The sequence below is a fragment of the Streptomyces sp. NPDC091287 genome, assembly GCF_044768525.1.
Taxonomy (GTDB): Bacteria; Actinomycetota; Actinomycetes; order Streptomycetales; family Streptomycetaceae; genus Streptomyces.
The window spans coordinates 169,773-268,370 of sequence record NZ_JBIVUV010000014.1 but is presented as its reverse complement, the minus strand read 5'-3'; the positions used below and the strand labels follow the sequence as shown (position 1 = coordinate 268,370).

Below are 98,598 nucleotides of genomic sequence, written 5' to 3'. Positions count from 1 at the left end.
TCGCCGCCAGAACGGCCTCGATCCCCTCCGGTCTCCCCATACCAGACCAACGAGCCCCACAGCTGGAAGCTACGACTTGTTTCCCGGCAAGCCCTAAGAACTCCTAACGCAATGATCTTCGAGGTGATTGGATCGCTCCGGGACTGATGATCCGGGGGTGCGGGGTGGCTCGGCCGAAGCCGTGGGGAGTCGATGACGAATTGTGGGCGGTGATCGATCCGCTGTTGCCCCAGGTTGAGCGCCGGACCCGGCACCCGGGGCGCAAGCGGCACGCTGACCGGCTCGTGTTCAAGGGCATCCTGTTCGTCCTGCACACCGGGATCGCCTGGGAACACCTGCCGCAGGAACTCGGCTTCGGCTCCGGCATGACCTGCTGGCGCCGACTGGCCGAGTGGACCGAGGCTGAGGTGTGGCCGCGACTGCACGAGGCCCTCCTCGCCAGGCTCCGCAGCGCGAACGCCCTGGCCTTCTCCCGGGCAGCCGTCGACGGCTCCCACATCCGCGCGTTAAAGGGGGCTCCAAGACGGGACGAAGCCCTGTTGACCGGGGCAGGACGGGCAGCAAGCATCACCTGATCACCGACGCCACCGGCCTCCCGCTCGCCGCCACCCTGACCGGCGGCAACCGCAACGACGTCACCCAGCTGATCCCACTCCTCCAGGCCGTGCCGTCCGTGCGGGGCAAGCGTGGCCGGCCCCGGCGCCGCCCGGACGTGGTGCTGGGTGACCGCGGCCACGACCACGACAAATACCGCCGCCTGGTCTGGGACCTCGGCGTGAAGCCGGTGATCGCCCGGCGCGGCACCGAGCACGGCTCGGGATGCACGCGTACAGCTCCGACCGGAAGTGTGACACTTCCGCGAACGCATCCCGCAGGACGCCCTGATGCACCGAACTCACGACCACGGCCTTCGCGGTGGTCCACTCTGTGACGGAGCACAGGATCAGACGGGGGCCGCCGGTGTGTCCGCTGAAGTGTAAAAACGCTGATCAAGTTAGAGCCGCGTTCGACACCGGTCGTTAAATGACAAGCTAAGTAGCTGCTTCCGATACTCGACCGGTGGCTCGGCGCCTTAAGGCTCGTTGATTCGGGTATGAGTGAGAACAATTCCTGTGTGTTGGCGGAGAAGCTGTTGCAGGCGGAGTTCCGGCGGCTGGCTTTGGGGGATCCGTAGCAGGGCACTGGACATGGTGCAGAGGATCGTGCTCGCCATGCACTCGGAGGCCGCGGAGGCCGCGCTTCGCGCTGGGGTGGGCTGGCGGGAGATCGGCAGGGCACTGGGGTTGCTTGACGACGCTGGAATCCTCGTCCGCCAGTCCGCCGCTTTGCTTTTGGGTCTGTCCGCTGCCGATCGTGCGGCTGAGCAGGAGATGGTCGCCCAGGCGCTCGCGGAGTGCGGAGATCAGGGCGACGAAGACGAGGATGTGGTCTGCTCCAGGAACTCAGAGGAAGATGCCTGGGCGTCCGCGGTCCTGCGGTTCCAGCAGGGTGTTTCGGGTGTCACGCCCGGGCAAGGCGTCGGGTCCTAAGCGTGATGGCGGTCCAGGTGATCAAAGTTTCGGAGTGCTGGATCAGCGCTCGTAATCTCGGGCGTGACGGCGGGCGTTCATCATCCAGGCCAGGCTTCGTTCGACCACACAGCGACGGGGCAGCAGGATCCAGCCGGAGGTGTTCTTCGGGCGGCTGACGGTCTTGATCGTGAGGTTCAGATATCTCTTTGCCCACGTCACGAGCTTGCCTGCATAGGCTGAGTCGGCCCGGACGAGTGTGATCTCGGATGCGTGAGCCGGAGCCGGAAGAGGACTTCCTTCGCTGCGGCGGAGTCGTGCAGGTCTGCCGGGGTGACCATGACCATCAGCGGCAGGTGTCGGCGTACTTCTCTGAGTACTCCGGCAAGTACAGATAAGAGTGCACCACTTAGCGGTCGGCAAGGTGGTTGTGCTGGTTGGTCGTGGGCAGTGTCGGACGTCTCTGCGGGGACTGTCATGATCTCGACCATGGATGAGATCACCGAGGTTCTGAGGCGGGAGTTCGACGCCGAGGAGGGGAGCTTCCTGCTTCGGCTGCGTGGGGATCTGGAATGGGATCGGGCTGCATTCACCCGTCTGGAACGTGCGATGCGGGCCGCATGCGAGCAATGGCAGGCAGACCAGAAACTCGAGCGGTGGGTCGCTGAAGGGTTCTATGAGGTCGCGACCTGGGTCCCGTCGTGGACATCACACCCGCACTTCCCAAGGCCGACGCCTATTTCGAAGACTGCGTCGAGCGCATCGGGGATCTTGCCAACTGGTTCTTCCGGGGCTGGCACGACTACTCCGAAGGCCATGTCTGGACTGACCTGTGAAAACTCCCGGGGAGCTCGGTCAGGCTGCGTCGTCCCGGTCGCGTTCAAGGGCGGCGAGCCGGTTCTTGAGCCGGTAGCTGGGGCTGTGGATAGAGATCACGTCGCAGTGGTGCAGGAGGCGGTCGAGGATGGCGGTGGCGACCAAGAACGAAGCCGTCGGCGTCGGCTGCGAGGACGGCATCCTGATCGACAAGGACGGCACGTTCACCAAGATCGATTTCCCCGACGACTACGGCCGCAGCGGCAACCAGGCCGGCAGCGACGCCTCGCCCGTTCTGCTGGGCGACTACAAGACCGATGCCGAGGCCGAGCTGGAGCGACCTTCCCGCGTCTCCCTCATCGACACCGAGAAGAAGAAGCATCGACACCGAGAAGAAGAAGCTGCGCCTGGTCGAAGTCGGCACCAGCTACTCCTTCCGCTCCCCGGCCCGCGGCCCGCACGGCGAGGCCCTGGTCCTCGGCACTGACGGCGCCCTTCACGTCCTCGACCCGGACACCGGCAGGATCGAGAAGAAACCCCGTCGTGGGCGAATGGCAGGAGCCGCTGGACTGGCAGCAGGCCCGGCCCACGCTGTTCGTGCGCGGACACGTCGCCTACGTCTCCGAGCCCGGCAGGGAGGCGCTGCACGCCATCGACGTGGAAACGGGGAAGAAGCTCACCTCCGGCACCCTGCCGAAGAGCACCAACGAGCTGTCGGGCGTCGTCGCCGGATGCTGACCTCACCGGCCGCGCCTGTGCCCTCGCCGCCGAGGCTTGACGCCGCGGTGGCGAGGACACACGCCTGCCCTGCCTGCGCAGCGGATCTCACCGAACCCGGCGGTGCCGCCGGTACGGCCGAGAGATCCGAACCCGTACCGGGAATCAGGCGGCGACGAGCTCCTGCTCGTGGTCCGGCGCTCCGACCTTGGCCTCCTTGTTCGGCAGTGCGAGCCGGAAGACCTTGTGCCACGCGGAGAAGACCTGCTTGGGCAGCGGGCCGGTGACGTACTCCAGCTCGTACTTCTCGAACAGCGCGCGCACCTTCACCGCGACCTCGGCGTACCGGTTGCTCGGCAGGTCCGGGAACAGGTGGTGCTCGATCTGGTGCGACAGGTTGCCGGTCATGAAGTGCATGGCCTTGCTGCCGCTGATGTTCGCCGAGCCCATCATCTGGCGCAGGTACCACTGGCCGCGCGTCTCGCCCTCGATCGACCGGCGCTCGAAGACCTGTACGCCCTCGGGGAAGTGCCCGCACATGATCACCGAGTGGGTCCAGACGTTGCGGACCAGGTTCGCGGTGAACGTGGCGGCGAGTGTGGGGAGGAATGACGGGCCCGACAGCAGCGGATGGATCACGTAGTCCTTGAGCACCTGCTTGCGGATCTTCCGTCCCACGGCCTTGGCCCGCGCGCGGAACTCCGGGTTCTTGCGGCGGCGCTTGTGGAGGTTCTTGCCGAGCTCCAGGTCGTACGCTGCGATGCCGTACTCGAAGAAGCAGGCATTGAGGAAGTTCCACAGCGGCTGGCCGAGGTGGAAGGGGTGCCACTTCTGGTCCTCGTCGACGCGCATGATGCCGTAGCCGAGGTCGTTGTCCTTGCCGATCACGTTGGTGTACGTGTGGTGCAGCTCGTTGTGCGAGTGCTTCCACTGCTCGGACGGCGAGACGTGATCCCACTCCCAGGTGGTGGAGTGGATCTTCGGGTCCCGCATCCAGTCCCACTGGCCGTGCAGGATGTTGTGGCCGATCTCCATGTTGTCCATGATCTTCGCCACGGACAGCCCGGCGGTGCCGAGCAGCCACGCGGGCGGGAAGATCGAGAACAGCAGCACGCCCCTGCTGACCAGCTCGAGCTTGCGCTGCGCGGCGATCACCTTACGGATGTAGGCGGCGTCCTTCTCGCCGCGGCCGGCGATCACCTCGTCGCGGATCGCGTCCAGCTCGCGGCCCAGCTCCTCGATCTGCTCCGAGGTCAGGTGGGCGGTGGGGTCGATGGCGGTCAAGGTGCTCCTACCGTTCGATGTCGCACGGGCCCGCGGCGGCGGACACGCAGGTCTGGATGAGGACGCCCGGCTCGGCCTCGGTGATCCCGCCGGTGCGCAGGTCGCGGACGGCGCCCGCCTTGAGCGGCGTGACGCAGCCGAAACAGATGCCCATGCGGCACCCGGAGGGCATGAGCACGCCGGCCTCCTCACCGATGTCCAGCAACGGCGTGGCGCCGTCCGCGGCGACGGTCTTGCCGGAGACGCTGAACGTGACCTCGCCGCCGTCGCCGGCGACGACGATGCCGGGGCGGAAGCGTTCGGTGTGCAGGCGCTCCTGGACGCCGTGCTCGGTCCAGTGCTCTTCGGCGGCGTCGAGCAGGCCCGCGGGCCCGCAAGCCCAGGTCTCGCGCTCGGCCCAGTCGGGTACGAGTTCGTCGAGACGGGCGATGTCGAGCATGCCGTCCGTGTCGGTGTGCACCTCGATGAGACGAAGCTTCTTGTCCGCGACCAGATCGTGCAGTTCGTTGCGGAAGATCACGTCTTGAGGCCGTGGCGCGCAGTGGACCATGACGACGTCGTCGAGCTCCGTGTCGCGCAGCATGCCCATCACCGGCGTGATGCCGCTGCCGGCCGTCAGGTAGAACACCTTGGCGGGCTTGGCCTGCGCCAGCACGAAGTCGCCGGTCGGCTGGTCGAGCTGGATCAGCGTGCCAGGTTTCGCCCTGCGGACCAGGTGGTTGCTGACCTTGCCGTCCGGGATCGCCTTCACGGTGATCGTGACACGGCCGTCCCGGCGATGTGTCGGCGAGGTGAGGGAGTAGGCACGCCACAGGCGCACCCCGTCGACGTCGACCCCGATCCGCACGTACTGACCGGCTGTGTGGCCGCGCCAGCCCCGCCCTGGCCTGATCACGACAGTCGCGGCGTCACCCGTCTCGGGGTGCACGGCCTCGATGCGCCCACACAGGTCAGCGCCCGCACGCAGCGGGCTGACCAGGTCGAGGTAGTCCGACGGCAGCAGCGGCGTCGTGACCATCTCCAGCAGTTTCCACGCCCTACTGCGGAGGGCTGCACTCGTCATGACTCCAGCTTGCTGCGCCCTATGGCGTAAAGTCCTGACCGCAGGACGTGAATCTGATCAGCTGAATTGTTCGCAGGGAACAAAACGTGAGCCATGCAATCCGGAGGGCCAGCGAACTGGCCCTGGACGAGACGACGGTCACCGCCCTTCGTACCGCTCTGAAGACCACCGCCGACGAGGTCGTCCAGGCGATCATCGACGAGGTCCCTTCCTACGCCAACGCCCTTTCGGGCCGCATGGGCGGCACCATCCGCCGAGCCGTCCGCACCGCCCTGGGGCACTACCTGGACCTCGCGAGCGGCAACGCCACAGGCGGCGACGGCGGTGACGCAGCCTACGAGCTGGGTCGCGGCGAGGTGCGCGACGGCCGTTCGATGGACGCCCTGCTCAGCGCCTACCGTGTCGGCGCCCGCGTCGCCTGGCGATGCCTGGCCGCGGGTGCCGTACCCGCAGGTCTGCCCGCCGCCGAGGTCGCCAAGTTCGCCGAGCTGACCTTCGCCTACATCGACGAGCTCTCCGCCGCGAGCGCCGCGGGACACGCCGACGAACTGGCCGCCCGTGGCAGGGCCCACGAGCGCCACCTGGAACACCTGGCCCGCGACCTCCTCGCAGGCGCGAGCCCGGACGTGCTGCTGGCCTCAGGTCAACGGGCCGGGTGGCAGCCTCCGGTTTCGCTGACCGCGGTCCTGCTGCCCGCCGCCCAGGCCCGACCTGCCTACCGCACGCTCGACCCGAACACCCTGGTCCTCGACGATCTGCCGGATGCCACCGGTGCGCTGCTCGTTCCCGATGCCGACCGACCACATCTCTTGCGGCAGCTGACCGACCGCACCGCCGTGGTCGGCCCGGCCCGGCCGTGGACGCGCGCGTCCGCCTCGTACGCACGAGCCGTGCGCGCACGCGCCCTTTCCCCTGATATTCGCGACACCGAGGACCACCTGCCCGAGCTGGTGCTGAGCGCCGACGTGGACGCGTTCGCAGACCTGCGTGCCCGAGCCCTCGCACCCTTGCGGACCTTGCCTGTCGCGACCGCGCGGCGGCTGGAGGAGACGTTGCGGGCGTGGCTGCTGCACCAGGGCAGACGGGAGGAGGTGGCGGCGGAACTGTTCGTCCATCCCCAGACAGTCCGGTACCGGATGTCGCAGCTGCGCGAGCTGTTCCCGGATCTCGCATCGCCACACCGGGTCCTCGAACTGACGCTGGCGGTCGGTCTTCGGACGGTGCTGACCGGCCCACCGCGCGAGGGATGATGGGACGGAATGACGGAACGTGAGGGCAGGAGCTTCCATGGCACATCGGGTTCACCGACCCCGTGAGGACGCGGAGTTCGATTTCATCCTCGGGATGAGCGAGGTTCCGGTCCTCGCATACTTCACCGGGACATGGACCAAGGCAATCGAGCCCTGCCGGGTGATGGACCCCGTCGTGGAGGGCATCGCCGACGACTGCGCGGGGCGCCTGACGGTCGTCCGCACCGACATCACGCGTTGTCCGGTGGCAACCGAGAGATACGGGGTCACTGGAGCCCCTGCCTACGTCCTGCTGAAGGAGGGAGAGGCGGTGGCGCACGGCATGGGGCCCATGACCATCGCAGAGGTACGGAAGTTCCTGGACGGCCACCTCTGAGCTGCCGCTGCGGCGCGTGGCCGCGAAGCCCGTCTCGTCACGTCCCGTCCTGTCCCGTCCAGTCCATGGAAGCTGCGCCGCCTGAGAAACCCCCACGCCGCCGTCGCCGGGGAGATCCGGGCCGACTGGGGCGTGGGGGAGCGGAGCGGAGCGCAGGCCGGGTTCGGACTCCGCGGACCTTGGCTGTTACGCAGCAGCCTGCTCAATCTCCGACAGGGGGCGTCAGGCCGACGATCCACTGTCGATGACCAGGTCGCTGCCGACGACCGAGCCGGCAGCGGGCGAGGCGAGGTAGAGCACCGCGGCCGCCACTTCATCGGCCTCCGCGACCCGGCCGAGCGGGTTCTCTGTCTTCACCCGCTCGGCACGGTCGGCCTCGGTCTCGCCGGGGCGCAGTGACATGGGAGCGGCGGAGGCGCCGGGGCTGACGGCGTTGATGCGGATGCCCTGGTGGATGTGGTCGAGAGCGGCGGCGCGGGTCAGCGCGGAGACCGCTGCCTTGGAGGTGATGTACGCGGCGGCGTTCGGGATCCGCAGGTGTGCGCCCAGGTTGGAGGAGATGTTGACGATGGTGCCGCCGCCGTTCTCCTTCATGTGGGCGATCTCGTGCTTCATGGCCAGCCAGACGCCGGTGACATTGGTCCGCAGCACCGCGTCCCAGTCCTCCTCGCTCACCTCGCCGACGGGGACGGCGCCCCGGAATATCCCGGCGTTGTTGACCGCGACGTCCAGTCCGCCGAAGCGGGCGACGCTCTCCCGAACGAGATCCTGGAGCCGTCCGGAGTCGGTGACATCGGCGGTGACGGCGGCGGCTGTGCCACCGGCTGCCTCGATGAAGCCGACCGTCCCGTCCAGGGAGGCCGCGGTGCGTCCCGCGGCGACCACGGATGCGCCCTCGGCGGCGAAGGCGAGCGCGATGGCGCGGCCGAGGCCGGAGCCCGCGCCGGTGACGAGGACGGTCTTGCCGGTGAAGCGGTTCATTTCGGTGACTCCCTTGAATGATGGATTACTTGGTGCGGTGGTGCGGGAGGGCCCCGACGGCGAGGGCTACCCCCGTCGCGGCCAGGGACCAGGGGTCGCTGTCGAGTGTGAGCAGGACGGCGAAGAGGACGGTCGGGCCGAATTCCATCGCGGTGTTCAGCACGCCGCCCGCGAGCCCGGTCTGCTGCCGCGGTACCCCTTCGGTGGCGAGCACGGCGGCTCCGGCGAAGGAGGCCGCGGTGCCCGCCGGCAGCAGCACAAGGCCCGGCAGCAGCCCGTACGCGTACGAGGTGTGCGTATCGAACCCGGTGAAGGCGAGGAGGACGAGCCCGGCCGCGCCTGTGCCCAGCCCGGCGGCCGTGACGGTTCGGGCTCCGTACCGGCCGATGAGCGGTCCTGCCACCCGGCCCGAGGCGAGCAGCGCGACGGCGAACGGCACGAAGGCGGCCGAGGTCTGCAACGGTGACCAGTCGCGCTCCTGCTGGAGGTGGAGAGAGAGAACCACGAAGGTCATCGCGGTCCCGCAGGAGCTCAGCGCGATGGCCGTGAGGCCCAGGAACCGCCGCCGGTCGAAGAGGAAGCCGGGGGGCAGCAGGGGATCGTGGGCCCGGCGCTCGGCGTACCAGAACGCGGCCAGCAGCGCGGTCCCGCCGAGCAGTGGCACGAGCACGCCGGCCGACGATCCGGGGCGGGCGTCGGTGACGACGAGTCCGTAACTGGCGAGGGTGATCCCGGCGGTGGCGAGCAGAGCACCGGGCAGGTCGAGGCTCCTGCCCCGGTTCGGTGCGGTGTCCGGCAGCAGCCGGGGCGTGAGGACGAGGGCTGCGATCGCCACCACGACGGGCACCGCGAAGGTCCAGCGCCAGGAAAGCAGCGCCGAGATGACGCCGGAGAGCAGATTGCCCGCCGTCGCGCCGAGCACCGAGAGTCCGCCCCAGGTGGCCATCGCCCTGCCGTACGCGGCGGGGGAGGGGAAGACGGCGCGCAGCACGGCCATGGCGGCCGGCGCGACGAGGGCCGCGCCCGCGCCCTGGGCGAAGCGCGCCGCGAGCAGTGCCTCGATACCGGGGGCGAGCGGGGCGGCGGCCGAGGCGATGGCGAAGAGGACAAGGCCCGCGATGAGGGCGCGCCGCCCGCCGTACCGGTCGGCGAGACGTCCGCCGAAGAGCAACAGCCCGGCGAAGGTCAGGCCGTAGGCGGTGCTGAGCAGGATCACGTCGGCGCGCTCGAGGTCGAGTTCACGAGCAACGCGGGGCAGCGGTATGGCGATCGCGGCGAGCGTGAAGATCAGCGTGGCCTGGATGCCGCCGAGGAGGACGAAGGCGGACCTGTGCTGCATGGCGGTGACGCGGGCGGTGCCCGTGGCGGTCATACTTCCCCTTGATATTTGACCGATCAGTCCATTATTTGGGCGCACGGAAACGGCCTGACGGCTCCGGCAGGTGTGATTCAGTCCAGCAGGGTCAGCGCTTGTTCGGCCGCGTCTCGCACCCGGGCGGGATCGTTCGACGCCTTGCCGACGATGCGTACGCCCTGCAGCAGGACGAGCAGCAGGTGGGCCAGTGCTCGCGGATCGCGGCCCTCGGGGAGCTCTTCCTGGGCCTGGGCCCGCACGAGCGCGGAGTGCAGCAGGGTCTCGATGTGCTCCCAGCTGATCTCGACCCGGCGGGCCGCCGCGGGGTCGTGCGGGGCCAGCTCGGCTGCGGTGTTGGTGACGAAGCAGCCGTTCAGCCGCCCTTCCGGAGAGGCGGCTTCCGCGGCGAAGCGGCGCACCAGCGTCCGCACCGCAGGCAGTGCGGCGCCTGGCTGGGACAGCTCGGACATGAGAAGCGGGTCGCGCATCTCGGCGTACCGGTCCATGGCCTTCAGATACAGCTCGTGCTTGCTGCCGAAGGTCGCGTAGATGCTGGCGCGGGCGATGCCGAGGTGCTCGACGAGATCTGTCACCGACGTCGCTTCGTAACCGCGCCGCCAGAACAGCTCGAGGGCCGACTGCAGCGCGGCGTCCGGATCGAATTCCTTGGTCCTGGCCACGTCGAAGACCATAGTCTTATCTGGACTGGTCAGTCAATAATTGAGCACGGCAAGCCTGCTAAGGAAGCGGAGCGAGCCCGAGGCTCTCGTAGGGCTGCCCCTGTCGTCGGCGGGCTGGGCCTCCTGCGCGCCTATCGCGACGCCACCACGGAGCTGGTGGCCGAGGACCTGCCGGGCCGGCAGTTCGCCGCCCTGCACCAAAGCGGACGAAGGCGATGGGAGCGTCAGTCGCGGGCGCCCGGGGACGTGGGCCTGCGAAACCACTGTCCCAACGTTCGCCGCGCGGACCGCACTACGACGCGGCCATGCTTCTTCTCACCGACCAGCTCCACACGCAGCGAGATGGGCGTACCGAGTTCCGGGGCGTGATGGATCTTGACCCTGCTGTGTCCCGCACGTGAGCATGTTCGTCACGGCCGTCTCGGACTGGTCGACGCCGACGGTCTCGACCAGGACGACGCCGTAGCCGGCGGACTCCACTACGACGGTCGACTCGCGGGTCGATCGGGTGACGCCGCCGAGGGTGCCGCCGTGGGGGAGGGGCGGACGAAGGCCGCAGTGTCGACGGCCAGCCGCTCCATGCAGCTCTTGTCGCCGAGGACGGGACCGCCGGTTCGACTGGAAGAGGGGGCCACGGCCCGGCGAACCGGTGCCCTCGTTCCGTCAGCATCGTGCCGAAAGCGTCGATGAACGCGGACTTGCCTACGCCTGGTACCCCGCTGATCCCGATCCGTCGGGCCCTGCCGCTGTGCGGGAGTAGCTCCGTCAACGGCCGCTGCGCCACTGTGATGGCGCGGGCGATGACCGCTCGCCTGCCGTCGGGCACTCCCTTGACGTAGGCGTCGAGGCCGATGGCCATGGTGGGTGAGGCCTTCAGAGCTCGTGCCCGATAGCGGTGGCCAGCCGCCGGACCAGGTCGTGGGCCGCATCCGGGATCACCGTCCCGGGCGGGAAGACGGCCGCTGCGCCCATCTCCAGCAACACGGGAACGTCCTGGGGCGGGATCACCCCGCCGACAGCGACCATGATGTCCTCACGGCCTTGGTCGGCGAGCTGCTCGCGCAGCGCCGGGACGAGGGTGAGGTGGCCCGCGGCCAGCGAGGAGACCCCGACGACGTGCACGTCGGCCTCGACGGCCTGGCGGGCGACCTCGGCCGGGGTCTGGAACAGCGGGCCGACGTCGACGTCGAAGCCCAGGTCGGCGAAGGCGGTGGCGATCACCTTCTGGCCGCGGTCGTGCCCGTCCTGGCCCATCTTCGCGACGAGGATGCGCGGACGCCGTCCCTCGGCGCCGGCGAAGTCGTCCACGAGGGCCCGTGTGCGGTCCACGGAGGGGGATTCACCTGTCTCTTTGCGGTACACCCCGGAGATCGTGCGGATCTGGCCCGCGTGCCTGCCGTAGACCTTCTCCAGGGCGTCCGAGATCTCCCCGACCGTGGCCATCGCCCGGGCGGCGTCCACGGCGAGTTCCAACAGGTTGCCTGCGCCCTCCGCGGCGCGGGTGAGCGCGTGCAGTGCGTCCTGGCACGCCGTCTCGTCGCGCTCCTCGCGCAGTCGGCGCAGCTTCTCGATCTGCTGGGTGCGTACCGAGGAGTTGTCGACCTTGAGGACGTCGATCTTCTCGTCGGTCTCCACCCGGTACTTGTTCACCCCGATGACCGGCTGCCGCCCGGAGTCGATGCGGGCCTGCGTGCGCGCGGCGGCCTCCTCGATCCGGAGCTTGGGGATGCCCGCGTCGATGGCCTTCGACATGCCGCCCGCCTGCTCCACCTCCTGGATGTGCTGCCAGGCGCGGCGGGCGAGGTCGTGCGTAAGCTTCTCGACGTACGCGCTGCCGCCCCAGGGGTCGATCACACGTGTGGTGCCGGATTCCTGCTGGAGCAGGAGCTGGGTGTTGCGGGCGATGCGGGCGGAGAAGTCGGTGGGAAGCGCGAGGGCCTCGTCGAGGGCGTTGGTGTGCAGCGACTGGGTGTGGCCCTGGGTGGCGGCCATCGCCTCGACACAGGTGCGGGTGACGTTGTTGAACACGTCCTGCGCGGTCAGCGACCAGCCGGACGTCTGCGAGTGGGTACGCAGGGAGAGGGACTTGGGGTTCTTCGGGTCGAACTCCTTGACCAGCTTCGCCCACAGCAGCCGGGCCGCTCGCAGCTTCGCGATCTCCATGAAGAAGTTCATGCCGATCGCCCAGAAGAACGACAGCCGCGGGGCGAACGCGTCCACGTCCAAGCCTGCCGCCTGCCCCGCCCGGATGTACTCCACGCCGTCGGCCAGCGTGTACGCGAGCTCCAGGTCGGCCGTGGCGCCGGCTTCCTGGATGTGGTAACCGGAGATGGAGATGGAGTTGTAGCGCGGCATCTTTTTCGAGGTGAACGCGAAGATGTCGGAGATGATCCGCATCGAGGGCGACGGCGGGTAGATGTAGGTGTTGCGGACCATGAACTCCTTGAGGATGTCGTTCTGGATGGTCCCGGCCAGCTTCTCGGGCGGCACGCCCTGTTCCTCGGCGGCCACGATGTACAGGGCGAGCACGGGGAGCACCGCGCCGTTCATCGTCATGGAGACCGACATCCGGTCCAGGGGAATGCCGTCGAAGAGCTGGCGCATGTCGAGAATCGAGTCGATGGCGACGCCGGCCATGCCGACGTCGCCGGTCACGCGGGGGTGGTCGCTGTCGTACCCGCGGTGGGTGGGCAGGTCGAACGCGACGGACAGGCCCTTCTGGCCGGCGGCCAGGTTGCGCCGGTAGAAGGCGTTGGACTCCTCGGCCGTGGAGAACCCGGCGTACTGACGGATCGTCCAGGGCTGGTTGACGTACATCGTCGGGTACGGGCCACGCAGATACGGTGCGATACCGGGGCGGGTGTCCAGGAAGTCGAGCCCTTCCAGATCACGCCCGGTGTACAGCGGCTTGACGTCGATGCCCTCCGGCGTCTCCCGGAGCAGGTCTTCGCCGTCGGAGACTCGCTCGACCGCCGTACGCCACTCGTCGACGGTGGCCTCGGTCTTCGGCGTTCCGAGCTTGATCCCGGAGAAATCAGGGATGGACATCAGGACACTCCCATGCGGTCGAGGGCGGTGGAGAGCACCGCGACGGCGTCGCAGCCCTCGAAGACGTACGTGCCGACACCGGCGTGGCGTCCCGGGCGGCCCGCGAGGAACACGTGTTCGGCGCCCGCGGTCCGCAGCTGCTCGGCGACGGACTCGGCCTGCTCCGCGTAGAGCGCGTCGCTGGAGCAGAGGCACGCCTCGCGGGCCCCGCTCTCCTCGAAGGTGCCGTCGACGACGGGTTCGATGCCGCCGGCCCGGAACAGGTTCGAGGCGAAGGCGAGACGCGCGGTGTGCGCGGCGGCCGGGCCCAGCGCGGCCAGGAAGACGCGCGGCGGGACGCCGGTGGCGGCGAGGTGGGCGTCGGAGCGGGCGCGGAGCACCTCGAACGCCTCGTCGCGACGCACCCGGGGAAGCCCTCCGGACGGTGGCTCCGGGAACGGCTCGCGTACGACCGGCTTCTCCGTCGGAAGCGGGAACTCACTGACACCCGTCACCGGTTCATGCCGTGTGGCCAGTTTCGCGCTGCGTACGGACCAGGTCGCGGCGAGTCTCTCGCCGACCAGCCCGGAGCACAGGGCCGCCTCCTGGCCGCCTGCCCGCTCGATCAACTGGAAGAACGCCCAGGCCGCCTGCGCGAGATCGTCGGTCAGCCGCTCCACGTACCACGAGCCGCCGGCGGGATCGATCACCCGGGACAGGTGGGACTCCTCGATGAGAATGGTGGAGGTGTTGCGGGCGACGCGGCGCGCGAACGCGTCCGGCAGACCGAGTGCGCTGTCGAAGGGCATCACGGTGACGGAGTCAGCTCCACCCACCCCGGCGGCCAGAGTCGCGACGGTGGTGCGGAGCATGTTCACCCACGGGTCCCGGCGCGTCATCATCACCGGCGAGGTCACCGCGTGCTGGAGCTGTGCACCTGCCCGGCCCGCCCCGCAGGCCTCGGCCACCCGCGACCACAGCCTGCGAGCCGCTCGCAGTTTGGCCACGGTCAGGAACTGGTCGGCCGTCGCCGCGTAACGGAACTCCAGCTGTCCGCAGGCTTCCTCGACATCCAGGCCCGCCGCCGTCAGCTCGCGCAGGTAGGCGACTCCCGTCGCCAGGGAGCAGCCCAGCTCCTGCGCCGCGGACCCGCCTGCCTCGTGGTGGGGCAGCGCGTCGACGGTGAACGCCCGCAGCCCCGGGTGACGCGCGGCGCACCGCCGCGCGAGGCCGAGCAGCGGCGCGGGATCCAGCGCCTCGCCCGTACGGGCCTCATGGCCCAGCGGATCGGCTCCCAGGTTGCCTCGCGCGGCTGTCCCGGCGATGCCTCGCTCCTCGTACAGCCGCAGCAACTCCTCCGCGGCAGCCGGTACGTCGCGTCCGGCGTCGAGGACGAGCGGTGCCAGGTCGAGATGGACGCCCTTCAGCACCCCTTCGAGCGCGGGTACCGGGATGCCGGTGTCGCCCACGACCAACCAGAGGGAGGTGACGCCGTTCTCCAGGTCGGTCAGGACCGAGTCGCCGTCGGCCACTGTGTGCTGTTGGCGCACGTCCCAGCCGCCGACCGTGTTTCCCTGTGCTCGCCCGCCGCGTACGAAGGGCGAACTGCCGGGAAGACCGGGGTCGGGCGCGACGTCACTCGCCGTGTAGAGGGGCCGGGTGCGCAGCCCGTCCTCCAGCTCGGTGGACAGGAAGTCCTCCGCCGAGGTCGCGGAGACGCCTCCACTCGACTTGCGCAGGACATCTCGTACGAGGGTGCGCCACTGCTCATGTGAGGCGTCGGGGAACTCGGCGGCGAGCGGCTGCCCGTCGTCAGGCAGAACGGTCATGGAGGCCCTAACGAGGTCGTGGGACGAGGCGGGGGCTCGGACGGGCCTCGGGAAAGAGCTCGTTTCGCCGTGCCCGGCCGATGTGCGGTCGACGGGAGCCGACGTGCCGAGCGAGGCGCTGTCGCGTCGGGGGTTCGCTCCGTGCGATGTCTGCCGTGGCCGGTTCCTTCCCTGCCTGTGCGCTGCCCCCGGGTGGGTGACGAGCCTGCTCAGGAGGCGTTTGGCTTCGGGAGCATAATAAAAGGCGCCCCAAAAATGTCAACAGTTTGGGGAGTGGCTGTACGGGATGGATTCCCGTCATTCCGATAGGCGGCAGGTGGGTAACGTCAGGTTGAGCAGGCGCTCATGGAGCGCCTTGGCGGTCGCCGCTGTAGTGGTTGGGCGGTGGCCTGTAGAGAGGTGGTAGCGAAAATGTTGACATATTTGCCTCGACTCCCGCATGGTGCTCCTGACCCGCAACGTTCCACCGCGTCATCCCGGCCAGCCGGCGGGCGCCCGGAGCCGCAGGCCCGCCAGCCCTCTCCGTGTGCGCCGCACGGCCGCTGCGGACACGGCCGGCTGTCGTCATCGTCTGCCATCGCAAGCACCTGGCCTGCACGCCCAGCCAGAATCGAGTGACCACCATGCCGATAGACATCACCCATCTCGATGAGGCCGCACGCTTCCAGCCCCCAGGCCACCACGGCGTCGGCCCCGTCCATCTCTTCGGTGGCGAGCGGTACGACGGCGCCGTGACGGCAGCCCTGTCGCACTACGTGCCCGGCGGGCGAGCGGACATGTCGCCCGTCGCGCTGGAGACGCTCTACATCGTGCTGACCGGCGCCCTGACCCTCATCGAAGCCGACGGAACCACCCATGTCCTGCACGCTCTCGACGGGGCTCGGCTCACCACCGGAACGCTCCGCGCCGTCGAGAACCATACGAATCTCGCCGCAAGCATGCTCGTGATCCGACCGAACCCGGCCGGCCCGTCGTTCAGCGCCCCGGAGGCCCGTTCATGACCGGATCACTCGCCCGACTGCTCGTCGTCGACCTGACGCGCGCGCTCGCCGGGCCCCAGGCGGCCATGATGCTCGGTGACCTCGGCGCCCGCGTGATCAAGGTCGAGAGTCCCGCAGGGGACGACACCCGTTCCTGGGGGCCGCCGTTCGTCCAGGCCGACGACGGCACCGAGGAGTCGACGTACTTCCTGTCGTGCAACAGGAACAAGGAATCGATCACGCTCAATCTGAAGCGGGACGAGGACGCACAGGTGCTCGCCCGGCTCATCGAGCGGGCCGACGTCCTTCTCGAGAACTACAAGCCGGGCGCGATGCAGCGGCTCGGATTCGGGACCGCGCGGCTGATGGAGCTCAACCCCCGTCTGGTGGTGCTGTCGATCAGCGGATTCGGCCACGACGGAACCGAAGCCGGCCGTGCCGGGTACGACCAGATCGCGCAGGGCGAGGGCGGCCTGATGTCCCTCACCGGACCGGACCCCGCTCACCCCCAGCGCGTCGGCGTACCGATCGCCGACCTGCTCGCCGGAATGAACGGCGCCTTCGGCGTCCTCGCAGCCCTGCGCGAACGCGACCGCACCGGACGGGGACAGATCGTGCGTACGTCGCTGCTGGCCTCCGTCGTCGCCGCCCACGCCTTTCAGGGGACCCGCTGGACCGTGGCCGGCGAGGTCGGCCGGGCGCAGGGGAACCAGCACCCGACCATCGCTCCGTACGGACTGTTCCGTTGCGAGGGCGGAAGCGTGCAGATCGCCTGCGGGAACGACGCCATGTGGCGGCGCCTCTGCGTGGCCTTCGGCCTCGCGGCGGACGACCGGCGCTACGCGACGAACGCCGACCGCCTGGCGAACCGGGAGAGCCTCACCGCACTGCTGGAGAACGTGTTCGCAGAGCTCGGGCCGGACGAGCTCCTGGACCAGCTCGCCGACATCGACATCCCGGCCGGCCGGGTCCGCACCCTCGACGAGGTCTACGAGTGGGAGCAGACCCGCTCCCAGGGACTTCTCGTCGACGTCGAGCACCAGAGCCTGGGGAAGATCTCGCTGCCGGGATCAGCCCTGCGGACGTACACCGTCGACGCCGATGGCGCCGAGACGGAGACGACCCGCGTCAGCCACCGCCCCCCACCCGTCCTCGACGCCGACGCCCAGGCCGTCCGGCGTTGGCTGAACACCCCGGCAGGCGCTCCCTCGGCCTGAGACCGGATCGCCGGCGCGGACCTGCCCAAGCGGAGCCCGCGCGGACCTGCCCGAGCGGAGCCCGCGCGGACCTGTCCGAGCGGAGCCCTGGAGCCCGAGCAGAGGTTCCGAAGCTCCCGAACAGAGCTTCTGACGACGTCACACAGCACCACCCTCCACAACCCACAACGCCCACACCCATCACGTCTGCGCCGGCCGGGACGGCCCGTACGCAGACCGAGAAGGAGATCTCGGTGAGAGATATCGAGCCGGTGCAGGCCGCCCAGCAGCTGCGGCAGGCCTTCGGATGTTTTCCCTCCGGAGTCACCGCCCTGTGCGCCTACCGCGACGGCGAGCCCGTGGGATTTGCCGCGAGCTCATTCACCTCCGTGTCGATGGACCCACCGCTGGTGTCGGTGTGCATACAACACACCTCCACGACCTGGCCCAAGCTGCGGGAGCGTCCCAGGCTGGGGCTGAGCGTGCTGGCCGAGGGTCAGGACGAGATCTGCGCCCGGCTGGCGAGCAAGGGCGGCGACCGGTTCGCCGGCGTGGACTGGTTCGCCTCCGAGGACGGCAGCGTCTTCGTGGAGGGTGCCACGCTGTGGCTCGACTGCACGGTCCAGGAAGAGGTCCCGTGCGGGGATCACGACATTGTGCTGCTCGGCATCCAGGGGCTCAGCGCGGTCCTCGACACCTCCCCCCTCGTGTTCCACGCAAGCCGGTTCCGGCGTCTGGCCAGCATTTGACGGGGGAGGGCGTCGTCCTGCCCGGACGACCGACGCGCACCGGCAGCACGAAGCGTGCCGGCAAACGATGGTGAGGAAGTGAGGCCAACGATGGAGAGCATGCAAGCGCCGGACGGTGCGCGGCCGAGCGGGGTCCCGGCAGCGGTCGTCGACGCTCCCGGCAGTGAACCGCGACTGGGTTCGGTCACGTTGCCGCCGCGTACGCCCGGCACCACGCTCGTGGCCGTGGTCGCGGCGCCGCTGAATCCGCTGGACCTGGTGATCGCCTCCGGGACGTTCCATTCGGCTCGCCACGAAGCTCCGTACGTGCCGGGCAGCGAGTGCGTGGGCGTCGTGCTCGACTCGGACCGCTATGCGCCGGGCTCCTGGGTCTACGGCGAGTGCGACGCGTCGCCGGACACCCCGGGTTCCTTCGCGACGCAGGCACTCATCGCCGACGAGGACCTCCTGCTGTTGCCTGAAGGCCTCGACCCCGTGCTCGCCGCGGCGGTCGGCAACTCCGGCACCGCGGCGTACATGCCGCTCGTCGAGGACGCCGGCCTGCGCCCCGGCGAGACCGTACTGGTTCTGGGAGCCACCGGCTCCGTCGGGCAACTGGCGGTCCAGGTGGCACACCGCAGCGGAGCGAGCCGGGTGATCGGCGTCGCCCGCGACCGCGCGGCCCTCGCACGCCTTCTCCCACTCGGCGCCGACACCGTCGTCGATCTGCGTGCCGACGAGAGCGTGGACGAACTCGCGGCCAGGCTGCGGGAGGTGGCCGGACCGGTGGACGTCGTCCTGGACGGCGTCTACGGCCTGCCGTTGGAGGCGGCGCTCCGGGTATGCGCACCACGGGCCAGGGTGATCAACATCGGCAACCCGGCCGGCGCGACCGCACAGGTGCCGGCCGGGCTGCTGCGCGGCAAGCAGCTCACGCTGTCCGGCTTCGCGGGCCTGCACACCCCGTTGTCCCAGAAGCGGCCGGCCCTCACCTGGCTCTGGAGTGCCCTCGCCCGCGACGAGCTGAAGGTCGACGTGCGTACCGTCGTGCTGGAGGAACTGCCGACGGCATGGCGGGCCCAGGCAGCTTCGCCGCACCACAAGTGTGTCGTCGTACCGCAGGGCGCCTACGGCCACGACGCAGGCCGGCGGGCCCGCACCACCCCGTGGGGGCAGGCCTCACCGTTCGACCAGGCGCCGATCGCCCCTGCGTACGGCACCGAGGCGGGAGGGCGGGGCGCATGACGACGCGACCGGATCCCACTCCCGCCGCGGACTTTCGGCCGGTGGTCGACTGCCTGGTCGTCGGCGGCGGTCCCGTGGGGCTGCTCACGGCCCTCCTCCTGGGCCGGGCCGGTCTGCGGGTGTCCGTCGTGGAGCGCTGGCCGGAGCGTTATCCACTGCCACGGGCGTGCACCATCGACCACGAGGCACTCCGCATCCTGCAGTCCGCGGGCCTCATGGACGACCACGCCGACTTGTTCGAAGCATCCCAGGGGGAGCGGGGCGGGTACGAGTTCCGCAACGGCGAAGGCGAACTCCTGCAGGCCATCGACTGGAACCGGGCCTCCGAGTCGGGATGGGCGAACACCAACGGCTTCTACCAGCCCGACCTCGAGGCGGCCCTCGAAGACATGGCGGTCGCGACGCCGGGCGTGCGGGTCCACCGCGGATGGACCTTCCAGGACGTGACCCAGGACGACGACGGAGTGTCCGTCCGGGTGGGCCGCACCGAGGACCCGGCGAAGACCGCGCAGGTCCGGTCGCGGTGGCTCGTCGGTGCGGACGGAGCCAACAGCGCGGTGCGCTCCCGGCTGGGCATCGAGACCGGTGACTCGGGGTTCCAGGCCGACTGGCTGGTGGTGGACTACCAGCCGCTCGCCGAGGAGAACTGGAGTGCCTTCGTCACCCAGTACTGCGATCCGGCGCAACCCGCCACCGCGGTCAACAGCGGTCCGGGCCGACGGCGTTTCGAGTTCATGCGCCGCGCGGACATGACCGTCGAGGAACTGGGCCGGGACAGCACGGCCTGGCGGCTCATGGCGCCCTGGGGCGTGACACCGGAGACCGCCCGCATGGAACGCCACGCCGTCTACACGTTCCGGGGGAGCTGGGCGCACACCTGGCGCAGGGGGAACGTGTTCCTCGCGGGCGACTCGGCCCATCTGATGCCCCCCTTCCTCGGGCAGGGGCTGTGCTCCGGTCTGCGGGACGCCCGTGCGCTCACCTGGCGGCTGATCATGGTCCACCAGGGGCTGGCGACACCGGCGGTGTTCGACAGTTACGGTCCGGAGCGCTCCGGCCACGTGCGGGAGATCATCGACGAGGCGGTGGCCGCCGGTCGCGTCATCTGCGAACTCGACCTCGACCGGGCGGCCGCACGGGACGCCGACATGAGGAAGCGGTCGTCCGATCCCGACGCTGTGACGCGGGAGCCTCCGCACCCGCGTCTGGGCGAGCCGTCGCTGACGATCCCGGGCAGGGACGCCGAGGGGCGGCTGGCGCCACAGGGACGCATTCGTACCGCTGACCGGGAGGGACTCTTCGACGATGTCGTCGGTGGCGGCTGGCAGCTGATCAGTCGTGCCGGGGATCCCGCCGCGTACCTGAGCGACGAGGACGCTGCCTGGTTCCGGGAGAGGGGCGGTGTGGTCGCCGACGTCTCGCGCGGGAGTGGCTTCCAGGACCTCGACGGAACCTACGCGCGCTGGTTCGCCGAGCACGGGTGCGAGGTGCTTCTCGCCCGGCCGGACTTCTACGTCTTCGCGGCCGGCGAGCACGAGGACATCCCCCGCTTCGTCTCACGTCTGCGTCAGGCGCTCCAGCCCGCGGCGGAAGCCAGGTGATCGACGATGGGCCCGCCGATCGCCCGGCCCGTCGGGACCCAGGTTCACACGCCGGGCGGCCAGGGTGGATACGGCTCCCCATCTCTCACTGTCAGGCCGACGGTCCGGTCACCGGACACGTCGGTGCGAGAGAGCGGGGCGCTTCCACAAAGGGAATCAAGGAGGATTCCGCATGACCATGGACAAGTCAGCAACGCTCATCCGGGCAGGCGAAGACCCATCCGATGGGGGCCGGGAGGCGACGGGGTGGCGTACGGCCATAGCGTCCGCGCTCGGGCTCACCGTCGGCCCCAGCGTTCTCACGGTCATGTCGTTCGGGGCGTTCATCGCCCCGCTGCACCGGGAGTTCGGCTGGGGGGTCTCCGAGATCGGCCTCGCTGCTTCCTTCCTCAGCATCACGGTCATGATCATCTCGCCGCTGCAGGGCTACCTGGTCGACCGGTACGGAGGCCGTCGCGTCATCCTGTGCAGCTCCCCGGTCTTCGGGCTGTCCCTGATGGGGATGTACTTCCTGCCCGACAGCCTGTCCGTGTTCTACCTGGCCTGGGCCCTCATCCCGGTCTGCGGCCTGGGCCTCTGGCCGGTCTCCTACCTCCGGCTCACGGCAGGCTGGTTCGAGCGCAGGCTCGGGTTCGCGCTGGGGATCGCCAACTCCGGCATCGGAGTCGGCACGGTGGTGGTTCCCCTTCTCACAGCTTGGCTGATCGGGGCGTTCGGCTGGCGGGCGGCTTTCCTCGGACTGGGGGCGGTCGCGCTCATCGCCTTCCCGATCGCGTTCTTCCTCATCACCGAACCGAGCCCGCGCAGAACGGATGTCAGCGCGAGTGGTGACACGCTGAAGGTCTCCGCGCGCAGGCGGCCGTTCTGGCTCATCCTGGGCGCGTTCCTCCTGCTCGGGCTGGTCGGTTCGTCCATCACGGTCTACCAGATTCCCCTGTTGCTCGATGCCGGCGTTCCGGAACACATCGCCAACCTGGTGCCGGTCGCGCTCGGGATCGCGCTCATCGTGGCCAGGGTCGTGACCGGATGGCTGCTCGATCGTTTCAAGGCGTCTGTGGTCATGGGGTTCAACCTCGCGGGCGGTCTCGTATCGGTGCTGCTCTTCGCGGCGGGACCGAACGTGGTGACGGGTCTCATCGCCGCGGCGCTGGCCGGGCTGTTGATCGGCGCCGAGTTCGACGTCCTCAGCTATCTCGTGCCTCGGCACTTCGGACGTATGGCCTACGGCAAGATCTACGGCATCGCGTTCTCGGCGTTCCAGATCGGCGGGGCGATCGCCGCGTCCGCGGTGAGCGCGAGCCGGGAGAGCTCGGGCTCCTACACTCCGGCGATGCTCACGCTGGCCGTCGTGTGCGTGGTCTGCGCAGGCATGTTCATGTGCCTCGGCCCGTACCGGTACGACGCGGCTCACCAGTGAACACGCACGAGAGCGCAGGAGCGAACCGGGCCGATGACGGCCCGGACTCGGCAGCACCACCGAGGCACTGTCCTGGTCCGGGCACGCCGGACAGCACACCCTGTCGTACGAACGAGCAGCATCACCACCCCACACACACAGACCCACCCACGAAGAACGGCAGGGAACGCCATGACGGCAACGCCACATCAGCATCCTGACGGTGAGCTTCCGGAGGCGCACCGGCCGCGGACAGGCGGCTCGTTCGACGCGACGGCGGTCACCTTCGCGGCGATGGGGCTGTTCGACGGACTGAGCGCGGAACAGCGTGCACGGGCGCTGCTGCCCTGGACGAGCCCCGACCGGACGCACTGGAACTTCCTGCCGGAGTCAGGCCGCCCGGGCGTGCCGCTCGGAGACCTGGACCGGCGACAGGAGGTGTTGGCGCACCGGCTGATCGCCGAGTCGATGTCGACCGCGGCGTACGCTCGTGTGGTCCAGGTGATGTCCAACGAGCACGTGCTCCGCGAACTGAACCAGCCCCTGTTCGGGCACGTCGCAGCCACGCTCCGCGACGCGCGCGGCTACTTCCTCGTCTTCTTCGGCCAGCCGCAGCCGGACACCACCTGGGGCTGGCGCCTGGTGGGTCACCATCTGTCGATCAACATCACCGTCGTCGACGGCGACCTGGTCAACGCCACCCCGTTCCTGCTCGGTGCCGAACCTGCCCGCTTCGGCCCCTTCCGGATCCTCGGAGAGGAGGAGGACGCGGCCTTTGTCCTTATGGACAGTCTCACCGCCTCCCAGCAGCAGCGGACCATCATCCATTCCCGGCCGCCGGCGGACTTCGTCACCCGGACCGTCGCGACCGTCGGCGAGGTCGAGTACCCCGCCTACCACGGGGTCGGCCGCCGCGACGCGATGATCACCGACGAGGACCGCAGGGCCCTGGCCTACTTCCGCGCCCATCCGCGGGGCTTCCGGGCCGGTGACCTCTCACCGGCCCAGCGCAAGCACTTCGACGAGCTGCTGGCCCTGTTCGTCGAGCGCGCCCGACCGGGCCTCGTGGGCTTCGAGATGGACCGGATCGCGGCTGCCGGGGGAGTGGAGGATCTGCACTTCGCCTGGGCAGGCGGCACCGCCATCGAGCAGCCGCACTACTTCCGCATCCAGGGTCCCGTCACGCTCGTGGAATTCGACAACGCGGAGGACAACGCCAACCACGTACACAGCGTCTGGCGTGACCCTTCCAACGACTTCGGCGCGGATCTCCTGATCCAGCACCTCCTCGATCACGACCACACCGGGAGACGCGAAGACGCCGGCGACTGACCGGGGGCGGAGTCCGGAGGATCTGCCGATCGCCAGGAACCCGGACGGCAGTGGCGCCGTCCGGTGCAGGATCACCGGCCGACGGACGGCCCGGTGCCTGCGGCGCGAGAACAGCAATGACCGACACGGGCCCCGGGGAACATCCCGAGGACCAGGAAGGGAAAACACATGAGGATCGTGGGCATCAGACGACCGCGTGCCGACTACGGGGTGGAGGTCGCGGCCCTCGCCGACGACGGCGGGGTCACCGTCATCGCCTCACTGGCGGATTTCTGGGCCGACCCGGCGGGACACCTCTCCCGGCCGCCCGCGGGTCCGGCACTCGACGCCGCGTCGGTCGAGCAGGTGCCGCCCGTGCTGCCCGACGCACGTGTGTTCTGCATCGGACTCAACTATGCGGAGCACGCCGCGGAAGGGTCGTTCCGCGACCAGGACCTGCCCCCCTATCCCACCCTGTTCGCCCGGTGGACCCAGTCACTCACCGTCGACGGTGCTGAGGTTCCCGTGCCCTCCAACGAGGAGGGCCTGGACTGGGAGGGCGAGGTCGTCGCCTGGGTGGGGGCACCGCTCGTCGACGCGGCACCCGAGGAGGCCCTGGCGTCCGTCATCGGGTACTCCGCGTTCAACGACCTGACCTCGCGCAGAGCGCAGAAGCTGACGTCCCAGTGGATTCTGGGCAAGAACGGAGACCGGTCCGGGCCCATCGGCCCGTTGGTCCCCGCTGCCGAGGTCGGCGACCTCGGCCAGGGCCTCAGGCTGCAGACCCGTGTCAACGGGGTGACGGTGCAGGATGCCCGAACCGATCAGATGATCTACACGGTCGGAGACACGCTGTCCCTGATCTCGCACACCCTGTCCTTGCGCCCGGGCGACATCCTCGCGACCGGTACGCCGTCGGGAGTGGGCTACGCCCGTAAGCCCCCTCAGCTCCTCCAGCCGGGAGACACGGTCGAGGTCGAGGTGGAATGTCTGGGGAAGGTGCGCAACACCGTCGTGGGCAACCAGCACCGATCGGCGGATGGCTCCTCCTCGCGCCGCCCTTCCCTCAGGGGTGTCGAGAATCAGCTCACCTCGAGGCGCTGACCTGGGTCGGCCAGGTGCCGAGGGTGTGCACGGGCACCGTGGGGTGCGCCGGCGCCAGTCGGCCCGGGCCGGTTCGCCCGGTGGGTACCCCCTGAACGGTCGGGTTCAGGGGGTACCCACCGGGCGTTGCCCTCCGCGGCACAGTCGGATCCGGAGAAGGCCCCGTCGCACGGTATAGCGACGGGGCCCACACCATCGGCCCAAATGTCGACAGCCTTGGTCAAGGGAGGGGCGTGTGACCCGCTCGCTCGGCCTGCATTTCCCGGGCGGATGCGGCCGGGGGAGTCACAGATGGCACAAGACGTCACCTGAAGTGTCGGCAAAGTGGTAGCCGCTTGTCGGCTACGGTTGTCCTTGCAGCTCATCCAGGCGCCCTGTGGACACGAAAGGCCGACACAACATGACAGCTCAGTCAGCCGAGGTGGCGAACGACCTCGCTCACCCCGACGAGGTGAGCAGGGCCCATCACACGCTGCGCCGCGAGATCATGCACGGCGACCTCCGCCCCGGCGACCCCCTGTCGCAGGTCGCGCTCGCCCGGAAACTGGGAGTGAGTCGCGGCCCTCTGCGTGAGGCGCTCAGGATTCTGCAGCGCGAGGGATTCGTCCAGCAGGAGTCCCAGCACCGCGCCCGTGTGACGACGTTCAGCAACGAGGACCTCGACGAGCTCTACGCGATGCGCATCACTCTCGAAGCGCTCGCGGTCGGGATCGCCGTACCGCGCATGAACGATGCGCATCTGGAGCAGCTCGACCGACTGCTGGAGGAGATGGACGAGAAGGCGCGCACGGGCGACGTCGAGCAGTGGGAGTGCCCGCACGAGCTGTTCCACCGCGCCTTGGTCCACCCGTCCGGTCCGCGCATGGAGCGGGAGCTCGCCCTGCTGTCGGATCACGCCACGCGCTACCGCCTCGCGTTCGTCTCGTGGAACCCGCTCGAATGGCGGGCGGAGACAAGCGCACAGCACCGCACGATCGCCGATGCGGTGAAGGCGCGTGACGCGAGTGCCGCCTCCCAGGCCCTGGCGGCTCATCTGGGCCGTACCGCCCTCGTCGTGCTCTCCATCGCCGCACCCACGTACGAGCCCGCGCGGATCCGCCGGGCCCTGGCTGTCGCCTGCGGTCAGTAGCTGCGCCGCCGCCGGCTCTGCTTCTCCCCGGCGCCCCTCATGCCGCACGGCAGGGGGACCCTGTTCAGCCGTCGTCCGCGGCCGTGGGCAGGTGTGTCTGGATGAGGTCCATCACGGAGGAGCCGGTGAGGGTGGTGACGTCGGGGTGGAGTCAGGCCCCGCCCCTGGAAGAGGGTGGGGCCACGGCCCGGAGGAAGGCCTGTGTGAACGTCTCGATGGTCTCGTCCGCCGTGGGCAGGTCTGCCGCAGCGACGCGGCTCGTCACGGGGCGCAGGAGGAAGTGCAGAAAGATGGGGCTGGTCATCTGCTGCGTGAGCAGCAGTGGGGGCATGTCACGGATACGTCCGGCAGCGGCTTCTTCGGCGAGCCATGCCCCGACTCCGGCCAGCAGGCGCGGGGTGACGCTCCGGAAGACCATCTGGACGTTCTCGTCACCGGGGCGGGCGAACACCTCCGCGAGGAGGGCCGGCAGGACCCGGGGCTCCCGTTCGAGGGCGTCGGCCAGGAGCCGGTAGAGCCGACGGACGGTGTCCTCCAGGTCGCCGCTCCGCCCGGCCAGGAAGGTCTCCATGTCGACGATGGGGCTGTGGCGCTCGAACACCGCGCGCAGCAGTTCGTCCCGCCCGCCGAACGTCGCGTAGAGGCTCGGCACGGAGCACCCGGCCGCGGCTGCCACTCGTTCGAAGGTCACCGTCCCCAGCCCCTGCTCGCTGATCAGGGCGGCCGTGGCCTCGATGGCACGGTCCTTCACCGGCTTGCGCCCTCCGGGTTCGACGCCTGCGGCGCGCAGCGCCTCGTCCAGGGCCTGGCGGGTGCCGCCCAGTCGGCGCAGCAGCGTGCTGCGGGAGACTCCGGCTTCCTGGGCGATGTCGCGCACGGTCACCTCCGCCGCGGGCACGCCTCGCGCGTCCGCGGCCCGGAGGGTGGCATCGACGATCTCCTGAGGGACAGGAAGTTCTCCGCTACTTGACATACTCCTTAATTTACGGTGTATTCGAGTATCAGTCCAGCGGGCTTCGAACTGCCCAGGACATGCGGGGCCTTGTTCTGAAGGCCTCATGGGCGATGCAGCCCCTCGGCAGAGCGGACAGGGCGACATGGACCGCCGCGACCGCCCAGCTGTCACGAGTTTCTCTCGACCCGGCTTTCGCAGGGCGTGGTTCCGGCCAAGGCGGACCACGCCGGCGCTCCGACCCCGAAAGCAGACAATCATGCTGCGTACAGGAAGGTTCGCAGGCCCCATCGCGGGGCTGCGATTCGAGACTCCCACGTGTGCGGGACTCACGGACCAGGACGGGACGTTCGCGTACCGGGAAGGCGAGACCATCGTCTTCTCGGTCGGGTCCGTCCTGATCGGCGCCGCGCGAGGAGCCGCACGCCTCACCCTTGCCGACATCGTCGCCAGGGTCGCCGGGAATCCAGGCAAACTCGCCGATCCGGGCCTGACCAACATCGCCCGCTTCGTGTACTCGCTCGACCTGGACGGCGACCTGGACGGCGGGGTCACCCTGACGCCCGCAATCCACGCCCTTGTGGGCGACCGGGTCATCAACTTCCGTAACCAGACGACCCTCGCACCGGGGCCGGCCGATCTCATCCGGGCGTTCACGGAGGATTCGGCCGTCACGAGGCTGCTCGACGACCTGAACCGGGCGAAGGTCTTCAGGGACGCCACGCCACGCACCCTCATGTCAGCAGCTGCCGCGCGCAACGAGGTACGCCGCAACATACTCGGGATCCGCCGATACCGGGACGTCAAGATCCCCCTGCGGAACGGCTCGTTCGTCTATGCCGACGTCTACCGTCCGGACCATGACGATCCGGTCCCGGTCGTCATGAACTGCGGCGTGTACGGCAGGGCTTTCGTCCACCACACCATCTGTGACGAGCAGGACGCCGAGCGCCACGAGGTGATGGAAGAGCGGTACTTCTCCGGCAATCCCGACGGATACGAGTACGAGAACCACGAAAGCATCAACACGGCGACGTGGATCCCGCGCGGTTACGCCCTCGTACGCGTCGACAGCCCCGGGGCAGGCAAGAGCCCGGGCACCCTCGGCATCTGGGGGATCGACGAAGCCGAGGCGTTCTACGACGCGATCGAGTGGGCCGGGGTGCAGCCCTGGTCCAACGGAAACGTCGGTCTGTGGGGCATGTCGTACTACGCGGTCAACCAACACGCGGTGGCGAGCCTTCGACCGCCGCACCTCAAGGCGATGATCGCCATCGGAACGGATGCCGACCTCTACGAAGAGGTCATCTACACCGGAGGCATCCTCAACGAGGAGTTCTTCCCCTTCTGGTTCGAGAAGGGGATCGCGCCAGCGATCTGCGGCGAGGCCGACGCGAAGGACTTCCTCGCGATGGCCAGGGCCAATCCCTTCAAGGACTCCGATCCCTCAGCGGTCTTCGGCCCGCGGTCCGAGGTCCTGATGAGTCCGGACCTCAGCGAGGTGACGGTGCCCCTCTGGACGGTCGCGGTGACGACGCACCCCGCCCACTTCCATCAACTCGGAAGCAGCGAGACCTATCTGAGCACGCCCACGCGGAACAAGAAGATCGACTTCTGGGAGGACTGGTTCATGAAGTCCTACTCCGCCGAAGCGGTCGAGGAGCACGTGGCGTTCTTCGACCACTGGCTCAAGGGAATCGACAACGGGATCATGGACAAGCCACCCGTACGCCTGGAGATACGGACCGGGCGAGGTGCGTCGTACGTCCAGGAGGAGCAGGAGTGGCCGGTCGCCCGCACCCGGTACGTCAAGTGGTACCTGGACGCGTCGCCCTCCGACCTGGACGGGCGCATCCCCAGCGGCAACGCGCTGCGACTGGCGGCCACGGCCCCCGAGGCCGAGCGGTCCGTGACCTATTCGGCCCAGGTGGACCCGAAGGCCCCCGTGGTGCCGCAGGCACCGGTCGCCGGGCAGTACGCCATGACCATCTCCCCCTGCCGCCACGGCGCCACCTTCATCAGTGCGCCGCTGGAGGAGGACACGGTGCTCGCCGGCTACAGCAAGCTCGTGGTGTGGGTGGCATCCACGAGTGAGGACATGGACCTCTTCGTGGCTCTGCGCGTGCTGGACGAGGAGAACAGGGAAGTCGACTTCAGCGGCCCGGCGGTCATTCCCGGCGTGTCCACCCATCTCTATCCGCTGGCCAAGGGCTGGCTCAAGGTGTCGCACCGCGCCCTGGACACCGAGCGGTCGACCGATTTCCGGCCGAAGCACACGCACCTGCGTGCGGACCACGCCCCGCTGCGAGACGGCGAGATCGTGCCGGTGGAGGTGGAGATCATCCCGAACACGGGGCTGCTGAGGAAGGGCCACCGCATCCGGCTCGACATCCAGCCGTACACCGGGGTCGGTCACGGCAACCGGCACGCGTACGACGCGTCCTGTCACGACGGCGCGCAGAACACGATCTTCACCGGCCCGGAGTATCCGAGCTATCTGCAACTGCCCGTGCTGCCGCCCCAGTGACGGCAGTGGCAGGAAGAAGCGGATGAACAGGGTGCGCCGGCCGCGCCCGGTTCCGCTCGACCGTCACCGCACAACACGTCGTCCTGAGCAGCCGAGAGAGCGAACCGAGAATGGGGAGAACCTGATGGACATCGAGGAACTGAGCGCCCGAGCGGAGATCCACGACGTACTGCTGCGCTACTGCCGCGGCCTCGACCGTGTCGACATGAGCCTGGTCCGCGGCGCCTTCCATCCCGATGCGTGGATCCAGTTTCCCGAAAGCCTGCATGTCGGCCCGGTGGACGGCTTCGTGGAGTTCCTGGCGGGGGAGATGCCGCGGTTCGTCCGGACCATGCACTTCCTCGGGAACAGCCTCATAGAGTTCGACGGCCCTGACGCCGCCCACGTCGAGACCTATTTCCAGGCCGACCACCAAGGCTCGGAAGAGCATCAGTGGAAGCGTGAAACCGTCAAGCTGTGGGCGCGCTACCTTGACAGGTTCGAGCGGCGGGACGGGAAGTGGCTGATCGCGCGCCGCGGAATGCTCGTCGAGTGGATGTACAGGTACCCGGCGGACGGGTGGTTCGACGATCACCCCGACGCATCGGTGGGACGGCGCGACGGCAGCGACCCCAGCCTCCGGAGAGTCGGGGGCTTCGGCGGGACGCCGTTGACGGACCGCGCGTGGCCCGCCTGACCCGAGGCCTTCCGGCGCGCACAGAGCGTCGTGCCGCGCCCTCTCCGCCACCGGACAGCCACGCGCGCCCCGCCGGCGCCCGGCCCATGGGGCGCCCGTGACCACACGGCGTCGGGCCGGACGGCGTCGGGCAGGACACTGAACCGTTTCGAGCATGCCCGGCCGCCGGAGACCGCGTCCGGTGAAGGCAGCTGGGCGACCCAGGAGATCATGACGATGACAGCCAGGACAGACACCGATCGGCCGCAGGCCCAGGAGATCCTCGCCCGCCTGGAGGAGCTGCGACCCTGGCTCCGCGAGCATCAGGCCGACGCGGAGCAGCAGCATCGCATCCCTCAGGAGACCATCGAACGTCTCGACGCGGCCGGCCTGTTCGCCTTGACCACGCCCAGGCGGTACGGCGGCGCGGATTTCACGACCCGCGAACTGCACGACATCTACCGGGTGCTGGGCGCGGGGTGCGGAGCGACGGCGTGGATGGTGTGGGCGGCCGCGGGAGGCAATCTCTGGAGCTTCTCCTTCGCCGACGACGTCATGTCGCCGGTGTACACCTCGCCGTGGACCGGTAACCGCACCTTCGCGGTCGGGGGCACCAGCCGTCGCATGTCGGGGACGGCACGGCAGGTGGAGGGCGGCTGGATGGTGCGGGGCGCCTGGCCGTTCGCGACGGGAAGCGTGCACGCCTCGCACGGCTTCCTGGCCGTCTTCCACGACGAGACCGACGACGCGAAGGTCGGAATGGTGCTCGTACCGAAGGAAGAGCTCGTCGCCCGCGACGACTGGGATGCGATGGGCATGGCGGCCACCGGCAGTCAGACCGTCGCGACCGACGGCGAACTCTTCGTCCCCGACGAGCGCTTCAGTACTCCTCAGCGGCTCACGGCCCACATCGCCGAGCTCACGGAGCAGGGGCTGGGGCCGCGGCGCGGCGGACTGGCCCGCTCGCTCGTGACGGGCACGGGTGTGGCACTCGGCATGGCCGACCACGCCATGGAGGTGTTCCTCGGAGGAGTCGGAAAGCGGAGCATCCCGTACTCCTCGTACGCCAGCCAGCGCGACGCCCCGATCACCCACCTCACGGTCGGCCGCGCCCACGCCCGGATCCACGCGGCGGGCCTGGTGGCCGCCGCGGCGGTGGCCGAGCTCGACCGGCTCGACTCCGAGGGGGCGGATCCCTCGGAGCGCGAGGTCGTCCGCTTCCACACCGACGTCGCCTACGTCTGGGACGCCTGCGGTGCCGCGGTCGAGACGCTCTTCCAGGCGTCCGGAGCCTCGGCGATCATCAAGCGCCGGCCGCTGCAGCTGATCGCCCGTAACTGCCGCGCCGGCAGCCTGCACGCGGCCCACAACATCGATACCTGGATGGAGAACTTGGGCCGGGAGTTGTGCGGGGCCGAGGCCGGTCCCGCCTCGACCAGCGTGCTCGAACGGCGGTCGTAGAAGAGAGAAGTCGGGTGGCGGCGCACCTCGCCGACGCCCTCGCCTCCTCACCGCCCGACGTGGGCCCGGGCGGTGAGGGTCCAGCAGGCCGCCCGGCCACCGGCGACCGCCGTGGGCGGGCGGCGGGTCGCCGGTGGGCCCCCGAGGCCGAGGCGTGATGCCGCACATCGTGCCCTGCCGGGCGCATGGAATGCAATTAGATGGGCGCTATGCTGTTATTCCAGACTAATGGTCGATCACGCCCCCACGCGCGGTACGGAACGCCGCAGGCAGGCGAAGGACCCGGCATCGCGCCATGATGGGTCCACCGACCCGATGGGAGGCGGTGACGGCATCATGGCAGTCAGCAGGGCCGAAGACCGCGCGTCGCCGACCGAGGTGGCGGCCGTGCTGATCGATCGTCGCGGTGTCGTGACCGGCTTGTCCCGCGCCGCCGAGGATCTCCTGGAGCGACAGGCCGCGGAGGTCCTGGGACGCTCCGTTCTCCGGTTGCTGGCCGATCCCCGCGCCGACGGCATCTCCGGCGGGCTGCCGGACACAGGTGAGATCAGCCTGCTCTGCGGTTCCGGAGAGGCGATCACCGTCTGCTACCGCGCCGAAAGGCTGCGGAGCCCCGAGCCGACACTGATCCTGGCCGCCCCGGCGGACCAGGCTTCCGGGGCCCAGTGGGGCGGGGCCGTGGCGCGAGCCCTGCTCGGCCAGGACAGCATCGGTTTCGTCCTCCGTGACACCGATCTCGCGGTGGTGCGGGCCAACGTGAGGCACGGCGCGTTCGCCGGACTTGGCCTCCGCCCGGGCAGCCGCCTGGCCGACGTGATGCACGCGGCCGACGCGGCCGGCGTCGAAGCCGCACTGCGGGGCGTCCTGACGACAGGTGTACCCCTGGTCGCGAGCGAGCAGCGAGTGAGGTCCGCCCGGGCGCCGCACGGCGACTGGTCGCTGTCCGTGTCCGCCGTACGGACGGAGGACACGCGGGGGAGGCCCACGGGCGTCGCCGTCCTGTTCACCGACGCCACGGAGCACTGGCAGGCCGAACGCCGACGCGAGCTGCGCCATCGTGCGGCGGCGGACATCGGCGGCACGCTCGACGCGAGCAGGACGGCGGAGGAGATCGTCCAGACGCTGGTGCCCGACTTCGCCGATCTCGCCTGGGTCGACCTGGCCGACGCGGTTCTCCAGGGTGACGAACCGCCGAAGACCTTCGGCGGGGGCGATCTCCACCTCCGCAGGGCGGCCGGCCGTGCCGCGCGTGGCCCGTGGCCGGCCGGCATGCTCCGGTTCGGCGAACCGGTACCGTCCTTTCCCGACCTGCCCATGATCCGTGAGCTACAGGAAGGCCGCACCATCGTGACCGACCGGGTCACCCTGGAGGGGGGCCTGGCCAATCCGGGCCATGTGCGACTCGCGGCACCCGACGGCGGCCACTCGATGACCGTGGCCCCGCTCTTCGCGCGCGGCCTGGTGCTGGGGGTCGTGGTCGCCTGGCGCATCGATCGGACCGAGCCCTTCGACGAGGAGGACGCGGCCCTCTTCACCGAGATCGCCGCTCACGCGGCCCTGGGTGTGGACAACGCCCGCCGCTACACCCGGGAGCACCGTGCCGCCGCCGCACTCCAGCAGCGCCTGCTGCCGCAGACGTACACCTCCACCCGGGTCATGGAGACGGCGGGCGCGTACCTGCCCGCGGGAGGCGGAGCCGAGATCGGTGGCGACTGGTTCGACGCGATCGAGCTTCCCTCGCTCCGTACCGCCCTCGTCGTCGGAGACGTGACCGGCCACGGACTCCACGCCACCGCCACCATGGGGCGACTGCGTACCGCCGTGCAGACGCTGGCGGATCTGGAACTGGCCCCCGACGAACTGCTGGTCCATCTCGATGACCTGGTCACCCGCCTGGCCGGCGAGGCGGACCCCGCACACCACGACATGGTCGGCGCCACCTGTCTCGTGGCCGTGCACGATCCGGTCACCGGGCGCTGCACGATGGCCGCGGCGGGCCACCTGCCGCCGCTCCTGGCCGTGACGAACGGCCGTGCCGCGCCGGTGGCCGTCCGGCCGGGGCCGCCGCTCGGCGTCGGGAGCCTGCCCTTCGAGACGACCACCGTCGACTTGCCGCCGGGCAGCGTCATCGCCCTGTACACCGACGGCCTGCTCCAGCGATACGGCCCTGACATCGACAGCTCCACGCGAGACCTCGCGGAACGGCTGACGGAGCTCCGGCGCCAGGAGGACGCCCTTCCCGCGCTCGCTCAGGCCCTGATGAACGACGCCGGCGGGCAACCACAGCCCGACGACGCCGCCCTCCTCCTCGCCCGTACCTCCGCGCTGGAGGAGGACGCCGTTGCCTGCTGGGACTTCCCGGCCGACCCGGCGGCGGTGGCCTCGGCGCGAGCGGCAGCGACCGGAAAACTGACCGAATGGGGACTCGAGGAGCAGGCCTTCGCAACCGAACTGATCGTCAGCGAACTGGTCACCAATGCCGTCCGGTACGCGGGCGGCCCCGTGGGACTGCGCCTGATCCGCGCCGACGTACTCCTGTGCGAGGTCACCGACCCGAGCAACACCCAGCCCCGCATGCGCCGCGCCCGCACCACCGATGAAGGTGGCCGTGGGCTGTTCCTGGTGGCCCAGCTCAGCCGCCGCTGGGGGAGCAGATACGGACTGAACGGCAAGACCATCTGGGCCGAGCAGGAACTGTCAGGATGAGGCCGGTCCGACGCGCAGGGGAGCCATCCCCCCCACCGCTCAGGCTTTGCCCGGCGTGACCGGGGCGAAGCGGTCGAGGGTCGTGATCCCCGCGAACTTGTGCGGCTGGACCCCGGCCATCAGCCTGCCGTAGTTCTCGGAGAGAGCCTCGAGGTTGAGGGCGCCGTGCAGCGTGATCACACGTGCGTCGCGCCAGGCCCGCTGGATCGGTTCGCTCTCCATGATCGCGGTCGATCCGGAGTTCCTCTGGATGAGCTCGATCGCCTCCGCACACCATGTGGCCGCGTACGCCGTCTCGACGAGGACCCGGGCACTGAACATCTGCATGTACTCCGGATCGGCCGGCGTCCCCGCTGCGGCGAGCGCCCCGAGCCGGTCGGTCTCCTCGGCGTTGGCGCGAGCCGACAGGGTCGCGGACTGGATCTTGGAATGCACCTGGGCGAGCATCAGGTGCGTGGAGGGCGCTTCCAGTTGGTTCTTGTACGTGGTGCCGCGGATCGGCCGGCCCGCGGAACGTACGAGGAACCTCTCCAGCGCGCCGTGCGCGAGGCCGATGGACATTCCCGCCATCAGGCTGAAGGCCCAGCCGAGTGAGGGCGCCTTCCACAGGGAGCCCTTGAGGCCGTTGTCGATCGTCCCGGCCGCGATGTGACGGAAGTCGACACAGCGGTGATCGGGCACGAAGAGTTCATCGCCCACGAGGGTGAGGGAGACACTTCCGGTGGCGCGCATTCCGGCGACCTGCCAGTCGTCGAGGGAGCGCAGCTCGTCCCGCGGGACCTGAACGGCCAGCAGGTAGGGCCCGTCGCCCTCGTCCGCGATGCAACCGAGATTGGTGAAGGGCGCCCAGAGGGAGTCGCTTCCGAAGGTCCAAGGGCCGCCGCTGATGACCCAGCCGCCCTCGACCGGCTGTGCGCGCCCCTTGGAGGCCGGGAAGTGGCTCGAACCGGCGACTCGCGGTCCCACCCATTCGGATCCGTAGACCTCTTCGACGACGCGTGCACCCGAACCGGCGGGAATCCAGTTCGTGGAGGCTCCCACCCACACGCTCCATCCGCACGAGCCGTCCCACTTCGCGACCTCGGAGACGACGTCGAGCTGTTCCCGGACGGTCAACTCGTGGCCACCGAACTCAGCAGGGCTGCCGATGTCGAAAGCACCGGTGGCGGCCAAGTCGGCGATGGTCTCGTCCGAGTGGCGTCCGGCGCGCTCGGCGTCGAGCGCACGCTCGCGCAAGGTGGGTCCCAGTGCGCGAACCCTTGCGAGGATCGACGCCAGTGCCTCGGACGTGTCGTGGGTCGCAACCATCGTGGTCATCTCCTGTGCTTCGTTCCTATGGGGTGGAAAGCCGGGTCTGCGACGCCTGGTGTGTCGGCGCCCGGTGTCCCGAGGCCACGACCGAGCTCCCGGTGACACCTGAACCAGGGCGGTCGTACGGCTACGGTCGGACTCGTCGCGACGTGACGCACGGTGGTGTCTCAGCGAGGAAGACACAAGGGCGTACGTTGATTCCGTTGTGCCCGGTCCGGTCCTGGGCACGGACGATCGACGGCTCCCGGGCCGTGTGTCGTCGTCCGCGGCACCCTCGGCCTGGATCACGAGGTCGGTTCTGTCGTAGGGCCTACCACCGGCACCGTAAGAGAAGGCACGCAAGAGTGTCAACATTTTCTCCTGGCTGATCCCAGTCCTATCCGTCGCGTGCAGATGAGTCGGGGTGGCGCCCGGCTGGTCGGCCCCTGCGTCTCTCCTTGTCCCATACGTACTCACGGCCGGACGGGGTCGGGTCACTGCCTGTGCGCGCCACCGGCTGCCCAGTCGTCCACCGGGAGGCGGGCTGTTCGGCCTACTCAAAGTGTTGACAGGTCTGTCGTAGCTCCTGATGATGGTCCCCATCTCCGCCACTCGCTCCGGCCCTGGGTCGTTGTGCGGGAAAGGTGCGGCCCGGGTGCCGGGCGGCCGAGGCGCGATCCCCTTCGGTGTTGTGTGCCTGTGCCGCGAGGCCGGTTCGACCGGCCTCGTCGCGAGCTGCCGGCATGGAGGCGACGCGATGACATCACTGTGCGGCGGGCGGCGGTCCCGGCCGGCATTCGCTTATAGACGACGAGGAGCGCAAGCATGGCTGAACACGACAAGGCCGCGATCATCGAGGTCCTGAACCTCTACGGTCTCGCACTCGACGCTCACCAATGGGACCTGTTCGACCGCGTCTTCGCGGAGGATGTGACAGCGGAATTTGGCCCTGCCGGGAACGCGTGGTCCGGCCTCGCCACCTTCAAGCGCTCGTTCGCGGAGTTCCACGAGAGCCTGACCGGTCATCAGCACACGATGATGGGTCATCTGGTGCACGTCGACGGCGACAAGGCCTACGCCTTCAGCTACGGCAACTGGCTTCTTGTGCGCGAAGGCGCCGAGGGCGGTCCGACCTGGCAGGGAACGGGCTGGTACGACGACGAGCTCATCCGCACCGACGAGGGGTGGCGCATCCGGCACCGCGTCTGCCGACTGATGTCGTGGACCGGCAACCCCTCGGTGCCCGAGCCGAACGCCGAGCACCACCCCGACATGGAGACGAACGTGCTGCGCGAGCACAGCGAGGCGGGGAAGGTCGGCTTCCTCAAGGCCATCCAGGCCAAGTAGGGGACCGGCGGGCCGGCTTCTGCGCGCGCTGGTTCGGCTCGTCCATCGCCTCGCGCATGTCGTGTCGACCATCACCGCGTCCGAGTCCTTGACGGGAGTCGAGCACGCACTTCTACTATTGCGAATGTGAGTACGCGTTCGCATCCCAGTGAGGTTCTGAGAATGACTGACAGTCCTACTTCAGCACCGGCAGACGTGGCACTCGTTTCAGGGCCGGCGGGCGCCGGGAGCATCGACGACTTCGAACTGTTCTACGCACGCCGAGCGCTGGGCCGCTTCCGTGCGCGGCTGGGCCGGCAGGGACTGCTCGACCTGTTGGCCGCGGACATCGACGAAGGCAACGCCTTCCTGCGGGAAAGCGCCCATGTCTCGGGCGGCAGCTTCGCCGGGGGGACGACGGTGCTCTCGACGAAGGGCCTCGGGGCGGGTGAGTTCGTCGCCTGGATGGACAAGGCGTTCGCCGACGAGGAGGTGCTCCTTTCGGCGCAGCCGGAGCACTACGTGATGGTCGGCCAGACGAACGGCTCGGTCCATGTGGTGGAGAACGTCGGCCCCCACATCTGCTCCTTCTACCTCGGGGACTGGGCAGCGGAAGCGATGGCCTGGGCCGACGACGCGGACGAGCTGCTCCCGAAGGCCGATTTTCCGTACAGGAAGGCCACGAATCTCTTCCTCTCCGACGGCACGGTCGTCGGGCGGGTTCTGATCCAGTTCGGCGAGACCGACGAGGGCTTCACCTCGAGTCTCACCGTCTACCTGCCCACCTCGTGCCCGCGGGACGTCCTGGAACACCACCTCCGGCACTTCGCCGTGGAGTTCAGGAACTGGATCGTCGCTGCTGCGGCGGCTCGCAGTTGACCACGTGACGTGCTCGGGCCTCGCGTCCCGGGTTCGTCACCCGCACGCCGTGCCACGACGGCACACCCCTTGGGCCGAAGAGGCGGCACGGGCCTGGCAGGGCGATCCGTATGTTTCGCCCTGCCAGGCCCGTGACTTCGGGACAATCGACCAGGGACGGCCTTCGGGTACCCCTCAGATCTTCCTTCCTTTCCCCTCGCCGGCATGCGGTGGGGCGCGACACCTGCACACCAAGGAGAAGACCCAGTGGCCGAGCTGTTCTACGACGACGATGCCGACCTGTCCATCATCCAGGGCCGCAAGGTCGCGGTTCTCGGATACGGCAGTCAGGGCCACGCCCACGCGCTGTCGCTCCGTGACTCCGGCGTCGACGTCCGCGTCGGTCTGCACGAGGGCTCGAAGTCCAAGGCCAAGGCCGAGGAGCAGGGCCTGCGCGTGGTGACCCCGGCCGAGGCCGCCGCCGAGGCCGACGTGATCATGATCCTCGTCCCGGACCCGATCCAGGCCCAGGTCTACGAGGAGTCCGTCAAGGACAACCTCAAGGACGGCGACGCGCTGTTCTTCGGCCACGGCCTGAACATCCGCTTCGGCTTCATCAAGCCGCCGGCCGGCGTCGACGTCTGCATGGTCGCCCCCAAGGGCCCCGGCCACCTGGTCCGCCGCCAGTACGAGGAGGGCCGCGGCGTGCCGTGCCTGGTGGCCGTCGAACAGGACGCCACGGGGGACGCTTTCCCGCTGGTCCTCTCGTACGCGAAGGGCATCGGCGGCGCCCGGGCGGGCGTCATCAGGACGACCTTCACCGAGGAGGCCGAAACCGATCTGTTCGGTGAGCAGGCTGTCCTTGCCGGGGGCACCGCCGCCCTGGTCAAGGCCGGTTTCGAGACGCTGACCGAGGCCGGTTACCAGCCCGAGATCGCGTACTTCGAGTGCCTGCACGAGCTGAAGCTCATCGTGGACCTCATGTACGAGGGCGGCCTGGAGAAGATGCGCTGGTCCATCTCGGAGACCGCCGAGTGGGGCGACTACGTCACCGGCCCGCGCATCATCACGGCCGACACCAAGGCCGAGATGAAGAAGGTCCTCACCGAGATCCAGGACGGCACCTTCGCCAAGGCCTGGATGGCGGAGTACCACAACGGTCTGCCCAAGTACAACGAGTACAAGAAGGCCGACAGCGACCACCTGCTGGAGACCACCGGCAAGGAGCTCCGTAAGCTCATGAGCTGGGTCGACGACGAGGACGCGTAAGCCATCGTCCGAAGCTCACCCGACTGCGCAGCTCGACGTGGGGTGAGCAACCCGAGCCGTCGTTGAGCGCCCCACGTGCCGACATCAAGAACGGTTCGGCATCGGAGAGGCCGCCACGTGTCACCCATGATCCTCGCGGCATCGGGGCCGGCCGTATGACGCGCGGAACGGCTGCGCCAACGCCTGAAGTCCTCGCTGGGAAGACCTTGTCGCGCTGGTCGACACGCTCACCGACGCGTCGGCAACAGTCCTCGGCCCTCACGTCAGGCGGTGGCGGCAGCGGTGGCGGTCTCGGGCTGAAAGGAGGCCGAGCGTCTGCCGCGCCGGTCTGCCAGGAAGGCGAGGGCGATACCGAAAGCGACCCAGGCGGCGAGGGTGAGGGTGGGAAGGCCGGCACCTGCGCTGTCGAAGAAGCCATTGGTGCGCAGGAGGCTGCCGGCAGCGCCCGGGGGGAGCAGTTGGCCCAGCATGGCCCAGCCGTCGGGGAGCCAGTGGGGGCCGGTGGCGATACCTGAGAGGGGATTGCCCAGGAGCATCATCAGAGCGCTGCCGAAGGCGAACCCCGCCATCCCGAAACGGGCTTGGAGCCCCAGGAGGGTGGTGGACATGGCGGCCATGCCGAGGATGACTCCGAGGGCGGTCATCCCGTAGCTGCCCCCGATCGAGTGTGTGGCGAACTGGAGGACGGCGACGACGGCTGCACCCGCCACGACGGAGAAGAGCAGAGCCCCTGCGATACGGGTGCGCAGTCCACGGTGGCCCGGAAAGAAGCTGCTGAGTATCAGGGCGGGGAAGATGCCACCGAAGATCATGGGCATGAGCGCGGAGGTCAGCCCGGTGCCCCGGGGGTCGTCCTCGGTGAAGGGCACCAGATCGTGGACGGATGCCTGCTTGGTGTGCTGCGAGGCGACGGTCTCACCGAGTGCCGCCACGGCGCTGGTGGCGGAAGGGGCACCGGCGGTGGCGGTGTACACCTCGACGCTCTGCTCGGTGACGACGATCCCACCGGCCACATCGCGGCCCTCGACCGCGGACCGGACGTCCGCTGGCGTCTCGTAGACGCGAATGTCCCACGCGTCCTCGTCGACGTTCTCCCGGAGGTCGCCGACGGTCGACGGTGCCCCGGTGATCCCGATGGGGACGCGGTGCGGGCCGCTGTTCAGCGAGGGCAGCGCGAACGCACAGAGCATCGTGGTGATCAGGGCTGCCAGGCCGAGGACGACCAGGACCAGTTTGCGTTTCGTGCCGGGCGGCGTGGAGTGTCTGGGCATCATTGAGTCCTTCTGTGCTTCCTGCGGTGCGCGGAGAGGGCGGAGCCCTTTCCGGGGTGGGGCGGTGGAGAAGGCGGGATGAGTGCCGCGCACCCGAGTCCCCGTACGCCGAAGCACGGTCCGGGCCGTCCTCGTCGGCACGTTCTTCAGGCATCCACTGAGAACATCCGGCCGTACGACCGTGAAACGAAGGCGCGATGCCGCGTCCAGGCGGGCTTCCCAGCCCAAGGCCGGTCTCACCGGGAGGGATTGGCCCATCGGGCCCGGCACCCGCTCATGCGGTCGGCGGCCTCGTCACTGCCGACCAGTTGCCGGGCCGGAGCGTCAGGCCTGGGCAGCCGCTGCGGCGACGATCCAGTTCCTGAACTCGACGGCGTAGTGCTGAAGGTGGTGGTCCAGCACCTCGTCCGGACAGGAGACGGGGAAGTAGACGCTCAAGCTTGCCGTGAAGCCGTCAGCGGTGTCACCGAACTGGATCAGTGCCCGCCCGACCACCGTGCCGTCGGCCAGGAACAGGTTCGAGGACATCCTGCGGGGAAACTCGGAGTCGGGGAGAAGCTCGTCCGCGTCCGCGGCCCACGCCACCGCGTCCGATCCCCAGCCGCCCATATAGAAGGAGGCGACGTGGGGGCCGATGTTCTCCACCACGCGCGCGCCGATCTCGTCGGTGCCCATCACGTAGTGCTCGGGGTGCGACGCGAGAAGCGCGTGCTCGTCGCCGGCGAACGCCTTGTCCATCCAGGCCAGGAACGCACCCGAGGTGAGGCCCTTCGTCGCGAGCACGGTCGTGCCCCCCTTGAATCGGCCGTCGGAGGTGCGGGCGCTCTCGCGCAGGAAGGCGTTGCCTTCCTCGATGTCCGCAGCGAGAAGGTCGAGCAGGCCCTGGCGGCCCAGTCGCGTCCGGAAGCGGTCCAGTGCGCGGCGGGCGTAGAACAGCTCGAAGTCGTCGATGCTCCCACCGGTGGGCCCGGACTCCAGGGCCACCGTCACCGGCGGGGAAATCTTGTTGTCGGTCATGGGTCGAACCTTCTCTAGTACGTGAATGTGAATTCGCATTCACCTAATGAGAGTACCCGGAGGTGTGGACCACTTGTCAAAAGAACCTGCCGAACCGTCCGCCGCTACGATGCTGGACATGACCGAGGAGCCCGACCGCCCACTGAGCTACCGGCAACCCCAGCAGGCACGCAGCGCCGCGACACTGGCTCGCGTCCTGCGGGCGGCCGAGGAGATCGCCGCCTCGTCCGGCCTGGAGGAGATGACGATGACCGGCGTCGCAGAGCGCGCCGGTGTCTCCGTCGGCACGATCTACCGCCGCTTCGAAGACAAAGGGCAGCTCATCACGGCCCTGACCGAGCGGATGCTGGAACGTCGCGAGCAGTACATGGCCGAGCGACTGCGCATGGCCGAGCCCTCACTCTCCGGCGTCCTGGACGCCTACGCGCACGCTCTGCTGGAGTCCTTCGCCGACAGCAACAGCCTCTTCCCCGCCCTGCTGCGTGCCGGGAGGAACAAGTCCATCGACCGCGGGGCCCACACCATCACCGAGATTCACCGTCTCCTGCTCGAAGCGGCAGCCCCCTATGCCGTGCAGATTCAGCGCTCCCACCCGCAGGAGGCGCTGGACACCGCGGCCCGCGCCGTCCTGGGCGCCTGCTTCCACAACTCGGTGCGCCCCGACCCCGTCACGGGCGAGACCGCCAGGCGCCGCTATGCCGACGAACTCAGCGACATGGCCATCGCCTACCTCCTCACCTCCGACCGCAGAGGCGTCGCCGGCGGCCGAGCGGGTTTCGCCGACCGGCATGCGCCCTTCTCGGCATCAGACCTGTAAGTCTTCGAGCCTGGCGACGGTGGACCGGCATCGCGCGAACCGGAACGCGTTTCATGACGCTTCGGCCGGCCACCCACTCAAAGCCAACGGCGCCATTTGAAGACGCCCCAGAGCCCGATGCCGAAGCCGATCATGAGCGCGACGGCGAACGGGTACCCCCACGTCCAGTGCAGCTCCGGCATGTGGTCGAAGTTCATGCCGTAGATGGAGGCGACCAGTGTGGGTGTGAAGAGGATCGCCGCCCACGACGAGATCTTCTTCACCTGCTCGCCCTGCTCGATGGTCTCCTCCGCCAGGCGGCGGCTCTCCTCGCCCTGGGCGAGGCTCGCGCTCGACATGCGCCGCATGGCCTCGTTCTGCTCCACCGTCACCAGTGTGGAGTGGACGGTCAGCGCGTTCTCCAGCAGCGACCTGGACCCGTCGACCCGTTCCGTCACCCGGATCGTGTGGTCGAGCACGTTGCGCAGCCGGTTCTGGATCTCGTCGCCGGTGCCGTACCTGCCGGCACCGCGGAGCAGGCCCCGCACCATGTCAGGCAGAGGACCGATCGCGCGTTGCAGCGCGATCACCTGTGCGAGCAGCCGGTAGATCCGTTTCGAGAGTGCGGGATCGGCGTTCCCCTCCCCGAAGAGGCTGTCCTCCACCTCGTCGATGTCGTTCACCAGCCCTGCGACGACAGGCGCGTAGCCGTCGACGACGATATCGAGAAAGGCCGTGAGCATCGCCTCAGGCCCTGTGCTGAGGAACTGCGGCTCGGCCTCAAGGGTGTCGCGGGCCGCTGACAGGTCCGGCACACCGCCGTGCCGGACGGTGATGACGAACTGAGGGCCGACGAACAGGTGGACCTCGCCGAAGTCGACGCGCTCGTTCCGGTCGTCGTACGAAGCGGGCCGCAGTACGACGAACATGGTGTCGCCGTATCGCTCGAGCTTCGCGCGCTGATGGCCCTTGTGTGCGTCCTCGACGGCCAGCGGGTGCAGGCCGAACCGGACAGCGGCGGTCTCGAGATCGTCCGGACCGGGGTCCATCAGCCCGATCCAGGCCACGCCCTCCGACCGCTCCAGTGCGTCGGCGGCGTCCTCCAGGTCGGGCGGGCAGGTGGTGGGGCATCCTTCGACGTAGATGCGGCCGTCGATCGCCGTCATCGCCCTACTCCCTGCCGTCGGTGGCCGGTGGCGTGGGGACCAGCACACTCTGTACGGCGGGCCCGACGAGCGCGACCAGTGTCTCCCGCTCCGCTCCCGTGAGGGTCGGGACACCTACGATGCCCCGACCCACCATGAGTCCGACGAGCATCGACGACACGATGCCCGCGCGGAGCGTCGCGCCGCCGACTGCGCGTGACGCGATGGCGTCGACGAGCAGGCGTTCCTGGAGGAACTCGCGCAGTTGCTCGTTCGCGTGCTCGTTGACGATGGCACCGCGCAGCATTGCCATGAGTGGCTCCGAAGTCCGGGCATCGACTTCCCACACCTCGATGAAGGCGCGCACCACGCGTTCGCCGAGCAGGTCGTCGGTCCCCTCGAAGGCTGCGCTGAAGCGCGTCAACGCGTCCGCAGGAATGGACATGACAGCAGCGAAGAGCTCGTCCTTCGAGCGGAAGAACTGCATCACCAGCGACGCGTCCACACCGGCGTCGGCAGCTACCCGTCGGATTGTGGTCCCGCTGAAGCCATCGGTCGCGAATCGGGTGCGAGCCGCGTCGAGGACCGCCTGTCGGGTGGTGTTCGTGCCCGGTCGGCGGCCGCGGCGTGCGGCGGTTGCGGGATTCGTATGAGCGGTCATCGTCCAAAAGTACCTCCCCGACACGAAACTCAACGCGGGTTGAGTTATGGCTGCCGCGGACGTACGCTCGCATGGCCAGAACCTGACCAGTGGTTGAAGTAGATGCGAGGAGCTCACCATGAGTGAGGACCAGAAGGTATACACGACGTCCCGGCCGCTGGAGCCGGGGCCTCGATACGGGATTCTGAGCGGTTTCGAGCCCGGAACGCGGACGTTGGAGGCGGGTTTCCAGATCGCTCCCCCGTTCAGGCCGCTGCCCGTCGACATCGTCTTCGAGAAGGACGTACCGGTTACCTTGCGTGACGGTGTCATCATCCACGTCGACGTGTTCCGCCCCGCGGGATCGGAACAGGTGCCGGTCATCGTGGCGTGGAGCCCGTACGGGAAGGGCCAGGGCACGTCCGCCAGCGTGATGGGCATCTTCGGCATGGTCGGGCTGGACAACGGGATCGTCTCGGGCCTCGCGAAGTTCGAGGGACCGGACCCGGCGTACTGGTGCGCGCAGGGCTACGCGATCTGCAACCCGGACATCCGGGGCGTGGTGGACTCCGAGGGTGACAGCGTCGTGTGGGACCGGCAGGAGGGCCGGGACTGCTACGACCTGATCGAATGGCTGGGCGTCCAGGACTGGTGCACCGGCAAGGTAGCGATGAGCGGCACGTCCTACCTCGCGGTCTCCCAGTGGTTCACCGCGGCCGAACAGCCTCCCCACCTGGCGGCGATCAACCCGTGGGAAGGCGTCAGCGACGTCTACCGCGACCTGGTGATGCGTGGCGGTATGCCCGACACCGGGTTTGCCGAGCAGCTCCAGAACAACAGCTACTGGGGCAAGGGGCAGAGGGAGGACATCGTCGCGGAGGCCGAGCGCCACCCGCTGATGAGCGACCTGTGGGAGAACAAGATCCCGCAGTTCGACAAGATCACCGTGCCCGCCTACGTCGTCGCCAGCTACTCCAACACACTGCACACCGCAGGTACCTTCCGCGCCTGGCGCCGCATCGCCTCCACGGACAAGTGGCTGCGGATCCACAACAGCCAGGAATGGCCGGACTACTACGACGAGACGAACACGGAGGACCTGCGCCGGTTCTTCGACCGCTTCCTCAAGGGTGAGGACAACGGATGGGAGCAGACGCCCCGCGTGCGCTACTCCCTTCTGGACCTCGAAGGCGGCGACCGTGTGAACATCCCGGCCGACGAGTTCCCGCCCGCGGGAGTCGCGCCGACGAAGTACTACCTCGATGGCCGTTCACGGACGCTGGCGACGGCAGCGCCCGCGGCCGAGGCGACGGCCGGCTACACCGCGGGGGCCAATCCCGACACGGTGTCGTTCGTGACACGCTTCGAGCATGAGACCGTTCTGGTCGGTTACCCGAGGGCCCAACTCTGGGTCGAGGCACAGGGGTCCGACGACATGGACCTGTTCCTCCTCGTCCAGAAGCTCGACGCCTACGGCACGCCGCTGCAGCAGTTCACCGTCCCCAACCAGGGTGCACAGATCCAGGACGTCACCGAGCGCGGAGCCTCGATCCTGCGGTACAAGGGCTCGGACGGACGTTTGCGCGTCTCGATGCGACACCTGGACAAGGCGCTCTCCACCGAGGACGTCCCTGCTCACAGCTTCGACCGTGTCGAAAAGCTCTCACCGGGCGAAGTCGTCGACATCGAGATCGACCTGCTCCCGGTGGGGCTCACCTTCTATCCCGGCGAGCAGCTTCGCTTCGTCATCAGCAGTCGCTCGCTCCTGGGCACGATGATGCCCGGAAACCGCGAGTACACCCCCGCTAACAGCGGAAAGCACATCATCCACACCGGGGGAGAGCGCGCGTCCTACCTGCAGCTCCCTGTGCGGACCTGATCCGGGAAGGGCCGGTCCCGGTCCTGTCTGCGGGCGGGGCCGGGCCGGGCCGGGCCGCTTCGCGCGGTGGGCGGAGGGGTCAGTGCTGTGCAGCAGGATCTCCAGCTGTCCGAAGGCTGGTGTTGTGCTCGTGGATCAGCCGCAGTGCCTCGTCGCGGTCCCGTCGGTCGAGGGCGTCGACCAGATCGCGGTGCAGTTCGTGCCGGTGCGCGATGTACTCGTCCAGGGGCTGCTCGCTGGTGGGCAGCACGCAGAGCGTGTGGCTCTCGATCAGGTCCAGCAGGTGGGTGTAGAGCGAACCGAGCAGCGGGTTCGGGCTGATCGCGGCGATGGCGGCGTGCAGGCGCCAGTTGGCGTGGACGAAAGCCACGGGATCCGCGGCGGCCACGGCGTGCTCCATGGCGGTGATGTGGCGACGCAGCCCCGCGATGTCGGCGGGTGAGGCGTGCCAGAGGGCGTCCTCGATCAGCAGGGGGTCCAGGGCGTCGCGGATGCGTACGGCGTCGGCGACGTCGTTCGCCTGGGCGTCCAGCGCCAGGACGGAGTTGCCGAGGCGGACCATCGGGGACTGCTCGGCGCTGAACAGCCCGCCACCCGGCCCGGGCTTCACGGTGACCAGGCCGCGGGCCTGCAGGAGACGCAACGCCTCGTTGAACGTGCCCACGGATACGCCGCACAGGATGCGAAGGTGCTCCTTGGTGCCAAGCCGAGAGCCGGGCGGCACGCTCCCGATCAGCTCCGCGACCTTCTCCGCGGCCTTCTCGGCACGCCCGGAGGACGTCTGCCGCGGTGAGGCGCCGAGGCCCCGGCTGTCTGCTGGGGCGGCTTTTGGCGGGTTGTGCCGTGCGGCTCGGTCGGGGGTGGCGCTCACGTCTTCTCCTAATTTGCCATATTCATCATGCTCTTTTTTCCCGGACCTCTTGACGCTGTGGTCGCCCACGCGCAACATCGAGGTAATCATCATGCTGAATTGCTGATGGGGGAGCAAGACCCCGTTGTCCCCGGCGGGCGTTCTTGCGATTCCTTCGGCAGCCGAGCGGCCACTGGCCCCGAAGCGGCTTCGGGTGGTCCGCTCCCTTCCCCAGTCCGGGAGACACATCATGCGCATCGCCAACCTCTCCGGTCGTCTGGCCCTCATCGTCGACGGCCGCGCCGTGGACGTCGCGAAGGCCAGCGACGGCCGCTTCTCCGCGGACCCGCAGGCCGTCTACGAACACTGGGATGAGTTCCGTTCCTGGGCCGCCGCCGCCGACCTGCCCGCAGGAGCGTCGTTCGACCCGGCCGAGCTGGGTTCCCCGGCACCGGGACCGCGGCAGACGCTGGCGATCGGCCTGAACTACCGGGACCACGCTTCCGAGTCCGGATTCGCCGCGCCCGAGGGTCTGCCGCCGGTCTTCACCAAGTTCGTCACCAGCATCAGCGGGCCAGTCACACAGGTGAAGCTACCGGCAGACGGCAGCACCGACTGGGAGGTCGAGCTGGTCGCCGTCATCGGCCGCCGCGCCGAGGGCGTTGCCGAGGCGGACGCGTGGGAGCACGTCGCCGGCCTCGCGGCCGGGCAGGACATCTCCGAGCGCGTAGCACAACTGGCGGGCCCGGCACCCCAGTTCAGCATCGGCAAGTCCTACCCCGGCTTCGCCCCCATAGGGCCGTGGCTGGTCACGCCGGACGAGTTCGACGACCCCGACGACCTCGAACTGCGTTGCGCGGTCAACGGCGAAGAGGTCCAGAAGGGCCGGACCCGCGACCTCATCTTCTCCGTGCCCGCCCTGATCGCGGCACTGTCCGCGGTCCTGCCGCTCCTGCCCGGAGACGTCATCTTCACCGGCACCCCGGCCGGCGTCGGCCTCGGCCGCAACCCGCAGCGCTTCCTCGCCGCCGGCGACGAACTCGTCAGCACCGTCGAGGGCATCGGCGAGCTGCGCCAGACCTTCATCGCCTGAGCCGACGGAACCGACGGACGAAGGAGTCGAGGAATTCCCATGGCACTGCACCGTCTGACCTCCATCACCGTGGGGGTCCCCCATGTCGCCGAAACTGCCGCCTACTACACCGACTTCGGTCTCACCCCCGACGGTGACGGCTGGTTCACCACCCGGGACGCCGGACGCCAGCTCCGCATCGTCCAGGCACCGTCCCGCCGGCTGGTCGAGGTCCGTGTCGGCGTCGACACGCCGGACGACCTCGCGGCGGCCGCCTCCCGCCTGAAGCGCCTGGGCATCGAAAGTACGGCCGACGCCGGGACGCTCACCGCGTACGACGCGGCCACCGCCGTACGCGCCGTCCTGGAAGTCGCCCCCCGGCTCGCCCAGGAGCCGGTGGCGGCCCCCGCCCACAACGGTCCCGGCCGGATCGAGCGCGCCGGCTCCCGTGCGCCCGGCATCCTGCGCACCACGCGGGTGAGGCCACGCAAGCTGGGCCACGCCGTCGTCGGCACCACCGACTTCGACGCCACCACCGCGTTCTTCCGAGACGGCCTCGGCTTCAAGGCATCCGACTACATCAAGGACCACGGGGCGTTCCTCCGCTGCTCGACCGACCACCACAACATCCTGGTCCTGGCCGCCCCGGTCACCTTCCTCCACCACTCCTCCTGGCAGGTCGACGACATCGACGAGGTCGGCCGTGGCGCCGCCGCGATGCTGGAGGGCCACCCCGAGCGGCACATCTGGGGCCTGGGACGCCACCACGCGGGCTCCAACTTCTTCTGGTACCTCAAGGACCCGGCCGGCAACTTCAGCGAGTACTACTCCGACATGGACTGCATCGTCGACGACCAGCTGTGGACGCCGGAGGTCCTGGAAGGCGCCAAGGGCCTCTTCAACTGGGGGCCACCGCCCCCGCCGTCCTTCCTCGCCCCCGAGGACCTAGCCGCCCTCATGACCGGCACCCACAGTGAGCCGAGGCAGAGCCATGAGCAGTAGTTCCCCGAAGGGACAGGGCAGCACTCCGACGACACACGATATCGCGATCGTCGGCTTCGGACCCGTCGGCCAGATGCTGGCTCTGTTGCTGGGCCGGGCCGGGCACGACGTCATCGCCCTGGAGCGCTGGCCCGACCCCTACCCCCTGCCGCGCGCCGCGCACTTCGACCACGAGATCGGCCGCATCTTCCAGGCCGGGGGAGTGGGAGAGGCGGTACGCGCGGTCACCGACCCGGTGCCCGACCACTACGAGTGGCGCAACGCGGCCGGCGAGCCCCTGGTACGCATCGACTGGTCCGGCAACGGCCCCTCCGGCTGGCCCACCGCCAACTTCTTCAGCCAGCCCCAGCTGGAGGCCGTCCTCGCCGAAGCCGCCGAGAACCTGGCCACCGTCACCGTGCGCCGTGGCTGCGAGGTCACCGGCCTCCGAACCGGCGCCGAATACGTCCGGGTCCGGTTGACCACCGACGACGCCCACGGCAGCGAAGTCCGCGCCCGCTACGTCATCGGCGCCGACGGGGCCAACAGTTTCGTCCGCTCCACCATGAACACCTCCGTCACCGACCTCGGCTTCTTCTACGACTGGCTGGTCGTCGACACGCTCCCGCACGACCGCACCGAGTGGTCGCCGAAGAACTGGCAGCTGTGCGACCCCCGGCGGCCGACCACGATCGTCTCCGGCGGTCCGGGCCGACGCCGTTGGGAGTTCATGCGACTACCGCACGAGAACGTCGAGGAACTCACGACGCCGGAGGCGGCCTGGCGCCTCCTGGAGCCCTGGGGACGCACCCCGGAGAACACCACCATCGAGCGACACGCGGTCTACACCTTCCAGGCCCGCTGGGTCGACCGCTGGCGCGAGGGCCGGCTCGTCCTCGCCGGTGACGCCGCCCACCAGATGCCGCCCTTCGCCGGGCAGGGCATGTGCTCCGGGCTGCGCGACGCCATCAACCTCGCCTGGAAACTGGACCTCGTCCTCGACGGCCGTGCCGATCCCGCACTGCTGGACACCTACACCTCCGAACGCAGCGAGCACGTCCAGCACGCCATCGGCATGTCCATGGCCCTCGGTCAGGTCATCTGCGTCCTCGACCCCGACGCCGCCGCCGCCCGCGACGCCCGCATGATCGCCGCCGGCGCCGACCCGCGCCACGCACTGCCGCCCACCCCGCCACCCGTCCTGGGCGACGGCGTCCTCAAGCGTGCTCCCGACGGCAACCGCGCCCCGGACGTCGGCCACCTCACCCCGCAGTACGAGGTCACCCATCAGGGCCGCACCGCACTGCTGGACGACCACACCGGCGGCGGGTTCACGATCCTGACCGACGGGGCCGGCCCGCTCGACCTCCTGGACGAGAGCGACCACGCCTTCCTCGACGGAATCGGCGCGCACCTCGTGCCGCTGTACCGGGGCAGCCCCCCGCCCGGCGGCTACCTCGACGACCCCCACGGCTACCTGCCCCACATGCGCGAGCACGGACACGTCGCCGCCCTGGTCCGGCCCGACTTCTACCTGTTCGGCGCCGCCACCGACGCATGGGGACTGCGCGAGCTGGTCGGCCAGTTGCGGGGGCAGTTGCACCACCCCGTCACCACCCCGGGGCGGGCCCCGGCGCCCGAGTCGCTCAAAGCCGCCGGCGAGCGATAGCCACCCGCGTCCGGCGGCCGGCAGGCTGCCGACACAGACGGACGCGGCACCCCGCAGGAGGGGCCGAGCAACTTACCGACCACGGCGGCCGGACCACCGCACAGTCCGTCCGCCGTCGTGCCCCGGTGCCACGAGCCCGGAGCACCGCCCGGCGTCCGGGCCCTGTCGCCGCTGCCACACGGCCCGGACGCCCCCGGCGTACACCGCCCCGTTCGGAACACATCTCGCGAGAACCCCGAAGGACGTCCATGGACAAGACATCCCCCTCCGCGGCCGAGGCCGTGGCCGACATCGGCGACGGCGCCTCCCTGGCCGTCGGCGGGTTCGGCCTGTGCGGAATCCCCAGCACCCTCATCGCCGCCCTGTACGACCAGGGCACGGGTGCGCTGCGGGTGGTCTCCAACAACTGCGGCACCGACGACCACGGGCTCGGCATCCTGCTCGGGGCGGGACGCATCGCCCGCGTCACCGGCTCGTACGTCGGTGAGAACAAGGAGTTCGCCCGTCAGTACCTCACCGGCGAACTCGACGTCGAACTCGTCCCGCAGGGCACCCTGGCCGAACGCCTGCGCGCCGGAGGCTCCGGCATCCCCGCCTTCTACACCCCGGCAGGTGTCGGCACCCCGCTCGCCGACGGCGGCATCCCGTGGAGCCACCACGCAGACGGGTCCGTGGCGGTCGCCTCACCGGCCAAGGAGATCCGTACCTTCGACGGCAGGGACTATGTTCTGGAGGAGGCCATCGCCTGCGACTACGCACTGGTGAGAGCTGCCCGGGGGGACCGGCACGGCAACCTCGTCTTCAACCGGTCCGCCCGCAACTTCAACCCCCTGGCCGCGATGGCGGGCCGGGTGACCATCGCCGAGGTGGAGGAACTCGTCGACCCGGGAGTCCTCGGCCCCGACGACATCCACCTGCCCGGCGTCTTCGTCCAGCGCGTGGTCGCGCTGAGCGCCGACGAGGCCGCCTCCAAGCAGATCGAGCGGCGCACGGTCGCCGTACCTCCGGCACGAGAGACGGTGACCCGCTGATGGCCTGGACCAGGAACGAGATGGCCGCCCGCGCCGCGGCGGAGCTCAACGACGGCGACTACGTCAACCTCGGCATCGGACTGCCGACCCTCGTGCCCGGCTTCGTACCCGAAGGCGTGCACGTGGTCCTCCAGTCGGAGAACGGCATCCTCGGCACCGGCCCCTACCCGCCCGACGACGCCGTGGACCCGGACCTGATCAACGCGGGCAAAGAGACCGTCACCGTCCTGCCGGGTGCCTCCTTCTTCGACTCCGCGCTCTCCTTCGCGATGATTCGCGGCGGGCACATCGACACCGCGATCCTGGGCGCCATGCAGGTTTCCGCGACCGGTGACCTCGCCAACTGGATGATCCCGGGGAAGATGGTGAAGGGCATGGGTGGAGCGATGGACCTCGTCCACGGGGCCCGCCGCGTCATCGTCCTCATGGAGCACACCGCGCGGGACGGCAGCCCGAAGATCCTCCCTGAGTGCACGCTGCCGCTGACCGGACGGACCTGCGTCCACCGCGTCATCACCGACCTCGGCGTCCTCGACATCACCGACGACGGACTCGTCCTGGTGGAGACGGCCCCCGGAGTCACCGCCGACCGGATCGCGGCAGCGACCGCGGCACCGCTGCACGTGCCCGAGGGCGTCCTGACGCCCTGAGATATCGCGGCGGCACAGAGCGCGGCCCCGTCACCGGCAGTCGGTGACGGGGCCGTGGCTTGCTACAGCTCAGGCGCCGACCGTATGGACGTCGTTCGCGGCGAGGCGCTCGTAGGCGTTGCGGACCTCGGGAACCAGACGGGCGGCCGCCTCCGCGTCGGCGTACTCCGTACGCAGCTTCAGGATGTCCCCGCTGCGCCGGTCCTCGGGGACGTGCGCGTCCCGCGCCGTGATCAGCGCGTGGAAGTGTGGGTGGTTCTCGCCGAAGACCAGGAGGTACGTCGCCGGCGCACCCGTCACCTCCGTCACCGCCGCCACCAGATCGCGGGCGCGGCGGCCGAACGAGGCCAGCTCCTTCTCGTCGAGCCCGGTGATGCGCTCGGCGTGGCGGCGGGCCCGCAGGACGAACCAGCCGGGTACGTCGTAGCCGGGCACCGACTCTCCCGACCACAGGGGGTCGCGGAAGACGACGGAGGCGTCGTCGTTCTCTTCCAGGCCGCACATGAAGCAGTCGGACTGGTGGCTGGGTGTGCTCAACGGAATCCCTCGGGCTGGTGGTGAGTGATAGGACGGTCGGGTGCGACCTCCGGGCGGTGGCGCGCCGACGGGGTGCCGGGCCGGAGCCCGGCACCCTGCCGGCGGACCTGGCCCCGCGCTCAGACGGCTCCGGTGAGGACCAGCATCGGGTCGGGCAGATCGCTCCTGAGCGCCCAGGAACGGTGGATCAACTCCTCGACGGTGGCGCCGGAGCGGCGGGCGGCGAGCATGGCCTCCGGGTCGAAGGCGGGGCCGACGGCGTCCGCACCGTACTCCGGACCGTTCATGTAGCCGGTGGCCTCGTCGGGCTCGGCGAAGTTGTCGATCTGCATCTCGACGAAGCCGCCGTCCGGGTCCTGGTAGTACAGGGACGTGGTGACGCCGTGGGCGATGGACACCGCCGGGCCGATGCCCTTGTCACGCAGGAGCTCGTACCGCGCGAGGAGGTCGTCCAGGTGCGCGAAGGTGTAGGCGACGTGGTGGGCGCCGGCCGTCGTGGGCTTCTTGCGCTCCAGCGGTACGGGCGGGGTGAGCAGGGCGACGCGGTGGTGCTCCTCGTCGTACGTGATGAAACACAGGGTGTCGTTCTGGAACACCACATGTCCGTCGAGCACGGCGCAGTACCAGTCCCGCATGGCGGCCGGGTTGCTGGTCTGGAAGACGACATGGGCGAACTTCGGTGCGGCGGTCATCCGATCCTCCTTGATCGAACCTGCGGGGCGTCGTCGGCTCTGTGTCCGCGGCCGGCCGGGCGGGCCGGGGACGGACGGCGTGCCCGCACTCTCGGTGTCGTGACATGTGCGCGGCCTCGCTGAACGCGGGGCCGAAGAGCGGGGGCTGAGACCCACCGGTACCGGGGACGGACCCGGGTGGGTTCCTAGCGGTGGTCGGTGAAGCGCTGGCGCAGCTCGCCGATGCCCTCGATCGTGCTGACCAGTTCGTCGCCGGGCGCGAGCCAGCGCTGGGGGTCCCGGGCGATGCCGACGCCGGCCGGGGTCCCGGTGAAGATCACGTCTCCGGGGAGCAGGGGCATGACCGAGGAGAGACGGGCGATGAGCTCGGGAACCGGGAAGATCATGTCGCTGGTGCGGCTCTTCTGGACCTCCTCGCCGTTCACCGTGCAGCGCAGCGCCAGGTCTCCGGGGTCTCCGAACTCGTCCGGTGTGACGAGCCAGGGGCCGGTGGGAGCGAACCCGGGGAAGGACTTGCCGAGGCTGAACTGAGGCGCTGGCCCGTCGAGTTGGGTGATGCGTTCGGAGATGTCCTGACCGGCGGTGAGGCCGGCGACATGGTTCCAGGCCGCGTCGGCGGTGACGTGGTGGGCGCGGGTCCCGATGACGACGACGAGCTCGATCTCCCAGTCGGTGTGGCCGTCGGGCGGGAGGACGACGGCCGTGACGGGGCCGGTGAGGCTGGAGGCGAACTTCGTGAAGACCGGCGGCATGGTGTCGGGCAGCGCGAATCCGGCTTCGGCCGCGTGGTCACGGTAGTTGAGACCGGCCGCGACGAGCTGGCGCGGGGCGGGCGCCGGGGCGTCGAGGCGGTCGGGATCGAAGGCTTCGCCTTCGGGCAGCTGGGCCTGTGCCGCCCAGCGGCGGAACTCCTCCCACCGTTCGTAGACGGCCTGCGGGTCCGCGGTGAAGAGGCCGTCGCTGGCCTGCTCGACGTCGACGGCCAAGCCGTCGACGACGAGTGCCAGACGGCCGGCGAGGTTGGCGATGCGCACGAGATGGCTCCTGGTTCCTGGTGCGTGGCCGGCGGAGTTCATCCGCTCGGTGGCGATGCGGCCGTGCTCGCCTCGCCGCCGAGCGGATGAAATCCGGCGTGAGCCACATGACTTGAGGCCCTCGGCCCGGTCGGCGGATGCCGGGTGCGACGTCGTGTCGCAGCCGGTTCCGCCGTGCTGGAGCAGTCGGCTCCATGACCCCACAGTAGGTCGCTATATGTGATAACAGCAAGGTTTCGTGTAAACGAATTTCTTGAACGGGCCTGTGGTGGCGGTAGGGAACCGCTGGTGGGGCTTGGCCGACGGGTGGCGGACCGGTGCGGCAGTGGGGCGATATCAGCGTGCGGCGGACCGGCGCAGCAGTGGCGCGATCCGGTAGTCGACCATCCGGCGCATGGCCAGCGCCGTACTGGTCCGTTCCACTCCGGAGATGCCGAGGATCTGGCCGGCCACGCGATACAGGTCCTCCGCGTCGGTCGCGACCACCTGCACCAGCAGGTCGGTGTCCCCGCTCAGCCCGTGCACCTGGAGCACCTCGGGAATCGCGGCGAGCGCCTCCGCCACCTCTTCCAGCCTGCGCTGCGCGACCTGGGTGGTCACGAACGCGGTCAGCGGATAGCCGAGGGCCGACGGGTCGATGCGCCGCTCGAAGGAATCCACGGCACCGCTGCGGTCGAGCGCCGCCAGCCGCGCCTGCACGGTGTTACGGCTCAGACCGCTCGCCTCGGCGAGCGCGACCGTGGTGGCACGGGGGTGCGCGGTGAGCGCCAGCAGCAGCCGCGCGTCGGTGGAGTCGATCCGCTCACGATTGGGCACAGTGCGCACCTTCCGGGGTTGCGGGGGCGGATGGGCTGGGCGTTCTGCGCAATCTCACCACAGGTGCTTGTGCGACTTCCTTGCCCGGTGGTCTCCTCGTCAGCGACGTCCCCGCCGCCGGCGCCTCACCGCCGACCGTGACCCGGTCGGCAGCCGGCCCGACGTGTTCCCTGTACGACCGGTGCGCCGCACTCTCACGCCGCCGCATTCCGCCCCCTGCCCCGAGCCGGCCGCACGCCGGCACCCAGGGGGGTGTCACAGCGCAAGGAGACCGATTCACGATGTCCACCGCACCCGCCACCACCAGGCGGTCCACCGCCACCGACCTCGACGCGCTGAAGAGGGTCGAGGACCGTGCGCTCTGGCTGTCGAGCGCGATCGTGCACCACGCCAACCGCGTACGGCCCAATCCTTCCGGGCTCAAGGTCGGCGGGCACCAGGCCTCGTGCGCCTCGATGGTGTCCATCATGACGGCCCTGTGGTTCCGTCACCTCGGTCCCGAGGACCGGGTGTCGGTGAAGCCGCACGCCTCGCCGGTCCTGCACGCCATCAACTACCTGCTCGGCGACCTCGACGCCTCCTACCTCCCCACGCTGCGCGCCTTCGGCGGCCTCCAGAGCTACCCGAGCCGTTCTAAGGACCCCGACCCCGTCGACTACTCCACGGGTTCGGTCGGCATCGGGGCCACGGCCACGATCTGGGGCGCGCTGGCCCGCCGCTACGCGGAGAAGATCCCCGCCGGGGGCTTCACCGGCCGGCAGTACGCCTTGGTCGGTGACGCGGAGCTGGACGAGGGGGCGGTCTGGGAGGCCGTGGTGGACCCGCAGGTCGCCGAACTCGGCGAGCTCGTCTGGATCGTCGACCTCAACCGGCAGTCGCTGGACCGGGTCGTGCCGACCATGGCCGCCGACCGGCTGCGGGACATGTTCGCCGCCGCCGGCTGGCAGGTGCTCGTCCTCAAGTACGGCACCCTCCTGGAGGAGCTGTTCACGCGCACCGGCGGCGGGGCGCTGCGGGAGCGGATCGACTCCATGTCCAACGCCGAGTACCAGCGGCTGCTGCGCTGTTCGGCGGACCAGCTGCGGGACCGGCTGCCCGGCGCCGACCCCGGCGCGAGCGCCATCACCGAGCTGCTCGCGACCCTGAACGACGAGACGCTCCTGGCGGCCGTCCGCAATCTGGCCGGCCACGACCTGAAAGCTCTCGACGCCGCGCTCTCGGCGGTGGACGACCACCGGCCGACCGTGATCCTGGCGTACACCGTCAAGGGCTACGGGCTGCCCAGTCACGGACACCCGCAGAACCACTCGTCGCTGCTGACGGAAGCCCAGATGCGTGAGCTGGCCGACGCGGTGGGCACCGATCTCGACGACCCGTGGGCCGGGTTCGCCGCAGGCTCGGACGAGGCCCGGCTCTGTGCCGAGACCGCGTCCCGGCTGCGCCGCGAAGGGGAGCCGACGGCGCCTGCGCCGGAGATTCCGGCGGACATCGGCCGGACACCGACCGGAGTGGCGACCACGCAGGCGGCCCTCGGCCGGGTCCTGCTCGACCTGACCCGCGCGGCCCCGGAGGCCGCGCGCAGGGTGGTGACGGTCAGCCCGGACGTCAGCTCGTCCACCAATCTCGGGGGCTGGGTCAACAAGGTGGGCGTCTGGTCGCCGACCGAGCGCGTGGACTGGTTCGCCGACGACGCCGAGACCATCCTGCACTGGCGGGAGCGGCCGACAGGCCAGCACATCGAACTGGGCATCGCCGAGACCAACCTGGTCGGCCTGCTGGGCGAGCTGGGCGCGACCTGGAGCCGGTGGGGCGAGCCGCTGCTGCCCATCGGCGTCATGTACGACCCGTTCGTGCAACGCGCCCTGGAGCCCTGGTCCTTCGGCATCTACGCAGGCGGCCAGTCGATACTGGTGGGAACGCCCTCGGGCGTCACCCTCGCGCCGGAAGGCGGCGCTCACCAGTCCATCACCACGCCCTCCCTGGGCATCGAACAGCCCGGCTGCACCACCTGGGAGCCGGCGTTCGCCCTCGACACGGAGTGGACCCTGCTCGCCGCCCTCTCCCGCCTCGGCCGCCCCGACGGCGGCTCCGCCTACCTGCGCCTGTCGACCCGTCCCGTCGACCAGACCCTCGCCCGCGTCCCCGCAGACCCGGCGGCCCGCGAGCGCCGCCGTCGCCAGGTCGTCGCCGGTGCGTACCCTCTGCGCCGCCAAGAGGGAGCCCGGGTCACCATCGCGGCCATGGGGGCGGTCGTCACGGAGGCACTGGCCGCCGCGGACCGCCTCCAGGCGATCGGTATCCCGGCCGACGTCGTCTGCGTGACCAGCCCCGGCCTCCTCTACAAGGCCCTCGACGCCCGCGCCGGGCACGGCGACGCACCCGACTGGATCCTGGACCAGGTCTTCCCCGCCGACCGTGCCACCCCCCTGGTCACGGTCCTGGACGGCCACCCGCACACGCTCGCGTTCCTGGCCACGATCCACGGCGTCCCGAACAGCAGGCTCGGCGTCACCGGCTTCGGCCAGTCGGGCTCGCTGGACGAGGTCTACCGCTACCACGGGATCGACACGGACAGCATCGTCGGAGCCGCACTGGATCTCACGGAGTGAGGATCTGACACGGGGAGGGGGCCGGGCACCGTACGGGGACGGGTGCTCGGCCTCCGTACGAGAGTGATCAGGCCGAAAGCCCCTGGACAGCGGTGAACCGCCGTCCAGGGGCTTCGTCGTGAGCGGCCCGTCGACCGGCCGTCGACCGGCCGTGGACCGGCCATCGAATGGCCATCAAGCGGCCATCAGGCGGCCATCGAGCGGCCGTTGAGTGGCCGTCAGGCTCCCGGGGTGTACTCCACGCCGCCGGCCCAGACGCTCCGGATGTTGCGCGTCGCCCGGATGTCGGCGAGCGGGTCGCCGTCGATCAGGAGCAGGTCGGCGCGGTATCCGATGCGGATGGCGCCGCGGTCCCGGAGTCCGAAGGCCTGCGCCGGGAGCGCGGTGGCGGAGTTCAGGGCTTCCCGGGTCGTGAGTCCGGCGCGGACCAGCAGCTCCAGCTCATGGTGCATGCTGACGCCGAACGGCGGCTGGACCGGTATGCCCGGGGTGCGGTTGGCGTCGGTACCCGCGAGGATCCGCGCACCGGCCCGGCGCAGTGCGGTGACGCTGCCCTCGGCGGCCGCGTAGTCGAAATTGGGGATGCCGAGACCGGCGAAGCCTTCCATCATGGTGAGGGTCGGTACCGCGACGGGGCCGCCCGCCGCATACCGGGTGGCGAGCGCGGGGGACAGGGGACTGTCGAGCGGCACGTGGTGGATCATGTCCACGCCCGCGGTCAGCGCACGCTCCACCGTGGTGCCGGTCGTCGCGTGGGCCATGACGAGCTTCCCGGCCGCGTGTGCCGCCCTCACCAGGGCCTTGACGGTCTCCGGGCTCAGTCCGGGCTCGTCGATAATGATCTTTATGTAGTCGGACTTCTCCGCGACCCGGGCGCGCACGAACCCGGGAGCCTGCTCCGGACCGGTCACCACTCCGTTCGCGGGGAAGGTCGGCAGCCGGCTCTGCGGGCTGCCGGGCGCGACCGCCGGCGTACCCGCGCTGCGGATGTCGGTGAGGCCGGGCCGGTTCCGCAGCGCATCGACGGTCGACGGCGGGAACGAGGCCATGTCCAGCGCGGTCGTCACACCGTGCGCGGTCAACTGCCGCAGGGTGTCCAGGTTCTGGAGGTGGAGGTGTGCATCGATCAGGCCGGGCAGCAGGACCGCGCCGCCGCAGTCGACCCTGCGCGCGCCGAGGCTGCTGACGCCGATCCGTCCGTTGTCGATGACCACCGTACGAGGCGTGGTCAGCGCGTTGCCGTCGAAGACCCGGACGTCGGTCAGCGCGACACGGCCGCCGAGCTGGGTGGCGTGGCCCCGGGCCTCGGCGAGGGCGGGGACCGCAACGGCCTGTACACCGGCGACGGCGATTCCGGCCGCCGCGGCCGTCTTGAGGAACTCACGCCGGTTTCCGTGATCGATGCACATCGCTGTGCCCTTCTGTCGGGGATGCGGAAGGTGAGCGGTTCATGCCCTTGGTCCGGCAAGCCACGGCGTCGGACGGCCGACGGCACAGCGAGAAGTTCGCGATCGCAAGTCGTACGAGACAAAAGCCCGAGGCCGGAAGGGCAGCTCGAACGTAGCCGCTATATGTGATAACAGCAAGCCTTCGGTACGTCCCGCGCCGATGACTTCACTGCCGGGTCCGCTCGTCGCCGGCTACGGCAGGGGTTCGGCCTCGGGTGTGCGCAGCGGGCGGAGAGCGGCGGCCACGCGGACGAGTTCGTCCAGCATCGCCCCGGCCGCCGACGTCATCACCTGGTTCGGCGCCAGCTCGCCCTCGATGATGAACTCCTGGACGAAGGGGATCGAGACCGCTTCGGCCAGCGGGGTCATCTTCAGGGTGGTGACCACCTGTTTGATCATCTGGGCGGCCCGGGTCCCCGCCGACACGCCTCCGTAGCTCACCAGCCCGACGGGCTTGTACTTCCACTCGTCGTGCAGGTAGTCGATGGCGTTCTTGAGCTCCGCGTTGTAGCCGTAGTTGTACTCCGGCATGACGAACACGAAAGCGTCCGCCTCGCGGACCTTGGCGCTCCATTCGCGCGTGTGTCGGTGGGTGTACTGACCCAGGCGCGGGTGGAGCGGTTCGTTCATGAACGGCAGTCCGACCTCGGCCAGGTCGACCAGCTCCACCTCACCGAAGCCCCCGTGCTCCCGCGCGAGCCGCTCCGTCCAGCTGCCGATCACCGGTCCGATCCGTCCCGGCCGGGTGCTGGCCACGATGACCTCAAGCTTCGCCACTACCGCTCCTGTCGTCGCGCACTTCTCTAATTCACCATGATGATTACCCTGATCATGCGGCGGTGTGCGACCGGGAGTCAAGAGGAGCGTTCCGTCCGCGTCACAGGCATTGACACGCGGCCGCGACCGGCCCCAGCATCACTGCCAGCCCCTCGGTGGCTCATCGGTGGCGGGGCGGGGCGCCCCGCATCCCGTCACGTCCATTTGCTTTCGTACACGTTGTCCGCGTCGCCGGACACCGCGCCCTCACGGGCAAGCTCCCGGTCCGGCGCCTCTCCGCGCACGCCGCGGACGGCGGCCCCCGCCGCGATCGCCCACGTCACCTCACCCCGGCTCCCACGACGCCCTTTTCCGCAGTACGTCGTACGGCGCCGGCGAGCGCTCCGGAGACCGGCCCCGTCCCGTACGTTCCGCCGCGATCTTTCCCACCCACCCCGCCCTCCCTGAGGAGTACGACCATGAACTCCACCCCTGGCGCACCCCGGACCGGGACCCGCCCCGGTCCCGCGGTGGCCCTCGGGCTCGTCATCCTGTGCATCGAGGGATACGACCTCTTCATCCTGGGCGCGGTCGGCCCCTCGCTCCTGGCCCACCCCGACTGGGACGTCACCAAATCGACGCTCGGCCTGCTCGGCAGTCTCACCGCGCTCGGAATGCCCCTGGGCTCCATCGCGGCGGGCTGGGCCGGCGATCTCTACGGCCGCCGCCTGCCCATGGCCGTCAGCCTGGTCTGGCTCTCCCTGAGCATGCTCCTGAGCGCCGCGGCGGACGGCCTCACCCTGTTCGCGGTGACCCGGTTTCTCACCGGCATGGGCATCGGCGCCCTGATCCCGCTCGTCACCGCGTACGTCAGTGAAGCGGCCACGCCCGGACGCCACTCGCTCCAGGTCGGCGCCGCCACGACCGGCCTCGCGCTCGGCGGCATCATCACCGGTGTCGTCGGCCGGACGCTGCTGCCGGAGTGGGACTTCCGTACGCTCTTCCTCTTCGGCGCCATCCCCTTGGTGCTCGTCCCCGTGGTCTGGCGGCTGGTGCCCGCCGTGGTCCAGGACCGCGTGGACGCCGCGCCCGGCGAGCCGACCCCGCCCGCCGCCGGTCCGGCGAAACCCGACAACCAGCTGGGCCGGCTCCTCGCCCCGGGATACCGGCGTACGACCCTGCTGTTCTGGGCGGCCACGTTCAGCGGCCTGGTGATCGTCTACGGCGCCAGCACCTGGCTGCCCACCCTCATGGTCGAGTCGGGCTACGACCTCAGCTCCTCGCTCGAATTCTCCATCGCCTTCAACGTCGGAGCCGTCGTGGGCACCCTCGGCGCCGCGCTGATCGCCGACCGCGGCCATCTGAAGGCCGCGACGGTGGTGAGCTTCCTCCTCGCCGCCATCGCCATGATCACCCTCAGCACACCGCAGCCCCGCCCGCTGCTGCTCCTCGCCTCGGCCCTGGCCGGATTCGGGGCGCTGGGGACGCAGGCCCTCGTCAACATCTACGTCGCGCACGCCCACCCGGCCCGGCTGCGCGGCACGGCGCTCGGCTTCAGCCTGGGCGTGGGCCGCGTCGGCGCCATCGTCGGACCCAGCTATCTCGCGGCCGTCGCCGTGCTGATCAGCTCGCCGCAGGCCGGCTTCTACGCGTTCGTCGTTCCCGCGCTGCTGGGTGCTGTCCTGGTCGGGCGGCTGAGCTCGGGCCGACGTTCCGTCACCACCGCACAGGACAGCGCGACTTCCGCTCAGGAGCCCACCGGCCACAGCGGGCGCTGAGGGCTCAGGAGAGCGCCGAGATGGCGATCTTCTCGTTACGGGCGAGATGCTCCTCGACGGCCGCGGCGACGGTGTCGGGGTCACGGGTACGGAACGCGGCGACGAGGCCGGTGTGCGCCTTGCCTCGTCGCTCGTGCTCGGCGGGATCGGGGTCGAGCTGACCGAAGCCGATCCGGATGTAGCGCTCGCCCGCCCGCCAGAGGGTCGTCAGCAGCCGGATGTCCCAGGCGGTCGCGGCCGGTGCCAGGAGCGCGAGGTGGAAGTCGTGGTGGCCGTCGTAGATGTCGGCCATCCCATGCTCCCTGGCCCCGAAGTCGACGGCCCGCGCGTCGAGGACGTCGAGCTCCTCGTCCGTCAGCAGGAGGCACGAACGCCGTGCGATCTCCGGTTCCAGCGTGCGCCGCAGCCGGTAGATGCCGTGCAGGTCCTCCAGGTCGAGCGGGGCCACGACAGCGCTGCGGCCGGGCCGCATGATGACCAGGCCCTCGCTCTCCAGACTCCGCAGGGCCTCGCGGATGGGGATGAAACTGATGCCGAGCATGCCCGCCAGCTCGCGCAGCGAATACTCTCCACCGGGGGCCAGGGCGCCGGCCAGGATGGACCGGCGCAGCTCGTCTGTGGCCTGGTCCACCACCGACCGCGCCGTGATGGGCTGTACGGCCCCTCGGGGAGTCGCCACGGTCGATTCCTCGCTTCAGCCGCCGGTCAGTTGATATCAACTATAGCGATGCGCCGGAGCCCTTTGCGGGCCTCGCCGACAGGAACGAGCGCGGGTGCTCCACCGGATACGTGGACCACCCGCGCGGCTCATGAGAGGGCGCCGTACGACTACAGCCGCAGGAGGCGTTCGGCGTTGCCGTGGGCGATCTTCTTGAGGTGGGCGGACGGCAGGTTCGCGTTCCGCAGGAACTCGACGGCCTGCTCGCTCTTCTCGAAGGGGTAGTCGATGGCGAACAGCACGTTGTCGATGCCCACCGCCTTCACCGCCGCCTGGAGCATGGTGTCGTCCATGACCCCGGACGTGGTGATGGCGACGTTCCTCCGCAGGTACTCGGAGGGCCTGCGCTTCAGCCGTACGCGCGTGGCGATGTTCTCGATCTGCACGTCCAGGCGGGGCATCTGGAACGGCAGGAACTCGCCCATGTGACCCAGGATGAGCCTGGCGCCCGGGAAGTCGTCGAAGACCCCGCCGAGGATGACACGGAGGGCGTGCCCCCCTGTCTCGGCGGCCCAGCTGTAGAGCGGGCCGACGAGCTCCGGCCGGCCGTGCAGCAGACCCCAGTCACCGGTCGGGGCCGGAGTGGGATGCAGGTAGAGGGCGGCGCCGAGCTCCTCCAGCGCGGCCCACACCTCGCGAAACCGCGGGGCGTCCAGATACTCCCCGCAGGTGTGGCCGTTGACCAGGAATCCAGCCATCCCTAGGTCGTTCATCGCGCGCCGGGCCTCCCGTACGGCCGCCTTGGGGTCCTGGAAGGGCAGCGCGGCGAGGCCGCCGAAGCGGGTGGGGTGGGCGGCGACGATGGCGGCCAGCGCGTCGTTGGCCCGCTGCGCGTCCGCGACGGCGATGGCCGCGTCGGGCTGCATCTGAATGCCGGGCGGAGCGAGGGACAGCACCTGCATGGTGACGCCGTTCTCGTCCATGTCGGCGAGCCGGTACGCGGTGATGTCCGGCAGCCGCTTCATCCACTCGGCGACGACCTCGGGCTTGAACGGGATCGCGCCGTTCAGGGCCGTGCCCTGGGTGACCAGGCCCGGCAGGAGGACCGCTTCCTCGATGGCGATGATCTTCATGGGCTTCCCCGGTCGGTGTCCGCCGCCATGGGCCTGGGCCACCCCGGTGTTGAGCAGCGCGGACGCGCCGCCGAGGGCTACGCCCGTCCCCGCCGCCCTGTTCAGGACCTGACGTCTCGTCCAGTCGTGAGAACTCATATCTCCTGCTTCCCTGGGAATTCCATCGGATGAAGTGGTCCGCCCCGGCCGCATGGCAGTTTCGGACAGGGCGCGGCCGGGGCGGGGTCTATGGGGGAGGTGCAGAGCCGGAGAGAGCCTGCGCCTGTGGTGTTCAGCGCGCTCGGGCGGAGCCCCTCAGCGTGTCGATGAGCGCGAGCGCCGGCTCGGGAGGTTCGTCGCCGAGCCAGCCGACGGCCTGGTCCGGGCGGACCAGGACGAGGCGTGCGCCGAGGCGCGCCGCGTACGCGTCACGGCCCTTCGCCTCCGACAGATCCACCACGGTGAGCGGGACGCCGCGGGCCCGTGCGGCCTCCTCGATGGCGCTCTCCGACGCCCCTCGTTCCAGGACGAGAAGGGTCAGGCCGGTGCCGAGGGCGTCGTACAGGGAGCGGCCGTCGTCGAGGAAGAGATGGGGGAGCCGGGCGCCGGTCCGTGCCGCGCGCTCCGGCCCGCCGGCCTCGCCGGCCGCCGGGATGATCGGTGAGGCGGCGATCCGCAGCCCGAGGACCAGGTCGAGCGAGTGGAACTCCGCCCGTTTGGTCTCCTGGATGTGCGCGCCCGCCACCCGACGGGCCTCGGCTCCGGCCCGTTCCGCCGCGTCGAGATCGTCCGCGAGCAGCTCGGTGGAGAGCACCCGCATATTGGCGGTCGCCTCTTCGATGACCCGTTCCTGAACGGGCCGGCGCTCACTCTCGTAACTGTCGAGAGCCTCGCCGCCGCCCCAGCCGTCGAGGACGGCCGCGAGCTTCCAGCCGAGGTCGACCGCGTCCCCGATCCCGGTGTTGAGCCCGTGGCCGCCGAACGGCGGGTTGAGGTGCGCGGCGTCACCGGCGAGGAGCACCCGGCCCTCGCGCATCCGGTCGACGAGCCGCATCTGCGCGGTCCACGGGTCGGTGGAGAGCACGGTGGCCGCGACCGAGCGTCCCGCCACACCGTCGATGATGCGCCGGGCCTCCCGCTCGCCGGTCTCCCGGTCGACGCCGAAGGCGATCGCCCACCAGGTGCCCTTCCGGTCCAGCGGCCCGACGAGGGCCGGGGCGGACGGGTTGACGATCCAGTACTGCACGGCCGGTCCATGGCCCACGTGGTCCATGAGTTCGGGGCTCTCGAAGACCATGCCGAAGTTCGGGCGCAGGGCCGCGCCGCCCACGTAGCTGGAGCCGATCCGGTCCCGGACGACGCTGCGCGGGCCGTCGCAGCCGATCACGTAGTCGCAGGTGACGCCGGTCCGGTGGCCGCCGAGGTCCTCGACCGTCACGGTGGCCGAGTCGCCGTCCTGCGCCACGGCGACGACGCGCGATCCGAGGACGAGGCGGCAGGTGTCCAGCTCGTCGACCGCCTCGCGCAGGAGCTCCTCCAGGACGTACTGAGGCGCCTGCTGACCGGTCTCCGCGAAGCGGTCGCCCTCCGGCGAGAGCCCGAGGACACCGGAGAACCGGGACAGCTCCCAGCCGGACAGCGACGTACAGAACACGATGTCCTGCGACCACGACGTGGGGAGCGGAGCGCGGGCGCGGAGCCGGTCGGCCAGACCCCAGCGGCGCAGATGCTCCATCGTGCGTACGTTGAGCGTCTTGCAGCGCGGGCGGGCCCGGGAGACGGTGAGGCGCGGTTCGACGATCAGACACTCGACCCCGCGCCGCCCGAGCTCCATGGCCGCGGCCAGGCCGACCGGGCCGCCGCCGGCGATGAGGACCTGCACCTTCCGGGGCAGGGGTTTCTTCTCCACGGAGGACATCAGTTGCCCTTCTCGCCTCTCCGCCGCCCCGCGGCCCAGGCCGTGCACTCCTCGGCGAAGGCCAACTGCCGCAGGTGCAGCGCGTGGCCGAGGGTGTGGTGGTCGATGCAGTGGCCCGTGGAGCGGGCGACGCTCGCGTCGACGAAGGGGGCGGCGGTGAACAGCGCGGCGAAGCGGGCGACATTCTCCGGACCGCTGTCCCAGAGCGCGTCGAACTCGGCGAGCGCGTTGTGCACGGGCACGGTGACCCGGGGCGCGAGGGCGGGCAGGTGCTCTCTCGGCCACGCGGGTGCCTGGATCAACTCCCGTACCGGTACGGGCGCGTACGAGTCATGGGCCTCCCGGACACCTTCGGGCCGGTAGGTGTGGGGCGGTCCGAACATCACCTGGTCGCGGTTCTCGTACGGCAGGTCCACCGTCTCGTCCGGCGGGAGCGCACTGAGCGCCTCGGCCGCTCCGCCGGGCGGGATGACGGCGCCCATCCCGGTCGCCGAGACACCGATCAGCGGGAGATCCGGCCGGCCGGCGGCGATCATCAGCGCGATCATCCCGCCTATCGAATGGCCGACCAGGAACACCCCGTCGGCCGCCAGCCGGGCCGTCGCCTGTTCCAGCGCCTCGCCCAGCAACTGGGCGTGCCGGTCGAAGGTGTTGGCGTCCGGGGCGAGCGGCGTGCTGCCTCCGTAGCCCGGGCGGTCGAAGGCCACGACCGGATAGCCGTGGGCGACGGCGGCGTCGATGAAGGACCCTTCCGGGGATCCCGCCACATCGAAGTACTGAGCGGTGTAGGTGCCGCCGTGCAGGGCCGCGATGAGGGGTTTGCCGTTCGGTTCGGAGGGGTCGGCGGTCAACGCCGTGATCTTGAGTCCATCGACCTCGAAGGTCAGAAGGTCGCGTTGCTTGGCCATGAGGGCCTCCTGCCAGGGGTGGGTGCCGGCGAGCCGCAGGGAAGGAGACTGCGCGCGAAGAACGGCGGGCGCGCAGCTCGCGGGGGGCCGGTCACCGAACGGGGAGCCTGATGGCCTGATGCGGTCGGTGCCGGCCCTGCGAGACTAAGCGCTATATGTGATAACATCAAGGGTTGTGACACGCCGCGGAACAGGCCGCACGACAGGCCCCGGGAGCGGGACGCCACAAGGCGTTTCCGCAGGCGGGCGCGGCCGAACAGGGCCTTCGCGAGGCCGGTCGCACGTAAGGACTCACCTGCTGTCCGTCACCTGGCGGGCGGTGCGTAGTCCTGGGTGATCTGCTTGTACTCCAGGAAGTCCTCGACCGACGCGAGGCCGCCCAGCCGGCCGACGCCGCTGGACTTGAAGCCGCCCTCCTCGAACTCGACGGTCAGATTGGCCCAGCTGTTGACCGAGATCAGGCCGGCGTCGAGCTGCCGTGCCAGGCGGACCGGCCGGTTCGCGTCACCGCTCCAGATGCAGGCGCTGAGCCCGTACTCGGTGTCGTTGGCGAGGGCGACCGCCTCCGCCTCGGTGTCGAAGACCTGGACGGTCTGCACCGGACCGAAGGTCTCCTCCTGGACGATCGGGAGCGAGGAGTCCGGGACCGCGAGCAGGGTCGGGTGGTAGAAGGCGCCGCCCGCCAGTTCGGGCCGGGTGCTCGGACCACCGCGTACGAGGGCCTTCGCGCCGGCCGCGATCGCCGCCTCCACGGCGGCGTCGACCCGGGTCACCGACGCCTTGTCGATCAGGGGTCCGATCTGGCTCTCCGGGTCGGAGGCCGGACCCGGCCGTACGCTCTCCAGCCGCTCGGCCAGCGCCGCCGTGAACTCCTCGGCGATCTCCCGCTGGAGCAGGACCCGGCTGCCGGTCATGCAGAACTGCCCGGCGAAGACGGTGGACGACGCTACGACGGTGGCGAGTGCGGCGTCCAGGTCCGCGTCGGCGAACACCAGATGCGGGGTCTTGCCGCCCAGCTCCAGCCCGACCCGCTTGAAGTGCGCCGCCGCCCCCTGCGCCACGAGGCGCCCCGTCGCGGTGGAGCCGGTGAAGCTGATCGCGGGCACCTGCGGGGACTCGACCAGCAGGCGTGCGACGTCCGCGCCGGACTCGACGACGACGTTCACCGCTCCCTTCGGCAGCTCGGGAACGGAGGCGAGGATCTCGCTCATGAGCGCCGCCGTCCGGGCCGCCTGGCCCGGCATCTTCACCACCGCCGTACAGCCGGCTGCCAGCGCCGGGGCGAGAGCGCGGATACAGAGGTATGCGGGGGAGTTCCACGGTACGACGATGCCGGCGACGCCCACCGGCTGCCGGAGCGACATCGCCTGACGGCCCGGCTGGGTGTCGGTGACCCGGCCGTGCGGCTGGAGGGCGAGACCGGCCGCGAAACGCAGGGCGCGCGGGATGAAGTGCGCCTCGAACCCCGCTTCGTGCCGGAGCTTGCCGTTCTCCTGGCACAGGGTGCTGACGACCTCGTCCACACGGGCGTCGTACGCGTCGGCGAGATGGCTCAGAGCGGTGGCCCGGACCATCGGGTCCAGCCGCCAGGTGCCTTCCGCGAAGGCGCGGGCCGCCGCGTCGATGGCGGCCTGGCCGGTCGCGGTGTCGGCCTCGGCGTAGGTGCCGATCACCTCTCCGGTGGCCGGGTCGATGCTGTGGGAGGTCCGGGAGGATCCGGTCCACTCGCCGTCGATCCAGTGCTGTGCGGTGCTCTCAAGGGCCATGGCGGCCGCTCCTTGCTTCGAGGGGAACGCTTCGAGGGGATGCTGCTTCGGTGGGACTGGTTCAGAGGCCGAGCAGCTGTTCCGCGTTCAGGTGGGAGATCTTCGCCCGGTCGGCCTCGCTGATCGGTGCCGACGCGAGGAACTCGGTGGCCGTCGCCATGTCCTCGAAGGGGTAGTCGGTGCCGAAGAGGATGCGATCGGGGCCCAGCGCGAGCAGCGCGCACAGCAGCGGCGGGGCGGAGCAGACGCCGCTGGTGGTGATGTACAGGTTGTGCCGGAGGTACTCGGACGGGTTGCCGCGCGCCAGTTCGATGCCGTGGTGGTTGTGGTACTCCCAGCGTGAGTCCAGCCGCCACATCACGTACGGCAGGCCCTCGCCCATGTGGCCCAGCAGCAGCTTCGCGCCGGGGAAGTCGTCGAAGACACCGCCGAAGACGCACCGCAGGAAGTGCGAGGCCGTCTCCGTCCCCCAGCTCCACATCGGCCCGACCAGCTCGGGGTGTCCCTCGATGACGTGCGGTGTGCCGACGCCGTTGGCGGGGTGCAGATAGAGCGGCACGTCCAGCGCCTCGGCCCGCTCCCACACGACGCGGAGCTGCGGGTCGTCGAGGTAGCGGCCCTGCGTGTGCGCGTTGACCAGCGCGCCGCGCATGCCGAGCTCGGTCACCGACCGGTCCAGCTCCTTGGCCGCCGCCTGCGGATCCTGGAGCGGCAGGGCCGCGAAACCGGCGAACCGCTCGGGGTGTTCCCGTACGACTCCGGCGAGCAGGTCGTTCACCGCGGCCGCCTGGGCGACGGCCACGGCGGGGTCCGTCTCGGCCTGGATGCCGGGGGAGTTGAGCGACAGCACCTGCATGTCCAGGCCCGCCGCGTCCATCTCCGCGAGCCGCTCGCCGGTGATGTCGAGCAGCCGCCGGGAGGCTTCGCGCCACTTCTCCGGCTGGAGGATCGACGCCGAGCCGGCGCCGTAGCCCTCCAGCTCCGGAGTGACGAAGTGTTCTTCAAGGCCGATGGTGCGCATTGCGGTCGCCCTCATTTCACTTATATGCATTGACTTCATGGATAGTGAAACGTACCTTCCGTCGGTGTCAACCCATCGGAAGAGGCCGAGACAAATGGAGGTGCCCGATGACAGGCACGGATGACGCGACCGCGGCGCCCGCCCCGGACGGGACGACGGTGGACGTGGTCGTCGTGGGTTACGGGCCGGTGGGCATGGTGGCGGCGGCCCTGCTGGGCCGGGCCGGCCACCGGGTGCTGGTCCTGGAGCGGTACGCGGGTCTGTACAACCTGCCGAGGGCCGCCAGCTTCGACGACGAGACCATGCGTACGCTGGCCCGCCTCGGAGTGGCGGAAGGACTGCTGCCCAAGGTGCGCGTGCAGCGCACCTACGAGTGGCGCAACGGCAGCGGGGACCTGCTGATCGAGCAGAACTTCGCCGAGACCGGGCGCAGCGGCTGGGCCGAGTGGAACATGATGTACCAACCGGATCTGGAAGAGGCGCTGGACGCCGTCTGCCGGGCGATGGACCAGGTGGAAGTCCGGCACGCGACGCCCGTCGTCGCGCTGGAGCAGCACCCGGACCACGTCACGCTGACCGTCGAAGGGCCGGACGGGCCCCGGCAGATCACCGCCCGCTACGTCCTGGGCTGCGACGGCGGCAACAGCTTCGTACGGTCAGCGCTCGGCGTCGGCACCCAGGACTACGGCTTCTCTGAGCCGTGGATGGTGTGCGACTTCCGCTTCCGCCGCCCCACCACGGTCCCGTACGCGCTGCAACTCGGCGATCCGCTGGGCCCGACCTCCATCATCTCGCTGGGCCCCGCGCACCACCGGTTCAGCTTCATGCTCGACTCGGTCGACGACTTCGCCGGCGAAAGCGACGCTGAACGGGTCTGGAAACGCGTCGTCTCCTACCTCACCCCCGAGGACGCCGACCTGATCAGGGTCGCCACCTACACGTTCCGGTCCCTCATCGCGGACCACTGGCGGCGCGGCCGGGTCCTGCTCGCGGGCGACGCGGCGCACCAGATGCCGCCGTTCCTCGGACAGGGCATGTGCTCGGGATTCCGTGACGCGCAGAACCTCGCCTTCAAACTCGACCTCGTCCTGCGCGGAGCCGCCGACGACCACATTCTCGACACCTACCAGACGGAGCGCGAGCCGCATGTGCGCGCGGTCACCGAGAGGGGCATCGAGCTCGGCCACCTGCAGACCCTCCGGGACCCGGAGAAGGCCGCGGAGCGCGACCGGCTGCTGCTGGCCCGCCGCGCGGAGGCCAAGGCACCGGAGGCGATGCGGCTGCCGGGCCTCGACCACGGCCTCTTCGCCCGGACCTCGGCGACCGGCCGGGGGCAGCTGTCGGTCCAGGGCGTGGTGGACGACGGGACCCGCCGCGACCGCCTGGACCAGATCGCGGGCGGCGGCTTCCACCTCCTCGTACGGGATGAGCTGCTGGGCGTACTGGACGCGGCCCACCTGCTCGACGACCTGGCGTCGGCGGGCGTCCGGATCGTCGTACCGGGCGGGCGGACCACCGGAGACGCGGGGGCGCTCTTCGTCCAGGACGTCGACGGCACCTACCGCGACTGGTTCACCGAACTGAGCTGCTCGGCCGTGGTGGTCCGCCCCGACTTCTATGTCTTCGGCACCGCGAGCACCCCCGATACGGCGGTTGCCCTCGTCGGCGAACTGCTGGGAACGCTGCGGAAGGAAGCCGTCCTGCCCCGCGGCTGAGCCGCCTCGCCGCCGCGGCCACACCTTGCGCGCGCACCGGAAACCGGTCGCCGATCCCAGGTGTGGCCCGCACGGCCTGAGCCACGCCGGCTGCGGGCGGGCAGTCACTATGATCGCCCCTGTGACTCAGCGCCCTTCCGAACCCGAGAACAACGAGACATCACCGGCACGGCAGGGCATCCAGTCCGTCGAACTGGCGATGACGGTACTCCAGGCCCTGGAAGAGGGGCGCGGCCCGATGAGCCTGACGCAGATAGCGGCGGCCAGCGGGATGCAGCCGAGCAAGGCGCACCGCTATCTGGTCAGCCTGGCCAGGGTCGGTCTCGTCGCCCAGTCGCCCAGCTCCGGACGGTACGACATGGGGCCCGCCATGCGGCGGCTCGGCATCGAGTCGCTGCGCAGGATGGACGAGGTGGCGCTGGTGAGCGAACGCCTGCCCGGACTGCGTGATCGGACGTCGCACGCGGTCAACCTGGCCGTGTGGGGCGACCACGGGCCCGTCGTCGTCCGTTGGGAGTACGGAGCCCACGCCCTGCCGATCACCGTGCGCATCGGCGCTACGATGCCGCTGCTGAACAGCGCGATCGGCGGCGTCTACCTGGCCCACCTGCCGCAGCAGCTCACCGAGCCTGTGCTCCGCCTCCAACTGGAGACGGAGCACCTGGACGCGGCCGCCAAGGAGCGCGTCGACACGGTGCGCTCCGAGGTCCTGGCCGACGGAGTGGCCACCACGTTCGGCGGTGTGATCCCTGGCGTCACCTCGCTGGCGGCACCGGTGTTCACCGCCGGCGAGTCGCTGCCGCTGGTCGTCACCCTCGTCATGCCGGCGCGCGGCACCACCGAGGAGTCGCTGGTCGGTCTCTCGGCGGAACTGCTGCGCTCGACCCGGTCCATGTCCGAGGAGCTGGGGTACGCGCCGCACAACGACGATGCATAGTGCGCGGTGCCTCCTGGGCGCGCGCGCCCGGCGGTGAGCCGTGTCGCGTCGAGGGGGTGCAGGACGTGCGTGCCGCCGTCACGGCGCCGTCGTAGTGCTCGCAGCCGAGGAGATGGACGGCCCGCCCCGCTTCCAGGCGGGGCAGGCCGGGACCGCGTCGCGCCTCAGTGCGGAGGCGCGACGCGAAAGGGGCGTCTGGAGCTGGAACGGTCATGCCCCCAGCTTTTGGCCGTATGCCCCGGGGCTCCTGCTGCCCGCGCTATGCCTTCGTCAGCCTCCAGCTCTGGTTGTCCGCGCCGCTGCAGGCCCACTGGATCGCTCTCGCGCCGTTCGTCGTCGAGCGGGCCTCGATGTCCAGGCACATGGAGTTCTGGACGCTGATCACGGAGTAGACGCCCGCGTCGGCCGTCGGGGTGAGCCTCCAACGCTGGTTGGCACCACCGTTGCAGGTCCACTGGACGAGTCCCTCGCCGGCTGTCTGTGAACCGCCGGGCACATCGAGGCACTTGCCGCTCTTGCCGTTCTTCAGTGTGTACGTGCCGTCGGTCTCCCGGTCGAGCTGCCATTTCTGCTCGGTGGCCGTACCGGGCGTCTGCTGTTCGATGACCGCCGAGTTGTCGGCGGAGCCGCCCCGTACGGTCGCGTTCTTGCCGCTGTGCTGAGCGGTCAGTGTGTACGGGCCGTCGGCCAGGCCGGCCGCGTCGAACTGGATCGCGTCGACGTCGAACGCGCCGCCCGATCCCGTTTTGAAGACCAGGTGGAGCCGGTGGGCTCCGCTGATCGCGGCGAGCGGGACGGCCGGGGTGGTCTGGTAGTTGTCCCAGCCGCCGGTGGCTGGCACGGGCGTCGTGGCGAGCAGGGTGCCTGTCGGGGAGTCGGCGCGCACCTCGATGGAGCCGCCGGCGCTCGGTGCGGACAGGCGGTACCGCACGGCGTCCGTGCCGGTCAGGTCGATGTTGTCGTAGGCGACCCAGTCGTTGTCGCTGATGTCACCGATCCGCTTGCCGTTCTCCGCACCGGCCTGGTCGACGACCCGGGTGCCGGACTGGGCGGTGAAGTACTCGGCCTGGCGGTGCCGGGGTTGCAGCACGGCGCGGCCGTAGCCGGTGAGTGCGGCGCTTCCCGGTGCGCCCTTGTCCTGGTAGCGGGCGTTGAGCACGAAGTACAGGTTGGCTCCTTCCGGGTGGCCGCCCAGGTCACCGGTGGAGACGGTGCCTTCGCAGCCGGCCTTGTCCGCGGTCGGGTGCTCGTGGTCGTCGTGGCCGAGGGCCGGGTTGAGGAAGACCTTCGAGCAGTCGATGGGGCCGTCCTCGGGGTCGGTGACGGTGATCCGGTAGGGGATGGTCTCCCCGAAGTCGATGAGCTTGCCGTCGGCGGGGAGTTCGATCTTCACGGTCGGGGCGGTGTTGCCCACGGTGATCGGCACGTTCGCGAACGCGGTCTTCCCGTCCGGGTCGGTCGCCTTGAGCTGGGCGTTGAACACCCCGTTGGCGCGGTAGACGTGCGTGGGGTTCGCTTCTGTCGAGTCCGTGGTGCCGTTGCCGTCGAAGTCCCAGGTGAGGGCGATCGGCTGGCCGTCGGGGTCGGCGGTGCCGGCGCTGGAGAACTTGACCGTCAGCGGCGACTTCCCGTTGGTCGGGGTGCCTGTCGCCTTGACGATCGGCGCCCGCTGGCCTTGCGAGTAGTCGACCCGGTAGAGCCCGGAGTCGTTGTTGCCCCCGCCGAACGCGCTGCCCCAGTCGAGGACGTACAGGGAACCGTCCGGACCGAACGTCATGTCCATGGGCTTGGTGAACTTCACCGTCGGCGCGAAGTCGTTGATCTTCAGGAGCTTGCCGGAGGTGTCGAAGCGCATCTCCTTGACGTAGCCGCGGGCCCACTCGTAGAAGAAGCTCGCGCCCTCGTAGTAGGCGGGGAACTTGGTCTTCGAGGGGTTGTTCGCGTCGTAGTGGTACACGGGGCCGCTCATCGGCGCCGCGCCGCCCTGTCCCAGCTCGGGGAAGTCGGGCGAGGCCCCGTAGCCGTACCAGACCTCCGGCAGCTGGATGGGCGGCAGGGTGGTGAGGCCGGTGTTGTTGGGCGAGGGATTCGTCGGCTTGGAGCAGTCGAACTTGGCGCCGACGACTCCGGTGTCGGGATTGAAGGGGGCGTACGCCTGGTTGTCGCCGTGGCAGAACGGCCAGCCCATGTTGGCGGCCTTCTTGATGACGTTGTACTCGACTAGCCCCTCGGGGCCGCGGTTGGTGGTGGGCAGCCCCCGGTCGGGCCCGTAGTCGGCTACGTGCACATCGCCGTTGGCAGGGTCGACGCGGAAGCGGAACGGGTTGCGGAAGCCCATCGCGTAGATCTCGGGGCGCGTCTTCGCCGTGCCGGGGGCGAAGAGGTTGCCGGCCGGGATGTCGTAGCCGCCGTCGGCCTTCGGCTTGATCTTGAGGATCTTGCCGCGGAGGTCGTTGGTGTTGCCGGCCGTCCGTGCGGCGTCCAGGTTCTGCTTGCCCGGCCGCCAGTCGAGAGGCGCGTAGCCCTGCCAGTTGCTGTCCAGGTTCGGCGGGGTGTCGTCGCCGGTGGCGACGTACAGCGAGCCGTCGGGGCCGAAGTCGAGGGCTCCTCCGGTGTGCCCGGGTTCGGGGAAGGTGCGGTCGCGGTAGGCGGGGATGTCGATGACGTTCTTCGCGCTCGCGGTGTCCAGCGTGTCGCCGTTGACCGTGTACCGGGTCACCCGGTTGACGTCCGTGGTGCTGGAGGCGGGAGAATGGTAGAGGTAGATCCACTTGTTCGTGGCGAAGCCCGGGTCGAGCGCCATGCCGACCAGGCCGTCCTCGCCGCCGGTGTACACATCGAGCTTGCCCGCGCTGACGGTGGTGCCGGTGGCGGGCTTGTGGACGCGGACCTCTCCGCTGCGCTGGACGTAGAAGACCCGGCCGTCCGGGGCGATGTCCAGTTGCATCGGGTCGGCGGTGTTGTCGTCGAGCGTGACCTTCTCGAAGCTGCTCCAGACGGTGCCGCCGCAGTCGCCCGGCTCGGCACCCGCTGCCCACTTCAGACCGCCGATGATGTGTTTGCGCATCTCCGGTTCGTCGAAGGAGGAGCCCGTGTGTCCCATCGCGGTGGCCCACACACGGCCGCCCTCGGCGTTGCGGCACCAGGAGATCGGGTGGTCGGCGCCCATCCGCGACCCGCCGGGGTCGTAGGTGGTCTCGTCGGCGGTCACCAGGACGTGCACGTCGCCGCGCGGGTTCTTGTCGAAGTTGTACCACTCCTCGTCGCGCACCCACCGCTCGGGCAGATCCTTGGTGGAGGGGTGCACGCGGTCGGCGACCTTGGCGGTGCCGCGCAGGACACCGGGTGAGTGCGCGGGCATGTGGCTGCCGCCGTTGACGAGCTCGTCCCACCAGGGGAACTCCGCCTCGATGCCCATGTCGAGAGCGTTGTGGACGGCGACCACACCCTTGCCCGAGCGGACGAACTTCTGCAACGCGTCGCGCTGGCCGGCGGTGTTCCAGACCATGCCGGAGTTCTGCAGCATGACCAGGGCGTCGAACGTCGCGAGGTTGGCGTCGTTGAAGACCGCCGGGTCGTCGGACGTCACCACCTCGTAGTGGGCGCCTTCCGCCTCGTCCTTGAACATCTGGACGGCGGACGGGATCGAGCCGTGGACGTACCCCACCGCCCTGGTGAACACCAGGGCGCGGAACGTCGCGTGTGCTTCGGCCTTCTGCGGGGGTGTGAGAGCCAGGAAGGCCAGCGCCAGGGCGATGACGGTGGCCAGCGGCCCGAAGAGCGGCCGGAGCCGTCTCCGTAAGGAGAGCTGCATGTTTTCACCTCATGGGGAGGGGGCTTGACTGCCTGCTCGTTCGTTGCGGAGCTGGTATCGCCGCCACTTGCCGTACGGGAGGTGCGGTGCGGCGGTGATCCGGTCGAGTTGCCGTTTCAGGGTTCGAGCGCGGAGATCGCGCGGTTCAGGAAGGCGATGCCGTCGCGGGCGATGGCGTCCTGGGACTCGGCCAGGGGGCGCCAGATGGAGGCGGCGACGGCAATGGACGCGTTGTGCGCCGTGAACGACTCGACGCACAGCGGGCCGTGGTACCCGGCCTGCCGCAGGGCGTTCAGGAATCCGGGCCAGTCCAGGTGATCGGCGCCGGGAGCGCCCCGGTCGTTGGCGCAGACCTGGACGTGGGCGATCCTCCCCGCCGCCGCGTGGACGGCGGCGGGGAGGCTCCGTTCCTCGATGTTCTGGTGATAGGTGTCCAGGGCGATGCCCACCGCGTCCTCGGGGAGCGGTGCGATGGCGTCCCGGGTCTGCGCGACCGTGTTGAACACACTGGTCTCGTAGCGGTTGAGCGGCTCCACGGCCAGCACGACAGCGTTGTCACGAGCGTGTTCGGCAACCGGCGTCAGGCCGGACCGGAACTCCTCGACGAGGCGGGCGCGTTCGCCGTCGGTGCTGCGCCAGGTACGCCCGACCGCCGCGTACATCGGTCCGATGACCGTCGGCGCGCCCACCTCCGCCGCGGCGTCCACACAGCGCCGGAGATAGTCGCGCGTGCGGGCGGCCGACGCCGCCGAGGTGCTCACCAGGTCGCGGCCGGGCGGCATCACGGCGCAGACGGCCGCCGGGGTCAGCCCGTGGTCGGCCAGGATGCCGCGGGCCTTCGCCGGGTCCCAGTCGTCCGGGTCCTCCAGCGGCAGTTCGACCGCCTGCGCGCCCGTCTCCGCGATCCGGGGCGCGAGTCGTCGCAGGCCGGAGAGATCAAGGGGTGACGTCCAGATCCAGGTGTTCACGCCGAGGACGAACACGGCTCCTCCTTTCGTGAGGGGGTGGTGGGTTCGTGAGGGGTGGGGGGTTGTCCTGACGGACGGGCGAGACAGTGCCGAGGTGACCAGGCAGGGGGCCTGCCCGGTCCGGGTAGGTGTGAGCGCTACTTGCCGCCCCACTTGGAGGGGTAGCCGGGCAGGGATTCACAGCCGCACGTCGCGTAGTGCAGGGGCGGCATACCGGGCTCGATGTACTCGTCGCGTGTCTCGCCCGTGATCGTCGGCTGCGGGAGCTTCCATACCTTCGGCACGGACTTCCCCGAGAGGATCTGCAGTGCCGCGATCACCGGGGTGCGCCACTGGTAGGTCGGGTAGGTCGGGGCGACGGCCGTGAGGTTCTTCTCCTTCCAGATCTCCAGGAACTGCTGCTGGTCCTCGCCCGTGATGGGCGGGATCTCCTTGCCCGCGTCCTCGAACGCCTCGACCGCCGCGACGGCGGTGTCCCCGGAGTCCATCCACACTCCGTCGATGTCTCCGTGCCGTTGGACGGCGTCGCTGACGACGGCCTTGGTCTTGGCCGGGTCGCCGTCGGTGAACTTGACGTCGACGACGTCGAGTCCGGCGGCTTCGAGGACCCGCTCGCCGGCCGCCCAGCGGTTCTCCAGGACGTCGACGCCGGGCGAGATCCGCAGGGCCAGGATCTTGCCGCCGGACTCGACGTTCTCCTCCAGGAACTTCGCCGCGGTGTGCCCGAAGGCGTAGCCGCCCACCGGGTTGATCATCGTCACCGGGCAGTCGGTGTCGACGCCCCGGTCGAACACGATCACCGGGATCTTTCCGCAGGCGGCTTTCACCGCCGGGGTCAGGGTCGCGGTGGTGTTGGGCGAGACGATCAGCGCCGAGCACTCCTTGCCGGCGAGTTCCTGGATGTCGGAGATCTGTTTGTCGTCCTTGCCCTGGGCGTCCAGGACGGTGAACTTCGCGATCTCGGGGTGGGTGTCCGCTTCGGCCTTCATGGTCGTCAGGCCGGTCTGCCGCCAGTTGTTGGCGACGTTGGCGTTGGAGAAGCAGATCTCGTACGGCCCCTTCTTCTTGTACGGGGTCGTGTCGACCATCTCCTGCGGGTCGAGCATCTGCGCCCAGGGTTTCCCGGCCGGGCCCTCCGGTTCGGCGTCGAGGAGTTCCAGCTGGCGGTCGTAGTCCGCCTGTACGAAGAACTTGGCGTCGCTCCTGCCCGCATCGCGCGGCTCGCTCGCCGTTCCCGCTCTGGAGGGGACGCCGTCGGCGTTCTGCGGCGCGTCGGATGAGCAGGAGGTCGTGGCGGCGGTGAGAGCTGCCGCCAGTACGAGTGCGGCCAGGGGAAGTCTGCGCTGCTTCGGTCGGCTGTCCTTCATCGCTCTCCTCGGGGTGTTCGGTACGTGGACATCGGCAGACGCTTGCGGAGACCGGACCAGTCCAGTGCCCCGAGCGCGACGGCGGTGATGACGATGGCGCCCTGGATCGTGGTCTCCATGGCGCCGGAGACTCCCCGCAGGTTCAGGAGGGTGAAGAGGGTTTGCAGTGAGAGGGCCCCGCACATCGCGGCGACCACAGACCCGGCGCCCCCGCCGAGCGCGACGCCTCCCAGCACCACAGCGGTGATCGCCTCGAACTCGTAGCCCCGGCCGGCCTGCGCGGACACTCCGGAGAAGCCGCCGACGAGGATCGCGGCCACCGCCGCGGCCACCCCGGACAGGACGAAGGCCAGGGTCCGCACGCGCAGCACCCGCACCCCCGCGAGTCCGGCGGCCCGCGCGTTGTCCCCGGTCGCGATCAGGGTGCGGCCGAAGTCGGAACGCATCAGCACGACCACCAGCACACCGGCCACGACGCACACCAGGACCGCCCACGGCATCGGGCCGAACGCGGTCGCTCGGCCGACGGCCCGGAAGCTGTCGGGCAGGATCCCGCTGGGCGAACCCTGGGTCCAGTAGAAGACAGCTCCTTCGAGGATCAGTGTCATCCCCAGCGTCGCGATGAAGGACGGCACTCTCAGTACGGTCGACGCGAGCCCGTTGACGAGCCCGACGAGCGCGCCGCCGAGCAGCAGGAGCGCGGCGACGACGAGCCAGTGGGCGCCGGGAAAGGCGTGATAGGTCTCGGCCGTCACGACCACGCCGACGGTGACGAGCGCGCCGACCGACAGGTCGTAACCACCGGAGACGATCACCAGGTACTGGCCGGCCGCCAGGACGACCAGCGGGGCGGCGCGTTTCAGGAAGGCCAGGAAGGTATCGGGTTCGAAGAACCCCGGGTCCTCGAAGCCGAGGGCGACGAGGAGCACGGCGAGGAGCAGATACACGGGAGCCCCGGCCCGCAGCGAGGCGAGGAACCGGGCCCGGGGCGACGGCCTGGTCACCCGTGCGGAACCTGTGACGGGGCCTTGACCCGCCTGCTCCGCGCCGGGCGTCCCGGTGAGTGCGGTGCTCTTCATGCGGAGGCCCCCTTGGCGGTCACGCGCCGGGCGTACAGAGCGACGGCGACGATGATGACGACGCCCCGCACCACGTTCTGGAAGAACGGGTCGACACCGATCTGGTTGAAGACGCTGTCCAGGACGGCCAGGATCAGAACACCGCCGAGCGTCCCGGCCACGCCGCCGCGGCCCCCCGCGAGCGCGGTGCCACCCAACACCACGGCCGCGATCGAGGTCAGGTCGTAGCGGGCCTCGGTGCCCGCCCAGGGCGAGCCGGCCCCGAGCCGGGCGGCCAGAAACAGCCCCGCCAGACCCGCGCACACCGCGCACAGCACGTGTGCGGCGATGATCACGCGGTGCGTGCGTACCCCGGAGAGACGCGCGGTGTGCTCGTCGCCGCCGACGGCGTACATGTGGTGTCCGAGACGGGTGCGGCGCAGCACCAGCCACACAGCCGCGCCCACCGCGAGGAGCAGGAAGGCGGAGACCGGGATCGGCCCGATCCGGTCGTAGCCCAGGCGCTGGAACGTCTCCGAGACCTTTCCGGCCGGACCGGAGTAGGTGTCCTCGATCCAGCCGCGCAGCATGAAGCCGACCCCGAGGGTCGCGATGAAGGCGTTGACCTTGAACGTGGTGACGACGATTCCGTTGAACAGCCCGACCGCCGCCGATATCGCCAGCACGGCGCCGATCGCGGGAAGGATGTTGGCGTCCTGCCCCTGCATGGTCTCCGCGGCGACCAGGGTCGTGATGCTGATCAGATAGGCGACGGAGAGGTCGAGCGAACCGGTGAGGATCACCGCGGTCTGGCCGACGGCGACCAGACCCAGCACCACGGAGTTCTGGAGGATGCCGACGGTGTGGTCCATGGTCAGGAACTCGCCGCCCCTGGCCTCGACGACGACCCACCCCAGCAGGTACACGCCGAGCAGGGCGAGGTAGACGATGGTGGTGGGGTCGGTGAACCGGCCTGCGGCCTCGGTCCTCGTCCCCCCTGCGGGCCTGCCGGGGCGGCCGGACGGAGCGAGGGTCTGCGCGCTCACGGCGCGGTCTCCGCGGGGGTGCGGCCGACGGTGGCCAGTCGCATGATCTGCTCCTCGGTCGGGCCGGCGGGAAGTTCGCCGGCGATCCTGCCTTCGCTCATGACGAGTACGCGGTCGCTCATGCCGATGACCTCGGGAAGTTCGGACGAGATGAGCAGCACCGCCATGCCCTCCTTCGCGAGCCCGCGGATCAGGTCGTGGATGGCGGCCTTGGCCCCGACGTCGACGCCGCGCGTGGGTTCGTCGACGATCAGGACGCCGGGGCGCACCCCGAGCCACTTGGCGATGACGACCTTCTGCTGGTTGCCCCCGGACAGGAAGCGCACCTGCTGTTCCTGGCCGTGGGCACGCAGGGCGACGCTTTCGAGGAGGGCCGCGGCATCGGAGCGCCGCCGCTTGAGGGGCGTGGAGAACACGGCCCGTTCGACGAGCAGCGTGTTGTCCCGTACGGACTGCCGTAGTGCGAGCCCCTCGCTCTTGCGGTCCTCGCTGACCAGCGCCAGTCCGGCGCGGATGGCCTCGCGCGGGGCTCGGGGGCGGAGTCCTCGGCCGTCGACGGTCATCTCGCCGCCGGTGAACGGGTCGACGCCGAACAGCGCACGGGCCAGCGAGGTGCGCCCCGACCCCTGGAGTCCGGCCACGCCGACCACCTCACCCGCGTACAGGCGCAGGGAGACGTCGGTGAGTTTCGCGGTGCTCCCGCCGTCGACGGACAGCCGCAGGGGTGCCCGCTCGACGCCGGTGGCCCGCGGGGGGTAGTAGTCGTCCAGTTCACGGCCCACCATCAGGCGGACGATCTCGTTCTGGTGAGTGTCCGCCGTGGCGAGGGTGGCCACTCTGCGGCCGTCCTTGATGACGGTGATCCGCCGGGACAGGTCGAAGACCTCGCGCAGCCGGTGCGAGATGTACAGGATGCCCAGGCCGCGTTCGATCAGCCGGTGGATCAGGGCGTACAGACGGCCCACCTCATGGCCCGCGAGGGCCGCGGTGGGTTCGTCCATGATCAGGACGCGGGCGTCGGTGGACAGCGCCTTGACGATCTCGACCACCTGTTGCTGCGCGACCGACAGCTTGCGGACCGGGGTCCGCGGACCGAAGGAGGTCTCCTCCAGCTCGGCGAGGAGAAGCGCGGTGGCGGTTTCCATGGCATGGCGGTCCACCAATGCGCGCCGCGTGGGTTCCCTGCCGAGGAAGACGTTCTCGGCGACCGTGCGGTCGGGCAGGAGGGTGAACTCCTGGTGGATGATGGCGATTCCGGCCGCCAGTGCCTGAGCGGGGTGGGAGAAGACCACGGGTTCGCCGTCGAGGGCGATCTCGCCTCGGTCAGGCGCGTGCACCCCCGCAAGTGTCTTGACGAAGGTGGATTTCCCGGCCCCGTTCTCGCCGACGACGGCGTGCAGTTCTCCCGCGTCGAGATCGAGGGCGACGTCGTGCAGGACCTGGACCCCCAGGAACGACTTGTCCATTCCGGCCACGGACAGGAGGGTCATCAGGCCCACCCGCCCCGGGAAACCGGTGCGCACAGGAGGGGAGCGGTGACCGGGTCGCTCGTCGGGGGTGTGAGACTCGTAGAGGGTGTGACCCTCGTAGGGGGTGTGAGAGCGGTCCGGGACGCGAGCCGGAGGCGGCGACGGCCCGGTTCGTTCTTCCTCGCCGCCGGGGGAGCCTTCCCCGGCCCGGAGCAGGACAACTCGTCGGACGGCGTTTCACTCCCCGCTCGCCCGCCGGGTCCGGGATTCCATACGCCGGGAGCGCCGGGAGCGCCTTGGACGGGCCACGGGTCGATCTCCCCGACCAGCGGATTCGTTCGCGCCGGACGCGCGACCGGTGCCCGGCCGGCAGCCGGCAGCCGGCCGACGAATAATCGCGTGCGATGTCGCGTGTGATGTCGCGTGTGATGTCCTACGAGCAGGCTCCCCGGCACAGGCGTACCCCCCTTGATCATTCCCAACTCCCGTTGTTCTGCTGGTGGTTGGCGAGGAACGTAGCAGCTTCATCCTGTCGCAAGAAGAGTTCACGCATAAGGAAACAAGCTTTGTCCATTCGCTGTACAAAGCCTCTGGATGGGCGTACCCAGGAGTGGTGACACCGGCCTCCGGTGCCGCACCCCACCGAGCGCATGCCGCCGGGCACGGGTGCCGCAGCGGCGCGGCCGCTCCTGTGTTCAGCCGGCATCGCACGCCGGGAGACCCGGCCCATGCCTCCATGCCCCATCGGCGTCCACGAAACCGAGGTTCAGCATGCAGCTCGAAGGAGAGAACGAACGCCAAAGGTCGCACGGCGCGTTCGCGTCGCTGAGGCGGTCACGGTCCACGGCCGGCACCCGGGGGCGTCCACTCTCGCCTCACCGGAACACTTCCCTCGCTCCGAAAGCTCCACGGGCCTTCGCCCTGAAAGCGGCGAGATCCGCGCCCGCCGCACTCCTCGTGTCGTTGGCGACGCTGTCCACGGGCCTCGTCGTCGGCGGGACGACGACCACCGCGTCGGCGGCGCCCCTGAACGTGTGCAACAGGTACTGCGACGCCCGGGATCCCTCGCTGAGCCCCCAGGACCGTGTGGCTGTCACCGCCGGGATCTCCTCCCGGACCATCGCGCTGCACTTCGACGACGCCGACGGGATGGGCTGGGGATCCATTGACAACGGCGGCCCGGGGGACCGGGTATGGCTGGACCGTTCCATGGACGGCGGCCGGACATGGTCCTCGGGCAGCGCCCTGGGCGCCACCACCGTGCCTTCCGGCGGGCGCGGCTGGCGCACCCAGATGTACAACGTCGACGACTGGAACACCCAGGGCGTCGGAGCGCTGCGGGCCTGCGGACAACCCGCGGGCGGCGGCATCGCGTGCACACCCTGGGCCCGGACCACCTGGAACGCCAACAGCAGGAGCACCGCGGCCGCCACCGCTCTGATGATGTCGTACGACCGCGGGAGCAAACTCTTCGGCGGCAACGGCTGGTGGACCAGCGCCAACGCACTCACCGCGATCACGGACAACATCAGGATCAGCGGCATGGGCAGTTACGCGTACGCCTTCGCTGACACCTACGCCAGGAACATCAACGCGCAGGGCGGTCAGTTCCGGAACGAGTACCTCGACGACACCGGGTGGTGGGGGCTGCTGTGGATCAACGCGTACGACCTCACCGGTGACCGCCGGTACCTCGACACCGCGAGGGTCGACGCGGACCACATGAACGCGAACTGGAACAGCACCTGCGGCGGCGGAGTCCGGTGGAGCACGAACGGGAACTATAAGAACGCCATCACCAACGAGCTCTTCATCCAGCTCAACGCGGCCCTGCACAACCGCACCCCCGGTGACACCACGTATCTGGGCAGGGCGCAGCGGGGCTGGAACTGGCTCCGGGACAGCGGCATGATCAACGCGGACCGGATGATCAACGACGGTCTCGACGACTCCTGCGCCAACAACCGGCAGCCGACCTGGACGTACAACCAGGGCGTCGTCCTGGCCGCGCTGACCGAACTGCACCGGGCGACCGGCGACGCCGGCCTGCTGACCACCGCGCGCTCACTGGCCGACGCCTCCACCGTCAGGCTCCAGAGCGACGGCGTGCTGCGCGAACCGGGCGAGGGTGACAACTGCACCGGGGACGGGCCCTCGTTCAAGGGCGCCTACGTTCGCGGGCTCGGGCAGCTCAACCGCCAGTTGCCGGACCACCCCTACGCCGCGACGATCAAGCGCTGGGCGAACAGCGCCTACGACCGCAACCGCAACGCGCTCGACCAGTACGGCCCGCACTGGAACGGCGGAGCGGGCGCGACCGATTACGGCTGCCAGCACAGCGTCCTGGACCTGCTCAACGCCGATACCGAGACACACCGACGGTGATCCCCTGCCGGCGCGACCGGCCGTACCGGGGGGTGCCCGGTACGGCCCGTCGTACCAGGGGGTGCCGCCCGGTCGATCCGGTCACTGCAGGAGCGTCGCGCGGTCCACCCGGTCCACCCGGTCCACCCGGGCCATACGCGGAACCGGTCGATCGATTCGACTTCACACGATGAGGACTGATGATGAAGAGATTCCTCATGGCGCTCTGCCTCTCGCTGGCAGGCGCGGTGGGCCTCAGCTGGGCCCTCGTGCTCCCGGCGGCGGCCGACGCCGGAACCGGGCGGCCGGCTCCCGGCGTACGGGCCACCGCTGCGGTCTCGTCCCTGAGAGTCATGCCACTGGGCGACTCGATCACGGACGGAGTGGGGAGCAGCACGGGTAACGGCTATCGGAGCCCTCTGTGGGACCGTCTCACCACTGACGGATACACCCTGGACTTCGTCGGCACCTCCCGCGCCGGTTCCATGCAGGACCCCGACCACGAGGGGCACTCCGGCTGGCGGATCGACCAGATCGCCTCCATCGCGGACGCCTCGCTGTCCCGCTACCGGCCGAACGTCGTGACGCTGATGATCGGCACCAACGACTTGGGCCAGAACTACCAGGTCCCCGGCGCCGCAGCCCGGCTCGACTCACTGATCGACCGGGTCGTGGCCGGTGCCCCCGACGCGACCGTGCTGGTCGGCTCACTCGTCGTCTCGACCAGCTCCACCGTCGAGGCCAACAGGGCCGAGTACAACCGGCAGATCCCCGGCATCGTCCAGGCCAAACAGGCAGCGGGCAAACACGTCCGCTACGTCGACATGGGTGCGCTGAACGCCGCAGACCTGGCCGACTCCCTGCACCCGAACGACACGGGCTACCGGAAGATGGCCGACGCCTTCCACAGCGGCATCAGGACGGCGGACGAAGCCGGCTGGCTCGGGGAACCCGTCGCCACCGGCGGTCAGGTGCGGTCCGGGATCGCCGGCAAGTGCATGGACGTCGACGCCGGCGGAACCGCCAACGGCACGCCCGTCCAGTCGTGGTCCTGCACCACCTCGGGCGCACAGTGGTGGACAGCTCGCTCCGACGGTTCCCTGCGCGTACTGGGCAAGTGCCTGGACGCCCTCGGCCGAGGCACGGCCAACGGCACCCAACTGGCGGTCTGGGACTGCAACGGCGGAGCGAACCAGGTCTGGCAGGCGTACGACGGCGGCTACCGGAACCCCGTGTCCGGCCGGTGCGTCGACCTCCCCGCCTCCTCCACGGCGGACGGCACACGACTGGTGCTGTGGGACTGCAACGGCGGCCCCAACCAGAAGTGGACGACGCTGCTGCCCGTCTGAGGCCGTGGCGTTCGACATGTTCAACACCAAGGCCAGCGGCCCCGGCCGGGCCTGCGCCCCTTCCGGGACCCGGACGTCGTCGAGGGCGTCGAGGAGGTCGAGGGCGACGAAGGCGAGGACTGACGCGAAGCGCGCCCAAAGCGTCACCTCAGCTTCGCGGGCCGCTGCTTGTTTCCTGGGCGAAGGCCGGGGGGCCGGGCAGTGCTGGCCGCCTGCGGCGTCTCAAGCTTAGACGGAAGCGATGAGTGTCGGATTGAAGAGGATCGCCGCCCACGACGAGATATTCTTCACCTGCTCACCTGCTCACCTGCTCACCTGCTCACCTGCTCACCTGCTCACCTGCTCACCCTGCTCAATGGTCTGCTCCGCCAGGCGGCGGCTCTCCTCGCCCTGGGCGAGACTCGCGCTCGACATGCGCCGCATGGCCTCGTTCTGATCGAGCGACACGAGTGTGGAGTGCACGGTCAGCGCGTTCTCGAGCAGAGCCCGGGCCCCATCGACCCGTTCCATCACTCGGATGGCGTGGTCGAGGACGTTGCGCAGCCGGTTTTGCATTTTGCACCTCGTCGTCGGTGCCGTACCAGGCCGGGCGCAGCACGACGAACACCGTGTCGCCGTACTGTTCGAGCTTCGTGCGCTGATGCCCTTTGTGCGCGTCCTCGACGGCCAGCGAGTGCAGCCCGAACCGGTCCGCCGCGGTCTCGGGATTGTCCGGTCCGGGTTCATCAGCCCGATCCAGGCCACACCACCGGACTGCTCCCGACGGTCGGTGGCGCCCCGCATATCGGGCGGGTAGTCGCAACGGCGCCCGTCGACGTAGATCCGGCCGTCGATCACCGTCATCGAACCCCTGCTCCTCGACGGCATCGCGTCGCGTTCCGTCGACGGCGCGACGCTTCGGGCGAGGATCGTGTCGTCGATGCTCGTCGGCCTCATGGTAGGACGCAGCGTCGTCGGCGCCCCGACGCTCACCGGAGCGGATCGTGAGACGTTCGTCGCGCTGGTCGGGCCCGCTGTGCAAAGCGTGTTGGTCTTCGCACCGAGCGATCAGCCGTCGGTCCTGGAGCCAACCCGCCCGACCGCCGGCGGGGTCACGAGCCGGGTGACGCCGGGCGGTGCAGCCGACGTCGATGCCTCGGTCGCCGCCGCGGAGCGCGCGTTCGTCTCACCCTCCGGCCGCACAACGTGTGTGGCTCCAGAGCCCGAACAGCTCCAGAGCCCGACCGGCTACGAGAGCGGATACGGAGTCGGCCTCGCTTCGGGACGGGCGGCACAGGGAGGGGGACGGACAGATACCAGTACGAGCGCGCCCCCCGCGTGCGCTGCTTGCAAAAAAATTGCTTAGCCTTGATCTGTTTTTGCGAGCCCGATGTATCGTGCTCGTATGACATCGAAGCTGGTGCAAGTGGCCGAGTTCGCGGGTGTGAGCCAAGTGACGGTTCGGCGCGTACTGAACGGCAGTCCCGCTGTGGCCGGGTCCACCCGGGAGCGGGTTTTCCGGGCGCTGGACGTGTTGGGGATCCAGCGCCCGGCGGCCTCGGCCGTCGAGCGCTCGCCGCTGGTGGGTCTCGTGATCCCGGACCTGCAGAACCCGGTCTTCCCGGCCTTCGCGGAAGCCCTGGCGGGGCGGCTGAACAAGCGAGGATACATTCCGGTTCTTTGCACTCGCACGGCTGATGGGGTGTCCGAGGCGAACTACATCGAGATGCTGCTGGCGCAGAACATCGGCGGGATCGTGTTCGTCGGTTCCAGCTACGCCGATGCCGGTGTCGAGCAGGGCATGGCGCTGAAGGAGCGCGGGGTTCCGATGGTGCTGGTCAATGGTGCCGACGAGAACCTGGCGGTGGCACAGTTGGCGGCCGACGACACACACGCCGTCGAGCAGGCGCTCGTTCACCTGGAACGTATGGGGCATGAGCGCATCGGGCTGCTGGTGGGGCCTGGCGGGCACGTCCCGTCCGTCCGGAAGCTCAAGGGGTTCGCTCGGTTCTGGCAGTCCAGGGGAGTGTCACGGGAGACGTGGCTGCCCTGGGTTGTGCACACCCTGTTCTCCCTGGAGGCGGGCGCCCACGCCGTGGAGGGCCTCCTCGCCCAGGGGGTCACGGGCGTGATTTGCGGAAGTGACACGCTGGCTTTGGGGGTCGTCCGCGGCGCCCGCCGTCAAGGGCTGCGGGTCCCCGAGGAGTTGTCGGTCGTGGGCTTCGACGACTCGGCGCTGATGAGCGCGGTCGATCCGCCCCTCACCACGTGCCGACAGCCCGTGGCGGCGATGGCCGAAGCGGCCGTCACCGTTCTCGCAGAGCAGATCGAGGGCCGCCAAGTGCCCCTCGGTCTGACGCTTTTCCAGACCGAGCTGATCGTCCGAACGTCGACGACGCGGCCCAGCACGGCTGGGCTCCTCCGCTAGCTTCCAGTTTTTTTGCAACAAGTCATTGACATTTTACGCGACCGACTCCTACCTTCTGCATGTCCAATGGCGCTTCGGTTGACGCGGCCGCAAGCGCAGTGCATCAGGAAAGGCAGATCTGTCATGGGTGGAGCCCGAAGTCGTCGGAGATTCATCAGCGTGGGCATAGCCTGCGCTCTCAGCGGGGGGCTGGCCGCTTGCGGCGGTTCCCCGTCCACGGGGGGTAAGGGCGGCGTGGTCACCATCTCGGTGAACGGCATGCCGCCCAAAACCCAGCCAGTGGACCGTAAGTACTTCGAGCAGGACGTCAGGGCGTTCGAGAAGGAACACCCCAAGATCAAGATCGATGCCCGTGAGGGCCAGATGGATCCCAAGACCTTCTCGGCGAAGCTGGCCGGCGGCCAGTTGGAAGACGTCTACTACGTCTACTTCACCGACCCGGCAGGTCTTATCCAGCGCCGTCAGGGCGCGAAGATCACCGAGCACGTCAAGGACATGCCGTACTTCAAGGACGTCAAGACGGAGTTCCTCGACGTGTTCACCGGGCCCGACGGAGCTCTGTACGGCCTGCCCAACGGGCAGTACTCCCTCGGCCTGATCTACAACCGCGCCCTGTTCAAGAAGGCCGGTCTCGACCCCGACAAGCCGCCCACCACGTGGGAGGGGGTCCGCGAGGCGGCCAAGAAGATCACGGCGCTGGGCGACGGCGCAGTCGGCTACGCCGACTACAGCAAGAACAACCAGGGCGGCTGGCACTTCACATCGTGGGTCTACTCGATGGGCGGAGACATCGCCCTGCAGAAGGACGGGAAGTGGAAGGCCGCCTTCGACAGCGAGGCCGGCCGCAACGCACTCCGGATGCTGCACGACATGCGCTGGACCGACAAGTCGATGGGCACACGGCAACTGCTGCAGATCGACGACGTGCAGAAGATGATGGGCTCCGGCAAGCTCGGCATGTATATGGCCGGCCCGGACAACATCCCCACGATCGTCAAACAGTTCGAGCGCGAGTACAGCGAGTACGGCGTGGCCGCCATGCCCGGTGAGGCCACCCTCGGCGGCGGCAACGGCTTCATGTTCAACCCGAAGGCGACACCGGAGAAGATCAAGGCCGGTATCGAGTGGGTCCAGTGGAAGTACCTCAACCCGGACCGCACCGAGTTCGAGGACAAGCGGGCCTCCGGCAACGACGTGCCCATCGGCCTCCCGCTGGACCGGCTCTTCAACGGCGCGGCCGAAGCCAAGCAGGCCCGCGCGCATGCGAAGTACGCCAACGTGCCGCAGGACAACTACAAGCCGTTCGTCGAGCGGAACGCCCTGATCGACCAGAAGGTCGAGCCGCCGAACGCGCAGCAGATCTACACCGTCCTCGACGGAGTCATGCAGGCCGTCCTGACCAAGGAAGACGCCGACCTCGACCGGGTCCTGGCCGACGCGGCCAAGAGAGTCGACGCCATCCTCGCGACGGTCCGGTGACATGGCGGCCCCGACCCTCGTCCGGGAAGCGAAGACCTCCCCGAAGCCGCGGAAGACCGGCGTGAACAACGTGAACAATGGGAGCAGGCGTCGGCGCCGCTTCCGTGAAAACCTCGTCGCCTACAGCTTCCTCGGCGCGGGCGTGCTCTGCTTCGCCCTCTTCTCCTGGTACCCGATCGTCCGCGGCTGGCTGCTCGGCTTCCAGGAAGTGACGTTCGCCCAACCCGCCACCTGGGTGGGCTGGGAAAACTACCGCCGGCTCTTCGACGACCCGCTCTTCGTGACGGCGTGGCAGAACACCGGCTACTTCACCCTCCTCGCCCTCGTCTTCGGGTTCGCCGCCCCCTTCCTCACCGCGGTCGTCCTCAACGAGTTCCGCCACGCGCGTTCCTACCTCCGCATGACCGTCTACCTTCCGGTCATGCTGCCGCCGATCGTCACGATGCTGCTGTGGCGCTGGTTCTACGATCCGGGCCCGGGCCTGTTCAACAACCTTCTCGAGACCCTCCACCTGCCGGCCCAGCAGTGGCTCGAGTCGGAGAACATGTCCATGATCTCCCTGGTGCTGGTCTCGACCTGGGCCAACATGGGAACCACGACCCTCATCTACCTCGCCGCTCTCGGTTCGATCCCCGGCGAGGTGTACGAGGCGGCCGAGCTCGACGGCGCCTCGATCCGCCAGCGGCTGTGGCACGTGACGATGCCGCAGATGCGGTTCATCCTCATGATCACCCTGCTGCTCCAGGTCATCGGCACCATGCAGGTCTTCATCGAGCCGTACGTGCTTACCGGCGGCGGCCCCGACGACGCCACCGTGACCGTCCTCCTGCTGCTCTACCGTTACGCGTTCGTCTACAACGACTTCGGCATGGCCAGCGCCATGAGCACGGTGCTCTTCATCGTCCTCGGACTCTTCGCGGCGGCCTATCTCCGGCTGACCCGCAGCAAGGGCTGAAAGGAACGATCATGCCCGAATCCCTCGAACGCACCCTCATCGCCCCCGCCGAGATGAACCGGCGGACCGGCCGCTTCCTCTACCGGTTCGTGCTGGGCTCGACCGTCATCGGCTTCACCCTCGCGTTCATCTTCCCCCTGTACTGGATGGCGAGCGGGGCAGTGAAATCCTCCTCCGAGCTGGCCGACCCCCAGCCCACCTTCCTCCCGCAGAGCTGGCACCCGGAGTCGTACTCCCAGGCATGGGTCAACGTCGGCCTGGGCGACTACTTCCTCAACACCTTGATCCTGGCCGCCGGCGCCTGGCTGACCCAACTGCTCGTCGACGTGGCCGCCGCCTACGCCCTGTCCAAGCTGCGACCGGCCCTGGGCAACATCGTGCTCGGCATGATGCTGGCCACTCTGATGCTGCCGGTCTCCGCCCTCCTGGTGCCGACCTACCTCACCGTCACCGACGTGCCGCTGTTCGGCGTCAACCTGATCAACACGCCCTGGGCGATCTGGCTGCCTGCCTGTGCGAACGCGTTCAACATCTTCATCCTGAAACGCTTCTTCGACCAGATCCCCGCCGAGCTCCTCGACTCCGCGCGCATGGATGGCGCAGGACCTCTGCGCGTCCTGATGTCCGTCGTCCTGCCGCTGTCCCGCCCAGTCCTCGCGGTCGTCTCGATCTTCGCCGTCGTCGGAGTGTGGAAGGATTTCCTCTGGCCGCTGCTGGTCCTCCCGGACCCGGCACGCCAGCCCATCACCGTCGCGCTCAACCGACTGGCCGAATTCATGCCTGCCAACCAGCTACTGGCCGGCATGGTCATGGCCTCGATTCCCTTGCTGGTGATCTTCCTGATCTTCCAGCGGCACATCATCGCGGGCCTCACGGCAGGCAGCCTCAAGGGCTGACCCACCCGCGTCCTCCAACCCGCCCCACCAGGGCCCCTCACGGGAGGGGCGAGTGCTCGGTACACGCCTGACCGGACGCGCCACGCCCCCCGCGCCGCCTCTTGGCCCCGCGTCGGCGGCACCGTTCGACGGCGGCGACCGCCGCAGCGCACACCCCCTCGCCCGACTGCCGCTTCCGGCCGTCTCCCGCGCGACCCGACCGGGCGAACCCCCACCAGCCCGCTCACCGCGTCAGGTCCACACCCGCAATCCCGCATCCTGACCCGGGCGTTGCTGGGCGTTGCGACTCCACGCCGTCGCACTTCCCCGCGTGACGGCACACGATCGTCGGCCCCTCGCCGACACCCCAAAGGGCAGAGCCGCCCCTTTACGGAAGGACACACCGCTGTGTCGACCCACCGCACCGCAAGGTTCCGCAAGCCCACCGCCGCCATAACCGCCGCCATGCTGCTGGCTCTGACCGGCGCGGTCTCCTACAGCCTGGCCGAGCCGACCCCCGCCTACGCCGCCACCACCACGCTGCAGGCCGAGTCCACCACCCTGTCCGGCGGCGCCGTCGCCGAGCAGGAGCACTCCGGGTACACCGGCAGCGGCTACGTAGGAGGACTGACCGACCGCAACAAGGGCAACGCCTCGATCACCACCAGCGTGCAGTCGGCCCAGGCCGGCGGCGGCAGCGTCGCCGTCCGCTACGCCAACGGCACCGGCTCGACCAAGACCCTCACCCTGCTCCTGGCCGGGGCCAAGGTCAGTCAGGTGAGCCTGCCGGCCACCAGCGGCTGGGCCGCCTGGTCCACCGTCGACGTCCCGGTCACCCTCGCCAAGGGAACCAACAACCTCGCCCTGGCCTTCACCAGCAGCGACAGCGGCAATATCAACGTCGACAGTCTCACGGTCAACACCCCCGACGTCCCTGGCACCGCCGACCCCTCCATCCTGGAGGCGGAGTCCGCCGCCCTGTCGGGCGGTGCGGTCGCGGAACGGGAACACGTCGGCTACACCGGGACCGGCTACGTCGGGGGACTGACCGACCACAACAAGGGCAACGCCTCGATCACCACCAGGGTGCAGTCGGCCCAGGCCGGCGGCGGCAGCGTCGCCGTCCGCTACGCCAACGGTACCGGCTCGTCCAAGACGCTCACCCTGTCCGTGGGCGGCGCCGCCACACAGGTCACGCTGCCGGCGACCAACGGCTGGGCCGCCTGGTCCACCGTCGACGTCCCGGTCGCTTTCGCCGCGGGAACCAACAACCTCGCCCTGGCCTTCACCAGCAGCGACAGCGGCAACGTCAACGTCGACCACTTCAAGGCGACCACCCCCGCAGGCCCCGGCGACCCCGACCCCGGTGACCCGGACCCCAGCGGCGTCGGCGCCACACTGCCCTTCACGGCCTACGAGGCCGAAGGCGGCAGGACCAACGCCTCGACGATCGGCCCCGACCGCACCTACCTCACGGAGGCGTCGGAGGCATCGGGCCGCAAAGCTGTGAAGCTGGCCAGGACCGGCGACTTCGTCGAGATCACGCTGACCGAGCCCGCCAACGCGATCAACCTGCGCTACTCCCTGCCCGACAGCAGCGACGGCCGGGGCATCGACGCCTCCCTGAGCCTCTACGCCGGCGGCAAGGAGCTGACCGACCTCCGTCTGACCTCGCGCTACGCCTGGGTCTACGGCGAATACCCCTACACCAACATCCCTGGCCAGGGCAAGGCCCACCGCTTCTTCGACGACACCCGGCTCCACCTCGGCCAGACACTGCCCGCAGGCACCGTCCTGCGCCTCCAGAAGGACGCCGCGGACACCGCCGCCTTCTACACCGTCGACCTCCTGGAAGCGGAACAGGCCTCGGCGGCCGGGACCCTGCCCAGCGGGTACGTGTCCGCCAGGGACCTCGGCGTCGCACCGGGCGGCCAGGACGTCACCTCAGCCCTCAACAACGCGCTGACGCAGGCCAAGAACCAAGGCAAGGGCCTGTTCCTGCCCGCCGGAACGTACACCATCTCCGACCACGTCAACCTCGTAGGGGTGAAGCTGCGCGGCGCGGGCGTGTGGCACACCATCCTGCGCGGCACCGGCCTCAAGGGCGGCCTGCTCGCCAAGGGAGGCACCAGCACGGTCGAGGACCTGATGATCGACGGCCAGAACACCGTGCGTGACGACGCCGCCGGGCACGCCGCCATAGAGGGCGACTTCGGCACCGACTCCGTCATCCGCAACGTCTGGATCCAGCACACCAAGGTCGGCCTGTGGGTCACCGCCTCGACCAACGGCCTCAAGGCCAGCGACCTGCGCATCCGCAACACCTACGCCGACGGCGTCAACCTGCGCGGCAACGTGCAGAACACCGTCGTCTCCAACAGCAGCATCCGTGGCACCGGCGACGACGCCATGGCCATGTGGTCCGACCCCGGCGCGGTCCGCAACAGCGCCTTCCGCAACAACACCATCCAGCTTCCCACGCTCGCCAACGGCGCCGCGGTCTACGGCGGAAGCGGCAACAGCGTCGAGAACAACCTCATCTCCGACACCGTCACCTCCGCCGCCGGAATCTCCGTCTCCACCCGGTTCGGCGAGCCGTTCACCGGAACCACCACCGTCTCAGGCAACGTCCTGCGCCGCACCGGCAGCCTGGAGCCGAACTGGAACGCCCAGCTCGGCGCCCTGTGGGTCTACGCCGACCGCCACGAGATCACCCAGCCCATCGTCCTGAAGGACAACCTCATCGAGGACTCCACCTACAGCGGACTGCTCGTCTCCTGGGAGAAGCAGGTCACCGACCTGCGCGTGGACGGCCTCACCATCAACAAGACCGGCGCCCACGGCATCGAGGTGTTCGCCGCCGGCAAGGGCGCCTTCTCCAACACCAAGATCACCGGAACCGCCGACACCGCCCTCGACGTCGCGGGCGGCTTCACCGTCCAGCGGGGGAACGGCAACTCCGGCTGGTGACCGAGCCCGGCCGCGAGTCCCGGGACGCCCTTCCGGCGCCCGTACCCGCGGCCGACCGGCCCCACCCATGATTCGCGGGCCCGGACCACAGCCCCCCCCGCTCCCGGGCCCGCGGCACCACCCATCCACTCGCTTCGCACAGGAGGCAGCTCCCATGACCCCGCGCACCACCGACTGGTGGCGACACGCAGCCATCTACCAGGTCTACCCGCGCAGCTTCGCCGACGGCAACGGTGACGGTATCGGTGACCTGGCCGGAGTGCGCTCCCGGCTGGACTATCTGCACCGGCTGGGCATCGAAGCCATCTGGTTCTCCCCGTGGTACCTGACCCCGATGGCCGACGCCGGCTACGACGTCACCGACTTCAGGCAGATCGACCCCCGCTTCGGAACACTCGCCGAAGCCGAAAAGCTCATCGACGAAGCCCATCAGCACAACATCCGCATCATCGTCGACGTCGTCCCCAACCACGTCTCCAACGAGCACGCCTGGTTCCTGGCCGCTCTCGACGCCGCTCCCGGCTCCCCGGAGCGCGACCTGTTCTGGTTCCGCGACGGCCGTGGCGAAAACGGCGAACTGCCCCCCAACGAGTGGCAGTCCATCTTCGGCGGGCCGGCCTGGACCCGCGTTCCCGACGGCCAGTGGTACCTACACCTGTTCGCCCCCGAACAGCCTGATCTGAACTGGCGCAACCCCCTGGTACGCGATGAGTTCGAGGACGTGCTGCGGTTCTGGTTCGACCGGGGAGTCGATGGCATCCGGGTGGACTCGGCCGCCATGTGCAGTAAGGACCCCGCCCTGCCCGATTACGACCACAGCGTCTTCCCCGACCCCCACCCCTATGTCGACCTCGACGAGAACCACGACATCTACCGGGGGTGGCGCGCGGTCGCCGACTCCTACCCCGGCCGGCGCGCACTGATCGGGGAGGTGTGGCTCGCCGACCCCGCCCGCTTCGCCCAGTACCTGCGCGCCGACGAGCTGCACGCCGCTTTCAACTTCGACTTCCTCGGGTGCAGTTGGGACGCCTCCACGCTGCGTGCCTGCATCGACCAGACACTCGCCGCACACGCCGAGGTCGAGGCGCCGAGCACGTGGGTCCTGTCGAACCACGACGTCACGCGCCACGTCACCCGCTACGGGCGGCCCGACACCAGCACGGCCGCGGGCATCCGCCAGTACAACCCGGTCGTCGACGAGGACCTCGGCCGGCGCCGTGCCCGCGCGGCCGCCCTGCTCACCATGGCGCTGCCCGGCGCCGTCTACATCTACCAGGGCGAGGAGCTCGGCCTGCCCGAGGTCGAGAACATCCCCGCCGACCGCCGTGACGACCCCATCTACCACCGTACGCAGGGCAAGGACCCCGGCCGGGACGGTTGCCGCGTGCCCCTGCCCTGGGACGGGAGCACGGAGTCCTACGGGTTCAGCCCCGCCGGCGCCGATCGCCCCTGGCTGCCCCAGCCCACCGCCTGGGCACAGCTCCACGCCGCCGCCCAGGAGTCCGACCCCACATCCATGCTCCACCTCTACCGAACGGCCCTGGCCCTGCGGGTAGAAGAACCCGCTCTGGGCGACGGGCCCCTCACCTGGCTCCCCGCCCCCGAGGAGGTCCTCGCGTTCACCCGCGGAGGCGACTTCACCTGCATGATCAACCTTTCGGAGGCCGCCACACCCCTGCCGCCGAACAGCACGGTGCTCGTCACCTCCCAGTCGCTGTCCGACGGGCTACTGCCGCCCGACACCGGAGTCTGGCTCCGCACCGCTTGAACCGTCCAGGGCCGACGACGTGCTAGCCGTAGGGCAGCGGCCACGGGGGCGGATCCCGCCCCTGTGATCGGCATCGGCTGCACAGCCGACCGCACGATCTACGCCGCAGACTGCCGCCCACAACCAGCAGGAGTATGCCGAGGACCAGTTACACCAGACCTCTGACCTGCTCCTTCAGGTTGGCGGGGACTTGCTGGGTTTGGATCGGGGGCGCCCGCGACGCGGAACCCAGTACCGGCGGGCGGCGCGTCTCCCTGCACGTGGCCGACGATGAGGACCGGAACCAGGTGATGCTTCTGGTGCTCAGCCACCGAACCCCTTCCTCCACCGAACCCCTTCCTCGTCGTTCCTCCTGAGGGCCGGGACGCCAGCCTCCTGCGGCTGGCCGGATTCGACCGCGCACAGCCGGTAGGCATGCCGCATCCCCCGCACGCCGTGCAGGCGCTTGACAGGGCGGCCCAGAGCTTGGGTGAGCCGGGCCGTGCAGGGAGTCGGCCTGCGGCTCGTCGTAGGAGAGTCGATGCGGTGGTGGGGCGGGCCGGAAAGCGGTGCGCAGGGCGCCCGAGTCGGACCTTGGCCCGGAAATGCTCCGGAACAGCTGGTCAGAGGTGGGACAGCGGTGGGGGATATCGGGAGTGGCCTCGTCGTTCGACCCACGGCTCCCATGTGACCCACGAAGGGCGCCTGCCAGGGAAAGCCCCTGGTCAGGCGCCCTTCTGCTGTGCCTAGAAGAAGCCCAGCCTCTTCGGCGAGTACGACACCAGAAGGTTCTTCGTCTGCTGGTAGTGCTCCAGCATCATCTTGTGGTTCTCCCTGCCGATACCCGACTGCTTGTAGCCTCCGAATGCCGCGTGCGCCGGGTAGGCGTGGTAGCAGTTCGTCCAGACCCTGCCCGCCTTGATCCCGCGCCCCGCCCGGTAGGCCGTGTTGACGTCGCGGGTCCAGACTCCGGCTCCCAGTCCGTACAGGGTGTCGTTCGCCGTGCTGATGGCGTCGTCGAAGTCCGTGAAGGACGTCACGGCCACGACCGGGCCGAAGATCTCCTCCTGGAAGACCCGCATCCGGTTGTCGCCCTCAAGGACCGTCGGCTGGACGTAGTAGCCGCCCGCCAGCTCACCGTCGTGCTCGATGCGCCGGCCACCCGTCAGGATCTTCGCTCCCTCCTGCTGGCCGATGTCCAGGTACGAAAGGATCTTCTGCAGCTGGTCGTTGGAGGCCTGGGCGCCGATCATCGTGTCGGTGTCCAGCGGGTGACCCGACACGATCTGTTCCGTACGGGCGATGCCGGCCTCCAGGAACGCGCCGTAGTGGCCGCGCTGAATGAGAGCACGCGACGGGCACGTGCACACCTCGCCCTGGTTGAGGGCGAACATGGTGAAACCTTCGAGGGCCTTGTCGAGAAAGTCGTCGTCGGCGCGTGAGACGTCGTCGAAGAAGATGTTCGGCGACTTGCCACCCAGCTCCAAGGTCACCGGCTTGATGTTCTCGGAGGCGTACTGCATGATCAGCCGCCCCGTCGTGGTCTCACCGGTGAAGGCGATCTTCGCGACGCGCGGGCTCGAGGCGAGCGGCTTCCCGGCTTCCACTCCGAAACCGTTGACGATATTGACGACGCCGGGCGGAAGCAGATCCGCCACCAGGCTCAGCCAGTAGTGGATCGAGGCGGGCGTCTGCTCGGCCGGTTTGAGGACCACCGCATTGCCCGCGGCGAGCGCCGGCGCGAGCTTCCAGGTGGCCATCAGGATGGGGAAGTTCCACGGGATGATCTGGGCGACCACACCCAGCGGCTCATGGAAGTGGTACGCGACAGTGTCGTCGTCGATCTCGCTGAGCGAACCCTCCTGGGCGCGCAGAGCCCCCGCGAAATAGCGGAAGTGGTCGATGGCCAGCGGGATGTCGGCGGCCAGCGTCTCCCGTACGGGCTTCCCGTTCTCCCAGCTCTCGGCGACCGCCAGCTCCTCCAGGTGAGCCTCCATCCGGTCGGCGATCCTGTTCAGCACCGAGGCCCGGTCCCCGGCGGATGTGGCCCCCCAGCCCGGAGCCGCCGCATGGGCGGCGTCCAGGGCCAGTTCGACGTCCTCGGACGTGCCGCGTGCGATCTCGGTGAACGGGCGGCCGTTGACGGGGCTCGGGTTCTCGAAGTACTGGCCCCGGGCCGGCGGGACGTACGCGCCGCCGATCCAGTGGTCGTAGCGGGACGCGTAGGTGACGATCGCGCCCTCGGTGCCCGGCGCTGCGTAACGGGTCATCTCAGTGGCCTCCCGGATCCGGCGCCGCCCGTCGTCGGACGGCCCTCGCCGCGAGGCTAGGGACGGGGACGTTGCAAGGGCGTTGCAACGACGTCGCCGGGCGCCCTCCACGGTCTGTCGTCACCCTCCTGTCGGCCGGGCGTCGACAGGACAACGCCGCAGATGTGCGTGCCAGGCGTCGCGGGCCGGACGAGACTTCGCGGACACCACCTAGCCGCGCTGCTCAGCGTCCAGCCCCCGTACCCTGGCCAGCAACGCCGCCCGCTGGACCACCGGAACCGCCCCGGCCAGCGCGCGCCACACCGGCAGGTCCTCCTCGCCCCACGGGCTGTAGGCCCAGTCGGCCAGCAGCCCCGGATCAGCCCGGGAGATCAACGCAGCCCGCAGCTGCTCCGAGATCAGCCGCCGGAGCCGTACGACCGCGGGGGCCCGGGAACCCGGCAACAGCGGGCCCGTGTACGCGCCCAGCGCCGCCGCCACCGCGCCCGAACCCAGCCGGCGCGTCACCGTGTCGAAATCGGCGTCCACCGGGACGGCCAGCCGATAGGGGCGCGAGTCCAGCAGGTCGGGCCCCAACAGCCGCCGGAGCCGTGAAAGTTCGGCCCTCAAGGTCACCGGGGTGACCGACTCGTCCTCGTACAGCTCCACCAGCAGCTCGTCCCCGCTCAGGCCCTCCGGCCGTCGGGTCAGGGCGACCAGGATCTCGCTGTGCCGCCGGCTGAGCCGCAGCCGGCGTCCGCGCGTCACCAGCAACGCCTCGTCCCTGCCCAGCGCGGTCAGCCGCAGCGAATCGACATCGGAGTCGGACGGCGGCGTCAGCAGCGCGAGCTGCGACTCGGCGGCCCGGGCCACCGCCTGGACGAACGCCAGACTGTGCGGGTGGGCGAGCCGGTCGCCGCCCGTGATGTCGACGGCTCCCAGCACCCGGCCCGTACGGGGATCGTGCAACGGCGCCGCCGCGCAGGTCCACTGCTGTACCGGTCGCAGGAAGTGCTCGGCCGCGAAGACCTGGACCGGACGGTCCACGGCGATGGCCGTTCCCGGCGCGTTCGTCCCCGCCACGGACTCGGCCCAGCGGGCGCCCTCCACGAAGTTCATCAGGCCGGCCCGCCGCCGCGCCGCCGTATGCCCCTCG

Annotated in this window: 76 protein-coding genes and 5 pseudogenes (1 of these 81 cut by a window edge); 42 read left to right on the top strand and 39 right to left on the bottom strand. The window is 69.7% G+C overall.

Translation table 11 applies throughout. The features are described 5' to 3' along the window. Positions 1 to 146 precede the first annotated feature (146 nt). Positions 147 to 820: pseudogene (locus ACIQRW_RS24655) on the top strand (IS5 family transposase); the annotation flags it as partial. Between the two features lie 382 nt (positions 821 to 1,202). Next, entirely contained in the window at positions 1,203 to 1,529 is a 327-nt protein-coding gene (locus ACIQRW_RS24650) for a hypothetical protein (RefSeq protein WP_403764069.1), read from the top strand. Here the strand turns inward: ACIQRW_RS24650 and ACIQRW_RS24645 are convergent. Further along, positions 1,507 to 1,864 (bottom strand): annotated as a pseudogene (locus ACIQRW_RS24645) (transposase); the annotation flags it as partial. The gene ACIQRW_RS24650 and the pseudogene ACIQRW_RS24645 overlap by 23 nt on opposite strands. Before the next feature lie 345 nt (positions 1,865 to 2,209). Between ACIQRW_RS24645 and ACIQRW_RS24640 the strand changes: the two are divergent. Next, entirely contained in the window at positions 2,210 to 2,344 is a 135-nt protein-coding gene (locus ACIQRW_RS24640) for a hypothetical protein (RefSeq protein ID WP_403764067.1), read from the top strand. Between the two features lie 19 nt (positions 2,345 to 2,363). Here ACIQRW_RS24640 and ACIQRW_RS24635 read toward each other — a convergent pair. Further along, positions 2,364 to 2,489: pseudogene (locus ACIQRW_RS24635) on the bottom strand (ATP-binding protein); the annotation flags it as partial. Here ACIQRW_RS24635 and ACIQRW_RS24630 point away from each other — a divergent pair. Next, positions 2,482 to 3,062: pseudogene (locus ACIQRW_RS24630) on the top strand (hypothetical protein); the annotation flags it as partial. The pseudogenes ACIQRW_RS24635 and ACIQRW_RS24630 sit on opposite strands and share 8 nt — an antisense overlap. Positions 3,063 to 3,206: 144 nt before the next feature. On the opposite strand, the gene ACIQRW_RS24625 reads toward ACIQRW_RS24630, so the two are convergent. Both ACIQRW_RS24625 and ACIQRW_RS24620 read right to left on the bottom strand, forming a co-directional pair. Next, positions 3,207 to 4,325, bottom strand: coding sequence for a fatty acid desaturase family protein (locus tag ACIQRW_RS24625; protein ID WP_403764065.1), 1,119 nt, complete (start codon positions 4,323 to 4,325; stop codon positions 3,207 to 3,209). A gap of 7 nt (positions 4,326 to 4,332) precedes the next feature. Continuing rightward, on the bottom strand, positions 4,333 to 5,343 hold the full coding sequence (locus tag ACIQRW_RS24620; RefSeq protein WP_403764091.1) for a ferredoxin reductase: 1,011 nt from the start codon (positions 5,341 to 5,343) through the stop codon (positions 4,333 to 4,335). A 131-nt stretch (positions 5,344 to 5,474) separates the two neighbouring features. Between ACIQRW_RS24620 and ACIQRW_RS24615 the strand changes: the two genes are divergently transcribed. Next, positions 5,475 to 6,638, top strand: a complete 1,164-nt coding sequence (locus ACIQRW_RS24615; RefSeq protein ID WP_403764063.1) for a PucR family transcriptional regulator — start codon at positions 5,475 to 5,477, stop codon at positions 6,636 to 6,638. Positions 6,639 to 6,675: 37 nt separating this feature from the next. Then, positions 6,676 to 7,014 carry a thioredoxin family protein gene (locus tag ACIQRW_RS24610; protein ID WP_403764061.1) on the top strand — a complete coding sequence of 113 codons (339 nt, stop codon included), beginning with the start codon at positions 6,676 to 6,678 and terminating at the stop codon, positions 7,012 to 7,014. A 222-nt stretch (positions 7,015 to 7,236) separates the two neighbouring features. On the opposite strand, the gene ACIQRW_RS24605 is transcribed toward ACIQRW_RS24610, so the two are convergent. The 6 genes and pseudogenes from ACIQRW_RS24605 to ACIQRW_RS24580 all read right to left on the bottom strand — a co-directional run bounded on the left by ACIQRW_RS24605 (position 7,237) and on the right by ACIQRW_RS24580 (position 14,885). Then, the gene (locus ACIQRW_RS24605; protein ID WP_403764059.1) at positions 7,237 to 7,995 is read right to left on the bottom strand and encodes an SDR family NAD(P)-dependent oxidoreductase; all 759 of its coding nucleotides are present in this window, start codon (positions 7,993 to 7,995) and stop codon (positions 7,237 to 7,239) included. Positions 7,996 to 8,020: 25 nt separating this feature from the next. Further along, positions 8,021 to 9,367 (bottom strand): MFS transporter, encoded by a 1,347-nt coding sequence (locus ACIQRW_RS24600; protein WP_403764057.1) that lies wholly within the window; start codon positions 9,365 to 9,367, stop codon positions 8,021 to 8,023. A gap of 77 nt (positions 9,368 to 9,444) precedes the next feature. Continuing rightward, positions 9,445 to 10,029, bottom strand: a complete 585-nt coding sequence (locus ACIQRW_RS24595) for a TetR/AcrR family transcriptional regulator (RefSeq protein WP_403764055.1) — start codon at positions 10,027 to 10,029, stop codon at positions 9,445 to 9,447. 315 nt (positions 10,030 to 10,344) lie between these two features. Then, positions 10,345 to 10,888: pseudogene (locus tag ACIQRW_RS24590) on the bottom strand (hypothetical protein). Between the two features lie 14 nt (positions 10,889 to 10,902). Beyond that, positions 10,903 to 13,077: a methylmalonyl-CoA mutase gene (scpA, locus tag ACIQRW_RS24585; protein WP_403764053.1), complete on the bottom strand. Its 2,175-nt coding sequence runs from the start codon at positions 13,075 to 13,077 to the stop codon at positions 10,903 to 10,905. Next, a complete protein-coding gene (locus ACIQRW_RS24580; protein ID WP_403764051.1) occupies positions 13,077 to 14,885 on the bottom strand; it encodes a methylmalonyl-CoA mutase family protein in 1,809 nt (602 codons plus the stop codon). Before ACIQRW_RS24580 ends, scpA begins: the two co-directional genes overlap by 1 nt. 623 nt (positions 14,886 to 15,508) lie before the next feature. Here ACIQRW_RS24580 and ACIQRW_RS24575 point away from each other — a divergent pair. The 9 genes from ACIQRW_RS24575 (at position 15,509) to ACIQRW_RS24535 (ending at position 25,575) form a co-directional block, all read left to right on the top strand. Continuing rightward, the gene (locus ACIQRW_RS24575) at positions 15,509 to 15,886 is read left to right on the top strand and encodes a cupin domain-containing protein (protein WP_403764049.1); all 378 of its coding nucleotides are present in this window, start codon (positions 15,509 to 15,511) and stop codon (positions 15,884 to 15,886) included. Continuing rightward, complete coding sequence (locus ACIQRW_RS24570; RefSeq protein WP_403764047.1) at positions 15,883 to 17,082, top strand: CaiB/BaiF CoA transferase family protein; 1,200 nt, start codon at positions 15,883 to 15,885, stop codon at positions 17,080 to 17,082. The genes ACIQRW_RS24575 and ACIQRW_RS24570 overlap by 4 nt, the downstream gene beginning before the upstream one ends. Positions 17,083 to 17,315: 233 nt before the next feature. Then, a complete protein-coding gene (locus ACIQRW_RS24565; protein WP_403764045.1) occupies positions 17,316 to 17,810 on the top strand; it encodes a flavin reductase family protein in 495 nt (164 codons plus the stop codon). A 99-nt stretch (positions 17,811 to 17,909) separates the two neighbouring features. Continuing rightward, complete coding sequence (locus ACIQRW_RS24560) at positions 17,910 to 19,034, top strand: zinc-binding alcohol dehydrogenase family protein (protein ID WP_403764043.1); 1,125 nt, start codon at positions 17,910 to 17,912, stop codon at positions 19,032 to 19,034. Continuing rightward, the gene (locus ACIQRW_RS24555; protein WP_403764041.1) at positions 19,031 to 20,635 is read left to right on the top strand and encodes a bifunctional 3-(3-hydroxy-phenyl)propionate/3-hydroxycinnamic acid hydroxylase; all 1,605 of its coding nucleotides are present in this window, start codon (positions 19,031 to 19,033) and stop codon (positions 20,633 to 20,635) included. The genes ACIQRW_RS24560 and ACIQRW_RS24555 overlap by 4 nt, the downstream gene beginning before the upstream one ends. 172 nt (positions 20,636 to 20,807) lie before the next feature. After that, positions 20,808 to 22,052 carry an MFS transporter gene (locus tag ACIQRW_RS24550; protein WP_403764039.1) on the top strand — a complete coding sequence of 415 codons (1,245 nt, stop codon included), beginning with the start codon at positions 20,808 to 20,810 and terminating at the stop codon, positions 22,050 to 22,052. A 171-nt stretch (positions 22,053 to 22,223) separates the two neighbouring features. Further along, positions 22,224 to 23,363 carry a DUF3500 domain-containing protein gene (locus tag ACIQRW_RS24545; RefSeq protein ID WP_403764037.1) on the top strand — a complete coding sequence of 380 codons (1,140 nt, stop codon included), beginning with the start codon at positions 22,224 to 22,226 and terminating at the stop codon, positions 23,361 to 23,363. A 168-nt stretch (positions 23,364 to 23,531) separates the two neighbouring features. Then, positions 23,532 to 24,446: a fumarylacetoacetate hydrolase family protein gene (locus ACIQRW_RS24540; RefSeq protein WP_403764035.1), complete on the top strand. Its 915-nt coding sequence runs from the start codon at positions 23,532 to 23,534 to the stop codon at positions 24,444 to 24,446. Positions 24,447 to 24,846: 400 nt separating this feature from the next. Beyond that, on the top strand, positions 24,847 to 25,575 hold the full coding sequence (locus tag ACIQRW_RS24535; RefSeq protein ID WP_403764033.1) for a GntR family transcriptional regulator: 729 nt from the start codon (positions 24,847 to 24,849) through the stop codon (positions 25,573 to 25,575). A 151-nt stretch (positions 25,576 to 25,726) separates the two neighbouring features. Here ACIQRW_RS24535 and ACIQRW_RS24530 read toward each other — a convergent pair whose 3' ends face one another. Continuing rightward, on the bottom strand, positions 25,727 to 26,548 hold the full coding sequence (locus ACIQRW_RS24530) for a TetR family transcriptional regulator (RefSeq protein ID WP_403764031.1): 822 nt from the start codon (positions 26,546 to 26,548) through the stop codon (positions 25,727 to 25,729). Between the two features lie 238 nt (positions 26,549 to 26,786). On the opposite strand from ACIQRW_RS24530, the gene ACIQRW_RS24525 reads away from it, so the two are divergent. The 4 genes from ACIQRW_RS24525 to ACIQRW_RS24510 all read left to right on the top strand — a co-directional run bounded on the left by ACIQRW_RS24525 (position 26,787) and on the right by ACIQRW_RS24510 (position 33,876). Then, entirely contained in the window at positions 26,787 to 29,054 is a 2,268-nt protein-coding gene (locus ACIQRW_RS24525; RefSeq protein WP_403764029.1) for a CocE/NonD family hydrolase, read from the top strand. Between the two features lie 124 nt (positions 29,055 to 29,178). After that, entirely contained in the window at positions 29,179 to 29,730 is a 552-nt protein-coding gene (locus tag ACIQRW_RS24520) for a nuclear transport factor 2 family protein (protein ID WP_403764027.1), read from the top strand. 216 nt (positions 29,731 to 29,946) lie between these two features. Beyond that, positions 29,947 to 31,170, top strand: a complete 1,224-nt coding sequence (locus ACIQRW_RS24515; protein WP_403764026.1) for an acyl-CoA dehydrogenase family protein — start codon at positions 29,947 to 29,949, stop codon at positions 31,168 to 31,170. A 336-nt stretch (positions 31,171 to 31,506) separates the two neighbouring features. Then, positions 31,507 to 33,876, top strand: coding sequence for a SpoIIE family protein phosphatase (locus tag ACIQRW_RS24510; RefSeq protein ID WP_403764024.1), 2,370 nt, complete (start codon positions 31,507 to 31,509; stop codon positions 33,874 to 33,876). 39 nt (positions 33,877 to 33,915) lie between these two features. On the opposite strand, the gene ACIQRW_RS24505 is transcribed toward ACIQRW_RS24510, so the two are convergent. After that, positions 33,916 to 35,184, bottom strand: a complete 1,269-nt coding sequence (locus ACIQRW_RS24505) for an acyl-CoA dehydrogenase family protein (protein ID WP_403764023.1) — start codon at positions 35,182 to 35,184, stop codon at positions 33,916 to 33,918. An 807-nt stretch (positions 35,185 to 35,991) separates the two neighbouring features. Here ACIQRW_RS24505 and ACIQRW_RS24500 point away from each other — a divergent pair. The 3 genes from ACIQRW_RS24500 (at position 35,992) to ilvC (ending at position 38,619) form a co-directional block, all read left to right on the top strand. Continuing rightward, positions 35,992 to 36,513: a nuclear transport factor 2 family protein gene (locus ACIQRW_RS24500; protein ID WP_403764021.1), complete on the top strand. Its 522-nt coding sequence runs from the start codon at positions 35,992 to 35,994 to the stop codon at positions 36,511 to 36,513. Positions 36,514 to 36,675: 162 nt separating this feature from the next. Further along, positions 36,676 to 37,371, top strand: a complete 696-nt coding sequence (locus ACIQRW_RS24495; protein WP_403764019.1) for a hypothetical protein — start codon at positions 36,676 to 36,678, stop codon at positions 37,369 to 37,371. Between the two features lie 246 nt (positions 37,372 to 37,617). Further along, entirely contained in the window at positions 37,618 to 38,619 is a 1,002-nt protein-coding gene (gene ilvC, locus ACIQRW_RS24490; protein WP_403764017.1) for a ketol-acid reductoisomerase, read from the top strand. Between the two features lie 263 nt (positions 38,620 to 38,882). Here ilvC and ACIQRW_RS24485 read toward each other — a convergent pair whose 3' ends face one another. Together ACIQRW_RS24485 and ACIQRW_RS24480 are read right to left on the bottom strand one after the other, a co-directional pair. Beyond that, on the bottom strand, positions 38,883 to 39,893 hold the full coding sequence (locus tag ACIQRW_RS24485; RefSeq protein WP_403764015.1) for a hypothetical protein: 1,011 nt from the start codon (positions 39,891 to 39,893) through the stop codon (positions 38,883 to 38,885). Positions 39,894 to 40,214: 321 nt separating this feature from the next. Further along, positions 40,215 to 40,907, bottom strand: a complete 693-nt coding sequence (locus ACIQRW_RS24480; protein ID WP_403764013.1) for a hypothetical protein — start codon at positions 40,905 to 40,907, stop codon at positions 40,215 to 40,217. Between the two features lie 118 nt (positions 40,908 to 41,025). Here ACIQRW_RS24480 and ACIQRW_RS24475 point away from each other — a divergent pair, with 118 nt between their 5' ends. Then, the gene (locus ACIQRW_RS24475) at positions 41,026 to 41,724 is read left to right on the top strand and encodes a TetR/AcrR family transcriptional regulator (protein WP_403764011.1); all 699 of its coding nucleotides are present in this window, start codon (positions 41,026 to 41,028) and stop codon (positions 41,722 to 41,724) included. Positions 41,725 to 41,801: 77 nt separating this feature from the next. On the opposite strand, the gene ACIQRW_RS24470 is transcribed toward ACIQRW_RS24475, so the two are convergent. Together ACIQRW_RS24470 and ACIQRW_RS24465 are read right to left on the bottom strand one after the other, a co-directional pair. Beyond that, positions 41,802 to 42,869 carry a magnesium and cobalt transport protein CorA gene (locus ACIQRW_RS24470; protein ID WP_403764009.1) on the bottom strand — a complete coding sequence of 356 codons (1,068 nt, stop codon included), beginning with the start codon at positions 42,867 to 42,869 and terminating at the stop codon, positions 41,802 to 41,804. Between the two features lie 4 nt (positions 42,870 to 42,873). Continuing rightward, positions 42,874 to 43,509, bottom strand: a complete 636-nt coding sequence (locus ACIQRW_RS24465; protein ID WP_403764008.1) for a TetR family transcriptional regulator — start codon at positions 43,507 to 43,509, stop codon at positions 42,874 to 42,876. A gap of 118 nt (positions 43,510 to 43,627) precedes the next feature. On the opposite strand from ACIQRW_RS24465, the gene ACIQRW_RS24460 reads away from it, so the two are divergent. Further along, on the top strand, positions 43,628 to 45,367 hold the full coding sequence (locus ACIQRW_RS24460; RefSeq protein WP_403764006.1) for a CocE/NonD family hydrolase: 1,740 nt from the start codon (positions 43,628 to 43,630) through the stop codon (positions 45,365 to 45,367). A 79-nt stretch (positions 45,368 to 45,446) separates the two neighbouring features. Here the strand turns inward: ACIQRW_RS24460 and ACIQRW_RS24455 are convergent, their stop codons facing one another. Beyond that, positions 45,447 to 46,238, bottom strand: a complete 792-nt coding sequence (locus ACIQRW_RS24455; protein WP_403764004.1) for a FadR/GntR family transcriptional regulator — start codon at positions 46,236 to 46,238, stop codon at positions 45,447 to 45,449. 229 nt (positions 46,239 to 46,467) lie between these two features. On the opposite strand from ACIQRW_RS24455, the gene ACIQRW_RS24450 reads away from it, so the two are divergent. The 5 genes from ACIQRW_RS24450 (at position 46,468) to ACIQRW_RS24430 (ending at position 51,620) form a co-directional block, all read left to right on the top strand. Continuing rightward, positions 46,468 to 47,310 carry a fumarylacetoacetate hydrolase family protein gene (locus tag ACIQRW_RS24450; protein WP_403764002.1) on the top strand — a complete coding sequence of 281 codons (843 nt, stop codon included), beginning with the start codon at positions 46,468 to 46,470 and terminating at the stop codon, positions 47,308 to 47,310. Between the two features lie 39 nt (positions 47,311 to 47,349). Then, positions 47,350 to 48,291 (top strand): VOC family protein, encoded by a 942-nt coding sequence (locus ACIQRW_RS24445; protein WP_403764000.1) that lies wholly within the window; start codon positions 47,350 to 47,352, stop codon positions 48,289 to 48,291. Beyond that, positions 48,281 to 49,939: a bifunctional 3-(3-hydroxy-phenyl)propionate/3-hydroxycinnamic acid hydroxylase gene (locus ACIQRW_RS24440; RefSeq protein WP_403763998.1), complete on the top strand. Its 1,659-nt coding sequence runs from the start codon at positions 48,281 to 48,283 to the stop codon at positions 49,937 to 49,939. Before ACIQRW_RS24445 ends, ACIQRW_RS24440 begins: the two co-directional genes overlap by 11 nt. Before the next feature lie 248 nt (positions 49,940 to 50,187). Next, the gene (locus ACIQRW_RS24435; RefSeq protein ID WP_403763996.1) at positions 50,188 to 50,970 is read left to right on the top strand and encodes a CoA transferase subunit A; all 783 of its coding nucleotides are present in this window, start codon (positions 50,188 to 50,190) and stop codon (positions 50,968 to 50,970) included. Next, complete coding sequence (locus ACIQRW_RS24430) at positions 50,970 to 51,620, top strand: CoA transferase subunit B (protein ID WP_403763994.1); 651 nt, start codon at positions 50,970 to 50,972, stop codon at positions 51,618 to 51,620. Before ACIQRW_RS24435 ends, ACIQRW_RS24430 begins: the two co-directional genes overlap by 1 nt. A 69-nt stretch (positions 51,621 to 51,689) precedes the next feature. On the opposite strand, the gene ACIQRW_RS24425 is transcribed toward ACIQRW_RS24430, so the two are convergent. The 4 genes from ACIQRW_RS24425 to ACIQRW_RS24410 form a co-directional block, all read right to left on the bottom strand. After that, complete coding sequence (locus ACIQRW_RS24425) at positions 51,690 to 52,157, bottom strand: hypothetical protein (protein ID WP_403763992.1); 468 nt, start codon at positions 52,155 to 52,157, stop codon at positions 51,690 to 51,692. A gap of 119 nt (positions 52,158 to 52,276) precedes the next feature. Then, positions 52,277 to 52,849 carry a VOC family protein gene (locus tag ACIQRW_RS24420; protein ID WP_403763990.1) on the bottom strand — a complete coding sequence of 191 codons (573 nt, stop codon included), beginning with the start codon at positions 52,847 to 52,849 and terminating at the stop codon, positions 52,277 to 52,279. A gap of 185 nt (positions 52,850 to 53,034) precedes the next feature. After that, positions 53,035 to 53,883: a fumarylacetoacetate hydrolase family protein gene (locus ACIQRW_RS24415; protein ID WP_403763988.1), complete on the bottom strand. Its 849-nt coding sequence runs from the start codon at positions 53,881 to 53,883 to the stop codon at positions 53,035 to 53,037. Between the two features lie 336 nt (positions 53,884 to 54,219). Beyond that, a complete protein-coding gene (locus ACIQRW_RS24410; protein WP_403763986.1) occupies positions 54,220 to 54,699 on the bottom strand; it encodes an Lrp/AsnC family transcriptional regulator in 480 nt (159 codons plus the stop codon). Positions 54,700 to 54,980: 281 nt separating this feature from the next. Between ACIQRW_RS24410 and ACIQRW_RS24405 the strand changes: the two genes are divergently transcribed. Continuing rightward, positions 54,981 to 57,308 carry a transketolase-like TK C-terminal-containing protein gene (locus tag ACIQRW_RS24405; protein WP_403763984.1) on the top strand — a complete coding sequence of 776 codons (2,328 nt, stop codon included), beginning with the start codon at positions 54,981 to 54,983 and terminating at the stop codon, positions 57,306 to 57,308. A gap of 218 nt (positions 57,309 to 57,526) precedes the next feature. Here the strand turns inward: ACIQRW_RS24405 and ACIQRW_RS24400 are convergent, their stop codons facing one another. The 3 genes from ACIQRW_RS24400 to ACIQRW_RS24390 form a co-directional block, all read right to left on the bottom strand. Further along, positions 57,527 to 58,717, bottom strand: coding sequence for an amidohydrolase family protein (locus tag ACIQRW_RS24400; RefSeq protein WP_403763982.1), 1,191 nt, complete (start codon positions 58,715 to 58,717; stop codon positions 57,527 to 57,529). Between the two features lie 231 nt (positions 58,718 to 58,948). After that, complete coding sequence (locus tag ACIQRW_RS24395; RefSeq protein ID WP_403763980.1) at positions 58,949 to 59,533, bottom strand: NADPH-dependent FMN reductase; 585 nt, start codon at positions 59,531 to 59,533, stop codon at positions 58,949 to 58,951. Positions 59,534 to 59,727: 194 nt separating this feature from the next. Next, positions 59,728 to 59,856 (bottom strand): hypothetical protein, encoded by a 129-nt coding sequence (locus tag ACIQRW_RS24390; RefSeq protein ID WP_403763978.1) that lies wholly within the window; start codon positions 59,854 to 59,856, stop codon positions 59,728 to 59,730. A 135-nt stretch (positions 59,857 to 59,991) separates the two neighbouring features. On the opposite strand from ACIQRW_RS24390, the gene ACIQRW_RS24385 reads away from it, so the two are divergent. Next, entirely contained in the window at positions 59,992 to 61,290 is a 1,299-nt protein-coding gene (locus ACIQRW_RS24385; protein ID WP_403763976.1) for an MFS transporter, read from the top strand. Positions 61,291 to 61,294: 4 nt separating this feature from the next. Here ACIQRW_RS24385 and ACIQRW_RS24380 read toward each other — a convergent pair whose 3' ends face one another. From ACIQRW_RS24380 to ACIQRW_RS24355, 6 genes are all read right to left on the bottom strand, one after another. Further along, complete coding sequence (locus ACIQRW_RS24380) at positions 61,295 to 61,969, bottom strand: GntR family transcriptional regulator (protein WP_403763974.1); 675 nt, start codon at positions 61,967 to 61,969, stop codon at positions 61,295 to 61,297. 149 nt (positions 61,970 to 62,118) lie between these two features. Then, complete coding sequence (locus ACIQRW_RS24375; protein ID WP_403763972.1) at positions 62,119 to 63,219, bottom strand: amidohydrolase family protein; 1,101 nt, start codon at positions 63,217 to 63,219, stop codon at positions 62,119 to 62,121. Between the two features lie 133 nt (positions 63,220 to 63,352). Continuing rightward, entirely contained in the window at positions 63,353 to 64,978 is a 1,626-nt protein-coding gene (locus ACIQRW_RS24370; RefSeq protein ID WP_403763970.1) for an FAD-dependent monooxygenase, read from the bottom strand. Beyond that, positions 64,978 to 65,886, bottom strand: a complete 909-nt coding sequence (locus ACIQRW_RS24365) for an alpha/beta hydrolase (RefSeq protein WP_403763969.1) — start codon at positions 65,884 to 65,886, stop codon at positions 64,978 to 64,980. Before ACIQRW_RS24365 ends, ACIQRW_RS24370 begins: the two co-directional genes overlap by 1 nt. Before the next feature lie 305 nt (positions 65,887 to 66,191). Next, complete coding sequence (locus tag ACIQRW_RS24360) at positions 66,192 to 67,652, bottom strand: aldehyde dehydrogenase family protein (protein ID WP_403763967.1); 1,461 nt, start codon at positions 67,650 to 67,652, stop codon at positions 66,192 to 66,194. A 61-nt stretch (positions 67,653 to 67,713) separates the two neighbouring features. Continuing rightward, positions 67,714 to 68,688 carry an amidohydrolase family protein gene (locus ACIQRW_RS24355; protein WP_403763965.1) on the bottom strand — a complete coding sequence of 325 codons (975 nt, stop codon included), beginning with the start codon at positions 68,686 to 68,688 and terminating at the stop codon, positions 67,714 to 67,716. A gap of 92 nt (positions 68,689 to 68,780) precedes the next feature. Here ACIQRW_RS24355 and ACIQRW_RS24350 point away from each other — a divergent pair, with 92 nt between their 5' ends. Continuing rightward, complete coding sequence (locus ACIQRW_RS24350) at positions 68,781 to 70,388, top strand: bifunctional 3-(3-hydroxy-phenyl)propionate/3-hydroxycinnamic acid hydroxylase (RefSeq protein WP_403763963.1); 1,608 nt, start codon at positions 68,781 to 68,783, stop codon at positions 70,386 to 70,388. Between the two features lie 121 nt (positions 70,389 to 70,509). Next, positions 70,510 to 71,325, top strand: a complete 816-nt coding sequence (locus ACIQRW_RS24345) for an IclR family transcriptional regulator (RefSeq protein ID WP_403763962.1) — start codon at positions 70,510 to 70,512, stop codon at positions 71,323 to 71,325. 259 nt (positions 71,326 to 71,584) lie between these two features. On the opposite strand, the gene ACIQRW_RS24340 is transcribed toward ACIQRW_RS24345, so the two are convergent. The 6 genes from ACIQRW_RS24340 to ACIQRW_RS24315 all read right to left on the bottom strand — a co-directional run bounded on the left by ACIQRW_RS24340 (position 71,585) and on the right by ACIQRW_RS24315 (position 81,068). Then, complete coding sequence (locus ACIQRW_RS24340) at positions 71,585 to 75,139, bottom strand: ThuA domain-containing protein (protein ID WP_403763960.1); 3,555 nt, start codon at positions 75,137 to 75,139, stop codon at positions 71,585 to 71,587. Positions 75,140 to 75,255: 116 nt separating this feature from the next. Beyond that, the gene (locus ACIQRW_RS24335) at positions 75,256 to 76,122 is read right to left on the bottom strand and encodes a sugar phosphate isomerase/epimerase family protein (protein WP_403763958.1); all 867 of its coding nucleotides are present in this window, start codon (positions 76,120 to 76,122) and stop codon (positions 75,256 to 75,258) included. 122 nt (positions 76,123 to 76,244) lie between these two features. Then, positions 76,245 to 77,474 carry a substrate-binding domain-containing protein gene (locus ACIQRW_RS24330; RefSeq protein WP_403763956.1) on the bottom strand — a complete coding sequence of 410 codons (1,230 nt, stop codon included), beginning with the start codon at positions 77,472 to 77,474 and terminating at the stop codon, positions 76,245 to 76,247. Continuing rightward, a complete protein-coding gene (locus tag ACIQRW_RS24325) occupies positions 77,471 to 78,553 on the bottom strand; it encodes an ABC transporter permease (protein WP_403763954.1) in 1,083 nt (360 codons plus the stop codon). Before ACIQRW_RS24325 ends, ACIQRW_RS24330 begins: the two co-directional genes overlap by 4 nt. Then, positions 78,550 to 79,578 (bottom strand): ABC transporter permease, encoded by a 1,029-nt coding sequence (locus tag ACIQRW_RS24320; RefSeq protein WP_403763952.1) that lies wholly within the window; start codon positions 79,576 to 79,578, stop codon positions 78,550 to 78,552. Before ACIQRW_RS24320 ends, ACIQRW_RS24325 begins: the two co-directional genes overlap by 4 nt. Beyond that, on the bottom strand, positions 79,575 to 81,068 hold the full coding sequence (locus tag ACIQRW_RS24315; RefSeq protein WP_403763950.1) for a sugar ABC transporter ATP-binding protein: 1,494 nt from the start codon (positions 81,066 to 81,068) through the stop codon (positions 79,575 to 79,577). The genes ACIQRW_RS24320 and ACIQRW_RS24315 overlap by 4 nt, the downstream gene beginning before the upstream one ends. A gap of 951 nt (positions 81,069 to 82,019) precedes the next feature. Between ACIQRW_RS24315 and ACIQRW_RS24310 the strand changes: the two genes are divergently transcribed. Together ACIQRW_RS24310 and ACIQRW_RS24305 are read left to right on the top strand one after the other, a co-directional pair. Continuing rightward, the gene (locus ACIQRW_RS24310; protein ID WP_403764089.1) at positions 82,020 to 83,432 is read left to right on the top strand and encodes a glycoside hydrolase family 76 protein; all 1,413 of its coding nucleotides are present in this window, start codon (positions 82,020 to 82,022) and stop codon (positions 83,430 to 83,432) included. A gap of 182 nt (positions 83,433 to 83,614) precedes the next feature. Next, a complete protein-coding gene (locus tag ACIQRW_RS24305) occupies positions 83,615 to 84,760 on the top strand; it encodes a ricin-type beta-trefoil lectin domain protein (RefSeq protein ID WP_403764087.1) in 1,146 nt (381 codons plus the stop codon). Between the two features lie 327 nt (positions 84,761 to 85,087). On the opposite strand, the gene ACIQRW_RS24300 is transcribed toward ACIQRW_RS24305, so the two are convergent. Continuing rightward, positions 85,088 to 85,603 (bottom strand): hypothetical protein, encoded by a 516-nt coding sequence (locus ACIQRW_RS24300; protein ID WP_403763948.1) that lies wholly within the window; start codon positions 85,601 to 85,603, stop codon positions 85,088 to 85,090. Between ACIQRW_RS24300 and ACIQRW_RS24295 the strand changes: the two genes are divergently transcribed. The 7 genes from ACIQRW_RS24295 to ACIQRW_RS24265 all read left to right on the top strand — a co-directional run bounded on the left by ACIQRW_RS24295 (position 85,581) and on the right by ACIQRW_RS24265 (position 95,214). Next, complete coding sequence (locus ACIQRW_RS24295; protein WP_403764085.1) at positions 85,581 to 86,105, top strand: hypothetical protein; 525 nt, start codon at positions 85,581 to 85,583, stop codon at positions 86,103 to 86,105. The two genes, ACIQRW_RS24300 and ACIQRW_RS24295, sit on opposite strands and share 23 nt — an antisense overlap. A 39-nt stretch (positions 86,106 to 86,144) precedes the next feature. Further along, a complete protein-coding gene (locus ACIQRW_RS24290) occupies positions 86,145 to 87,167 on the top strand; it encodes a LacI family DNA-binding transcriptional regulator (RefSeq protein WP_403763946.1) in 1,023 nt (340 codons plus the stop codon). Positions 87,168 to 87,401: 234 nt separating this feature from the next. After that, entirely contained in the window at positions 87,402 to 88,646 is a 1,245-nt protein-coding gene (locus tag ACIQRW_RS24285; protein WP_403763944.1) for an extracellular solute-binding protein, read from the top strand. Position 88,647: 1 nt separating this feature from the next. Further along, complete coding sequence (locus ACIQRW_RS24280; protein WP_403763942.1) at positions 88,648 to 89,601, top strand: carbohydrate ABC transporter permease; 954 nt, start codon at positions 88,648 to 88,650, stop codon at positions 89,599 to 89,601. Positions 89,602 to 89,612: 11 nt separating this feature from the next. After that, positions 89,613 to 90,497: a carbohydrate ABC transporter permease gene (locus ACIQRW_RS24275; protein WP_403763940.1), complete on the top strand. Its 885-nt coding sequence runs from the start codon at positions 89,613 to 89,615 to the stop codon at positions 90,495 to 90,497. A gap of 387 nt (positions 90,498 to 90,884) precedes the next feature. Next, positions 90,885 to 93,446, top strand: coding sequence for a carbohydrate-binding protein (locus ACIQRW_RS24270; protein WP_403763938.1), 2,562 nt, complete (start codon positions 90,885 to 90,887; stop codon positions 93,444 to 93,446). A 154-nt stretch (positions 93,447 to 93,600) separates the two neighbouring features. Then, positions 93,601 to 95,214, top strand: a complete 1,614-nt coding sequence (locus ACIQRW_RS24265) for a glycoside hydrolase family 13 protein (protein ID WP_403763936.1) — start codon at positions 93,601 to 93,603, stop codon at positions 95,212 to 95,214. Between the two features lie 725 nt (positions 95,215 to 95,939). Here the strand turns inward: ACIQRW_RS24265 and ACIQRW_RS24260 are convergent. Together ACIQRW_RS24260 and ACIQRW_RS24255 are read right to left on the bottom strand one after the other, a co-directional pair. Then, on the bottom strand, positions 95,940 to 97,463 hold the full coding sequence (locus tag ACIQRW_RS24260; protein ID WP_403763934.1) for an aldehyde dehydrogenase family protein: 1,524 nt from the start codon (positions 97,461 to 97,463) through the stop codon (positions 95,940 to 95,942). A 210-nt stretch (positions 97,464 to 97,673) separates the two neighbouring features. Further along, positions 97,674 to 98,598, bottom strand: the 3' portion of a protein-coding gene (locus ACIQRW_RS24255; RefSeq protein ID WP_403763932.1) for a GAF domain-containing protein. The gene runs 335 nt beyond the window's last position; only the last 925 of its 1,260 coding nucleotides appear in the window; the start codon falls outside the window, past its right edge; it ends in the stop codon at positions 97,674 to 97,676.

What these genes read in the sequence shown, in the direction of transcription:
- ACIQRW_RS24500 (WP_403764021.1), top strand. Translation starts at nt 35,992, where the DNA reads ATGGCTGAACACGACAAGGCCGCGATCATCGAGGTCCTGAACCTCTAC.
- ACIQRW_RS24620 (WP_403764091.1), bottom strand. Translation starts at nt 5,343, where the DNA reads ATGGTCACGACGCCGCTGCTGCCGTCGGACTACCTCGACCTGGTCAGC.
- ACIQRW_RS24300 (WP_403763948.1), bottom strand. Translation starts at nt 85,603, where the DNA reads ATGACGGTGATCGACGGCCGGATCTACGTCGACGGGCGCCGTTGCGAC.
- ACIQRW_RS24440 (WP_403763998.1), top strand. Translation starts at nt 48,281, where the DNA reads ATGAGCAGTAGTTCCCCGAAGGGACAGGGCAGCACTCCGACGACACAC.
- ACIQRW_RS24575 (WP_403764049.1), top strand. Translation starts at nt 15,509, where the DNA reads ATGCCGATAGACATCACCCATCTCGATGAGGCCGCACGCTTCCAGCCC.
- ACIQRW_RS24290 (WP_403763946.1), top strand. Translation starts at nt 86,145, where the DNA reads ATGACATCGAAGCTGGTGCAAGTGGCCGAGTTCGCGGGTGTGAGCCAA.
- ACIQRW_RS24445 (WP_403764000.1), top strand. Translation starts at nt 47,350, where the DNA reads ATGGCACTGCACCGTCTGACCTCCATCACCGTGGGGGTCCCCCATGTC.
- ACIQRW_RS24610 (WP_403764061.1), top strand. Translation starts at nt 6,676, where the DNA reads ATGGCACATCGGGTTCACCGACCCCGTGAGGACGCGGAGTTCGATTTC.
- ACIQRW_RS24530 (WP_403764031.1), bottom strand. Translation starts at nt 26,548, where the DNA reads ATGTCAAGTAGCGGAGAACTTCCTGTCCCTCAGGAGATCGTCGATGCC.
- ACIQRW_RS24400 (WP_403763982.1), bottom strand. Translation starts at nt 58,717, where the DNA reads ATGTGCATCGATCACGGAAACCGGCGTGAGTTCCTCAAGACGGCCGCG.
- ACIQRW_RS24495 (WP_403764019.1), top strand. Translation starts at nt 36,676, where the DNA reads ATGACTGACAGTCCTACTTCAGCACCGGCAGACGTGGCACTCGTTTCA.
- ACIQRW_RS24405 (WP_403763984.1), top strand. Translation starts at nt 54,981, where the DNA reads ATGTCCACCGCACCCGCCACCACCAGGCGGTCCACCGCCACCGACCTC.
- ACIQRW_RS24580 (WP_403764051.1), bottom strand. Translation starts at nt 14,885, where the DNA reads ATGACCGTTCTGCCTGACGACGGGCAGCCGCTCGCCGCCGAGTTCCCC.
- ACIQRW_RS24365 (WP_403763969.1), bottom strand. Translation starts at nt 65,886, where the DNA reads ATGGCCAAGCAACGCGACCTTCTGACCTTCGAGGTCGATGGACTCAAG.
- ACIQRW_RS24550 (WP_403764039.1), top strand. Translation starts at nt 20,808, where the DNA reads ATGACCATGGACAAGTCAGCAACGCTCATCCGGGCAGGCGAAGACCCA.
- ACIQRW_RS24525 (WP_403764029.1), top strand. Translation starts at nt 26,787, where the DNA reads ATGCTGCGTACAGGAAGGTTCGCAGGCCCCATCGCGGGGCTGCGATTC.
- ACIQRW_RS24560 (WP_403764043.1), top strand. Translation starts at nt 17,910, where the DNA reads ATGCAAGCGCCGGACGGTGCGCGGCCGAGCGGGGTCCCGGCAGCGGTC.
- ACIQRW_RS24450 (WP_403764002.1), top strand. Translation starts at nt 46,468, where the DNA reads ATGCGCATCGCCAACCTCTCCGGTCGTCTGGCCCTCATCGTCGACGGC.
- ACIQRW_RS24480 (WP_403764013.1), bottom strand. Translation starts at nt 40,907, where the DNA reads ATGACCGACAACAAGATTTCCCCGCCGGTGACGGTGGCCCTGGAGTCC.
- ACIQRW_RS24470 (WP_403764009.1), bottom strand. Translation starts at nt 42,869, where the DNA reads ATGACGGCGATCGACGGCCGCATCTACGTCGAAGGATGCCCCACCACC.
- ACIQRW_RS24465 (WP_403764008.1), bottom strand. Translation starts at nt 43,509, where the DNA reads ATGACCGCTCATACGAATCCCGCAACCGCCGCACGCCGCGGCCGCCGA.
- ACIQRW_RS24325 (WP_403763954.1), bottom strand. Translation starts at nt 78,553, where the DNA reads ATGAAGAGCACCGCACTCACCGGGACGCCCGGCGCGGAGCAGGCGGGT.
- ACIQRW_RS24520 (WP_403764027.1), top strand. Translation starts at nt 29,179, where the DNA reads ATGGACATCGAGGAACTGAGCGCCCGAGCGGAGATCCACGACGTACTG.
- ACIQRW_RS24355 (WP_403763965.1), bottom strand. Translation starts at nt 68,688, where the DNA reads ATGAGGGCGACCGCAATGCGCACCATCGGCCTTGAAGAACACTTCGTC.
- ACIQRW_RS24600 (WP_403764057.1), bottom strand. Translation starts at nt 9,367, where the DNA reads ATGACCGCCACGGGCACCGCCCGCGTCACCGCCATGCAGCACAGGTCC.
- ACIQRW_RS24605 (WP_403764059.1), bottom strand. Translation starts at nt 7,995, where the DNA reads ATGAACCGCTTCACCGGCAAGACCGTCCTCGTCACCGGCGCGGGCTCC.
- ACIQRW_RS24555 (WP_403764041.1), top strand. Translation starts at nt 19,031, where the DNA reads ATGACGACGCGACCGGATCCCACTCCCGCCGCGGACTTTCGGCCGGTG.
- ACIQRW_RS24435 (WP_403763996.1), top strand. Translation starts at nt 50,188, where the DNA reads ATGGACAAGACATCCCCCTCCGCGGCCGAGGCCGTGGCCGACATCGGC.
- ACIQRW_RS24570 (WP_403764047.1), top strand. Translation starts at nt 15,883, where the DNA reads ATGACCGGATCACTCGCCCGACTGCTCGTCGTCGACCTGACGCGCGCG.
- ACIQRW_RS24280 (WP_403763942.1), top strand. Translation starts at nt 88,648, where the DNA reads ATGGCGGCCCCGACCCTCGTCCGGGAAGCGAAGACCTCCCCGAAGCCG.
- ACIQRW_RS24430 (WP_403763994.1), top strand. Translation starts at nt 50,970, where the DNA reads ATGGCCTGGACCAGGAACGAGATGGCCGCCCGCGCCGCGGCGGAGCTC.
- ACIQRW_RS24505 (WP_403764023.1), bottom strand. Translation starts at nt 35,184, where the DNA reads ATGGTTGCGACCCACGACACGTCCGAGGCACTGGCGTCGATCCTCGCA.
- ACIQRW_RS24510 (WP_403764024.1), top strand. Translation starts at nt 31,507, where the DNA reads ATGGCAGTCAGCAGGGCCGAAGACCGCGCGTCGCCGACCGAGGTGGCG.
- ACIQRW_RS24350 (WP_403763963.1), top strand. Translation starts at nt 68,781, where the DNA reads ATGACAGGCACGGATGACGCGACCGCGGCGCCCGCCCCGGACGGGACG.
- ACIQRW_RS24330 (WP_403763956.1), bottom strand. Translation starts at nt 77,474, where the DNA reads ATGAAGGACAGCCGACCGAAGCAGCGCAGACTTCCCCTGGCCGCACTC.
- ACIQRW_RS24315 (WP_403763950.1), bottom strand. Translation starts at nt 81,068, where the DNA reads ATGACCCTCCTGTCCGTGGCCGGAATGGACAAGTCGTTCCTGGGGGTC.
- ACIQRW_RS24375 (WP_403763972.1), bottom strand. Translation starts at nt 63,219, where the DNA reads ATGAGTTCTCACGACTGGACGAGACGTCAGGTCCTGAACAGGGCGGCG.
- ACIQRW_RS24275 (WP_403763940.1), top strand. Translation starts at nt 89,613, where the DNA reads ATGCCCGAATCCCTCGAACGCACCCTCATCGCCCCCGCCGAGATGAAC.
- scpA (WP_403764053.1), bottom strand. Translation starts at nt 13,077, where the DNA reads ATGTCCATCCCTGATTTCTCCGGGATCAAGCTCGGAACGCCGAAGACC.
- ACIQRW_RS24545 (WP_403764037.1), top strand. Translation starts at nt 22,224, where the DNA reads ATGACGGCAACGCCACATCAGCATCCTGACGGTGAGCTTCCGGAGGCG.
- ACIQRW_RS24360 (WP_403763967.1), bottom strand. Translation starts at nt 67,652, where the DNA reads ATGGCCCTTGAGAGCACCGCACAGCACTGGATCGACGGCGAGTGGACC.
- ACIQRW_RS24475 (WP_403764011.1), top strand. Translation starts at nt 41,026, where the DNA reads ATGACCGAGGAGCCCGACCGCCCACTGAGCTACCGGCAACCCCAGCAG.
- ACIQRW_RS24420 (WP_403763990.1), bottom strand. Translation starts at nt 52,849, where the DNA reads ATGACCGCCGCACCGAAGTTCGCCCATGTCGTCTTCCAGACCAGCAAC.
- ACIQRW_RS24515 (WP_403764026.1), top strand. Translation starts at nt 29,947, where the DNA reads ATGACAGCCAGGACAGACACCGATCGGCCGCAGGCCCAGGAGATCCTC.
- ACIQRW_RS24370 (WP_403763970.1), bottom strand. Translation starts at nt 64,978, where the DNA reads ATGTCCTCCGTGGAGAAGAAACCCCTGCCCCGGAAGGTGCAGGTCCTC.
- ACIQRW_RS24265 (WP_403763936.1), top strand. Translation starts at nt 93,601, where the DNA reads ATGACCCCGCGCACCACCGACTGGTGGCGACACGCAGCCATCTACCAG.
- ACIQRW_RS24460 (WP_403764006.1), top strand. Translation starts at nt 43,628, where the DNA reads ATGAGTGAGGACCAGAAGGTATACACGACGTCCCGGCCGCTGGAGCCG.
- ACIQRW_RS24485 (WP_403764015.1), bottom strand. Translation starts at nt 39,893, where the DNA reads ATGATGCCCAGACACTCCACGCCGCCCGGCACGAAACGCAAACTGGTC.
- ACIQRW_RS24305 (WP_403764087.1), top strand. Translation starts at nt 83,615, where the DNA reads ATGAAGAGATTCCTCATGGCGCTCTGCCTCTCGCTGGCAGGCGCGGTG.
- ACIQRW_RS24260 (WP_403763934.1), bottom strand. Translation starts at nt 97,463, where the DNA reads ATGACCCGTTACGCAGCGCCGGGCACCGAGGGCGCGATCGTCACCTAC.
- ACIQRW_RS24385 (WP_403763976.1), top strand. Translation starts at nt 59,992, where the DNA reads ATGAACTCCACCCCTGGCGCACCCCGGACCGGGACCCGCCCCGGTCCC.
- ACIQRW_RS24340 (WP_403763960.1), bottom strand. Translation starts at nt 75,139, where the DNA reads ATGCAGCTCTCCTTACGGAGACGGCTCCGGCCGCTCTTCGGGCCGCTG.
- ACIQRW_RS24535 (WP_403764033.1), top strand. Translation starts at nt 24,847, where the DNA reads ATGACAGCTCAGTCAGCCGAGGTGGCGAACGACCTCGCTCACCCCGAC.
- ACIQRW_RS24540 (WP_403764035.1), top strand. Translation starts at nt 23,532, where the DNA reads ATGAGGATCGTGGGCATCAGACGACCGCGTGCCGACTACGGGGTGGAG.